The organism is Eubacterium callanderi (assembly GCF_900142645.1).
GTDB lineage: Bacteria > Bacillota > Clostridia > Eubacteriales > Eubacteriaceae > Eubacterium > Eubacterium callanderi.
This window is the reverse complement of the sequence record NZ_FRBP01000005.1, coordinates 115,344-230,686: the sequence shown is the minus strand read 5'-3', so window position 1 is coordinate 230,686 and position 115,343 is coordinate 115,344. Positions and strand designations below refer to the sequence as shown.

Annotated in this window: 106 protein-coding genes, 2 tRNA genes, 1 pseudogene and 1 other annotated feature (2 of these 110 cut by a window edge); of the genes and pseudogenes, 29 read left to right on the top strand and 80 right to left on the bottom strand. The window is 51.8% G+C overall.

Annotation, left to right across the window (positions count from 1 at the left end):
- The 19 genes from gap to trxB (BUC22_RS08105) all read right to left on the bottom strand — a co-directional run.
- On the bottom strand, positions 1–89 hold the 5' end (the start) of the coding sequence (gap, locus tag BUC22_RS08195) for a type I glyceraldehyde-3-phosphate dehydrogenase (RefSeq protein ID WP_013378997.1). The gene continues 925 nt to the left of window position 1, outside the view; the window shows 89 of its 1,014 coding nt (coding positions 1–89); the start codon lies at positions 87–89; its stop codon lies beyond the left edge, outside the window.
- Between the two features lie 28 nt (positions 90–117).
- The gene (locus BUC22_RS08190) at positions 118–1,167 is read right to left on the bottom strand and encodes a sugar-binding transcriptional regulator (RefSeq protein ID WP_013378996.1); all 1,050 of its coding nucleotides are present in this window, start codon (positions 1,165–1,167) and stop codon (positions 118–120) included.
- A gap of 223 nt (positions 1,168–1,390) precedes the next feature.
- A complete protein-coding gene (gene rpoN, locus BUC22_RS08185) occupies positions 1,391–2,803 on the bottom strand; it encodes an RNA polymerase factor sigma-54 (protein ID WP_013378995.1) in 1,413 nt (470 codons plus the stop codon).
- A gap of 156 nt (positions 2,804–2,959) precedes the next feature.
- Positions 2,960–3,046, bottom strand: a tRNA-Leu gene (locus tag BUC22_RS08180).
- A 217-nt stretch (positions 3,047–3,263) separates the two neighbouring features.
- Positions 3,264–3,776: a shikimate kinase gene (locus BUC22_RS08175; RefSeq protein ID WP_013378994.1), complete on the bottom strand. Its 513-nt coding sequence runs from the start codon at positions 3,774–3,776 to the stop codon at positions 3,264–3,266.
- 1 nt (position 3,777) lies between these two features.
- Positions 3,778–4,494 (bottom strand): type I 3-dehydroquinate dehydratase, encoded by a 717-nt coding sequence (gene aroD / locus BUC22_RS08170; RefSeq protein WP_013378993.1) that lies wholly within the window; start codon positions 4,492–4,494, stop codon positions 3,778–3,780.
- Positions 4,495–4,574: 80 nt separating this feature from the next.
- On the bottom strand, positions 4,575–4,967 hold the full coding sequence (locus BUC22_RS08165; RefSeq protein ID WP_013378992.1) for a hypothetical protein: 393 nt from the start codon (positions 4,965–4,967) through the stop codon (positions 4,575–4,577).
- Positions 4,964–5,461, bottom strand: coding sequence for a PulJ/GspJ family protein (locus tag BUC22_RS08160; RefSeq protein ID WP_013378991.1), 498 nt, complete (start codon positions 5,459–5,461; stop codon positions 4,964–4,966). Before BUC22_RS08160 ends, BUC22_RS08165 begins: the two co-directional genes overlap by 4 nt.
- The gene (locus BUC22_RS08155; protein ID WP_041689818.1) at positions 5,439–5,804 is read right to left on the bottom strand and encodes a PulJ/GspJ family protein; all 366 of its coding nucleotides are present in this window, start codon (positions 5,802–5,804) and stop codon (positions 5,439–5,441) included. The genes BUC22_RS08160 and BUC22_RS08155 overlap by 23 nt, the downstream gene beginning before the upstream one ends.
- Entirely contained in the window at positions 5,797–6,261 is a 465-nt protein-coding gene (locus BUC22_RS08150; protein WP_013378989.1) for a pilus assembly FimT family protein, read from the bottom strand. The genes BUC22_RS08155 and BUC22_RS08150 overlap by 8 nt, the downstream gene beginning before the upstream one ends.
- An 8-nt stretch (positions 6,262–6,269) precedes the next feature.
- Positions 6,270–6,656, bottom strand: coding sequence for a competence type IV pilus major pilin ComGC (locus BUC22_RS22430; RefSeq protein WP_013378988.1), 387 nt, complete (start codon positions 6,654–6,656; stop codon positions 6,270–6,272).
- A gap of 14 nt (positions 6,657–6,670) precedes the next feature.
- Positions 6,671–7,753 (bottom strand): type II secretion system F family protein, encoded by a 1,083-nt coding sequence (locus BUC22_RS08140; RefSeq protein WP_073382681.1) that lies wholly within the window; start codon positions 7,751–7,753, stop codon positions 6,671–6,673.
- Positions 7,731–8,972, bottom strand: a complete 1,242-nt coding sequence (locus BUC22_RS08135) for a GspE/PulE family protein (protein WP_013378986.1) — start codon at positions 8,970–8,972, stop codon at positions 7,731–7,733. The genes BUC22_RS08140 and BUC22_RS08135 overlap by 23 nt, the downstream gene beginning before the upstream one ends.
- Positions 8,973–9,146: 174 nt before the next feature.
- The gene (glgB, locus tag BUC22_RS08130) at positions 9,147–11,024 is read right to left on the bottom strand and encodes a 1,4-alpha-glucan branching protein GlgB (RefSeq protein ID WP_013378985.1); all 1,878 of its coding nucleotides are present in this window, start codon (positions 11,022–11,024) and stop codon (positions 9,147–9,149) included.
- A 144-nt stretch (positions 11,025–11,168) separates the two neighbouring features.
- The gene (locus tag BUC22_RS08125) at positions 11,169–12,020 is read right to left on the bottom strand and encodes a patatin-like phospholipase family protein (protein WP_013378984.1); all 852 of its coding nucleotides are present in this window, start codon (positions 12,018–12,020) and stop codon (positions 11,169–11,171) included.
- A 2-nt stretch (positions 12,021–12,022) separates the two neighbouring features.
- A complete protein-coding gene (locus tag BUC22_RS08120; protein WP_013378983.1) occupies positions 12,023–12,763 on the bottom strand; it encodes an acyl-[acyl-carrier-protein] thioesterase in 741 nt (246 codons plus the stop codon).
- 41 nt (positions 12,764–12,804) lie between these two features.
- Positions 12,805–15,120: a bifunctional glutamate--cysteine ligase GshA/glutathione synthetase GshB gene (gene gshAB, locus BUC22_RS08115; RefSeq protein WP_013378982.1), complete on the bottom strand. Its 2,316-nt coding sequence runs from the start codon at positions 15,118–15,120 to the stop codon at positions 12,805–12,807.
- Between the two features lie 163 nt (positions 15,121–15,283).
- The gene (locus BUC22_RS08110; protein ID WP_013378981.1) at positions 15,284–15,565 is read right to left on the bottom strand and encodes a GNAT family N-acetyltransferase; all 282 of its coding nucleotides are present in this window, start codon (positions 15,563–15,565) and stop codon (positions 15,284–15,286) included.
- Between the two features lie 91 nt (positions 15,566–15,656).
- A complete protein-coding gene (gene trxB, locus BUC22_RS08105) occupies positions 15,657–16,592 on the bottom strand; it encodes a thioredoxin-disulfide reductase (RefSeq protein ID WP_013378980.1) in 936 nt (311 codons plus the stop codon).
- A 237-nt stretch (positions 16,593–16,829) separates the two neighbouring features.
- Between trxB (BUC22_RS08105) and trxB (BUC22_RS08100) the strand changes: the two genes are divergently transcribed.
- Complete coding sequence (gene trxB, locus BUC22_RS08100) at positions 16,830–18,044, top strand: thioredoxin-disulfide reductase (protein WP_073382678.1); 1,215 nt, start codon at positions 16,830–16,832, stop codon at positions 18,042–18,044.
- A 464-nt stretch (positions 18,045–18,508) separates the two neighbouring features.
- Here trxB (BUC22_RS08100) and BUC22_RS08095 read toward each other — a convergent pair.
- Positions 18,509–18,585 (bottom strand) — tRNA-Pro (locus tag BUC22_RS08095).
- A 107-nt stretch (positions 18,586–18,692) separates the two neighbouring features.
- Between BUC22_RS08095 and BUC22_RS08090 the strand changes: the two genes are divergently transcribed.
- The 9 genes from BUC22_RS08090 (at position 18,693) to BUC22_RS08055 (ending at position 25,700) form a co-directional block, all read left to right on the top strand.
- Positions 18,693–19,289 carry a secondary thiamine-phosphate synthase enzyme YjbQ gene (locus tag BUC22_RS08090; RefSeq protein ID WP_013378977.1) on the top strand — a complete coding sequence of 199 codons (597 nt, stop codon included), beginning with the start codon at positions 18,693–18,695 and terminating at the stop codon, positions 19,287–19,289.
- A complete protein-coding gene (locus BUC22_RS21775) occupies positions 19,279–19,431 on the top strand; it encodes a hypothetical protein (protein ID WP_013378976.1) in 153 nt (50 codons plus the stop codon). Before BUC22_RS08090 ends, BUC22_RS21775 begins: the two co-directional genes overlap by 11 nt.
- Positions 19,432–19,449: 18 nt before the next feature.
- A complete protein-coding gene (gene rlmH, locus BUC22_RS08085; protein WP_013378975.1) occupies positions 19,450–19,929 on the top strand; it encodes a 23S rRNA (pseudouridine(1915)-N(3))-methyltransferase RlmH in 480 nt (159 codons plus the stop codon).
- A gap of 181 nt (positions 19,930–20,110) precedes the next feature.
- A complete protein-coding gene (locus BUC22_RS08080) occupies positions 20,111–21,412 on the top strand; it encodes a glutamate-5-semialdehyde dehydrogenase (protein WP_013378973.1) in 1,302 nt (433 codons plus the stop codon).
- A gap of 67 nt (positions 21,413–21,479) precedes the next feature.
- Entirely contained in the window at positions 21,480–22,175 is a 696-nt protein-coding gene (locus BUC22_RS08075; protein WP_013378972.1) for an HAD family hydrolase, read from the top strand.
- 3 nt (positions 22,176–22,178) lie between these two features.
- Positions 22,179–22,901: an ABC transporter ATP-binding protein gene (locus BUC22_RS08070; protein ID WP_013378971.1), complete on the top strand. Its 723-nt coding sequence runs from the start codon at positions 22,179–22,181 to the stop codon at positions 22,899–22,901.
- A 16-nt stretch (positions 22,902–22,917) separates the two neighbouring features.
- Positions 22,918–23,838 (top strand): SufB/SufD family protein, encoded by a 921-nt coding sequence (locus BUC22_RS08065; RefSeq protein ID WP_041690029.1) that lies wholly within the window; start codon positions 22,918–22,920, stop codon positions 23,836–23,838.
- Between the two features lie 42 nt (positions 23,839–23,880).
- Positions 23,881–24,777 (top strand): DMT family transporter, encoded by an 897-nt coding sequence (locus BUC22_RS08060; protein ID WP_013378969.1) that lies wholly within the window; start codon positions 23,881–23,883, stop codon positions 24,775–24,777.
- 86 nt (positions 24,778–24,863) lie between these two features.
- On the top strand, positions 24,864–25,700 hold the full coding sequence (locus BUC22_RS08055) for a DegV family protein (RefSeq protein WP_013378968.1): 837 nt from the start codon (positions 24,864–24,866) through the stop codon (positions 25,698–25,700).
- A 69-nt stretch (positions 25,701–25,769) separates the two neighbouring features.
- Here the strand turns inward: BUC22_RS08055 and BUC22_RS08050 are convergent, their stop codons facing one another.
- From BUC22_RS08050 to BUC22_RS07980, 15 genes are all read right to left on the bottom strand, one after another.
- Complete coding sequence (locus BUC22_RS08050) at positions 25,770–25,973, bottom strand: hypothetical protein (protein WP_041689816.1); 204 nt, start codon at positions 25,971–25,973, stop codon at positions 25,770–25,772.
- A gap of 130 nt (positions 25,974–26,103) precedes the next feature.
- On the bottom strand, positions 26,104–26,772 hold the full coding sequence (locus BUC22_RS08045; protein ID WP_013378966.1) for a TasA family protein: 669 nt from the start codon (positions 26,770–26,772) through the stop codon (positions 26,104–26,106).
- A 39-nt stretch (positions 26,773–26,811) separates the two neighbouring features.
- A complete protein-coding gene (locus BUC22_RS08040) occupies positions 26,812–27,582 on the bottom strand; it encodes a hypothetical protein (RefSeq protein WP_013378965.1) in 771 nt (256 codons plus the stop codon).
- 125 nt (positions 27,583–27,707) lie between these two features.
- The gene (locus tag BUC22_RS08035) at positions 27,708–28,412 is read right to left on the bottom strand and encodes a hypothetical protein (RefSeq protein WP_013378964.1); all 705 of its coding nucleotides are present in this window, start codon (positions 28,410–28,412) and stop codon (positions 27,708–27,710) included.
- Positions 28,413–28,554: 142 nt separating this feature from the next.
- Entirely contained in the window at positions 28,555–29,127 is a 573-nt protein-coding gene (locus BUC22_RS08030; protein WP_013378962.1) for a signal peptidase I, read from the bottom strand.
- Between the two features lie 135 nt (positions 29,128–29,262).
- Positions 29,263–29,877, bottom strand: coding sequence for a hypothetical protein (locus BUC22_RS08025; RefSeq protein WP_013378961.1), 615 nt, complete (start codon positions 29,875–29,877; stop codon positions 29,263–29,265).
- Between the two features lie 14 nt (positions 29,878–29,891).
- Complete coding sequence (locus tag BUC22_RS08020) at positions 29,892–33,419, bottom strand: DUF7601 domain-containing protein (protein WP_013378960.1); 3,528 nt, start codon at positions 33,417–33,419, stop codon at positions 29,892–29,894.
- Between the two features lie 177 nt (positions 33,420–33,596).
- Positions 33,597–34,019, bottom strand: a complete 423-nt coding sequence (locus tag BUC22_RS08015) for a hypothetical protein (RefSeq protein WP_013378959.1) — start codon at positions 34,017–34,019, stop codon at positions 33,597–33,599.
- 21 nt (positions 34,020–34,040) lie between these two features.
- On the bottom strand, positions 34,041–35,237 hold the full coding sequence (locus BUC22_RS08010; protein WP_013378958.1) for an AfsR/SARP family transcriptional regulator: 1,197 nt from the start codon (positions 35,235–35,237) through the stop codon (positions 34,041–34,043).
- 214 nt (positions 35,238–35,451) lie between these two features.
- Positions 35,452–36,318 carry a MucBP domain-containing protein gene (locus BUC22_RS08005; protein WP_013378957.1) on the bottom strand — a complete coding sequence of 289 codons (867 nt, stop codon included), beginning with the start codon at positions 36,316–36,318 and terminating at the stop codon, positions 35,452–35,454.
- Between the two features lie 2 nt (positions 36,319–36,320).
- Complete coding sequence (locus tag BUC22_RS08000; protein ID WP_013378956.1) at positions 36,321–37,049, bottom strand: hypothetical protein; 729 nt, start codon at positions 37,047–37,049, stop codon at positions 36,321–36,323.
- Between the two features lie 11 nt (positions 37,050–37,060).
- On the bottom strand, positions 37,061–37,726 hold the full coding sequence (locus tag BUC22_RS07995) for a hypothetical protein (protein ID WP_013378955.1): 666 nt from the start codon (positions 37,724–37,726) through the stop codon (positions 37,061–37,063).
- Positions 37,727–37,981: 255 nt separating this feature from the next.
- On the bottom strand, positions 37,982–40,237 hold the full coding sequence (locus BUC22_RS07990; protein WP_073382675.1) for a SpaA isopeptide-forming pilin-related protein: 2,256 nt from the start codon (positions 40,235–40,237) through the stop codon (positions 37,982–37,984).
- A gap of 252 nt (positions 40,238–40,489) precedes the next feature.
- On the bottom strand, positions 40,490–40,807 hold the full coding sequence (locus BUC22_RS07985; RefSeq protein WP_013378953.1) for a hypothetical protein: 318 nt from the start codon (positions 40,805–40,807) through the stop codon (positions 40,490–40,492).
- Positions 40,808–40,847: 40 nt separating this feature from the next.
- A complete protein-coding gene (locus tag BUC22_RS07980) occupies positions 40,848–42,317 on the bottom strand; it encodes a sensor domain-containing diguanylate cyclase (RefSeq protein ID WP_013378952.1) in 1,470 nt (489 codons plus the stop codon).
- 259 nt (positions 42,318–42,576) lie between these two features.
- On the opposite strand from BUC22_RS07980, the gene BUC22_RS07975 reads away from it, so the two are divergent.
- Positions 42,577–44,715, top strand: a complete 2,139-nt coding sequence (locus tag BUC22_RS07975; RefSeq protein WP_013378949.1) for a putative bifunctional diguanylate cyclase/phosphodiesterase — start codon at positions 42,577–42,579, stop codon at positions 44,713–44,715.
- A gap of 75 nt (positions 44,716–44,790) precedes the next feature.
- Here BUC22_RS07975 and BUC22_RS07970 read toward each other — a convergent pair whose 3' ends face one another.
- The 10 genes from BUC22_RS07970 to BUC22_RS21490 form a co-directional block, all read right to left on the bottom strand.
- Positions 44,791–46,170 carry a sensor domain-containing diguanylate cyclase gene (locus BUC22_RS07970; protein ID WP_013378948.1) on the bottom strand — a complete coding sequence of 460 codons (1,380 nt, stop codon included), beginning with the start codon at positions 46,168–46,170 and terminating at the stop codon, positions 44,791–44,793.
- 16 nt (positions 46,171–46,186) lie between these two features.
- Positions 46,187–49,063: an EAL domain-containing protein gene (locus BUC22_RS07965; protein ID WP_013378947.1), complete on the bottom strand. Its 2,877-nt coding sequence runs from the start codon at positions 49,061–49,063 to the stop codon at positions 46,187–46,189.
- 279 nt (positions 49,064–49,342) lie between these two features.
- A complete protein-coding gene (locus BUC22_RS07960) occupies positions 49,343–49,918 on the bottom strand; it encodes a YcbK family protein (RefSeq protein WP_013378945.1) in 576 nt (191 codons plus the stop codon).
- Positions 49,919–49,941: 23 nt separating this feature from the next.
- Positions 49,942–50,178, bottom strand: coding sequence for a DUF2922 domain-containing protein (locus BUC22_RS07955; RefSeq protein ID WP_013378944.1), 237 nt, complete (start codon positions 50,176–50,178; stop codon positions 49,942–49,944).
- 38 nt (positions 50,179–50,216) lie between these two features.
- Positions 50,217–50,453, bottom strand: a complete 237-nt coding sequence (locus BUC22_RS07950; protein ID WP_013378943.1) for a DUF1659 domain-containing protein — start codon at positions 50,451–50,453, stop codon at positions 50,217–50,219.
- Positions 50,454–50,490: 37 nt separating this feature from the next.
- The gene (locus BUC22_RS22615; protein WP_070081131.1) at positions 50,491–50,730 is read right to left on the bottom strand and encodes a helix-turn-helix domain-containing protein; all 240 of its coding nucleotides are present in this window, start codon (positions 50,728–50,730) and stop codon (positions 50,491–50,493) included.
- 1 nt (position 50,731) lies between these two features.
- Positions 50,732–50,950, bottom strand: coding sequence for a hypothetical protein (locus BUC22_RS21495; protein WP_143163933.1), 219 nt, complete (start codon positions 50,948–50,950; stop codon positions 50,732–50,734).
- Positions 50,908–51,561, bottom strand: coding sequence for a hypothetical protein (locus tag BUC22_RS07940; protein ID WP_013378940.1), 654 nt, complete (start codon positions 51,559–51,561; stop codon positions 50,908–50,910). Before BUC22_RS07940 ends, BUC22_RS21495 begins: the two co-directional genes overlap by 43 nt.
- Complete coding sequence (locus BUC22_RS07935) at positions 51,558–52,031, bottom strand: phage antirepressor KilAC domain-containing protein (RefSeq protein WP_013378939.1); 474 nt, start codon at positions 52,029–52,031, stop codon at positions 51,558–51,560. Before BUC22_RS07935 ends, BUC22_RS07940 begins: the two co-directional genes overlap by 4 nt.
- A 105-nt stretch (positions 52,032–52,136) precedes the next feature.
- Positions 52,137–52,628 carry a hypothetical protein gene (locus tag BUC22_RS21490; RefSeq protein WP_123876027.1) on the bottom strand — a complete coding sequence of 164 codons (492 nt, stop codon included), beginning with the start codon at positions 52,626–52,628 and terminating at the stop codon, positions 52,137–52,139.
- 473 nt (positions 52,629–53,101) lie between these two features.
- Here BUC22_RS21490 and BUC22_RS07925 point away from each other — a divergent pair, with 473 nt between their 5' ends.
- The 5 genes from BUC22_RS07925 to BUC22_RS07905 all read left to right on the top strand — a co-directional run bounded on the left by BUC22_RS07925 (position 53,102) and on the right by BUC22_RS07905 (position 61,885).
- A complete protein-coding gene (locus BUC22_RS07925) occupies positions 53,102–54,871 on the top strand; it encodes a sensor domain-containing protein (protein WP_013378937.1) in 1,770 nt (589 codons plus the stop codon).
- Positions 54,872–54,916: 45 nt separating this feature from the next.
- Positions 54,917–56,134, top strand: a complete 1,218-nt coding sequence (locus BUC22_RS07920) for a GGDEF domain-containing protein (protein ID WP_013378936.1) — start codon at positions 54,917–54,919, stop codon at positions 56,132–56,134.
- Positions 56,131–57,372 carry a GGDEF domain-containing protein gene (locus BUC22_RS07915; protein WP_013378935.1) on the top strand — a complete coding sequence of 414 codons (1,242 nt, stop codon included), beginning with the start codon at positions 56,131–56,133 and terminating at the stop codon, positions 57,370–57,372. Before BUC22_RS07920 ends, BUC22_RS07915 begins: the two co-directional genes overlap by 4 nt.
- On the top strand, positions 57,356–59,743 hold the full coding sequence (locus tag BUC22_RS07910) for a hybrid sensor histidine kinase/response regulator (protein ID WP_013378934.1): 2,388 nt from the start codon (positions 57,356–57,358) through the stop codon (positions 59,741–59,743). Before BUC22_RS07915 ends, BUC22_RS07910 begins: the two co-directional genes overlap by 17 nt.
- Before the next feature lie 111 nt (positions 59,744–59,854).
- Positions 59,855–61,885, top strand: coding sequence for a sensor domain-containing diguanylate cyclase (locus tag BUC22_RS07905; RefSeq protein WP_013378932.1), 2,031 nt, complete (start codon positions 59,855–59,857; stop codon positions 61,883–61,885).
- Between the two features lie 201 nt (positions 61,886–62,086).
- Here the strand turns inward: BUC22_RS07905 and BUC22_RS07900 are convergent, their stop codons facing one another.
- Positions 62,087–63,571, bottom strand: coding sequence for a phosphohexomutase domain-containing protein (locus tag BUC22_RS07900; protein ID WP_013378931.1), 1,485 nt, complete (start codon positions 63,569–63,571; stop codon positions 62,087–62,089).
- A 180-nt stretch (positions 63,572–63,751) separates the two neighbouring features.
- Positions 63,752–64,777, bottom strand: coding sequence for an ornithine carbamoyltransferase (argF, locus tag BUC22_RS07895; protein WP_013378930.1), 1,026 nt, complete (start codon positions 64,775–64,777; stop codon positions 63,752–63,754).
- A 225-nt stretch (positions 64,778–65,002) separates the two neighbouring features.
- Here argF and BUC22_RS07890 point away from each other — a divergent pair, with 225 nt between their 5' ends.
- Complete coding sequence (locus BUC22_RS07890) at positions 65,003–65,422, top strand: hypothetical protein (protein ID WP_013378929.1); 420 nt, start codon at positions 65,003–65,005, stop codon at positions 65,420–65,422.
- Positions 65,423–65,470: 48 nt separating this feature from the next.
- Here the strand turns inward: BUC22_RS07890 and BUC22_RS22060 are convergent, their stop codons facing one another.
- From BUC22_RS22060 to BUC22_RS07865, 4 genes are all read right to left on the bottom strand, one after another.
- Positions 65,471–68,116, bottom strand: coding sequence for a hypothetical protein (locus BUC22_RS22060; protein WP_041689814.1), 2,646 nt, complete (start codon positions 68,114–68,116; stop codon positions 65,471–65,473).
- A 469-nt stretch (positions 68,117–68,585) separates the two neighbouring features.
- Complete coding sequence (locus BUC22_RS21480) at positions 68,586–70,040, bottom strand: SH3 domain-containing protein (RefSeq protein WP_013378927.1); 1,455 nt, start codon at positions 70,038–70,040, stop codon at positions 68,586–68,588.
- A gap of 196 nt (positions 70,041–70,236) precedes the next feature.
- A complete protein-coding gene (locus tag BUC22_RS07870) occupies positions 70,237–71,472 on the bottom strand; it encodes an arginine deiminase (RefSeq protein ID WP_013378926.1) in 1,236 nt (411 codons plus the stop codon).
- Between the two features lie 231 nt (positions 71,473–71,703).
- Positions 71,704–71,973, bottom strand: a complete 270-nt coding sequence (locus tag BUC22_RS07865) for a Veg family protein (RefSeq protein ID WP_013378925.1) — start codon at positions 71,971–71,973, stop codon at positions 71,704–71,706.
- Positions 71,974–72,425: 452 nt separating this feature from the next.
- Between BUC22_RS07865 and BUC22_RS07860 the strand changes: the two genes are divergently transcribed.
- Positions 72,426–73,388: a sugar-binding transcriptional regulator gene (locus BUC22_RS07860; RefSeq protein WP_013378924.1), complete on the top strand. Its 963-nt coding sequence runs from the start codon at positions 72,426–72,428 to the stop codon at positions 73,386–73,388.
- 47 nt (positions 73,389–73,435) lie between these two features.
- Here BUC22_RS07860 and BUC22_RS07855 read toward each other — a convergent pair whose 3' ends face one another.
- The 7 genes from BUC22_RS07855 to BUC22_RS07825 all read right to left on the bottom strand — a co-directional run bounded on the left by BUC22_RS07855 (position 73,436) and on the right by BUC22_RS07825 (position 80,058).
- Positions 73,436–73,777: a tautomerase family protein gene (locus BUC22_RS07855; RefSeq protein WP_013378923.1), complete on the bottom strand. Its 342-nt coding sequence runs from the start codon at positions 73,775–73,777 to the stop codon at positions 73,436–73,438.
- A complete protein-coding gene (locus BUC22_RS07850) occupies positions 73,734–74,672 on the bottom strand; it encodes a damage-control phosphatase ARMT1 family protein (RefSeq protein ID WP_013378922.1) in 939 nt (312 codons plus the stop codon). The genes BUC22_RS07855 and BUC22_RS07850 overlap by 44 nt, the downstream gene beginning before the upstream one ends.
- Positions 74,673–74,754: 82 nt before the next feature.
- Complete coding sequence (locus BUC22_RS07845) at positions 74,755–76,299, bottom strand: FGGY-family carbohydrate kinase (protein ID WP_013378921.1); 1,545 nt, start codon at positions 76,297–76,299, stop codon at positions 74,755–74,757.
- 40 nt (positions 76,300–76,339) lie between these two features.
- Positions 76,340–77,143, bottom strand: coding sequence for an SDR family NAD(P)-dependent oxidoreductase (locus BUC22_RS07840; protein WP_013378920.1), 804 nt, complete (start codon positions 77,141–77,143; stop codon positions 76,340–76,342).
- 36 nt (positions 77,144–77,179) lie between these two features.
- Entirely contained in the window at positions 77,180–77,839 is a 660-nt protein-coding gene (gene deoC / locus BUC22_RS07835) for a deoxyribose-phosphate aldolase (RefSeq protein WP_013378919.1), read from the bottom strand.
- 33 nt (positions 77,840–77,872) lie between these two features.
- The gene (locus BUC22_RS07830; protein WP_013378918.1) at positions 77,873–78,769 is read right to left on the bottom strand and encodes a dihydrodipicolinate synthase family protein; all 897 of its coding nucleotides are present in this window, start codon (positions 78,767–78,769) and stop codon (positions 77,873–77,875) included.
- Between the two features lie 542 nt (positions 78,770–79,311).
- On the bottom strand, positions 79,312–80,058 hold the full coding sequence (locus BUC22_RS07825) for an HAD family hydrolase (protein ID WP_013378917.1): 747 nt from the start codon (positions 80,056–80,058) through the stop codon (positions 79,312–79,314).
- A gap of 236 nt (positions 80,059–80,294) precedes the next feature.
- Between BUC22_RS07825 and BUC22_RS07820 the strand changes: the two genes are divergently transcribed.
- The 5 genes from BUC22_RS07820 to BUC22_RS07795 all read left to right on the top strand — a co-directional run bounded on the left by BUC22_RS07820 (position 80,295) and on the right by BUC22_RS07795 (position 88,044).
- A complete protein-coding gene (locus BUC22_RS07820; RefSeq protein WP_013378916.1) occupies positions 80,295–80,930 on the top strand; it encodes a lactate utilization protein in 636 nt (211 codons plus the stop codon).
- A gap of 315 nt (positions 80,931–81,245) precedes the next feature.
- Entirely contained in the window at positions 81,246–82,115 is an 870-nt protein-coding gene (gene aroF / locus BUC22_RS07810) for a 3-deoxy-7-phosphoheptulonate synthase (protein ID WP_013378914.1), read from the top strand.
- A gap of 13 nt (positions 82,116–82,128) precedes the next feature.
- A complete protein-coding gene (locus tag BUC22_RS07805; RefSeq protein WP_013378913.1) occupies positions 82,129–83,031 on the top strand; it encodes a prephenate dehydratase in 903 nt (300 codons plus the stop codon).
- Between the two features lie 120 nt (positions 83,032–83,151).
- On the top strand, positions 83,152–86,070 hold the full coding sequence (locus BUC22_RS07800) for an EAL domain-containing protein (protein WP_073382672.1): 2,919 nt from the start codon (positions 83,152–83,154) through the stop codon (positions 86,068–86,070).
- A gap of 144 nt (positions 86,071–86,214) precedes the next feature.
- Positions 86,215–88,044 carry a putative bifunctional diguanylate cyclase/phosphodiesterase gene (locus BUC22_RS07795; protein ID WP_013378910.1) on the top strand — a complete coding sequence of 610 codons (1,830 nt, stop codon included), beginning with the start codon at positions 86,215–86,217 and terminating at the stop codon, positions 88,042–88,044.
- Between the two features lie 26 nt (positions 88,045–88,070).
- Here BUC22_RS07795 and BUC22_RS07790 read toward each other — a convergent pair whose 3' ends face one another.
- The 13 genes and pseudogenes from BUC22_RS07790 to BUC22_RS07730 form a co-directional block, all read right to left on the bottom strand.
- Entirely contained in the window at positions 88,071–88,586 is a 516-nt protein-coding gene (locus BUC22_RS07790) for an Asp23/Gls24 family envelope stress response protein (protein WP_013378909.1), read from the bottom strand.
- A gap of 87 nt (positions 88,587–88,673) precedes the next feature.
- Entirely contained in the window at positions 88,674–88,982 is a 309-nt protein-coding gene (locus BUC22_RS22425; RefSeq protein WP_013378908.1) for a DUF2273 domain-containing protein, read from the bottom strand.
- A gap of 15 nt (positions 88,983–88,997) precedes the next feature.
- Positions 88,998–89,552: an alkaline shock response membrane anchor protein AmaP gene (gene amaP, locus BUC22_RS07780; protein WP_013378907.1), complete on the bottom strand. Its 555-nt coding sequence runs from the start codon at positions 89,550–89,552 to the stop codon at positions 88,998–89,000.
- A 259-nt stretch (positions 89,553–89,811) separates the two neighbouring features.
- On the bottom strand, positions 89,812–90,315 hold the full coding sequence (locus BUC22_RS07775) for a TIGR03943 family putative permease subunit (protein WP_013378906.1): 504 nt from the start codon (positions 90,313–90,315) through the stop codon (positions 89,812–89,814).
- Positions 90,312–91,139: a metal ABC transporter permease gene (locus BUC22_RS07770; protein ID WP_013378905.1), complete on the bottom strand. Its 828-nt coding sequence runs from the start codon at positions 91,137–91,139 to the stop codon at positions 90,312–90,314. Before BUC22_RS07770 ends, BUC22_RS07775 begins: the two co-directional genes overlap by 4 nt.
- Positions 91,132–91,842: a metal ABC transporter ATP-binding protein gene (locus tag BUC22_RS07765; protein WP_013378904.1), complete on the bottom strand. Its 711-nt coding sequence runs from the start codon at positions 91,840–91,842 to the stop codon at positions 91,132–91,134. Before BUC22_RS07765 ends, BUC22_RS07770 begins: the two co-directional genes overlap by 8 nt.
- Before the next feature lies 1 nt (position 91,843).
- Complete coding sequence (locus BUC22_RS07760; protein ID WP_013378903.1) at positions 91,844–92,830, bottom strand: metal ABC transporter substrate-binding protein; 987 nt, start codon at positions 92,828–92,830, stop codon at positions 91,844–91,846.
- An 87-nt stretch (positions 92,831–92,917) separates the two neighbouring features.
- A complete protein-coding gene (locus tag BUC22_RS07755; RefSeq protein ID WP_013378901.1) occupies positions 92,918–93,223 on the bottom strand; it encodes a hypothetical protein in 306 nt (101 codons plus the stop codon).
- Between the two features lie 95 nt (positions 93,224–93,318).
- A complete protein-coding gene (locus tag BUC22_RS07750; protein ID WP_050814035.1) occupies positions 93,319–94,281 on the bottom strand; it encodes a DMT family transporter in 963 nt (320 codons plus the stop codon).
- Between the two features lie 150 nt (positions 94,282–94,431).
- Positions 94,432–95,070 carry a cobalamin B12-binding domain-containing protein gene (locus BUC22_RS07745; protein WP_013378899.1) on the bottom strand — a complete coding sequence of 213 codons (639 nt, stop codon included), beginning with the start codon at positions 95,068–95,070 and terminating at the stop codon, positions 94,432–94,434.
- 51 nt (positions 95,071–95,121) lie between these two features.
- Positions 95,122–95,916: a methyltetrahydrofolate cobalamin methyltransferase gene (locus tag BUC22_RS07740; protein WP_073382670.1), complete on the bottom strand. Its 795-nt coding sequence runs from the start codon at positions 95,914–95,916 to the stop codon at positions 95,122–95,124.
- Positions 95,917–95,942: 26 nt separating this feature from the next.
- Positions 95,943–96,947 carry a choline transport or trimethylamine permease gene (locus BUC22_RS07735; RefSeq protein ID WP_013378897.1) on the bottom strand — a complete coding sequence of 335 codons (1,005 nt, stop codon included), beginning with the start codon at positions 96,945–96,947 and terminating at the stop codon, positions 95,943–95,945.
- A 25-nt stretch (positions 96,948–96,972) separates the two neighbouring features.
- Positions 96,973–98,418: pseudogene (locus BUC22_RS07730) on the bottom strand (trimethylamine methyltransferase family protein); the annotation flags it as partial.
- Positions 98,419–98,759: 341 nt separating this feature from the next.
- Here BUC22_RS07730 and BUC22_RS07725 point away from each other — a divergent pair.
- A complete protein-coding gene (locus BUC22_RS07725) occupies positions 98,760–100,028 on the top strand; it encodes a phosphotransferase (protein WP_013378892.1) in 1,269 nt (422 codons plus the stop codon).
- Between the two features lie 42 nt (positions 100,029–100,070).
- Here the strand turns inward: BUC22_RS07725 and BUC22_RS07720 are convergent, their stop codons facing one another.
- The 3 genes from BUC22_RS07720 to ileS form a co-directional block, all read right to left on the bottom strand.
- On the bottom strand, positions 100,071–101,363 hold the full coding sequence (locus tag BUC22_RS07720) for a DMT family transporter (protein WP_070081132.1): 1,293 nt from the start codon (positions 101,361–101,363) through the stop codon (positions 100,071–100,073).
- 14 nt (positions 101,364–101,377) lie between these two features.
- Positions 101,378–102,964, bottom strand: a complete 1,587-nt coding sequence (locus tag BUC22_RS07715; protein ID WP_013378890.1) for a helix-turn-helix transcriptional regulator — start codon at positions 102,962–102,964, stop codon at positions 101,378–101,380.
- A 267-nt stretch (positions 102,965–103,231) separates the two neighbouring features.
- Positions 103,232–106,351, bottom strand: a complete 3,120-nt coding sequence (ileS, locus tag BUC22_RS07710; protein WP_013378888.1) for an isoleucine--tRNA ligase — start codon at positions 106,349–106,351, stop codon at positions 103,232–103,234.
- An 83-nt stretch (positions 106,352–106,434) separates the two neighbouring features.
- Positions 106,435–106,665, bottom strand: a binding site (T-box leader).
- 162 nt (positions 106,666–106,827) lie between these two features.
- Here ileS and BUC22_RS07705 point away from each other — a divergent pair.
- The 5 genes from BUC22_RS07705 to BUC22_RS07680 all read left to right on the top strand — a co-directional run bounded on the left by BUC22_RS07705 (position 106,828) and on the right by BUC22_RS07680 (position 110,028).
- Complete coding sequence (locus BUC22_RS07705; protein WP_013378886.1) at positions 106,828–107,427, top strand: hypothetical protein; 600 nt, start codon at positions 106,828–106,830, stop codon at positions 107,425–107,427.
- A 111-nt stretch (positions 107,428–107,538) separates the two neighbouring features.
- Positions 107,539–108,027: an ECF transporter S component gene (locus BUC22_RS07700; RefSeq protein ID WP_073382666.1), complete on the top strand. Its 489-nt coding sequence runs from the start codon at positions 107,539–107,541 to the stop codon at positions 108,025–108,027.
- A 92-nt stretch (positions 108,028–108,119) separates the two neighbouring features.
- Entirely contained in the window at positions 108,120–109,451 is a 1,332-nt protein-coding gene (locus BUC22_RS07690) for a hypothetical protein (RefSeq protein ID WP_013378884.1), read from the top strand.
- Between the two features lie 63 nt (positions 109,452–109,514).
- A complete protein-coding gene (locus BUC22_RS07685; RefSeq protein WP_013378883.1) occupies positions 109,515–109,736 on the top strand; it encodes a hypothetical protein in 222 nt (73 codons plus the stop codon).
- Positions 109,717–110,028, top strand: a complete 312-nt coding sequence (locus BUC22_RS07680) for a YbjQ family protein (protein ID WP_013378882.1) — start codon at positions 109,717–109,719, stop codon at positions 110,026–110,028. The genes BUC22_RS07685 and BUC22_RS07680 overlap by 20 nt, the downstream gene beginning before the upstream one ends.
- A gap of 51 nt (positions 110,029–110,079) precedes the next feature.
- On the opposite strand, the gene BUC22_RS07675 is transcribed toward BUC22_RS07680, so the two are convergent.
- The 6 genes from BUC22_RS07675 to BUC22_RS07650 all read right to left on the bottom strand — a co-directional run.
- Positions 110,080–110,604: a gamma carbonic anhydrase family protein gene (locus BUC22_RS07675; protein ID WP_013378881.1), complete on the bottom strand. Its 525-nt coding sequence runs from the start codon at positions 110,602–110,604 to the stop codon at positions 110,080–110,082.
- Between the two features lie 329 nt (positions 110,605–110,933).
- Entirely contained in the window at positions 110,934–111,944 is a 1,011-nt protein-coding gene (locus tag BUC22_RS07670) for an electron transfer flavoprotein subunit alpha/FixB family protein (protein WP_013378880.1), read from the bottom strand.
- Between the two features lie 19 nt (positions 111,945–111,963).
- Positions 111,964–112,746: an electron transfer flavoprotein subunit beta/FixA family protein gene (locus BUC22_RS07665; protein ID WP_013378879.1), complete on the bottom strand. Its 783-nt coding sequence runs from the start codon at positions 112,744–112,746 to the stop codon at positions 111,964–111,966.
- A gap of 24 nt (positions 112,747–112,770) precedes the next feature.
- Positions 112,771–113,910: an acyl-CoA dehydrogenase gene (locus BUC22_RS07660; protein ID WP_013378878.1), complete on the bottom strand. Its 1,140-nt coding sequence runs from the start codon at positions 113,908–113,910 to the stop codon at positions 112,771–112,773.
- 33 nt (positions 113,911–113,943) lie between these two features.
- Positions 113,944–114,783, bottom strand: a complete 840-nt coding sequence (locus BUC22_RS07655) for a 3-hydroxyacyl-CoA dehydrogenase family protein (RefSeq protein ID WP_013378877.1) — start codon at positions 114,781–114,783, stop codon at positions 113,944–113,946.
- 127 nt (positions 114,784–114,910) lie between these two features.
- Positions 114,911–115,343, bottom strand: partial view of an enoyl-CoA hydratase-related protein gene (locus BUC22_RS07650; protein WP_013378876.1) — the 3' portion only. Its footprint extends 344 nt past the window's final position; only the last 433 of its 777 coding nucleotides appear in the window; the start codon falls outside the window, past its right edge; the stop codon is at positions 114,911–114,913.

The following is a 115,343-nucleotide window of genomic DNA, read 5'->3' as shown; positions in this document are numbered from 1 at the left end:
ACTACTTCATAACCTTCAGCACCAAACATCTGTCTGAATGCCAGACGACCAATTCTACCAAAACCATTAATTGCAACTTTTACAGACATTTTATCTGCCTCCTTAAAAATATAATACTTATTTATTTAACTTACGGATGATCTCTTTTGCAGCGCTTTCATCCGTTATTAACACCATATTCGGCTTAACGCGGCTGACCCCTATAATGGCGTCGGCTTTGCTCTCGCCGCCCGATATCGCAATCACATGCTGGATACGGTTATAATTTTCAATGCTGATCCCGATGGTACTGGACGGGGAAACCACGTTTCCGTCAATATCGAAATAATGTCCGAAGGCTTCGCCCACAGCGCCCTTGTCGAGCAGGGCCTGCTTTTCGCTTTCCTTCATATTCCGCCAGTCTGCCAGAACATCTGCCCGTCCGATGCCAAAGACGAAAATGTCAATGTCATCCATTTTATTAAATACCCGTTTAATCTCCGGGTAATCCTTCAGGGCTTCCAAAAGGCGGTTGTCGATGTTATCGGGTAAATGCAGCAGCTCATAATTCGCGTGGAGCTTAAGCCCCATTTCAGCAACGACGTTGTTGGCCTGGGTGGAGTGGCTTTTGCCAATTCCGCCCCTTGCCGGAATCACATAGACATCCGGATAAAAGGCTTCCTTCATCTGCTCTGCAATGGCTGCGGTGCTGGCGCCGCCAGTCAATGCCAGGATGTCCTTGTATTTCATGATGGACAACACATAGCGGGCGCCTGAACGGCCCATGAATTTCAGAACCTGATAGTTCATATCCATGTCGCCCGGGGAAACAATGGCTTTTTTCAGATGCAGCTTTTCCTCCAGCTCACGCTCAAGCTGCTCAAGACCATTATAGGTGTAAAGCATACGCTTGAGCTGAATGATGATCTTGCGGCCAAGCTCTGTCAGGACAACGCCCTGGCGTTCTACCTGGACAAGCTTCTGGGCCTGGAGAAAATCAATTTCATTCCGCACCTGGCGCTCACTCATATCGAGAACGAAAGCAAGATTTCGTCTCCCGATCGGCTCTTCGCTTTTGATTGTTGACAGAATGTTGTAGCGCATCTCAATCAGTGAGCCGATTTCCGGCACAACCAAACGCTGCAGGTCAACTAACTCTTTGCTGATTTTTATGTTTTCGCTTGACAACTTTTCACTTCCATTCCGTCTTTAAACTTGTCTGTTCATTTTTGTTCCCGCTGGGACAAATTTATTATATACCAATTCTGAAGATATTTCAAGTTAAAAAAAAATTAAAATGAAAGCCTTGAAAAATCCTTAATTCAGCCCATAAAACATTCATTTTTTTACATTGTTAAATTTAAAACATAAAAAAACCGGCTGTATCCGCTACAACCGGTTTGTGATGTCTTTATCGAAACTGCTTGCGCTTCGAAGATGGAAGTATATTGAGTGCTTCCCGGTATTTGGCGATGGTCCTGCGGGCCACATCAACCCCCTGCTCCTTGAGCATTTCAACGATTTTCTGGTCGCTCAGCGGCTTACGCTTATCCTCAGCGTCCACAAAGGACTGTATTTTCTGCTTGATGGCCTCTGATGATACATCGTCCGCTCCCTGGGAGAATCCCCGTTTAAAAAAGAACTTCAACGAGAAGGTCCCCTTTGGTGTCTGGACATATTTTCCACGGATGGCACGGCTGACCGTGGATTCGTGCACTTCGATCATGTCTGCAATGGCCTTGAGCGTCAGCGGCTTAAGATCCTCTACCCCTTCCCTGAAGAAATTTTCCTGGTAGTGGGCAATGGCCTCGATGACCTTGCGAATCGTATCCCGGCGCTGCTCGATGCTTTTAATGAGAAAGGCTGCTGAATCCAGCTTTTTCTCAATATATTTTTTGGTATCTTCATTTTCATTCCGTGTCTTCAGCATTCCCTGATAAAAGGAGTTGATCTGAAGCCGCGGGGCTGAAATATCATTGATCTGGACCACCAGCTCATTGTCAATCCACTCAATGCTGCCGTCCGGAATAATGTACTTCACACCGTCAAAATTGGTGAACTGGCGTCCTGGCTTGGGTTCCAGGGTTTTTATCAGCTCTTTGAACTCCGCCAGTTCCGAGGTGGAAATGCCTGTTTCCTGGCTGACCCGCTTGAACTGGTTTTCGGCCAGATCGGTCAGATAATTGTTGACAAGATTTTCATATTCCTCATCGTCGTAGCCCTCCTGACGCAGCTGGATCAGCAGACATTCCTTGATGTCCCTTGCACCGACCCCGGCGGGATCAAATTGTTGTATGATTCCGATGAGCTTTTCGACAACATCCTGCGTTACGCCCAGGATATCGCAGATATAGTCCATATCAATGAGCAGATAGCCGTTGTCGTCAATGCAGTCGATCAGGTATTCCCCGATCAGGTTTTCTGTTTCTGTTAAATCTTCAGAAAGCACGTGAAACTGGAGCAGCAGATACTCGTTGAGTGTGGTTTCATAATAGGAAAACTTCTCAAAATTAAACTCATCGTCGGGATCATAGGTGGATGACGGCGTATTTCTGAATTCTGTGGACTGCATATTCTGGAAATAGTCGTCCCACTCAATCTGATCCTTGCTTTCCTCTTTTTTAGCTGCATCGTCTTTGACAACCTCCATGGATTCCATCGGACTGTCGTTAAATTCCAGCATGGGGTTTTCCAGAAGCTCCTTATCAATAAGGTTGTTTAGCTCCATAGAAGTCAGCTGCAATATCTCGATCGCCTGCTTCATTTCGGTTGTCATCACTAATTTTTGTGTCTGTTTTAAATTTAAATCAACCTTAATATTCATTCTTTATCCCCTCTTCTCCTTCAAAGTATATCATCTCAGGTAAAAAAGTGCAATCGTTCTTACAGCACCTGAGCGATCCATCCCGAAACACAGTAAAGGCAGGCCATAAAAAAACAGACCCGCAAAAAATCACAGATCTGTAAGTCATAGACAAAGTGGTGCCGAAGGCGGGGGTCGAACCCGCACGGTATTGCTACCACTGGATTTTGAGTCCAGCACGTCTGCCAATTCCATCACTTCGGCTTATAAAATAAAAGTTGAATTTTATCTTCAATAGCGGCCTCTGCAACGTCCCCGACTAAGCGATTCACACCAAATCACAGATTTGGGTTCTCTGCTTATGCCAATTCCATCACTTCGGCATATAAAGCATGCTATTATAAAGAATACCCGCACAGCGAGTACGCTTAATATAATAGCATACTCTAAATTAAAATTCAAACAAAAATCAAAATAAATTTCAACTTTTTTGATATGCCTCTACAATCCGTTCAATACAAATTTTCTCTGATAATTCATCCGTTGGGATAATGATATCGCCGATCTCATAGTAGGGTTTCCTGGCTTCCAGCATATCCACAATCTTCTGGTAGGGATCTGCCTCCTGAAGCAGCGGGCGGTCCGTATTTCCCCGTACCCGGCTGTAAATCGCTCCAGGCGACGCGGTCAGGGTTACCAGGAAGGTCCGCTCTTTTAGCAGCTTCCGGTTCTGCTCACTCAGGACAATCCCGCCACCGGTCGAAATCAAGAGGTTCTCTTCTTCCACCAGAGTCTCCAGCACTGTCTCCTCCATCCTTCTGAAGGCTGGCTCTCCCTCCTGCTCAAATATTCGGGAGATACTTTTTCCCTGCTGCTTTTCAATATAGGCGTCGGTATCCACAAAGGACAGGCCCAGTCTACTGGCCAGGCGTTTACCGATGGTGGTCTTGCCCGTTCCCATATAACCGATCAGTGCAATGTTCTTCTTTTCCATATTATACGCCGAGGGTCTCCCGCAATTTTAAAATGTCTTCCAGCGTAATCTGTCCCGGCGCGGTAGCCTTGACACCTGAGGCAAAGGTCAGGCAGCCCCCCATCACTTCCGGAAGAATTCTGGACAGGCGTCCCTTCTCGCCCATGGAGATCATGATCATGGGCTTGTCTGTTTTCAAGCTGTAGGTGCCACCAGCCGCTGAAGCGGTCTTAAAATCGACTTTATCCCTTGCGTACAGAGCAAGTTTAAAGGCGTCAGCTCCTTTTTCCTCCATTTTGTCAAAAATAGAAATGATTTCATCGTAGGAGCCGGTTTTAGCAAAGTCGTGAAAAGAAATCATCAGCTGGCTCTGAGTGGATTTCACCACCTGTTTGACCGCTTCAAAATATTCCTCGCTGCTGTTGAGCTCAACGTCAATATAGGTAACTGCGTTGGACTTGGCCGCATTGGCAATGTGCTTCCAGCGATCCTCATTTAAAACATGCCGGAATCCACCCTCCTTCACATCGCGGAAGGTATAAATAAGGCTTACACCCAGGTTTCGGATTCTTCTTAAAATCCTCCGCTCCTGCTCATAATCGTCTTCCAGAAAATAATCCCGGCGCCATTCCAGATAATCTGGCTTTTGGGCCAGTGCCTCGTCAATCTCGCGGTACAGGTCCTCTTCATTATCCGATACTAACGGAATACAGGTAACAAACTGGTTTTTACTTAACATTTTACTTCCCTCTAAATCATTTTAGATTCACGGATACGTGTTACTTCTATTATAGATGATTTTGCGCAGTGTATCCAGCCCTATTTCTCCATATAATAGCTCATACCGCTGAGCTTTCGGGTATTTTCGTCGATGGTTCCTTTTCCCTGAAAGACCTTTTTATAGGCCTTGACCTGGGCGGTCACCCTCACCGACCGTTCCTGCCCAGACACCGTTGTCACCTCAATATTGTAGCGTCCGCCGTTATCTTCATTCCTCCAGCCGCCTGTTCCTGTATAGTCAAAATCCGCGTTGAGCTCAGCCTCCGCTTCGGCAAAGGCATTCTCCACCACCAGGATACAGATCTGATAATCACGGTAATCCTGATTGGCCTCCAGCTGATTCCGCATCTGCCCCAGCAGCGCCGCCGCAACAGTAAACAACAGCGCCAGAACGATGAGTACAAGGGGGAGCGCGTAGCCTTTATGATTCATCTCAACAACACCTCATTCGGATAATAAAACCGGACATCCACTGCCGGTTCTTCCTTTATAAATTCTATGATCAGCCGCACTGCGTTTTTTTCCTCGAGCTTAAGCTCAAAATGGACGGCATTGTGGATTAGCTGGCTTTTTCCGCCAGTCTTGATGGGTTCCAGCTTTACTTTGTCCACCTTATTCCGGTAAACCGTTCCGGACGCCTCAATGGTATAAAAATTATAATAATCCAGATTTTCCATATCCTGTAGATACACCCGGCCATCCTTTACAAAAATCTCCCTGGATTTTGAGAGCTGCTTCTGCAAAAACAGACAGGCTCGTCTGCTCTCCTGGCCGCGGATCATTTTACCTGTGATTTTTCCAGCTATCTCCCCTCCGAATTGAAGAGAGGTCACAAGCAGCACCAGCACCATCGACGTGATAAAGAGCCCGGTCAGCACTTCGACCAGCGTATAGCCCTCCCTTCTACGGGTAAACCACTTTCGCATAAAAAACCTTTTTCTTTCTGCCGGCCGCCTCATAGCTCAGCTGTAACTCATAAAGCCCTGAAGGACGGGTGGAGGGACGCACTTCAACCTGCCAGCCCGGATGCTTTGTGACAATGGCTGCGATTTCCTGCTCAAAGGCCTGTTCTGTCCTTCCGGCAGGGATTCCGGTGCGTATTTCGTTTACAATTCCGTTGATATTAAGGCTCTGCTCCAGTATCCCCTCGGAAACCCTTTGCCCAATGATCACTGTGTGGTAAATGGTAAAAACAGACACAATTCCCACACCCAGTACTGCAATGGCTACCACTGCCTCAATCAGGCTGAAGCCGCGTGTATCAGACATTTTTATCACTTAAATAAATCCTCCCTGTGACCGGCTGTATAATCAGGTATTTCTCCGCCTGGTCGTTGCGGTAAAAGGTAACTGTACCGCCGCGGTTAACCACGCCCGCCCCGCTGAAAACAATCTCGTTCTGGACCAGATTCCAGGTAATCCGGCACTGCCTGAGCTGTACAGACTGTGTAACCACCATTTCCCGCCTATCCGGATCAAACTCAATAATGTCCACATGATTTTTATAGAGCTTTACCATTGTGCCGTATTTATCGCCGGACATCACAGCTGCATCGCGGCTTTTTAAAACCGTGTCGAGCACCTGCTCATACTCTGCCCCGGCAGCCCGCTTCGCGTTTCCCTCTGTCACCGAATACCCCAACCCTGCGGTCACCGTCAGGGCAAAGCCCAAAACGGAAAGGGTGATGATCAGCTCGATCAGGGTGTGTCCTCCTTGATGGGCCATTTTTCCTGTCAGCTACCCGGAGAAGGCTCTGTCGATTTTGGTGTAAATCCGACCTCACCGTTTTCATAGGTAAAGCTGCCGCCGGACTGTTCTTCGATTTTGTCTGTTTTCAGATATCCGGCTGTTTTCAGCGCGCTGACAAGCTTGTCAAAAGTGTCGCCCTCTCCTTCTGTCAACGTTGGTAAGCTGCCATTATTATCCGCCTTATAAACCTCCAGAGCAGTCTGGACAATCGATAAGTTTGCCTGGTCTGTCTTTATACCCGAATTATCCAACACCTTGGAAAACTGCGGAATCGCCAGCGCTGCCAGCATTCCTAATATCGCCAGCACAATGATCAGCTCAATGAGGGTGAAGCCGTATTTTTCCACAATCTGTTTCTTTAGTTTTTTCATTCTTTCCCCCTTACTCATACCAACTCGGAATAACCCGAATAAATTTCAAATACCGGCTGCATGACCGACGCCATGATAAAGAATACCAGACCGCCAACCACAAGCAGTACCACTGGTTCCAGCAGTGCGGTCATTTTCCTGATTTTCCGATTGATCTCGTCGTTATAATAGACCGAAACCTTTGTGAGCACCTGCTCCATGGTTCCCGAGCTCTCGCCAATGCGGATCATCTGGACAAAGCGCCGGTCAAAGATTCCTGCCTCTGCCAGGCTGTCGGACAAAGCCGCTCCACGCCTTACCGCTTCCCGCACTGCGTTTATTCTACGGCGCATGACACGGTTTCCCAAAATTTTACCGGCGATTTCCAGCGCGCTGATCATATCAATACCGCTGCTTACCATAATGGCCATGGCATCCGCAAAGCGCACGCCTTCCATCAGCTGCATGAACTGCCCGGCCCACGGAAGCCGCAACAAAAGGCGATCCCTTGCCAGCGCGCCGACCTCTTGTCTGACCGCCGCCTGGCCCGCTGCCAGCAGCAGTAAAACCGCCAGCAGTATCCATCCACCGCTGGAGATCAGCGCTGTGCTGACACCCATGAGGATTTCGGTGGTCAGCGGAAGCTCTGCCTCCATACTTTCAAATATTTCCACAAAGACTGGCAGAACGCCTGCCATAAGGTACATCACCACCCCTACAGCCACCACCATCACCAGCGACGGATAGAAGAAAGCCTGAGCGATTCTGCTCCTCAGGTCAGCCTGCCCTTCATAGTAAATACCAAGATTTTCCATGACCAGATCCATACAGCCACTCATTTCACCCGAACGCACCATCTGGACCATGAGCTCCGGAAAAACCTTTGGAAATGAACGCAGCGCTTCTGAGAAACTATTCCCATGCTTCACCAATATCTTAACCTGCAGGACTGCTTCTCCGAAGCCGCTGTTTTTATGCTCCCTTCCGGACAGCTCCAGAGCGTCGATAATCGAAACTCCTGCTGAAAGCGTAATGGCCATCTGTCTGCAGAATAGCCCAAGCATCCTCACACGCCCTGATTTAAACGCCACTGCTCTAAGCCATGCTGGTTTCATCATTTCCATAACTCATTACCCTCAGCCCTTCTGTCACATCGGTGACACCGTTTAAAATTTCATTTCGGACAAGCTCTGAAAACTGAACCAGCCCGCTGCCACGCGCAAGACCAAGGAACTGCTCATAGGAAGCGCCGGAATGAATGGCCTCTCTCAGGTTCTGGTTAAGACACAGCACTTCAAAAACCCCCTTTCTCCCCAGATAGCCGGTGTGCCGGCATTTTTCACAGCCGGCCGCGCGGTACAGCACCTGCTCTTTTTCAAAGGCAAAGAGTCCACGCTCCGTTTCGGTTGTTTTATAGGCTTTTCGGCAGTGCGGGCACAGCTTTCTTAAAAGCCTCTGGGCGATAATGCCCCGCAGCGCTGTGGACAGCAGATAGTCTGCTGCGCCCATATCCAACAGGCGGGTAACGGTTGACAATGCGTCGTTGGTGTGCAGGGTCGACAACACCAGATGCCCGGTAATGGCCGCGCGCACAGCGGTGGCCGCAGTCTCCTCATCCCGGATTTCACCGACCATGATAACGTTGGGGTCCTGCCTCAAAACAGCCCGCAGCCCTTCGCCGAACCCAAGGCCAATCCGCTCATTCACTGGTATCTGATTAATGCCCTCCAGGTGAAATTCGACCGGGTCCTCAATCGTGATAATGTTGAGCGCCTGTGTATTTTTCTCCTTCAGAAGACTGTACAGCGTCGTCGTCTTTCCGCACCCCGTCGGACCGGTCACCAGCAGCAGTCCGTTGGCCTGATTGAGCATTCCCCTTACTCTCTGCTCATTTTCAAACGAAAGTCCAAGGTCTCTCACTGAAATCAAGAAGGTCTGGGCGTCCAGAATCCGAAGCACCACTTTCTCGCTGTAAACAGTCGGTACCACCGACACACGCAGGTCGATCTTCCTGCCCTCTGTCTCGAAACAGAAGCTACCGTCCTGCGGCCTTCGTTTCTCTGAAATATCGAGCCCGGATAGAATCTTTATCCGGCTGATCATACCAAGATAATCCTTTTTGGCAACCTCCATGGTTGTGATCAGCTCGCCGTCGATACGGATACGCACCCGCATTTTTTCCGGGTTGAGCACCTCAAAATGGATATCCGAGGCTTTTTTCTGTACCGCAAAGCGGATAATGCTGTTGACAAGCTTTACAAAGCGATTGTCCTGAGGCTCATCCTGTCCCTGCTCAGAGACTGCTTTCTTTTCCACACTCCAAAATCTGTATTTCACATCGGCCCTCTTGTTAAAATATAATCATTTCTCAATTATTTGACTGCTTATATCTCATCATACAGGACATTCTATTTTTTGTCAACGATTTTATTATATTGCATAATAGTTTATTATTTTGTCAGGTTAAAAAAGCAGCCAACAGAAGTGATTATTTCTCCTGTTGGCTGTTTTCTACTTTATAATCTCAAAAACGATTCCCTCAAAGCCTTCCAGTGCCATTTTCAACGGATATGAATGCTCCGCTCCTGGCTTTACATCTGCGCTTTTTGTTTTTTTTACTTTTTCAATGTGATGTGGTTTAGTCATCAAACTGCCCTTCTGTGTTTTTAACTCATAGGCGCTTCTTTTACTATTATTGCCAGTGTTGAAAATTTCTTTAATTTTTACGCGGTCTGTCATCTCAAGGACCAGCTCCTCAATGGGCTTCGCGGCAAAATTGAGCACTGTCAGCAGCTCCTGTCCGCCAGCGGCGCGCCGGTAAGCCAGCACAGCCGTTCCTTTTGTTTTAACCGGAACAAAGGAAAAACAACCGCTGTGGTAATCATTTTCATAGAGTGCCGGGCACCTCTTGTAAAACTGGTTTAAGGCTGAAAAGTAGTCAAAGAATTCCTGATGAGCAGGGTACTTAAGCAGGTCCCAGTCCAGCTCGCGGGCCTCGTCCCACTCTCTGAAGTGTCCCAGCTCATTCCCCATAAAGTTCAGCTTTTTGCCAGGGTGGGTAAACATATAGAGATACAGCAGGCGTGCCTGCTCAAATTTTTCTTCATAGCTGCCGTTCATTTTGTCCAGAATGGTGCCTTTCCCATGTACCACCTCATCGTGGGAGAATGGCAGCATATAGAGTTCATTGTAGAAATAGTGCATGGAAAAGGCCAGCCTGCCCATATGGTCTTTGCGGTCATCTGGATGAATCTTCATAAAATTCAGGGTATCGTTCATCCACCCCATGTCCCACTTGTAGTCAAAGCCCAGCCCGCCGTATTTCACCGGGGCTGTTACCTTTAAAAAATTGGTGGAATCCTCCGCCATGCGCAGCACGCCGGGATAGCGCTCTGCCAGGCCCTCATTCATGCCCTGGATGAACTCAACCGCCCCCTCATTGGCTCCGCGGGCGGCGTCACCCTGCCAGTACAAGGCATTGCTGATGGCGTCCATCCGCAGGCCGTCAAAATGATATTTCTCGATCCAGAAGGCTGCCGCCGACTGAAGAAAGCTCCGCACCTCTCCCCGGTAAAAATTAAAATTATAAGAGCCCCACTCACTGTAGCCTGTATCTGCATCCGGATACTCATACAGCGCAGAGCCATCAAACTGCGTTAAGGCATAATCGTTGGTGGCAAAATGCACCGGGACGAAATCCAGGATCACTCCGATACCCGCCTGATGAAAGGTATCAATGAGGTACTGCAGCTCTGCCGGCGCGCCGTAGCGGGAGGTCGCGCTGTAAAAGCCTGACACCTGGTATCCCCAGGACTCGTCAGCGGGATACTCGGTCAGCGGCAGGAATTCGACATGGGTAAAGCCATGCTTCTGCACATAGTCAAGAAGCTGGCCGCACAGCGCCTCATAGCTGTACCAGCCCGCCGGACCCTCCTCCGCCTTGCGCCGCCAGGAGCCAAAATGCATCTCATAAATGCTCATCGGCTCGTTATAATGCGGGCGTTCCGCTCTTCTTTGAAGCCATGCCGCGTCTTTAAAAGCATAGTCCAGGTCTACTAAAACCGACGCGGAATTTGGTCTCAGCTCCATGGCGTAGCCATAAGGGTCTGCCCGGTCGAGCACACGCCCGTCCGTCTGGTGAATCCGGTATTTGTAGAGCATGCCGGCTCTGGCGTTTTCCACAAAGCACTCATAGACCCCTCCTGTGCCAAAGGGCTCCATGGGTGTATCCTGCCAGCCGTTAAACTCCCCGATCAGCGTTACCGCCTCTGCCCCCGGCGCGTATACTCTGAAAACAAAGCCCTCACGTCCGTTCTTCTCAAAACGGTGCGCGCCAAAATAATCGTAGGCGTCAAAGGCCTTCCCAATATAAAAATCATGCATTTCCATGATGTTGCCCTCCCCTGTTTATTACTTACAATTATATTGGAAAAACAGCGGCCCGTCTACTGTCAAAACGCCCGAAGTGTCAAAAAAAGGCAGCGCCAGAGTGTGTTCTGGCGCTGCCTTTTGCAGGGTTCAATCTGCGTTTTCTTATTTTTCCAGATAGGCCATGAGCGCATCCCACTCCGCCTTTGCCTGGTCATAGCCAATTCTATAGCTTTTCTGGACACCCTCAGGGTTGCGGTCGATCACCTTTGTCTCGATGGGGTTCTCTGGACGCAGCACATAAATTTTCCCCTCGGCCTCCAGCGCATCAATCAAATCCATGGTTTCATTGTAGAACAGGTGGCGGTTTAGAATGCCCTCAGCAAAGGCCGGGTGCTTCCGGTAATAGGAGCGTACCATCCGTTCGTGGCCATAGGGCTCCTTGCGGTAGCCCTTTTCACGGGTTAATACCAGAACAGCCTTCTCATTGCCGTCTGAAAGGGCCCGCTGGACCGGGACAGAATCCGCGATCCCCCCATCCATGTAGGGCTTCCCGTCGATTTCCACCATCTGGCTCATGAACGGCAGCGAGGTGGACGCGGCAATAAGCTCTGCCACATCGCCCTCCATCTTCTCAAAATAGCGGGCCTCCCCGGTCTCGCAGTCGGTGGCGGTCAGGTAGAAGGTAACGTCAGCGCTGTAGTAGGTCTTCATATCAAAAATATTATAGCGTCTCGGCAGCTCATTATAGGCGAAGCTGCGGCTGAAAAAATTACCCTCCTTCAGCAGGTTCCCCATCCCCATATACCGTTTGTCCGGCATAAAGGTTTCTGCGATGGCAAAGCTGCGGCCGGGCTGCTCAGATATATAGTTCGCGCCGTTGATAGCGCCCATGGAAACACCGATAATGTACGGGAATTCCAGTGATTTTTCCATAAAATAATCCAATACGCCGGAGGAATAAATGCCTCGGAAGCCGCCGCCCTCCAGCACCAGCGCTGTTTTCTCAAATTTCATGCTCAGTCCTCTCTTATCCTCATGGTCATTTCAATCTGGCAGAGGAGGATTCCCTCCTGGTTTTCGATGTCCATCCGGTAGGTGTTTTCATCAATCTCAGCAGATTTCACGGTGATCATGTCGCCGTAGAAGCCCTGGTTTTTGTAGATAATCTTCGCGGTTTCTATTTCGCCTGCCTTTACCTTTTCCAGGGGCAGCGTCTCCAGCGCCCACGCCAGGTATTTGACATGGTTGACGTGGCTGTTAAAATCAATGTCCAGGTACCGGACCTGGAAATTTTTGGACTCGGTCCATTCCTCCACCTTAGCGACCCGCTTGAGTTTAAAATGGTTTTCATGGCCGCTTTCATAAACGTCCAGCTCCGGCACATTGCTCAGCCGCTCTAAACGGTTTTCCTTGCGGTTTTGCAGCATCCATTCCGTATCGCCCTCCACCATCATCCTGCCGTCCAGCGATTTGATGGCAAAACGGCGGTGGGCGGCGAATTTATCAAAGGCGATGGCCTCGGTCTCCACCATGACCTCATCGTTAAACTTCGGGTACTCATGAAACTGCAGCTTGTATTTTACCAGAAACCAGGCCAGCCCCATTTCATCCAGAACCTCCGGCCCCACGCCGAGCTGTTCGCTCTGCTCCTGGCTGGTCTGTTGAAAATAGTTCAGCGCGGCTGTGGGCTGCAGCTGGTAGTTATAGGTGCATTCGTAGCCGTTGATTTTCTGCTTTTTCTCGTAAATAATTCCCACTTCTGTTGTCTCCTTATCCTTATAAAAATTAGCCGAATGATTTAATTTTCAATGAGTCCAAGCGCGCGCAGAATAAACTCACCAGTACGCCGTTCCGTCCCCTGGTAAGGGTAAGCGTGCATATCTGTACTCGGGTTAAAATTCAGTTCAATGATGCCAAAGGGTGATTTTTCGTCCCGGTAGTCTTCAATGATGATATCCACACCGCAGAACACAGCCTTCACCGATGCTGCCGCCTCCACGGCAACGCGTTTAAAGAAGTCCGGCATTTCGTCAGTCATGTCAATGCTGTCGCCGCCAGTGCTGATGTTCGAGTTACCCCGCAGATAGACGGTTTTTCCATCGGGCAGCACATCGCCGAATTTCAGCTCCTGCTGTTTTAGATAAAGCTCGGTCTGTTCGTCCAGCTCAATCTTTTTAAGGGGTGCGGTGTAGCCGTAGCCTCTGAAGGGGTGCCTGTTTTTTTCATCGACCAGCTGAGTGATGGTGTGGATGCCGTCGCCCGTCACATTGGCCGGAACACGCTTCAGTACAGCGACCACCTCCCCGCCGATTACCAGGAACCGGTATTCCTGCCCCGGTATAAATTCCTCGATGATGACGGTCTTGTCGTATTCAAAGGCAATTTCAACCGCCTCAAGAAGGTCTTTCTCGCTGCCTCCCTGGTCAAAAATACAGATTCCCAGCCCATAATTTGTGGATTTTGGCTTGATGACTACCCTTTTCCCGACATAGGGCCCTATGCGCCGTGCCGCTTCATCATAGCTTGAGAATTCCTCTCCGGCTGGTACCGGGATACCCCGCTGTGCCATGATTTTTTTGGTAACCACCTTGTTTTCCATAACGAGGACTGTAATATAATTGTCCAGCTCTGTCTTGGTCGCCTGCTTGACATAGGTTTTTTTATCTCCTTTGCCAAGGCCGATAAAGTTATCCTGGGGGTCGATCTCCTCAACCGGCACACCCCGGGTGATGGCTTCCTTGATGAGAATCTGGGTAGAGAGCTCATAGTTATCAAAGCCCTTTAAAAGATACCGGGTGTCGTAGCTTTCTTTTTTATAAGCCTTCGCCAGACGCATCATCCCTTTTAAATAGCCTTCTTTTTTTACCATTTCAGCCATCCGGAAGGCATAGGTATGCTCGGGATGGATAACCCGGTCGATCATCACCTTCAGCACACCGCTGTTTCCGAGCTCCAGCTCAATGTCCATCTTCTGCATTTTTTCGAGGATATCAAGGGCCCAGCGTTTCATGGAGACCTCTTTGCCATTCTGACCGATCATAAGATCAGGATCCAGACCAAAAGCTGCGACCTTCTCTTCATTTTCAAGGCCTTCCTTCTGCCAATCTGCATAGTCTGATTCTTCCTCAACCAGCAGGTAAAGCATAAACTGATGAAGAAACACCAGATCCTTTTCAGCAATACCGCATTTATCAAAGACATTCAGGTCGACCGTCCGGATTTCAAGATACTTAATGCCGTCCTCTTCCAGAGATTCCAGAATATTGTCCACGCCCTTTGCCTTCATGCGTATCTGGGCGTAAAGCTCTTTTGGAGCCGAGATCAAACCTTTATCCACAAAGCTTTGAACATCCTCAGTGTATTCTTTAACCGTACGATAGCTTGGAAAAAGAAATATTTTATTTTTATAGCCATAGACTGAATTTCTAAAGGAAGTACCCGTTTTTAAAACATAGGCGTCATCGCCCACAGTCTCCATCTGCCTCACACATTCGGGTACATAGCTTTTATGCAGGGCTGAGCTGCAGCCTAAAAGATAGATGACCATCCACCGGTAGCGCAGATAATTCCGGACCAGCTTGAGGTACACGCCATCCTTAAAATCTTTGCGCGGTTTCTCAGGTGCAACTGCGTCATGCAGCTTATCAATAAAGCGTTCCGTAAAGGAAAAATTAAAATGAATGCCGGAAATCAGTTGTTTTTTTCCGCCGTAACGCTCAATCAGCCCTTTCCGGTAGGCCATCGCAGCCTCGGCGTCCTCTTCTCCCTCATAAACGGCTATGGGGATACGCTCATCCTCTGGGATATCGCAGGGCATGGACTGAGGCCAAAAATACTCGTCCCCGATTTCATTGTTGACAATATCGCAAAGCCCTTCAAGCACCGCGTAGGTCTTAGGCACTGTGTCATAGGCTGGTGTAACGACCTCCACCTGGCTTTCTGAAAAATCGGTTGTGATGTAAGGGTTTTTCAGCTTGTTGCCAAAAATTACCGGGTGCGGTGTCATGGCGAGCTTTCCTGTCTCCGTAACCCGCAGACCTTCCCGTTCCAGACCAAAATCGCCGGTCAGCAGTTCGTTGCTTGTAAATGTATTTTTTAAAATATCTAAGTTCATTTTTACACCTTGATTATTCAAATTTTATTGGTTATTATACCACAAATCAACCTGAATGCATATTGAAGACGAGTCCAACTTCTGTTAAGTTTTAAACCTGAAAAAAGCTTAAATCAAACAAAGAAATCCCGGTTTAATAGAGATCAAACCGGGATGGTGCTTTTTATGCGTTGGCTTCTAACTCACGGTATTCAGGGTGTTTGTCAAATTCTGCCCGCGCAAAGGGACACAGCGGAATGATTTTTTTGTCTTCATCCCTTGCCTTTTGTACCGCCTTTTCGACCAGCACTTTTCCAATGCCCAGGCCTCCCATGTCTTCTGCCACTTCTGTATGTGAGATAATAAACATGCTCTCTCCGGTCGGCACAAATTCAATTTGTCCAACCTCTGTTCCGTCTTCAGTCACAGCGTAGATGCGGTTGTCACCATTTTTATATTCAATCATATTATAACCTTCTTTCACAATTCAGTTGAAAATTATATACCCTCTGGCCGTTTGATAAAACACCGCCGATGACCCGCGTCAAGCAGCCTGCTTATTCACCGGCACAGAGCTCTGCCAGGTATTCCTCAGCATATTTAGACGCCACCGCGCCGTCAGCCGTGGCCGTGACAATCTGACGAAGCGGCTTGGTGCGGACATCCCCGACAGCAAAGACACCCGGGATATTGGTTCTTGTCGTCTCGTCCGCGATCAGGTAGCCCTGCCCGTCGAGGTCCAGAACACCCTTGAACATGTCTGTGTTCGGTGTCCGGCCGACCGCTACAAATACGCCTTCGCAGGACAGCTCTGTTACATCGCCGGTTTTAACATTTTCAACCTTAACGCCGGTTACCAGGTCGTCATGGAGTACCTCGACCACCCTAGAATCCCAGACAAATTCGATGTTTTCAGTTTTTTCCAAAGTCTTCATGTAAGTTTTTGAGGCCCTGAGGGTATCTCTTCGATGCACAATATAAACCTTTTTACAGATTTTAGCTAAAAACAAAGCATCGGCCACCGCGGAGTTTCCGCCGCCCACCACAACAACCGTCCGGTTGCGGTAAAACATGCCGTCACAGGTAGCGCAATAAGCCATCCCTCTGCCGCGCAGTTCATCCTCCCCGGGAATACCAAGGGTTCTTGGCGCCGCGCCCGTGGCCAGAATGACAGCCTTGGCTTCCAGATCTCCCTTGCCTGTCCGGATTACCTTAGGCTGGCTTTCCAAATCAATGGATAACACCTCGCCTATTTGTGTTACAACACCGAAGCGTTCAGCGCTCTGCTGCATCTTTCCGCTGAGTTCAATGCCATCTACGCCCTCCTCAAAGCCCGGGTAATTGTCTACCCGGCTGGTGGTAGCCATCTGACCGCCCGGCCACATTTTTTCAAGTACCATTGTAGAAAGGCCTGCGCGTGCGCAGTATAATGCCGCTGTGTACCCTCCTGGACCCCCGCCTAGTATAATCACGTCAAATTTATTATTTTCCATTATTTGTCTCCTTTTTGGAAGTTACATTTTTCTGTAACTTTAAAAATTACATATTGTGTTCCTATTTTACCAGCTTAAGGCGAAAAAGTCAATAGTGTATCCAGAATGATTTGTTTTTGCACCCAGAGGGTATGTATGGTACAATAGAAAAAAATAATCAATGGTGTTTAAACCACCTGATGTATTCGTTTTAATCCCGTGGTCAAAAGACGGCCACTGTGCTAGGGGGCACTACAAATGAAGATCTTTGATGTTATTGTGCTGGGCGGCGGACCTGCAGGCTATACGGCTGCGCTATACTGCGCCCGGGCGAACCTGAAAACCATGATTTTAGAAAAGATGTGGCCAGGCGGCCAGATGGCCACCACCAGCCAGGTCGATAACTATCCCGGATTTAATGAAGGAATTGACGGCCATGAGCTGAGTGAGCGCATGAAGCTGGGCGCCGAACGCTTTGGCGTGGTCTCTGAGTACGGCGAGGTCATCAGCATTGAGGCCACTGGTCAGCCAAAGCGCATTAAGACAAACAGCGCCGAATATGAATGCAAGGCCCTGATCATTGCCACCGGCGCTGCCCCGAGAAGCCTGAACCTCCCCCATGAAGAGGAACTGCGAGGGCGTGGCGTCGCTTATTGCGCTACCTGTGACGGCCTCTTCTTTAAAAATAAGGTGGTCGCTGTGGTGGGCGGCGGCAACTCCGCGGTGGCCGATGCCCTGTACCTGTCCAAAATCTGCAAAAAAGTTTACCTCATTCACCGCCGCAACCGGCTGAACGCTACTAAAACCTACCTGGCGCTGCTGGACGAGACTGAAAACATTGAATTTATCTGGAACAGTCAGGTAGTCGAACCCATCTATGGCGTTGTTTTAACCGGTATTAAGCTTGAAAATACCGAGACCGGCGCTGTTTCACAGCTGGACTGCGACGGCCTGTTTATCGCCATTGGCCGCCGGCCAAACACTGACCTGTTCGAGGGCATTGTGGACATCGACGAAGCAGGGTACATCATCGCCGATGAAACCACCCAGACAAATGTGGAGGGCGTCTACGCAGTTGGCGATGTGCGCACCAAGCCGCTGCGCCAGATCATCACTGCAGCTTCTGACGGAGCCGTTGCCTCAAAATTTATTGAGGACTACTTTGTGCAGCTGTGCGGCCGAAACCATAAGGCAAAAAGCCTGCGCTATAAGAGCGAGCCCAACCGCTTCTTTGTCCAGACGCCGGAGAATTACGAAGTTGGCGAGCTGAACCTTGAGCCCACCACGGACAACACCTTTATCATCACCCATGTGGGCGTTGACAACAGCTACAATGGCCTGGGCATCGCGAAAGAGCTGGTGCGGCAGACCGTTGAAGCCGCGCGCCAGAACCACTGGAAGCTGATTCCCAGATGTCCCTTTGCAAAGGCCGAATACGACAAGCATCCCGAATATAAAGACACCTTGGCCTGATAATCTGGCAGCCTCTGCTTCACAGCAGAGGCTGTTTTTCTGTCAGGGCTCAAAAAATAAAAAAACAGCCTGTCACTTTGACTGGTAGACTGCTTTAAAAAATCATATAATTCAAAGACGTTAACAACAAATTGTATTTAAAGAAGAACTCTGCTATACTAGCCAGACAGGAGCACTCGGCTCTTGTGGCACTGGCATGGTTAATCTTGCCCCGGAAATGGGGTGCTGCTTATGGACAGTAACCAGTTAATTCTGATTCTGGCGCTTATCGCGTTTATCGTAGGCTGCATAAACAAGAACGACCGTTAGCCTTTTCCACGAGCACTAACGGTCAAATCTAATGAATCATTGGGGCTGGCCGTTGCCGGTGTCCCTGTTTCTTTTTATATTATACCACATTTCCTTAAACTTTTCAAAAAATAAAAAACAGCCATATCCCTATATGACTGATCATCTGCTTTAAATGGTCGGAGTGAGAGGATTTGAACCTCCGGCCTCATGGTCCCGAACCATGCGCTCTACCAAACTGAGCCACACCCCGATATTTTTATATTTTTGATTTGCAAACCAACAACAGTTATTGTAATATAGTCATAGATATTTTGCAAGCATATTTTTTAAAAATTTTAAAAAATTTAGGAGAAAAGCATGAAAATAATTGAAGCGGGCGTATCTGCCCCGGAAGGTTTAGCGGATATCACGGAACAGGTGCGGGAATACATCCGTGAGGTGCGTCTGAAAGACGGGTTTGTCCATATCCAGATTCCCGAGCGCACCTGCGCGGTGACCATTACCATCAATGATGACTTCAATATTGACAAGGATTTTCTGAATAAAATCAACCGGTTCCTGCCCAAGTATAACGGCATGCAGTTTACAGGCTGGACCACCTCCAATGTCAAGGCTTCTCTTGTGGGAATGTCGGAGCAGGTGATGGTGGAAAGCGGCGAGCTGATCCTGGGCCTGCACCAGAGCATCTATATGGTTGAGTTCAACGGCCCCTCTACAGACCGCCGGATTTATCTCTCCCACATGGGCACCACACTGGCCGAGGGAGAAGAACCCAGACTTCCGCAGGTGCTGGAGGACCTGTACGCTGCCGACCTGGCAAAGGAACAGGCCGAAAAAGAGGAACAGGATCGGATCATCGCTGAAATGCGCGCAGAGTATGCTGAGCGCATCCGCAAGCAGAAAGAAGAAGCTGCCAGAGCCGCAGCAGAAAGTGAGCAGAAGGATGGCGAATAATAAAAATAATCCCACGAAAAAAACAAAACAAAAGCCGCCGAAACAGAGCCACCAGAGCAACATTAAAAACAGCTACCGGATCGGCGCCCTGATCCTGGTGATCATCATCATTGTCAGTCTGCTGACAATGTACAGTTTTTAAGGAGCCTGTTATATAAGGATGAATATTAAAATCATTACAGTGGGCAAAATCAAGGAAAAATACCTGAGGATGGCCATTGATGAGTACAGCAAACGGCTGGGTGCCTACTGCAGGCTTGAGATCATCGAGGTAAAGGACGAAAAAATTGAGGAGCGCTTCAGCGACGCCGAAAAGGCCCGGGCGGTGGCGCTGGAGGGCGAACGGATCGCCCGGTATTTAAAGGACAATGAAATCATCGCCGCGCTTAAGATCACCGGCCGGCAGCTGACCTCACCAGATTTCGCGAAAAAGATCGAGCATTACGGACTCCAGGGCAAGAGCAGCCTGACCTTTGTTATCGGCGGCTCCCTGGGCCTGGCGCCGGAGATTGAGGCCCGCGCCCACTGGGATTTGTCCTTTTCAAAGATGACCTTCCCCCACCAGCTGTTCCGCGTCATGCTGCTGGAACAGGTTTACCGGGCGTTTAAGATCATAAAAAATGAGACCTATCATAAGTAGTATCAGTACAATGGAGAGTGCAGAATTGAGAATTGAGAATTGATGAACACTTTTTCTGTCGAAAAAGCGATTGAGACAGCGGCCTGCGGCCGCCATTTCATTCAAAATGCGCGGCATTTTGTTCCGATAATTCTCCATTCTCCATTTTCAATTCTCCATTCATTTAAGAAGGGAGTTAACCATGACCACCACTATGTTAGAACGAGGAAAAACAGCTAAAAAGGCGGGCATTCAGCTGTCCGCCACGGATACACAGACGCGCAGCGCGGCCCTTACGGCCATTGCAGACGCGCTGGAAAAAAACCGTGCGGCGCTGATCGCCGCCAACCAGGCCGATTATGAGCGCAGCGCAGCCGAAAACCTGGCAGCGCCGCTGCTGGGCCGCCTGACCTTTGACGATCATAAAATTGACGACGTGATCGACGGCATCCACAGCCTCATCGAGCTTGAGGACCCCCTGGGCGCTACCCGCATGGCGACCGAGCTGGACACGGGCCTGGAACTTTACAAGATAACCTGCCCCATCGGTGTGATTGGCATCATCTTTGAATCCCGCCCCGACGCTTTTGTCCAAATCTCCACCCTGTGCCTGAAAAGCGGCAATGCGGTGCTCTTAAAGGGCGGACGTGAAGCCCTCGAGACCAACCGCCTGCTGTGCAAGGTCATTTCGGAGGCCACTGCCTCTGTTGGCATTCCAGACGGCTGGATTCAGAATCTTGAGAGCCGCGAGGACGTCAATGCCATGCTGGCCCTGGACGATTATATCGACCTTATCATCCCGCGCGGGTCCAACAGCTTTGTGAAATACATCATGGACCACTCCAATATTCCAGTCATGGGCCACTCCGACGGAATCTGCCACGCCTATGTCGACGCCTCCGCCGATCCGGACAAGGCGGTAAGCATCGCGGTGGACGCTAAAACCCAATACGTTTCGGCCTGCAACACCATCGAAACCCTGCTGGTGCACAAGGACATCGCCGGGGAGTTTTTACCCAGACTGAAAGCCGGAATGGACCAAAAGCAGGTACACCTGAAGGGCGACGACCGGGTACGCGCCGTGATCGACGTCGAGCCCGCCACTGATGACGACTGGTCCACCGAATACCTGGATTATATCCTTTCTATTAAGGTTGTCGACAGCCTGGAGGACGCCATTGACCATATCAACACCTATGGCTCCGGCCACACCGATGTCATCGTGACGGAGGATGAGGATCACGCGAAGAAATTCACCACTCTGGTGGATTCCGCGGGCGTCTACGTCAACTGCTCCAGCCGCTTTGCCGACGGCTTCCGCTACGGCTTCGGGGCGGAGGTGGGCATCAGCACCTCCAAGCTGCACGCCAGAGGCCCGGTGGGCCTTGACGGCCTGCTGAGCTATAAATACAAGCTCATCGGACACGGGGATATTGTGAGCGACTTTGCGGACGGAAAACGCAGCTTTACCCACAAGTCCCTGGATCAGGACTGTCCTCTGTAAATATAAAAAATTATAATTCTATTTTAAGAATCATTTAATATAATAACAGTAAGCAGAAAGGTTACACATGCAAAAGACATTTAAGGCCATCATTTTTGACTTTAACGGCACGCTGTTTTTCGACTCGGACAAGCACGACGCGGCTTTTGACCGTTTTACGCTGGAGCAGTGCGGGCGGCACATTACGCCTGAGGAAATGCACGGCTTTTACGGTCAGACCAACGCCACCATCATTCCGGCCATTTTAAAGGACCGGGAGCTGACAGCAGAGGAAATCACCGCCTTTGGTGATGATAAAGAAGCGCTTTACCGGGAGCTTTGCCTGGAGGATACAGAAAACCTCCATCTGGTAAGCGGCGCCCCGGAGCTTCTTGACTGGATCTGCGCCTCGCAGATCCCCCACACCATTGCCAGCAGCTCAGAGCTTGCCAACATGGCGTTCTTTTTTAAAACCTTTGCCCTTGGCAAATGGTTCGATTTTGACACCACCGTTTTTGACAACCACACCTTTCCGGGAAAGCCCTCCCCGGATATTTACCGTCTGGCGGCTGAAAAGCTGGGTGTCTGTCCTGAGGCGTGTATTGTGGTGGAGGACGGCCTTTCCGGTATCCAGTCTGCCCATGCGGCCGGTATCGGCCATATTATTGCCATCGCGGCGCCGGAGCGTCATGATTATTTCATGCAGGTGCCTGGCGTGAACGCGGTGATTTCAAATTATCATGAGTTTGACCGTTCGCTGTTAGAGCGGTCTGTGAAGGAGTAATAAATGCTAGAATTAAAAAATATCTGCTTTGAAGTGGAGGATGAAAAAAAGGGCATCCTCAAGGATGTCAGTCTCAAGATTGACTCTGGTAAATTCGTTGTCATTACCGGCCCCAACGGCGGGGGTAAATCCACCCTTGCCCGGATTATCTCCGGTATTCTCACCCCGACGTCGGGGCAGATCCTGTTCGACGGCCAGGACATCACAGGTCTCGACATCACTGAACGCGCCAAGCTGGGTATCAGCTTTGCCTTCCAGCAGCCTGTCCGCTTCAAGGGGATTACCGTCCACGACCTTATCTCGCTGGCTGCCGGCTCACCGCTTAACCAGGTGGAAGCCTGCCAGTATTTATCCGAAGTGGGCCTCTGCGCCAGAGACTATATCGACCGCGAGCTCAACGACAGCCTGTCCGGCGGTGAGATCAAGCGTATCGAAATCGCGACCATCCTTGCCCGCGGCACCAAGCTGTCCATCTTTGACGAGCCAGAAGCCGGCATTGACCTCTGGAGCTTCAAAAACCTGATCGCTGTTTTCCAGAAAATGTATGAAAAAATTAACGGCTCTATCATGATTATCTCCCATCAGGAGCGTATCTTAAACATTGCCGATGAGATCATCGTGCTGGCAAACGGCAAGATCATCAGCCAGGGGGCCAGAGAAGACATCCTGCCAAGACTTTTAAACGGTACAGACAAAGTGGATTTCTGTCCCAGAATGGAGGAATAATATGAACGAAATACCAATGAATGACGTCGCAAGAGAGCTGCTGAAGGACGTTGCCGACATTGACGGCAAGCCTGAGGGCGTTGCTTTTAATATCCGCGAGGACAGCCAGTGCGCTGGCCGCAACTCCACGGATAATATCCAGATTGTGAGCAAGGAGGACGGCTCCGGCATTGACATCATCGTGCAGCCAGGCACCAAAAACGACAAGGTTTTTATCCCTGCCCTGGTGACCTGCAGCGGTGTGCACGACCTGGTTTACAATGATTTCTATATCGGTGAGGACGCTGACGTGACCATCGTGGCAGGCTGCGGGGTATCCACCGACGGCTGTGACGGCTCCGAGCACAACGGCATCCACCGCTTCTTTCTGAAGCCGGGCTCAAAGGTGCTGTACATCGAAAAACACATCGGTGTTGGCGAAGGCACCGGCAAGCGGGTCATCAACCCGGAAACCTACATCGAGCAGGAAGCCGGCAGCTATATGGAAATGAATACCACCCAGATTAAGGGCGTGGACTCCACCAAGCGTAAATCCGCGGCCAAGCTGGGCGAGGGCGCCAAGCTTGTCATCAAGGAAAAGCTCATGACACACGGTGACCAGTACGCCGAAACCGCCTTTGAGGTGGATATGGACGGCGCGGGCTCCAGCTGTACCTTAAGCTCCCGTTCTGTCGCCCGTGACCGCTCCCGCCAGCTTTTTCTGTCCAAGATCAACGGCAACAACCAATGCGCGGGCCACTCTGAGTGTGACGCCATCATCATGGACGAAGGCGTTGTCTCCGCGATTCCGGAAATTACCGCCAACGACCTCGAGGCCGAGCTGATCCACGAAGCTGCCATCGGCAAAATCGCCGGCGACCAGATCATCAAGCTCCGTACCCTCGGCCTGACTGAGCACGAGGCTGAACAGCACATTATTGAAGGATTCCTGAAGTAAGGGCGGAGCCCTTCCACCTTCAACTTAGTTTTATTTCTAAAGATGAAAAATATACAAACTAAAAACAAAACCCTGCTTGCCGACCTGGCACTGATAACCGTCGCTCTTATCTGGGGCGTGGGCTTTATCGCGTCAAAGGCGGCGCTTGTGACCATCACACCTCTCTGGGTCATGACCTTTCGGTTTTTAGGATCAGGCGTTCTACTCCTGATCCTTTTTTTAAAGCGTGTCCGGCGGCTTGATAAGCGCACGGTGCTCATGGGCATGGTGGTCGGCAGCTTTATGTTTACAGGCATGGTTTTCCAGACCATCGGCCTCGACCATACCACAGCCTCCAACCAGGCTTTCCTCATTCCATCCTATGTGGTGCTGGTGCCCTTTGTCTCCTGGATGATGACACGGGTAAAGCCCCGGGCGCTGGATGTGGCCGCGGCATTGCTCACCTTTGCAGGCGTGGCGGTCATCAGTCTGAAGCCGGACTTCAGCATGAATCTGGGCGACGCCCTGACTCTTATCTTCGCGGTGGTTTATTCCTTCCAGATCGTCTTTTTAGGGTTGTTTGTCAAGGAGACGGATGTGATGTCCTTTACGGTGGTCCAGATGCTGACAGCGGGTGGTTTATCGCTTTTTGCCGCCCTTGTTTTTGCGCCGCCCCTTGATGGCGTCAGCGCCACCAGCGCCTTTGGCATTCTCTATCTGGTGGTCTTTAACACTGCTCTGGCCTTTCTCATCCAGAACATCGCCCAGCAGTACACCACCTCCACCCACGCCTCGCTGCTCATCTCACTGGAGTCCGTTTTTGGCCTGATCGTCTCCGTCATTTTCCTGCACGATCCTTTTGGGCCGCGCATGGCGCTGGGCTGCGGCCTGGTCTTTGCCGCTGTGCTTTTATCAAAGCTGGAGCTTAAAAAAGAAAAAGCGCCGTTATCCTTGAAATAAGTGCGGATGGCGGTTTTTCTTATTGCAAAATAAAGATTTGGGTAATATAATTAAAGTAGAGATTACTAAACTTTTCGAGGAGTGCTATGGAAAACAAAATTATTGTGGACAGCTGCCTGGATTTTAATCCGGAAATTTTTACCGCAGACCTGCCACTTGAACGAATCCCCTTTAAGCTCAGAATTGATGACGAGGAGCTGGTGGATCAGGATTTATCGACCATGCTGCTGGTCGATAAAATGAAGCTCAGCAAGAACAAAGTATCAACCGCCTGCCCATCGCCCCAGGAATACCTGGACGCCATTGATCCGGAGCGCGTTAACTATATTATCACCATCTCATCCAAGCTCAGCGGCTCTTATAACAGCGCCGTCATGGCGGCTGTCATGGCCCAGGAAAAATATCCGGACTGCCAGGTACACGTGCTGGATTCCGAAAGCGCTGCCGCCGGGGAAGATCTGCTTTTCATGAAGCTTCAGTCCTTTCTGGAAGAGAACCTTCCCACGAGCGAAATCGTGTCTAAGCTCATGGATTTCATCACAAATATGCGCACCATGTTTATACTCAACTCGCTGGATAACCTGGCTAAAAACGGCCGTATCAGCGGCACAATGGCCCTTTTGGGCAAGGTGCTGAAGGTGGTGCCCATCATGACTGACAACGGCGAAGGCGAAATCGCCCTGAAGGAAAAAGTCCGCGGTAAGAAGAAGGCTTTTTCCCGTCTGGTAGAAATTATTGCCGACGAGGTGTCTGACGCCAGCGAAAAAATCCTGGCCATCGCCCACGTGCACGCTCAGGAAACCGCTGAAAACCTCAAAAAAGCCATTGAGGAAAAATGCAACTTTAAGGATGTGGTCATCTTTGAAGCCGGCGGACTGAGTACTGTCTACGCCGACAACGGCGGTGTGATTGTGGCTTATTGACAGGACGAAAAAACCCCGGCCGTACCTTCTCAATAAAGGTACAGTCGGGGTTTTTTTATCGTTACTGCCTTAAACAATCTGCAGCTTTGGGGTTTCATCCGCACCCTCATCCGTCAGGGCAGAATCCAGAATTTTGATGGCTTCAAGCGCGCTTCGGAACGCGACCTTCTCCTGCGTCTGCACCCATAGAATGGTGCCTTGCCAGGTGTTGTTTCGTGTGCTTTTAATCTCTAAGACAAAAGTCTGGTTGCTTGCGTTAATAATCTTTTCCATCCTCATCACTTACCTTTCACAATGTTACTCACTATCCTCATAGTTTTATTCTATCAAAGTCTGGTCACACAGTGATAACATGGCGGAATGGTTCTTTTAAAAAAAGCGGTCCGAAGACCGCTTTCAATGCTTACTGAGCTGCTTTTTCAATAGTAACACCGCCCCAGCTGTCAATCTGTCCTGCCGCATTATGTCCTAATGAAGTTTCAAAATTTTCAGCCTGAACTAAATCCGCCTGAATTGTGATTTCAAAGCTGGCTTCCGCTGTACTGTTACCCCATTCTTCTGGGATTTTAACCATGGTAAATACCGGATCTGTCTGAGATTTGCCAGATGAATCTCTGGTTAATTTTTCCTGATAATAGATATATCCGTCTACGCCAACTACCCATTTTTCACCAAAGTTCAGGCATTTTGCTGTGATAAGCTCTGCTACCTGTTCCTGATTTAATTTCGTGCTGTTCGGGACTGACAATCTTACACGTACATACGCATCTTCAGAGTCGCCAGTCAGACTTACTCTTGGTTCTTTACTCAGCCAGTCCCCTGGTACAATTTTGTCATAGCTGATGCCATCCTCTGTGAGTGTCCCTGGCTTTACAGGATGCGTTCCTCCACCTGGAGTATCAACTTCATAGTCTTTGGTGTCCTCTGTCAAATCCCCTTGCACTTTACCTAAAGTAAATACATTCTTCGCATCATCCTGGTCAGTAAAGTAGGCCAATGTGCCCCCGATAACAATCACCGCAATGAGTGCCAGCGCTGAGATTAATATCGCGCCTTTTTTCTTTTTTGTCATAGATATTCTCCTCAAGTTAATTTAGATGGTTTAATTATACTAAAATTGTTGATTCCCTGTTCTTCCTTCATTAGCTAATTTAGTCAATTCAGCACTTGCTGTTGAATCACCTAAATTTTCAGACTGCACAGCGAAACCACTGACATCAATGGTAAATTCCGGCAAATTATTTTTTATTAAAACATTATTATTTTGGTCATAATAATATGTACCGGCAATAGTATCTGTTACCTTAGAAAAATCGGTCAGACCAGTCTTATTTTTGCCGCTGTAAACTTGGGTAGTATCTTTGTCCGCATCTGTAACAGTTCTCAAATTTGGATTGACTGTGACTGAATTAAATAAAAATTGTGTGCTGACATCTTGTTTGGAAGTAGAGGCATCTACAACTTCATTATAAATATACAACTCGCTCTTTCCATCCTTAGAATCTGCAACTTTTCTCCAAGTGGCGCTACCTTCTTCTCCTAAATTCCAATCCTTTACTTCAGCATATCTCTTAAACTCTTCTTGAGACAGCTTTGTATTTCCATCATCTCCAATATAATCCACTACGATTGCTACATTAGCTTTTGCGCTGCCAGCTTTAATTTGAATCCAAGGCTGTTTTTCAATGTTTTGTCCGGGTAAATAAGACTCCGGAGGGGTAAAATTTTCTTCTGTAGAACCCTCTATTTTTGCGCCCGTAAACTTATTCGTCTTCTGTCCGGTGTTTGCGCTTAGATACGCTAACGTCGATCCAACTGCGATAACACCTACTAACGCAGCAGCAACGAGACCTTTTGCCAATCTTTTTTTCTTCTTGTCCATTTTTCTTCCTCCGTTCTAAACCTCAACATTTTTCGATAAATCTTCTTTATTTAAATACCGTTTTATTATAACTATATTATAATCTATGGTTGTCACACGATGGTCACAGTCAAAAGGTTATTGTCTTAATTTGCGTTGATAAACTTAACCATTTCAGTTTCAATATTCATACCTTCTACTCCTGCCTGGATGGCGTATGCCTGTACTTTAATGTTGAATTTTGGCAGTTCGCCATTTTCATTGGCTTCGATGTTTTTGCTTAAAGGGACTGAGCTGAAAAGCGCGGTGGTTTCTTCATTCAAATCTAATGTTTTATTATAAAGGAAAATCTGAGTCGGTAAACTTTCTTCTGTGATATTTTTCCAGCTTTCATCAAACTCAATTCCGTTTTCAGCTAAAAGGGTTTCTTTGAATGTCCCATAACTTACCTGCTTTTCTGTGCCATCTTCATTTTCCAGATAGTAGGTGACCTTCAACGCTACGTTTGTTTCCACACCCTTACCATCATTATTATTGTTTTTAACGGTTGGGTTCTTAGGGATAACCTGTCCTGGGAGGTAAGATTGTGCCTGGACTAAACCAAGATCTTCTTTGTTTCCTTCATATGCAGGATTTACTGTTTGACCCGTAGTGCTGTCACCCTCTCCATCATTAAAGGTGTAACCATCCCACTGATCTTCTCTTAACTGGATATCAATATTTTTATTGGAAGAAAAAGCATTTGTCTTTGTGCCTGTGCTTGTGGATAAAAGGGCTAATGTTAAACCAACGGCGATGACGGCTACGACTAGTAGGCTTGTCAATACCAGTCCTGCTCTTTTTTTCTTCATGCTCTCCACTTCCTTTCTATATGCAATATGGATTGATTTCTAATTGATTATGTATTTATTATGACAGAGCATAGTCACAGAACGGTCACATCAATTCTTTTTAAATAAAAAAACAGAGCTTTTTGCAAGCCCTGTTTAATCACTATTCCTTCTTCTTTCTTTTTTGCGTGTCTGTCTTTTTGCTTTCCGCTGTTCTCTCACGCCTGGGGTCTTTTTTTGTTTCTTTTTCTTCCTCGTCGTCATCCTTCATCAGGAAATCGGGCAGGAAGGTAAGGATCAGAATCACCAGTATGACGGTAACCATAACGATCATGCCCGTGGTGGTGTTAGCGTAAACGGCTAAATAGCCCATATAGGGAATGGTAAAGACCGGCTTGCCCACCAGATTTTCGTAAGCCACTGCCCCACCGTCAACATTATCATTGGCGTCGCCCTTTGTCTGGAAGGTCTGGGCTTCGGTATCAATGGCTACCACTCTATGGGTGACCATGGTGTCATCGCTGATTTTAAAGGTGATGGGATCTCCGATCTGCACATCCTGCGGATCGGCATCCTTCACATAGATCAGGCTGCCCACGTGGTACGTAGGCTCCATACTGCCGCTGAGTACCGCAAGCGGGGTCATGCCCAGCAGTTTTGGCAGAAAAAGGATGGCTGCCAAAGCGATCAGTATGACTAATATCAGGCTTGTTAATATGTGATAGATTTTTTTCATTGGTGTATACTCCTTCGTTATGCGTCGTTCTGAATTCTTAAGGCTACTTTAACAAAAAACAGTCATATCATGGTCACGCGGGGCTCTAAAAAGAAACTGCCACACGGGTTCGTGTGACAGTCATCTTTTTATAAGCTATTGATTGTCTTTTTTGTCAAATTCTGCCCATATCTTCATGGCGTTCTCAGAATTATAGTTCCCTGTCGCATCCGTCGCTTTTACAGGCTTCCCATTAATGGTCACTTCGGTCTGTACGGCTTCCTGATAAAGGGTAATCTGGAAATCTTCAAAATCTTTAAGGGGTTTTCCTGCTTGATCAGTAATACCCGTTATCTCATCAAATAACGCGGTTGTTCTTCCGTCTACCGGTACTACTGCCTGGTAATACCAAAAACCATCCGCCTCATTATATTTCCACGCTTTTTCATCGAAATTAATCTTAATCTCGTTTTCTTGCTTATTATTAACACGTTCTGCGATGCTGCCTGGTGAGATGGTCACCCGCATCCGGACAATACAGGCACTGGGGCCGATATTTTTGACGGCCGGATCTTTTTTAATGGTGCTGCCCACTACTTCAGGCTTTTCTTCGATTTCCGTAGTCACTTCGCCCGGGGCAAAATTATTGGTCGCCGCCTCGGTGCTTTTGCTTAAATAGGCCAGGGTCACTGCGCCGCCGATTAATACCACTGCCAGGAGAGACACTAAACCGTATTTCAGTTTTCTATTTTTTAAGATGTTGTTCAACATTTTTGTGCACCTCCTTATTCATTGGATGGCTGAACGGGCGTTGTGCCGTCTGGAACCTGCCCTTCAGGGACTTTATGTTTTTCTACTGTGACGGTTCCATCTTCACCGATCTTAAAGCTGTTTTCCACCACATCGGTGTGAGAGAAGTAATCTTCGTTGGTTAACTGGTTGGTAAAGCTAAATTCTGTTGGAGGTGTATTTTTTGTTTCCTCGGTGTTGTTTTGCTGGACTGTGTCTGTCTGCGGATTATCCGATGTGCATGTGTAGCGCATGGTATTGAGTTCTTCAACCGTATACTCACCAATTGGTAAATTATCAATGATAATGGATGCTGTTTTGCCAACATCCTTGCTTAGTCTCAGCGTCCGGTAAAATACCTGGGGCTCTTGACCCTCAATATTGTTTGGGCCTGTAATCTTAAAAGTAAAGATCGGATCGCCATCCATGTAGTCAACCTTGCTGTCGTCTGTGATGGTCTTTGTGATTTTGAGGCTGCCGAGTTTTCTGGTATTCGTAACTTCTACTTTAGCATTTTTTTTGAATTCAATTTTCCCTGCTGCTTTATCTGTTGTAGAATCCACTGTTGCTTCACTGATTGTATATTGAGGATTTTCATAATTATCCTTATCATAGTTTTCTATTACTTCAAATGATGTATCTGCCGCAATATTTTCTATTTTAATAGTCTGTCCTGGTTTTATCTCAAGGTTTCCATTTTGGCACGTCTTACCTGAGTCCACTCCGTTTATTTTATATTTACCATTATATAATTGGCCGCCAATTTTAACCTGAATTTGAAAAGTATCGTTACTTTCTTGACCTTCAATCATTTTTTTGGTAATGTCTAAATCATGAAGGTTTTCAGAATCACAATGATTCTTAAAAGTGACAAAGGCGTTTTTATCTATCGCCAAGGGATCGGTCTGTATAATATACTTGCCTGTTTCAGTCTCAGAGGGAATAATATTGCCATCTTGTACTGCCTGCCCATTAACCTTGAATTCATCATAGCGATTTTGATCAACGCTGATTTCCTGAAGAATATATTTTGTCTTTCGATCTGCAATTTCTTCAAATACTGCCTGCTGGCCATGATGTAACGTGAATTTACCATCGTCTCCCGTATTCAAGGTCTCCCCATCCATCGTGTAAGTTTTATTCTTAGCTAAACTATAGAAAGTTCCGTTCTTTTCAATGGTATCTTCGTCAACCTCTGTTGCATTGTTATCTTCTAAAAATAATCTAAAATTAAAATTCACATCACTATAAGAGCCTTCATTAATATTCGTAACTTCTTTCCTTACCGTGATGCTGTCTTTAGGCATAACTGGCAGATTGAATTTCATTTTACAGTTAGAAGCGCCGCCGCCTCGTTCCATATAAAAAATCTTAATTTCATGATTACTATAATCTGAAAAAGTGTTTCCATCCCAGTCTTCTTCAGACATGCTTTTTCCTTTTTCAGTATTTTTAAACTGTTCCTTTATACTTGTAGGTTTATGAAATATTTCCACAGCGCTACCATTTACATTTCTACTATCCTTAACTTGAACCTCACCTGTTGCAAAATTAATAGAACCTGAGTGGGCGTCATGGATTCCACCCAAATCTAATACTAACACTCCATCGACAAAAACCCACAGGTCATCATCGCCGTTAAATTCGTAAACCATATCCTGGCCATTGTACCGTCCACCTTCTAGTTGAGTAAAGCTGGAGGACATCACCATTCCAAACCAATAGTCATTTCCATTCTGTGCTCCAGGCGCTCCCGACTGCTGAGTTTTATAGAGCTTTTCTCCATAACGTAAGGATTCCTCGTCAAGGTTTTTCCCATCTTCATCATAATAATTACTGTTACTGGAAAATTTACCTGCTTCAATTTTATTATAAGGCATAAAATTGCCTCTTTTATAAAAATAAGCATTCTCATCACTCGGCGTTCCTATTTGGTCATAAACAGTAAAATCATAAGGCTTTTCTTTATCGATCTCATCATTTGATTCTTTCCAGTAAGCATAATTCTCAAAACTACTGTAATAAAATGTGCCTTTAGTATCAGGATTATCATAAATATCCTTCCTGAACAAATGATTGGCCTTTCCTTGGTAATTATTACTTGTTGCACTAAAACTTTCGCTTAGGGGTTTTCCGTCCATCAAACCCATTGCGCCAACTGGGATTCCATCACTGTTTAATTCTTTTTTTAACCGGCCCTGTTTTAAACTCCCATCTCCATAAGCCGCCCAAGTGTTTGCCGGTGTTGGAGTTGAATAGTCAAACATTTGTATGTCGACACCCAATTGCTGGCTGTCTATTGTTGGTACAGTCGTTAGCTTGTCATAAACAAAGGTTATCTCTGCGCCATACGTGCCGTCATTATTAATCACATCTGAATAAAAACAATTCTTGCCATCAGCGCCCTTTTTATAATCATATTGATACTGATTTGGCTTACTTGGCGGAACCCATGTTGCCATTGCTGTAAATACCTGTAATGGGTCGTCCTTGGACGTTTTTATACGCGCTTCCGCAAATTTGTAACCTTCGAGCTCAGGTTTACTTATTTGACTGACTTTCCAATCCACTTTATCTTGACCATCAGGGTTGTCCTTACCATTTAATGTCGTGTGTCTTGAGTTATTTTCTCCTAAGATTTCCTTGACGTTAATCGGATTATTGTTGGCATCAACGATGTTGACGATCCATCTGCTAAAATACTGGTCTTGTTTAGTCCAACTGCCTTCTCTGTTGTCATAATGAAAACTATACCAATACTGGTTATCTTCTAAAACAGGGGTATTCTCTTCCATTTGGGGCAAGCCAGCTGTCATGGCTACATTATTTGCAGGTTCTTCCAATGCGGATTCCAACTGCTGTTCTTCATTATCCACTGTGGGATTTACCCCTACACTCTGCCACGCCAGCGCAATCGGCTGCAAAGTCGTTATCTTACTTTCAACCGCCTGTACTTTTCCGTTAGCGTCAGCGGTAATCTTTGTGTCCTCTTCCCCGGTTACTTCCATGGTGTAGATGGTATTATTCTGCTCATCTTTACCCTCGGTTTTCTGGTAAAGAGTAACGCCCTTTTCTGCGCTTTCACTATTTAAAAAAGCTTCGGGAGCAGTTGCCTCTTTATAAGTGATTTTCAGTGTATACTCTCCCTGCGCGGGTGTCATATCTTTTCCTTCTTTATTCTGTAGTTTTACACTGTAAGCAGTAAAGCCGTCTACAGTTGTTCCCTGTTCGCTGGCTTTGGCTTTTAATCCCACTTCAGTCTCGGCATAAAGGGCTTTTTCGGCTTCATCCTGGCTGTCTTTATTGAGCGCTTTTACGGTGAGCGCCGCGCCTGCGGGCAGACTGGTGCCTTCTTTGGCCTTCAGCTCTGCTGTGATGCTGTCGTCCTCATAGGTGAGGACGGTGGGGGCGGCGTTTGCTCTCTCCTGCGCCAGGGCGGAGATGCCCGGGCTCATGGCTGAAAGCATGAGCAGCATGCTCAGTAATATGGATGTATATCTGGATAATCTTTTGACGCTTTTCATGATTGGTTCTCCCTTCATGCCTTTTTCTCTATTTTTACCGGCGGATTGCTGGTTTTCTTCGGTTCTTTTTGATGATACCTTAACTATACCAGCGATTTGTCACACAATGGTCACAGGTCACTGTTTTCTTAGGTTTACTGTGACTGTGAAAAAAGCCACGCCTGGCAAAGCGTGGCTTTAATATTCGGTCATGAGCTGGATGCATTCCAGGACGCTTTTAAAGGTTCCCAGGGGATTGCCCTCGGCGTCCTTCAGGACGCCCTGCCATTCGGCATGATGTCTGGTCTGCATGATGAGGTCAAAGGTTTTAAGGCTGCCGGCCGCGCTTTTTATCTCCCCGGGCTCGTGGTAGTGTCTGGGGACGGCTACGTAGGGCGTGGGCTTTACCGCCTGTTTTCCGAAAGATCTGCTGATCTGCCCTGACTGGGGCTGCCCGATGGTGTCATAGGCTTTATCGACGCTGGCGACAAAGCTTCTGAAGCTGCTGAAGGGAATTTCGTTTTCCAGCGCGACGCCCATAATTCTTCCGGCCATATCGTCTTCGTCAAAACGGTCGATACAGAGGCGCAGGCTGGTTGAGGGGATGCTCTGTGGTTTCATTTCTCTCTCCGTTTTTTGTTATTAATCATAATGCAGCTCGTCGAGGTCAAACCTCAGTTGAATCTGCTTGTTTTTGTAATTGCCCCAGAAGGCTTTTTCGATGCGCCCTGCGACGATCTGGGCTGTCTCGTACTGGCAGGTGGGCAGCAGCGCCACGTACTGGGAGCTGCTGTACTGGGCCACCGGGTCGCCTGAGCGCAGGGATGTGCGCAGCACATCCTCCAGGTGGACCATAGCGTCTCTGAGAAGCTCTATTTTTTTGTTTTCCGCGATGCCCTCGTCGGCTGAAAGGGTCGTTAATAATAAAAAAACCGAGATTCCCATCCTGGCGCCCTGTCTGGCCTGGAGGCAGTAGATCCGCTTAAACGCGCCGTATTCGCATACAAAGGCGCCGGTAATACTGTCTTCCATCAGCTCATTTTGGACGTCCACGATGTCTCTTTCGTGGCGGTGCGTTTTCTTAATAATGGTTTCGTACAGCCCCCGGAGTTCCTCGGAGGGGGTAACACCAAGATAGTCGTAGAGGGTTTTTTCGGCTTTCTGGTAATGCTCGGTGGCCTGCTTGTAATTGTCCTGTCCCATAAGGGCTCTTATAAAGCAGCAGTGCAGGTTCTCATCCAGGTTATCAATCTGAAGGGCTTTGCTCACACAGCTTGCCATTTCGCTGAAGCGCCCCTGCGCTTCTAACAGGGCTGCGGTCTTCTTGACAGCGCTCAGATAAGTGGTATGGTAGTAGGTGGACAAAGAGGCGACCCAGTATTCGCTGGCAAATTTTGGCAGCAGCTCGCCGCGGTACAGGTTGATGGCGGCTTTGTAGCTGTCGATCTTTCTGCCGGGGTCTTTCTCTTCCTCAGCCTCCTTTATTTTTTCTTCAAAGACTTCGATGTCCAGGCTCACGCTGATTTCCTGATTCCAGATATAGGCGCTGCGGCCTGTCAGGATAAAATCATTTCTGCCCCAGGTTTTCTTGATGAGGCTGCGCAGACGGTACATGAGGTTTTTGAGCGCACCTGCGGGATTATCGCTCTCTTCTTCTTCCCAAAGGGCTTCTGCCAGCTCCTGTACCGTCAGTTCTTTCTGGCGGTGGCACAGGATATAGATGAACAGCTTGGTCATCATCTCTGAACGGATGCTCTCTTCATCCAGACTTGCGCTATCGTCTGAGATGCTGAAGCCTGAAAACATCTGGGCTCTCAGTGTGGTGTTTTGCTCTTCCACTACTTTCGTCCCTCCTATTATATTTGTATTTATGATATTATTATAAATGTTTATATTTTTTTTGTAAATCCAAACTTTTAAATTTTATCTAAACGGTTGATTTTTTATGAAAATAATTGATTTTCCTTAAGAAATCCTGCTTCTAAACACAACAAAAGTGCGCTCTCAGCGAACGCACTCCTTGATCCTTCAATGGTAAAACTATAAAAATTCTTTATTGTCTGGCTTTCTTTTTCCGATAGACGATGATGGCGGTGATCAGGACCGCGAGCAGAGCGACCCCGCCCACACCGATCATGATGAGGTTTGCCATGCCGCCCACCTGCTTGGCCGCGTTGGCCAATGGGGTTTCGTTGGGGTCGATGGTTTCTTCATCAGGCTGGGCTAACGGGGTATCGCCACCCTCGATGTTTTCTCCGGGGTTGTTATCGCCGGGGGTATTCGTGCCGCCTCCGGCGGTGGTGCCGCCGGGCAGAGTGGCCGCTGTGCCGGTATCGCCGGGCTGTCCGCTGACAGGCACGACACCGGGCCGGGTTTCAAAGGCGGGGTTATCGGCCGGGGTATAGACAAAGTCGATCTCGGTGCCTTCGGCCGCGATGGTTGTGCTTTTACCTTCGGCGTCCGGAATATAGCCGTCGATCTGACGGGCGTACTCGACCACGGTGCCGCCCTTGCTGGCGGCTACGACCTTCTGGGTAGCCAGCTCGTTGCCGAAGGTGTCGAGGTAGCGCACGCGGTAGCTGGCTTCCTCGATAATCTTGGCGTACTGGGCCACATAGGTGGCTTTGCCGGTGACGGTGGTCTCGACGGCTTTGTTCCAGTCGGTAAAGTAGTAGCCTGTGTTTGGCTGTACCATGGCGGCAACGCTCTCTGCGTCCAGCTTACCGCCATAGGTGACGGGCTGTGTATAGCTGGTGCCTCCGGCAATGGCGCCTTCGGCTCCGGCTTTAAACTCGATGTTGTAGGTGCCTTCTTCGGCATGGGCGGTGGCCGGGAGGGTCATACCCATGAGCAGCAGAGCCATCAGGCTGGCCGCGAGGACGGCTGCTGTTTTGGTTAATTTTTTCTTAACTGCTGTCATGTTTATTCCTCCTTCTTTTTACGGGTAGCGATGAGTATGACAATGGCCACAACAGCGATGAGGACACAGACACACGCTACGATCAGGTATGGGCTGACGCCGTTTAGGCCGGTATTCGGGCCGGTGGCGCCGGGATTTACAATACTCTGAACCAGACGTTCGATCACATTTCCACCGCTGTTACTGCCGCCCGGCGCTGCGGGGTCGGTTGTGGACGCGGTGAAGACAAGCTGGATCTCGCCGGTCTGCTTCATGTAGCTGTTGCCTGTGGAGTTTCCCTCCAGCTCCAGGCTGATTTCGATCACATCGCTCTGTCCCTGGGCGAGGGTATCTAACAGAATGTTGTTGCTCTCATCTAAATATTTTTCACCGGCTGAGGTATTTTTGGCCGTCCCGCCGCCGATGATGGTATTGAAAAAGGGCTCGCCGTTTTTGCTGATGACAAAATCATACACAGCCTGGGAATCGGCAGTTTTACTGGCGATGTTGTCCAGGATTTCGGCGCTCATATAAAACTTCATTTCGCTGCTGTCCTCGTTTTTGAGGGTCAGGCTGATGGTGCGCTTTTCACCGGGAAGCATATCGTCAAAGCTTTCGGCGTCGCCGCTCACATCGGTCACAAACTTTTCGGCCTGCCCCTTAAAGGTAATGGTCTCAGCGGCGGAGGCTGTCAGCCCGGTGGCCAGCAGGAGTGCCAGGGTGATGATAAGGGTGATACATTTCTTTTTCATGACTTTTCCTCCTACTGTTCGGTATAGCCTGTCAGGTTGCCTTCTGCGTCAAGCTCTGCCATGATGCCCCATTCGGCGAGCATGGCTTTTGCTCCGGCCTCTGCCTGGACGGCGTCGGCCTCAAAGGTAATGTTGGCGCTGTAGCCTGCGTAGGCGTTGCTGTTCTCAGTTACTTTATCTTTTAAGATGGTAAAGCTGTCCATCACGTTTTCGGTCTGGGTATTTCCTCCGACCTTCCGGGTATAATAACAGTAGATGATCTCTGGGTCTTCCGGGTCTTCGGTGACCAGCCAGCTGTCATTGTCCCTTGCAATGCCGATCTCTTTTGGGGAAAGCTTGAAATCTTTCTTTCCGTCTTTGTCGGTCCAGCTCCGGTTGATGGTGACACGGATATAGCTGTCTTTGCTGTTCGCGTCGCTCTTGACCGCGACATGCTCCTGCACCGTATCGCCGGGCATGCCTGCGTACTGGTAGCCTGCCTTGCTGTCCCCCGCTGCGTCCAGGCTTTTAACGGCTTTGGCGGCGTCTCCGTTCTGCACGATTTTGATGCCCAGCTCTGCTGCGGACACGTCCTTGGTGGTGGTTGTCGAGGCTACAAAAGCCGCCATCGTGCTGCCGATTGCCGCCACGATGGCGATAATGGCAATGACGATCAGGATATTTCTTTTCTTTTTCATTGGATTCCGCTCCTTATATCAATTGATTTAAAGGGTTTTCACCTCGATATTCTGCGATCTTTACTATGATTATACGCGGAATTTGTCACACAGCAGTCACACATCACCGGGCAGGACGAAACTTTGCTTCCTATTATGTTACCACATTTTGGGTAGCTTTACAATTTTAAAGTCAGGCCTTTTTACCGATGCACTGTGATGAACCCGGCTCAAAGGCGCAAAAAGCCCCGGAGCATCCCGGGGCTTTCACTTTTCCTATCTTCTCTTTTTCAATCCGATGATTCCCGCGCTGCCGCCTGCCAGGATCAGCAGCAGGGTGACAGCGGAGCTGATGTCTGCGATGCCGGTCTTGGGGTTGGCGCCCGCGGCGATCGGGCCTTCCGTTTTATGGACGGCAGGCTTTTGGGCGGCCGGGGCTTTTGGTGTCTCCGGCGGCTCTGGTGTTTCCGGGGTCTTCGGCGGCTCTGGGTTCTCGGGGTCGGCCGGCGGGGTTTCGGTCTTTGTGTTTTCAAAGACAACGCTCTTGCCTGTCTCGATGTCATTTTCATCCAGGGTAAAGGCCAGGGCGGTGGTGCTCAGGCGGTAGCCCTCCGGCGGGGTGACCTCCTCGAAATAGTAGGTTCCCAGCAACAGGTGATCCACTGTGATCATGCCCTGGGCGTCGGTGGTGAAGGTCTGGGCCTCGTCGGGGTTGGCGCTCCAGAGGGGCAGACCATTATTGGCGTCCTTATAGTAAAGCGCCGTGCCGTCCGGCTGGCGCTCATAGAGCCTGAACGCCGCGTTCTCAAGGGTTTTCTGCGGATCGGCCTGGTCCACCTTTTTCAGGCTGACCCTGCCCGTAAGCTCGATGGGGTCAACAGGCGGTTTATCCGTCAGGGGCAGGTTGGTGGCGGTGACCACCACGCCCTCGGTGTCCTCTGTGCTGATGGTAAAGGTTTCGGGGCTGTAGGCCACGCTGTCCTTATCGTAGCCCGGGGCCGCGGCGGTTTCCACAAAGCGGTAGGTGCCGGAGCCCAGCTTTTTAAATTCCACCATGCCATCCGCGCCGGTGGCGCGGACCGGTTCGCCGCCGTCAGTGGGCACGTAGGGCATGAATACGCCGTCTCGCTGGACTTCCAGCTGGAAAGCAGCGTTTTCCAGAAGGGTCCCATCCTCGGCGCTCCGCTTTTCAAGGCGCACGCTGTGGGGCTCCCCGGCCTCGATGCCGCCGTCCAGATCCTCCAAAATCACGGATTTTCCAGACTCGATGGGCGCATTATCGGTGGTGGTGAGGGTGGCGGTGTTGCTGTACTGCTCATAGGCCCGGCCAGTCTCGGCCTGGATGGTGATATAGTAGCCGACAGCTTCTCCCCCGGCGATGCCGCCTGTCCCCCAGGATTTGACCATGGTGTCGAGCTCGGCGTCGGTGAGGCGGCTGTTGGACGACTTGATCTTGGCGCGCAGGGCGGCGTCATCCGCGGCGAGCTTCACGCCGTTTCCGGGCACGTCGCCCAGGCTGATGACCAGGTATTTTTGATCGGCGCTGATACCGTAGGCGGGTGAGCCGTAGTTTGTGACCCGGTCTTTAAAATCGTCAAGGCTTTCGTCGGCTGTCTGATTCAGCGCTGTGAACTGTGAGATGACGTTGATGGAGGAGGCCCACTGGGTGCTGAGCTCTCCGTCTGCGTTTCTGGGCCGGTACAGCAGGCTCTGGATATTGATCGACTTGATGGTCTGGTCCTTTTCCAGGGTATCCTCGATCACGGCGTTTTTGAGCGGGGTGATGGCAGGATTGCTGTGCACGGCGGCAGTGAGCAGATTGTCGAAGTTGACCGCGAGGTTCCAGGTGATGGTCTCAGAGCCCGTATAAGTGGAGCCGGTTTTAGATAGCGGCTTTTGGGGTGAGGGGATGTAATTTTCAGCTGGGAAATCAACGTCCGGGTCCGGGGTGGAAGGCGTGGAGGGCTTCACCGGAACCGGCGGCAGGGTCACCCCGCCGACCTCGATCACAATATCGCCGGACTCAGCGGCCTTGAGGGTGCCGCTGGCGTTGAAATGGCCTCTGATGTAACGCTTCTGGGCGCCGGTATCGGTCAGGGTAAAATGGATTTTATTGTTCTGGACGCCCCAGTGGCCCAGGGTTTCGCCGTTGTAAACCAGCGGCGTGTTCAGGGTAGTGTCACGGAAGGTGAAGTGGTCGGCGGGCAGGTCAATGGTAAAATAGTCGCCTTCCTTTACCTGACCGTAAAAATTTTCTTCCTCCAGGTTCCAGGTAATACCGAAAATAATGGTGCTGCCTGAAACCAGGGTTTCATTAAAACTGGGGTCCTTTTCGTTATCGACAATGATGGGCACAGTGGTGCCGTTTGTTTGCTTCAGGCTCATATCGACATCTAAATCGGTCAGGACATTGGTTAAATCTCTTTGGGTATCGCCCTCAGCGAAGGCTGCCGGCATGGCACCAAAGGCAAAGAATATGGCAAAAGCAAGCGCTATAAATTTTCTGGCTGTACTTCTAATGTGTTTCTCCATGTTGCTTAACTCCTTAATATGTTATACTCATATTCTATACAAGCGTTATGGATAAAACAATTCCGGTTTATAAGATTCACGGCCAGAAATTGACACGTATGTGACATAGCATTTTTCGCTATAATGATGAATTATTTATATCTCTAAGCATGAAGCGCCGACCGCCCCCTTTTCCGGGCCAGCTCTGCCGGATATTGATCAAAAAACAAAAACAGCTCCGGCTCTCCACGCCGGGGCTGTTTTTAATGCCGGTTACTCAAATTTACGGGCTTTCCTCAGGATGACCGCCGCGGTCACCACGGCCACCACCACCGCTGCAATGCCGCAGAGCATGAGCGGCGACGGGCCGTTTTTGCCGTCGATGGGCTGCGCCAGCGGGGTCGGGCTCCCCTCAACCACCTCGGCGGCGTTTTCCCCGTCAGCCGCGGGCTCCTGTCCGGCGCTCTGGTTGGCATAGAGGGGGTTCCTGGCAGGCTGCTGGGCCGCGTAAGCGCGGCCGGTCCCAATGGCGCTCAGTCCAAGGATCAGCAGGATGCTGAAAAGAATGGCGGCTGTTCTGTGTTTTATCATGGCCCCTCGCCTCCCTTTATTCTATCCTTTAATTCCTGCCTCATGACCCGCTGTCCTTGTAAATGGCAAAGCCGTCCCGGGCGCCGCGCTTCACGCTGTACAGGGCCAGGTCGGCCTTTTTGTACAGGGTGTCAAAATCTCCGCCGTCCGCCGGGGCCAGGGCCGCACCCGCGCTGCAGGTAAGCCGCAGATCCTGGGCCTCCGCGATGCGGATGGCGTGAAAGGCCTGGCAGAGCTTTTCCAGCTGGGACGACACAATGGTGCCGCCGGGAATATTTTTCATAAAGACGATAAACTCATCGCCGCCCACACGTCCCACGATGTCGCTGCCGCGGAAGTGCCGTTTCAGCAGGGCTGCGGACTGGCGCAGGGCCTCGTCACCCACGGCGTGGCCGTAGGTGTCGTTGACATCCTTGAACCGGTCCACGTCCAGCATGATGAGGGCCTGCATGCCGCGGCACTCGCCGTTTTTCAGCCAGACGTCCACATTCTCGCGGGTGCTGACTGCGTTCAGCAGCCCGGTCATGGCGTCGGTCTGGGCCTTGACCTCAAGTAGCCTGCGGTCCCGCACGTTGGTGTACTGGAGCACTGCCAGCAGAATGATGAGCCCGGCCACCACAAAGAGGGAGAGCACGATCTCATAGTCCCGGATAAAGGCGTAGGCCTGCTGGGCGTTCTTCTCAGGCACCACGTAGCAGACAAACCAGTTGTTGTAGCCGACAGGCTCATAGGTGAGGTAGCGGATGTCTTCATCCCGGCGGACCCGCCTGACCGCGCCAGTACCGGCTGCCAGGTCGGCCTGCACCTGGGCGAGAGAGTCGCCCTTTTCAAAGGTGACATCGCTGTAAAACGCGAAGAAGGTTTTACCCCTCCGGTCCTCCCCGTGCTTTTTATCCATCATGATGGACTCGCCCGCACTGTTGATGATGTAGACATAGCCGGCGCCGCCGTACAGGTCGCCGAAGAAGATCTCGCTGAGGCGGCTGACGTCAAAACTCCCGGCCAGCACGCCGGTGACGCCGCCGCTGCTGTCATAGACCGGCACAGCCAGCACGATGAGGTCGGTGCCGTCAAGGGGGCTCTCGATGGGGTCGCTGACCACGCGGCTGCCCTTCATGGCTTCTTTAAAAAAGGCCTGCCCGCTCATATCCTGCAGCTCCGGCAAATCACTGGCGTAGCCGGTGCCGTCCTTTGTCCCGTAGGTCATGCGCACAAAGGCACTCTCGCTGACCATGGCCCTCAGCAGGTCGCCGTTCTCCATTTTGACAGGGTTTTCCTGCCCGCCCAGATAGGCGGCCACGCCCTCCAGGTTCTCAAACTCCAGGCCAATGACGTCCTTCAGATGGTCGCACTGCTTTGTGACGTTTTCCGCAAGCTGTGCCCTTGTAGTCCCCTCTACGGCATGCTGGATACCGTAGAAAAAGACCGCGATGCACATACCAAGATAGCACAGGAACACAAAAAGGGCGGTTGCATAGTGGTACAGCGATTTTCGATGGAGCTCTTTCATGGGCCTGTCCTTTCCCAAAGAAGTTACAATACCGGAAGCCTGCCGCGCGCTCCTCTGCCCGCTTGTAACGCTTTGCTTTTGTACTGAGCATGAAAATGGGTACACCATTCCAGTTTGTTCTTATTATAAATACCTCTGGTCATACGGCGGTCATACGCAATAAAAAAGGGCCGCCTTAAAATTTCTGATGGACAGATGCCATTTTAAAAAGTATAATACTATAAAAATATTATCCTTTGGATGGAGAGAGGATTTCGCTATGAATAAAAAGGATTTCGCGTGGCTGATCATGTGTTCCAGGAAAACGATCGCCTACGTGGCGGATATGGACAGCTATGAATTGAAATTTCTGAGCCCTGCCGCCATGGAGCTGTGCGGGCTGACCGCGCCTGAGGAGTACCTGAACCAAAAATGCTTTGAGCTGATACAGGGCCTGGACGCGCCGTGCGCCTTCTGCACTAACCACAAGCTGCGGACGGACGCGCCCTATAAATGGGAGTTCTACAACCAGCACCTGAAATGCTGGGCGAGCATTGAGGACAGCCTCATCGAAATTGACGGCCATCCCTACCGCCTGGAGGTGATCAGGGACATCTCAAAGGACAAGGCAAAGATTGACAGCATCCTCAACCAGCTGACCATGGAGGAGATGCTGGTCAAGTGCATTGAGCTTCTGGCCTACGAGAACGACGCCGATGTGGCCATCGACCGTTTTTTAGAGACCGTGGGAGATTTCTACGCGGCTGACCGGACTTACATTTTTGAATATGACTTTGAGCAGGACTGCGCCAACAACACCTACGAGTGGTGCCAGCCCCACATCTCCTCCGAGAAGGATAACCTGCAGCAGCTTCCCCTGGAGCTGCTGGCGGACTGGGGAGCCAAGTTTGAGCGCCACGGCTTTTTCTACATCAACTCTGTGCGTGAGGACTACGCCCAGGATTCCCCCGAGTACAACATTCTGAACCAGCAGGGGATCCAGTCGGTGGCGGCGGCGCCCTTTATCCAGGATGGCCGGATCACGGGCTTTCTGGGCGTGGACAACCCGTCTGCCAACACCCGGGACTGGACCCTGCTGCGCTCTGTCTCCACCTTTGTCATTGATGAGCTCAAGAAGCGGCGGCTGCTCCTCGACCTGGAGTACGCCAGCTACCGGGATCTCCTGACCGGGCTCAGCAACCGCAACTACTACCAGAAATTCTTAGACGGGCTGAAGCTGTCGCCGCCCGACTCCCTGGGCATTGTCTACATTGACATCAACGGCCTCAAGGCCGCCAACGACGGCTACGGCCACCAGTACGGGGACTACATCATCACCCAGTCCGCGATGATTTTGAAGCGTTTTTTCCCGGACTGCGCCTTCCGCATTGGCGGCGATGAGTTCATCGCCCTGAGCATCGACTGCGCCCAGGCCAGCTTTGAACAGAAAGTCGCGGATGTCAAGGCGGCCTTTGACCAGGATAAAAACGTGGACGTCTCCATCGGCTCCCTCTGGAAGCAGGGGGAATACAATATCGAGAACGAGATTATCCTGGCCGATGAGCTCATGTACTCCGAAAAGCAGAAATACTATGACACAATCCTGCGGGAGGGGCGCGGCAGCCGCACCGGCCAGGCCGCCCACCTGCTCCAGTCCATTCAGAACCACCAGTTCACAGTGGTCTACCAGCCCCAGGTGGAGCTGGCCACCGGCAAAATTGTGGGCGTCGAAGCCCTGATCCGCAAAAAGGGGCCGGGGGGAAAGCTCATCACGCCGGACCATTTTATCCCCCGGTACGAGCGCGAGGGCATCATCCGGCACATCGACCTATACGTTTTTGAGGTGCTCTGCGCCCAGCTTAAAAAGTGGCACGACCGGGGCGACAGGCTGCGCGGCTCTGTCAATTTTTCCCGGGTCACGCTGATGGAGACCAACATCGTGAAAACCCTCCAGAACGTGTGCGGCCAATACGGCGTCGCCCCGGAGGACGTCACTGTTGAGATCACGGAGAGCGTCAGCAAGGTTGAGAACGCGGCGCTGAACGCGCTGATCAACACCTTCCACGCGGCCGGGTTTTCCATCTCCTTGGATGATTTCGGCACAGCCTATTCCAACCTCTCCATCCTGGGCGAGCTGGACTTCACAGAGCTCAAAATCGACAAGTCCATGCTCCAGGACCTGACTGGCAACAAGAAAAAGCAGGCTCTGGTCAAGAATGTCATCCTGATCTGCAAGGATTTCGGCAACATCATCTCTCTGGCCGAGGGCATCGAATCCGAGGAGCAGTACGCGCTGCTGCTCAAATACCACTGCCTGCTGGGACAGGGCTATTATTTCTCCAAGCCCCTTAGCGAAAAGGTCTTTAATACCTACTACCGCACGAAAAAGACGTTCAGGGCGCCCGCGTACCCGCACTGAATAAAATGAGCCCGAACGGGGCGCCTCTGTCAAAGGGGCGCCCCGTTCGGGCTTTTCATTTTCCCATTTATTTTTTTACTTTGTTTTGAGCTCGCTGCCAAAGCAGACATGCCCAGGACCGGATTTTTTGGCCTGGTACATGGCTAAATCGGCTGTGCGAAGCAGCGTCTCGATGCTTTTCCCATCCTCTGGATAGCACGCCACGCCGATGCTGGTATTGCAGAATGCCTGCCCCTCCTTCAAAACCCAGGGCCTGTTAAAGCGCAGGTGGATGAACCTGGACAGGTTTCGGATATTCTCCTTTGTGATGGCCTCACCGCCGACCAGGGCGACAAACTCGTCCCCGCCGTTGCGGTAGATGGCCTCCTGCAGCAGCGGGATTTCTGAGAAAAACCGGCTTAGCTGCAACAGGAAAGCGTCGCCGGCGTCGTGCCCGTAGGCGTCGTTGATGGCCTTAAACCCGTCGATGTCGAAAAACATGAGGTAGAGCTTCTCCGGCGGCTGCGCCTGGCTGATCCGCGCCTGGCCCTCGCTCAGGAGCATCCGGCGGTTGGGCAGGTCGGTGAGGGCGTCGTAGTTAGCCATGTACTGTATGAGGGCCTCCTTCTGCTTGTTGTCGGTAATGTCCGCGCTGCTGACCACGTGGGCCATCCGGCCGTCCTCCCACTGGAAGGCCGCGCTGAACACCCGGAACCACGCGCCGTCAAAGGGGCGCTGGTAATCCCAGGTGTAGACTTTGGTAGGATTGCCGTCCTCGTCAGCGATTTTCTCCTGGGGGCAGAAAGCGCAGGGGCCGTTCTGGCCCGGAAACAGTATCTGCCAGCATTTCTTGCCCAAAAACTGCTCCTTTCCGCCGTAGGGCGCTGCCATGGACTGGTTCACATACAAAATATCATGCGTGTTAAAATCATTGACGTAGATGTCGATGCCTGTGTTGTCCAGGACACTCTCAAGAGAGCGCCGGGCGCGCCAGAGCTTGCTCTGATAGACCCGGACCGACAGGTACCTGGTCAGGAGGAGCAGGGGGAGCCGGACCGCGGTCTCCGGCGGCAGCTTCTCTTGGTCCCGGTCAAAAAATACCACCAGCTCATGGAGCTCCCAGTTCTCGTCTGCCACCGGCGACATGACCAGGGCGTCTGCCCCAAAAAGATCGAGAAGCTCTGTCTCCCGCTGCCCGTTATGCCCACCGCGCCCAATGCAGATTACGGCCTGCTGGGCGAGCCACGCGGCGCACTCTGTCTCAAAACTGGGCGCGGCGGCGCACTGGCCTGCCGCCTGCTGCTCCGCCAGATAAAAGCGTCCGGAGCGCTCGGCCTGGTACACGGCTCCGCCGTCAAAGGCGATGCTCTCCCGGATCATCTTTAGCGCCTGCAGGACGTTTTCGGTCTCCACCTGGTTTCCTGCCAACACCTCCGCCAGCTCCATGCGTGTTGTCTCTTTCACCTTTTGTGTCATTTTTTCCTCTCTCCCATCATCTCAAATCTCGGTTGTACGCAATGATGATGTCCTCGTCCTCCTCCATGGCGGCCCGGACCAGGGTCACCTCGCAGGGAATTTTTTCGCGCTGCCGGTTCTCGTACAGCCATTCAAAGGAACAGTGGCCCTTTTCTTTCACCTCTTTGAAATAGGTTTCTTTTTTATCAAGACTTGGCGTGCCGTCGGGCTGGTATTGCGGCAGAAAGCTGTCAAAATCTTTTAAGACGTCCTCGGCGCTGCCGGCTGAGAACAGCTTTACGGCCATCTGGTTGCAGTCCAGGATCTCCTCCCTCACGTTCCACAGGATACAGGAGAGGGGCGTGGCGTCCATGACGGCGCGCACACGGGCGGACAGGACGCGCTGCATTTTCTCAGCCGCTGCCTGCTCCCGCAGATCTCTGGTATACCCTGCCACCATGGCGCTGCCATCATCGTCGAGGTGCTCGATGCGCACAAGGGTGACCTCGCAGGGGATGGGCGTGCCGTCCAGCCGCTGGTGCAGCCAGCGGAACTGGGCCCGGCCGGTCCGCATGGCCTCGGTGATCTTCGTGTTGGCTTTCTCCACGCTGAGCTGTCCGTCAGGCTGGCGCTCGGGCGAGAGCTCGTAAAAGCGCTCGAGATAATCACGCTCGTCCTCAAGCTCGAAAAGCTTCATGGCCTCTTTATTGCACATGGTGTTCTCAAACTGCTTGTTCCAGAGGTTAAGGCAGAGAGGCGTGGCGTCCAGCAGGGCGCGCAGGCGTTCCCGGAACCGCCTGCCGCTCTGCTCAGCCTCAAGCTCGGCGCGCAGGTCCCTGGCGTAGCTGGCTACCACGCAGTCGTCCTGGTAAGGGATTCTGACACAGGTCACCTCGACGGGAAGCCGGCGGCCCTGGTGGTCCACATGCAGCCACTTAAACTGGTTCCGCCCCTTTAAAAAGGTTTCGACAATGCGGTCGTGCACGCCGATTTCGCTGTTTTCGCCGTCCAACTGGGTGGGCGGGGAGTAGCTGTTAAAGCCCTCGATCAGGGCGCTCCGGCTCTCTGCGCCGAAGAGGCGCACAGCCTCCTCATTGCAGGCCAGGATTTCAAACTGCCGGTTCCAGATCATCAGGGACAGGGGCGTGGCGTTCATCATGGCGAACAAAAGCTCCCGGTCATTGACAAGATGGTCCTGGAGCCGCTTGCGGTCGATGGCGCCCAGCAGGCCTTTCCCGTCAAAGCTCGCGGCCACGTAATGGCTGAAGAAGAAGTCCTGCTCCACAGGGCGGGAGATGTAAAAACCCTGGATGGTGTCTGCGTTCATGAGCCTGATGCTCTCCCATTCCTCCTGGGTCTCCACCCCCTCCACGCATACCTTTTTCCGGCGGTTATGGCACAGGCGGATAACGGATTCGATAAAGTCGCGGTTATGCCGGCTGATGTGCAGTGACTGCACAAAGAAGCGGTCGACCTTGACAATGTCCACCTCCAGGTCGGCCAGGCGTTCCAGCGAGGAGTAGCCTGTGCCAAAGTCGTCCATGGCCAGGCGCAGCTTCAGGCCTCTCAGGCGGCGCAGCGCGTCCCGCACGTTGTCGTCCTCCTTCATAAAGTAGCTCTCCGTCAGCTCCAGCACCAGGTTTTCTGGCGCCAGGCCCTGACGGCGCAGAACCGCCTCGGCCTTCTGGCAGAAATCCGTCTCTTTCAGCTGGATATAGGAAACGTTGACGTTCATCATGAAATCGGGTATCCACTTCATCCACTCCCGGCATACGGCCGCGGCCTGCTCCAGCACCCACAGCCCCACGGGGATGATGAGCCGGCTGTTCTCCAGCAACGGGATAAACTCGACCGGCGAAATCTCACGCCCGTCGGGCATGCGGTAGCGCAGCAGCGCCTCGGCGCCGATGATGGTGAGCTCCCGGGCCCCGCACAGCGGCTGAAACACCAGGCGGAAGCCCTCAAAGTCCTTCTCCACGCTCTCGGCCATGCAGTTGGTGAGCAGCTGGTTATCAATCTGTTCTCTGAGCATGCTATGCTTGAACTCCACACACTGGTTTTTTCCGTTGAGCTTGGCGCGTTTGAGGGCGATGGCCGCCTTTTTTTCCAAGTCGGACCAGTTGTCCCCGTCCTCGGGGTAGGCTACCAGACCCGCAGACACGCTGAACCGGCAGGGCTGCCCCTCGACACGGTGGGAGCGCAGGGCGTACTGCTGGACGTGCCTGTAAATGTTTAACATCTCCTCCCGGGTGGCGCCTGCGCCGGCCACCAGGAACTGGTCACCCTCGTACCGGTAGAGATTGACCTCCTCGGGCAGGGCCTGCAAAAGATTCTCAGCCGTAGCCTTCAATACCTGATCCCCAAAGGCGCGGCTGTTGAGGGTATTGATCTTGTTGAACTCGTCAATGCCCAGCAGCATGAGCCTGAACCGGATTTCCGGGGCCTCGTCCAGAATGCTCTGTATTTTTTCCTGACAGAACCGGTGGTGCATGAGCCCGGTCACATCATCTGTGTACTCGCATCCCTCCAGGCTTTTCATGGCGCCCAGAATGACCATGGGCTCGCCTGTCCGGGGGTTCCGTCTTACGCGGCCCTGGTCGTTGACCCAGATATAGGACCCAGAAGCGTTTAACATCTGGTAATTGAGGGAGAAGCTTTCCTCGCCGGAATGCCACAGGCCCGCAAAATGCTTTTTGAGCCGCTCGTAATCCCGGGGATGAATCCTTTCGAGCATGGTCTGTCTGTAATGGGCCATACCGCTCTCCTCAAATCCAAAATCAGATACCATGTTAGGCGATACCTGGAACAAGTCCTTGTGTGTGTCCCATATGTAAAGATAGTCATTGCATATTGAAGACAACAGGTCATAGAGTATGCCGGCATCCATGTCCATATTTTTAAATAAATTTTCCATAAAAAAACCTCCAGTCTTTTAACAACAACTGCTTTATCATGAGCTATTTATCATCTACTATACATCTGAATAAGCTAAATTGTGTAAAAAAGTTACCTGAAAATATTAAAAACCGATTGCTTTAATACTGGATCAGGTAAGCGCTGATTCTTCCTATTTTTCGTCTATTATGAATCGGTTTGGTCATACAGCGGTCATGCGGCGCAAAAAAAAGCTGCCTGAGGTGTTTCAGGCAACTTTAGCGGCGAAAAAGCCGGAGTGTACAGGCGGGCGCTCTTCTCATATCTCCACATGCACATACCCGCTGCTGTAGTAGGGCAGGACGTTGAGGCCGCAGTCTTTGGCCAGGGCGGCCAGGGTGCCGACGGGGACGCCGGGGCTGTAGAGGTCGGCGGCGGCGCCGCGCTTGTGGAAGGACCAGGCCACGCCGCCCACCTCCTCGTTGCGTTCTTCACAGCGGACGCCGGAGGTGATGATAACAGGCGCGCCCACGGCCTGGCGCAGGGCCTCGATACGGCTTACCAGCCCGGGCTGGGGCTCGGCCGGAAAGCCGTCACAGTAGCCCGCGCAGTCGCAGCGGTACTCGTCTCTTGCGAAGTGCTCGCTCACCATGACGGGCTGTTTTTCGAGAGCGCCGCTCTCAGGCTGCCCGGGCGGCTCGGGGGTTTCCGGGGGCGTGGCTTCGGGCGGCGCCTCTGGCGTGTCCGGCTCTGGGGGCTTTGGCGCCTCGGTCTGGGCGGGCGGCGGGTTCTGCCGGGCGGGCGCCCAGTTGAGCTCCCGGGCAAAGTAGAGGATGCCGGCGGCGGTCAGGGCCGCCAGGATCAGCAGGGCGGTTCTCTTTCGGATGGTTTTCATTGCTCTTTGCCTTTCTGAAGCTTCTACGCTTCGATTTCGGTTTTCCGGGTGGTTTTGTCAATGTACTCAAAGCTCCTGAGCTTGGTGAGATTGAAGCCGTCTGGGGCAAAGGCCCCGGCGGCGATGATCTCAGCGGCCTGGGTCGCGATCTGCTCCTGGGTCAGGTCGTCCAGATAGTCGGGACAGGTGACGGTGAAGCTCTTGCCGTTTTCCAGCTCAAACTCCAGGTCCAGGGCTTTGGTGGTGGTTGTTGTCTCCATGGTCATTCCTCCTTTCTCTCAGATTTCGCGGAACTGCCTTACGCAGAAACCTCGGTGTTGCTGTAGCCCATGTAGTTCTGGATGTCATTCACGATGGGCGTGCAGAGCTTTCCGATGGCTTTTCCGGTGCGGGTGATGGCCTCGGTAGTGGCGACGGCCATGTCCAGGTTGAGGCCGGAGTAGGTCTTACTCTTTTTCTTGACGCTGCCGTTCACCTCGCCGTAGTTGAAGATGAGCTTCATTTCATGGCCGATTTTATCCTGTTGGTATGCCATTTGGCTGTCCTCCTTTCGTTGTGATGCTCTCAGTTTATCACCTCAGGAGGTCCTGGTATATGGTCAGCTGAAAGTGAGGATTCTGACCATCCTCGCCGGGGCGCCTGTCCTCGAACAGGTCCTCCAGCGCCTCGAGCACATAGTCCCTTACCGGGCTGCCCCGCTCCAGCCGGGTCACGGTGCTCAGACTGATGCCCGCCGTCTCAGCCAGCTGGGGCTGGGTGAGGCCGAGGCGGGCGCGGTGGGCCCTTGCCCATCTGGCAGTGCGCTTGCCCATGTCAGTCCACCCACATGCCTTCAAAAAGCAGGCCGGGGTAATCGTCCTCGATGGCGTCCAGCAGGTCCTGCAGCAGACCTTCGGCTTCCTCGGGGCTGCGGGCGTGGACGGTGGTCAGGAGCACCGCCTCGGCCCGGCAGCGGTAGGGCTCGTAACCGTTCTCTCTTTTGTGCCGCATCAGCTCTCCTCTTCCTGCTTTTTCTGCTCCTTCAGGGCCCACATGGCCTCGACGAGGGAGGCGTCATCCTTGTGGATGGCACTCAGGCGCTCCATCTCCTCCCCGGTGAGCATGGGAAGCTGGTTGAAGTAAGGCACGGGCGGTTCCCCTTCGTACCGGCAAGGCTCTTTAGCATTTATATATTTATGATTTATATGATTATAATCAGAAGAAAACGCGCGCTGTTCCGCCGGGCCTTCCGGGGGCGCTCCGGCGGCTGTCCGCGCACTGTTCTGGTAAGGGGTCCAGGCGGTGACGGCTTCGCCGCCGCCCTGGGGAATAACCTGCAGACGTGTCTGGCCCCTTTCAAAGGGGATGAGGGCATACACACCACTTTGGCCGCCGGAACCAGGCCGGTATTCGATGAGCCCTTCCCCGATGAGCCTGCGGCGGTGTTCCCAGATGCGTTTGGCGTCCGGTTCGCCCAGAAGCCTTCGCAGGTCGTCGTTGGGCACTGTGTACCACACGGGCCAGTACATGAAGCCGTCCTCACCCATAAAGGCGGCGCGGTTGTTGCGCACGAGCAGATAGTTCCAGAAGCTCTGAAAAGCAGTGCTCCTGGGGTGGCTCTCTAGCCAGACGTAAAAGCTCAGGTGCTCGGTGAGGTAGTTCATGGCCGGGCCTCCTTCCCGGCGGTGGGATGAATGCCCTGCTCCCGCAGAAAGTCGTACAGGAAGCGCCGCCCCTTAACGGTCCACTGCATGCTGCTGAAGGTGCGCACGCGGCCGCCGGTATCGCGCGCGGTGAGCCGGGTGGCGGTGTAGCCGCGGTTCTGGTAGCGGTCGTACAGGTACCAGCGTTTTCCCCGCTTGTACTGAATGCCCTGGTCGCGGAGCAGCTTGTTAAAGGCCTGGGCGCTGCGGCCATAGTCAGCGGCGATCTCGCTGACCGGAAAGGCCTCTGTGGTGCCCATGGCCTCTCTGGCAAAACGGGCGTCCACGGCCACAGTTCCCAGAATACAGGCAAACTCGATGAGCTTGCGGGAGATGGCCTCCATCAGCTCGGTCTCCTCGTTTTCGGGCGTGGCAAACAAGCCCCCTGTAAAAAACGCTTCCAATAGTTCTGTCGTTGTTTTCTTCTGCATATTATTACCTCCTTGCAGTTTTTAGGTTCACCGCTTGGGTGTACCTACAGGGTACCTGAACAAGGAAGCTGAAAACAGGAATAATCCGTTGAGAACCGCACTTTTTTATCGGGGGACGGCGGCGGTATCCCCATTGACATCTGCGAAAAACTGAAGGAGGCGGCTGTACCAGCCCCTCATGAGCGGCGCTCCCGGCCGCCTGGCGGTAAAGGCCTGGGCGTAGGCGATGACCTGGGCCCGGCGTTCCCTGCCGCTGTCACGGCGGTCCCGCCGCACGCCCTGGGGCACGCGGTATAAAGGCTCCGGCACCGGGGCGTACAGCGCGCCCACCAGCTCCCTTGCCAGGGCGATGAGGGCCCCGAACTGTGTTTTTATCCGGCGGGCGTGCTCCTCGCTGAAGGGAAAGGCCACCGGCCGGCCGGGCACAATGTCCTCCAGGAGGATGTCCTCAAAAACGCCGGACAGGTGGGAGCTGTACTTGACCATGTCGGCGGTGAGGATGCGGTGGCTCACCTGTCCGCCAAAGCCAGGATCGGCCTGTCTTCGCTCGGCGCAGTCCGGGCAGCGGTGCACCTCGATCATGAAAAAGGTGGGCACGCCCTCCACCTCGGTTGGGCCGCGCAGCTCGCTGCTGTTGTAGACGAGCTCGGCATCGCAGACCTTCAGCCGGGGCCTTGTCTGGTTCTTGGTGGTCTTGTAGGACACGCGGTTTTCGCAGTGCAGCGGCTGCGCGGGCGTACACTGGATCACCTGGGGCATGGCCCCATGCGCCAGCCAGTAGCCGTGCAGCCGCCATCTGTTGGCGCGGCCCTTAACCTTTGGCATGGCGTCGTTGATGCCTTCCCCGGCCTCAACAATCACCGTCTGATGATACTGACTCACGAATTTTGCTATGATTTCTCACCCCTCTCACTTACATTGTAACCGTTATGAGAATAAAAAGCCATTTTTAATGTAAACTTTTTATTGAATCCTTATGCATATATGGTTTTCTTATTGCTTTCACCTGAAAACGGTGATAAAATAAGAATAATTATAAGCACCAAAATACGAAAAAGAAGGAAAGCAAAATGTCAGAAAACGAACAAATCCTCAGACATTATGATATTGCACCGGACAGTGAGTACAACATGCTCATGAGCGTCCTGCGGGTGAGTGTGAGCCGGCATTTAATGGATGAGCACTTTACAGTGGTCGAGGCCAATCCCTATTACTATGAGATCATCGGCTACCCGAAGGAAGAGTACGAAACCCTTTACCACAACAAGTGCGACCTCTATTTCAAAAACAACCCCGAGGACTGGGCATCCATTGTGCGGGCGGTTGAAAAGGCTGTGGACGCCGGCCAGACCAGCTATGAGACCCTGGCGCGCATGATCCACAAAAGCGGCCGCCCCATGTGGATCAAGCTGGTAAGCGTCTTTACCGACGAAACCATCAACGGCTACCCGGTGGCTTACACGGTCATGACCGACATGACCGATTACATCGAGCAGGAGCAGGCCCTGCAGCGCAGCAACGCCAAGCTGCTGGAGCTGGCCTTTGTGGACCCGCTGACCCGGGGGCCCAACCGCACTAAGTTTGATATGGACGCCGGCGGCGCCATTCTGGAGAGCGCGCCCGGGGACTATGTGCTTGTCTCGGCAGACATCCGCAAATTCAAGCTCATCAACGACCTTTTTGGCATCGAGATGGGGGACCGGACCCTGCGCTATGTGTACGAGGTGCTTAAACAGAATCTGGAGGAGGGCGAGTTTTTGTGCCGCACCGCCGCGGATAATTTCTGCCTGCTGCTGCACAACACGGACAAACGCAAAATCATCAACCGGCTGTCGGTCATGGCCCACGACATCAACCGCTTTAACGAGGATCAGGAGCGCAAGTATTTTCTCTCCCTGGCCTTTGGCATTTACCCGGTGCTGGACCCGAACCTGCCGCTCACCCAGCAGCTGGACCGGGCCAACGTGGCCTTAAAGAACGTCAAGGACACAAACGACAGCCGCCTGTTCGCCTTTCAGTTCTACTCCGACCTGGACCGCCTGAAACTCATGCGGGAAAAGGACATGGAGAACCGCATGCAGGACGCCCTGAACGCCGGCGAGTTTGTGGTCTACCTGCAGCCCAAGCTGTCCTTAAAGGATGACACCATATCCGGTGCTGAAGCCCTGGTGCGCTGGCAGGACCCGGAACGCGGCCTCATTCCGCCCGATGAGTTTATCCCCTTCTTTGAGAAAAACCGCTTTATCGTAGAGGTGGACCTGTACGTGTTCGACCAGGTCTGCAGCCTGCTGCGCCGGTGGCTGGATGAAGGCATTACCCCTGTGCCCATCTCGGTGAACATGTCCCGGGCGCACCTGGCGAAAACGGATTTTCTGGACGCCTACGAGGCCATCCGCAAGGCGTACGGTGTGCCGCCGGAGCTTTTGGAGATCGAGCTCACCGAGACCCTGGTTTTCACCAACCCTGAAGCGCTCTTCCAGGTCATCGATCAGATCCACCGGCGGGGCTACCGCTGCTCCATGGACGACTTTGGCAGCGGCTACTCCTCCTTAAACCTGCTCAAGGACCTGCGGATGGATACCCTCAAGCTGGACCGCGCTTTTTTCACCTCCCAGAACGCCGACAACCCCAGGGAGCGCGATGTGGTGACCTCGGTCATCGACCTGGCCGAAAAGCTCTCCATGTCCACAGTGGCCGAGGGCGTGGAGACCCCGGCCCAGACAGCGTTCCTGAAGGAGGCCCGGTGCGACATGGTGCAGGGCTACGTGTTCTCCCGCCCGGTGCCCATCCCGGATTTTGAGGCCCTGGCCTTTGGCGCCGCTGATTCCGAAAAGGCTTAATCTGTAGACAGAGCCCTCTGGCCTGTGTGATAAAGGAGTGATCCCATGACCGAAATTCCAAACGCTTTAATGCTGTTGCTCATTCTATTGCTGTCAGGTCTCTACGCCCATGCCAGCTGGGGGCTCTTGAGTGCTCTGAAGCAGGACGCCATTCCCCTTCACTACTGGTGGCCGGTTCTTGGCCTGTGCCTGTGCGCCCTGTTTTTGATCATGGCCGTGTTTAATCTGCCCCTGCCCCTGTTTTTTCTGCTGCTCTATGGCCTTAAGATCTGCGAGCTCCTGCATTTTCCCGACACAGACCGGCAGAACTGGGCAGCTGTGAACGAAAGCTTTTTGTATACCTGCGCCGCCTGTCTGGTTCTTATCGGCCTTTTATCCTTCGCGCTGGGCATGAACGTGCAGGCCCTGCTCGCCAATCCGCTGCTCCGGACCACTTGTCTGGCGGCACTGCTGCTCTGCAATCTCATCACTGAACTGTTTCTAAGCCGCCACGCTGAAGCGCTGGCCGTCTTCAAGGATATTTACGGCTCCGAGGAATCCCGGCTCTTTATCCAGTTTACCTTTCTGGGGGTCGTCTTCGTTCTGGCGGACGCTGGCGCCTGTCTCTTTGACCTGCCCACCACCGTGGTATCCCTGTTTCTGGTGGGCAGCAACGCCCTGCTGCTCATGATGGTGGGCTTTTTCATGAATCAGATCAGCATTATCAATCAGGAGAACTATCTGGAGCACGAGCACACTCTGCTCACCTCCACCATGCAGCAGCAGACCGCGCGCACCGAGGCCCTGAAGGACACCGCCTACCGTGATCCGCTGACCGGGGCCTACACGAGGCTTTACATCTTCGATTACCTGGCGCTGTTCCTGAGCCGCGGCGAGGCCTTCGCGCTGGCCTACATTGACCTGGACGGACTGAAGGCCATCAACGACAGCTTCGGCCACCTGGCCGGCGACCAGTATCTGAAGGCTTTTTCCTCCAGGTTTTCGGAAAATCTGAACCGGGAGGACGTCTTTGCCCGCATCGGCGGCGACGAGTTCATGGTCCTGTTCCCCGGCATCACCGCCGGGGCCGCCAGGGCCCGGCTGCTGACCATCCGGAGACGGCTCGAGGCCGCGCGCTGTGAAAACTGGTCCCTGTCCTTCAGCTTTGGCGTTTCCGAAGCCCCTACGGGCACCAGTAAGCCCCGGGAGGCGCTCATCCGGGAGGCCGACCTCAGCATGTACGAGGATAAAAGCGCAAGGCGCAAAAAGGAGGTGCAGGCATGACCGGCCTTAACCCAGCCCCACTCGTTATCATCAGCGCTATTTATTTTTACCAGAACTGGTTCTTTTTCCTCTACGCGGCGTCCATTCTGCAAAGGCCGGTTAAAAAGCGCTGGATTGTGCTGGCCTTTTTTATTAACTACGCGCTGTTCGTTGTGTGCTCGATCCTGCAGCTGCACCTGGTCATCAACTGGCTGCTGGTGTTTACCCTGCAGTTCATCGAGATCCGCTGTTTTTTCCGGTGCCGCCTGAGCGACAGCTTTATTCTCGCGCTGTTCTCCATGATCATCGGCCTGTCCTTAAATATTCTGTTCCGGTGTGTGCTGGCCGCAGCCTTTGACCTGCCCCTCGTCAGCTTCAGCAACAACATCCGGGAAAGCACCAACCTCAAGCAGTACCCAGTAGGCCTGGGATTTTTGGCCGCCGGGCTCTATTTCCAAATCGCCCGGCATTTCGACGCCCACATGGACAACCCGCGGGTCATCTTTCAGGACCCGGCCCGCAAACGGTTTTTAATTCAGCTGTGTCTGGCTATCTACCTTTATCTGGTGCTCAACCTGCTCATCTACTCGGTGCCCGGCAATATCCTGGTGCTCAAGCTGTGGGGCGTCAAGTCCTGCGTCTTTTCCCTGATCGGCGTGTACCTGGCCATCCGTTACGCAGCCCGTATCAGCCGCCTGAGCCAGTACCGGGTACTCAACCGGGAGGTGCGCGAGGCGCTGAAGCGCAAAAAGAAGGAAGAACTGGAGCTGAGCCGCATTGCCTCTACCGATCCGCTGACCAGGTGCCCGAACCGGCAGAGGGCCGAGACCGTTATCACCAGGTGGCTGGAGGCTGGAAAGTCCTTCTGCCTCTGCTTTGTGGACCTCAACGGTCTGAAGCGTGTCAACGACACTCAGGGCCATGAGCTGGGCGACCTCTACCTGCTCACTGTGGTTCAGACCCTGTGGGGCGCCTGCCGGCAGGACGCGGACGCACTCTTCCGCTACGGAGGTGACGAGTTTGTCCTGCTCTTTCCCGATCTTCCGCCCGCCATTATTGGCAGCCGCATGGACCGGGTGAACCGCAGCCTGCGGGCCCGCAGCCACATGCCCGGCCATCCCTTTGACATGTCCATCAGCTACGGTCTGGCCCAGAGCGGCGAGTACGAAAGCGCAGATATGCTCATCAAGGCGGCGGATAAACGCATGTATATCGATAAAGAAAACACTGAAAGGAACAGACATGGAATACGACCCTAAAGAAAAAAACCGCATTGCAGGCTATGAGTATAACACCCTCATGAGCCTGATGCACGTGAGCGTCAGCAAGCACCTGCTGGACGAGCACTTTACCCTGGTCTGGGCCAATGAGTTCTACTACGAGCTCATCGGCTGGGACAAGGACGAATATGAGGCCCGGTACAACAACCTGTGCGATACCTACTACGCCGACGATCAGGAGGAGCTCGCAAAGCTCACTGAGGTAGTCATGGACGCCATTGAGGGCAGCAAGGGCGGCTACACTCACATCTCCCATATGCCCAAAAAAGACGGGGAATATGTCTGGGTGCGCATGGTGGCTACCTTTGCCGACGAGTACATCGACGGTTATCAGGTCTCCTACACCGTCATGACTGACATCAACGACCTGGTGCTCATGCAGAAGGCCCAGACCGTCACCTACAACGCCCTGCCCGGCTTTGTGGCCAAGTTTCACATTGACAAAGACTTCGGGCTCACCCTTCTGGAGGCAAACGCGCGCTACACCGCCTTCTTCGGTGATGATTGCTGGGACACCGGGGCAGACCCGCTTTTTCTGCAGAACTACGCTCAAAACCAGCAGGCCATCGAGGCCAGCCGCGAGAAAATCCTGTCCGGCCAGCCCATCAGCCTGGGCCTCACCGTCAAAGGTGTGGATGGCCGCGAGGCCAGGCTCCAGGTCAACGCCTCCTGCGTGGACTGGCAGAACCAGGAGCCCATCTACCTGGCCATCTTCATCGACATCACCGATGTGACCGAGCTCCGGGAAATGCAGCAAAAGCTGGAGGCACAGGCCGCTGAGCTCAAGGAGGCCCTGACCGCCGCCGAGCAGGCCAGCCGCGCCAAGTCCGACTTTCTGTCCAGCATGAGCCACGATATCCGCACGCCCATGAACGCCATTGTGGGCATGACCGAGATCGCCAGAATACACCTCGACGACCCAGGCCGCGTGGAAAACTGCCTCGACAAGATCGCCCTCTCCAGCCAGCACCTCCTCGGTCTCATCAACGACGTGCTGGACATGTCCGCCATCGAGAGCGGCAGCATGGCCCTGAGCAACAGCGCCTTCTCCCTGCCCGATTTCATGGAGAATATCGTGGCCATCATCCAGCCCGCCGCAGCCGAGAAGCGCCAGCACCTGTTTATCCGAACCTTTGGCGTAGAGCACGAGCACCTTTACGCAGACCCACTGCGCCTCAAGCAGATCTTTATCAACATCCTGTCCAACGCGGTCAAGTTTACACCCGAAGAGGGCAGCATCACTCTGACTCTGGAGGAATTTCCCGCTGCCCGTGAGGGCTGCGGTCAGTTCCGCTTCACCTTTGCCGACACCGGCATGGGCATGACCGATGCGTTTATGACCCACATCTTCGATTCCTTCACACGGGAGCGCGACAGCCGGGTGGATAAGACTGAGGGCAGCGGCCTGGGCATGGCCATCACCAAACGGATCGTGGACATGATGGGCGGCCGTATCACGGTCCGCAGCGCTGAGGGCAAAGGCAGCACTTTTGTGGTCTACCTCTCCCTGCACATCGAGGAGAACCCAGCCTGCTACCCAGCGCTGCCGCCCCTGCGGGTACTCATTGCCGACGACGACGAGCTCATGTGCGAGTATGCCGCCCAGACCCTGGACGCACTGGGCATTGACGCCGAGTGTGCCGAGGACGGCGAGGACACGGTTCGGCAGATCATAAGCGCCCACGATGCCGGACAAAGCTTCGACGTCCTGATCCTGGACTGGAAGATGCCCGGCGTCGACGGACTCGAGGTCACCCGCCAGATCCGTGCTCGAATCGGGGAAGAGCTCCCCATTCTTATCGCCTCCTCCTACGACTGGGCCGACATAAAAAAAGAGGCGTTGAGCGCCGGCGCCAACGATTTTATCTCAAAGCCCCTGTTCAAATCCACCCTCTGCCATACCCTCAAGCGGCTGATCTATGCAGAAAACAGCCCCATCGCTGATAAAGAAAAGAAGCCCCAGTACAACTTTGGCGGCAGACGGTTCCTGCTGGTAGAAGACAATGCGCTCAACCAGGAGATCGGGGTTGAGCTCCTCTCCCAGGCCGGCGCCATTGTGGAGTGCGCTGATGACGGCATCCAGGGCTGCGAAAAGTTCGCCCAGTCCCCGCCTGGCTACTATAGCCTGATCCTCATGGACGTGCAGATGCCTGTCATGAACGGCTATGAGGCCACCCAGAAGATCCGGGCGCTGCCCCGGGCCGACGCCCGCGCTGTGCCCATCATCGCAATGACTGCCGACGCCTTCGCGGCTGACATCGAAAAGGCCCGGGAGTCCGGAATGGACGGCCATCTCGCCAAGCCGCTGGACCTCCCGCTCATGCTGCAGGAGCTCAGTAAGCTGCTGTGATTTTTACCGATATTGTATCAGCATTACTTTTTGGTATAGCGGACTGTATTGTTTTTAATCGGGAAAAATGATAGAATAGATAAAATAATCAATTTTAAAGGAGAATCGCTCATGGCAGCAAAACCCCCGTACACGCCCAATATCATAACGGCCGCAGCGTCTGAGTTGCTCTCCGACGGCATTGCCTGCTTCCAGTCAGACGACGCCCTGACCCCGCGCTACCTGAACCCCAGCCTCATGGACTTTCTGGGTGTGAGCGCACTGCCGGGTTCCCTCGCGTCCTATATGGAGGAGGAAGATCTTCCCGCTTTTAAACAGTTCCTAAACCACCTTAAACCCGGCGAGACCGCACGCACCTGCCAACGGCTGGCGGACTCTAAGGGCGGCCTGACCTGGGTCTGCGCCTCCTGCCAGCTGGTTTCAGGGCCCGATGACACACCCGCTGTTATCCTCTGCCAGTTTGCGGATCTCCAGTACCTGAAGCGCAGCCAGAGCGCCAGCAACGCCGACCGGGTGCCCTGCGGCGTGTTCAAAACCCTGACCGATGAGGATCTGACCCTGCTGTACGCCAACAGTTTTTTCTACCAGACCTATGGCTACACCCGGGAGAGCGCCGAGGCCGCGGGCTTTACAAACTGCCGGCGCATTGTCATGCCAAATGAGTATCCTCAGCTCCGCCAGAAGATCGGCCACTACATCGACACGGGCGTTTACGCCTTTGAGCTGGAAAACCACTGCGTGACCATTGACCGCAAAGCCATCTGGGTGCTGGTCCGCTGCCAGTACAACCCCCAGGAGGACACCCTTTTCGGCGCGGTCTTTGACATCACGGACCGCAAGGCCGCCGAGGAGGCCCTGCGCATCAGTGAGGAAGAAAACCGGATCGCCCTGCGCCACTCCGACAAATTCATCGGCCGGTATGACCTGCGGACCAGAACCCTGACCCGCACCGGCGAGGCCGCCCGGCTGCTGGGCCTGCCCGAGAGCACACGCGATGTCCCGGACGGCGCCATCGAAAGCGGTATCGTGGCTCAGGAGAGCGCCGCGGATTATGCGCGTTTTTTTAAGGACATACTGGACGGCAGGCCCGAGGGCCACACCTCGGTCAAGCTGCGCACCACCACAAAGAATGCCTACTCCTGGTTCAACGCGGATTATTCACTGGTCTATGACACTGACGGCAGTCCCATCACCGCCATCCTCACCTACTTTGACAGCACCGACCTGCACGAGCGCGAAGTGGCCTACGAGCGGTGGGCCAGGACCTATGAGCAGAAGCGTGAGAACTGCATCGCCTACTACGAGTTCAACCTGACCGCCGACGTCCTTGAAAAATATGAGGGGCAGACCAAGGGGGATATTCCCACAGGTTATACCCACAGCCTCCTCTCTCTGGCCCAGTTTACCGCCGACCTGTACACCGTGCCCGAGGACCGCAAGAAATTCGTGCGTTTCTTTAACCGTGACCACCTGCTGGAAAAACACCGCGCGGGCAATGACGAGCTCTCCCTTGATTACCGCCGTTACAACCGGGCAGGCGGCGTTTTCTGGGCCAGGGCTGATGCTCAGATGGTGGACGACCCCTTTGTTGGCGTTGTGCGTCTCTTTGTGCTCATCCAGGATGTGGACAGCGAAAAGCGGCGGTCCCTTGAGCTGCGCCGCCTCTCCCAGACCGACCCGCTCACCGGCCTCTATAACCGCGCCACGCTGGTCAAGCGTCTTGGCCGTGTGCTGCGCCGCGGCACAGCCGCCAGCCATGCCCTCATCATTCTGGACATCGACCATTTCAAGGAGCTCAACGACACCTACGGCCACCAGTTCGGCGACACTGTCCTCATCGAGGTGGCTGCCGCCCTGAAGGACTGCCTGCGCAGCAATGACTTCTCCGGCCGCCTGGGCGGCGACGAGTTCATGATCTTCATGCGCGGACTGTCCGACACGGCCATTATTAGAGAACGCCTGAACGTGCTGAGGGACCGGCTTTATAATCTGGACCTGACCAACACCCCGCTCACCATCAGCATCGGTATCGCCTTCTTCCCCGCCCACGGCAAAAGCTTCCAGGAGCTTTACGACCGGGCCGATACGGCCCTTTACGAGGCCAAGCGGCAGGGACGGGATCAAATCGTATTTTATGAATGAGTTGAAACAGATAAAAGCAGGAGACGAATTTCCGTCCCCCGAAAAAGCGTAGGTTCGTGCCCCAAAGTTATTCTAACTTTGGACTCACCGTCATTCTCCATTCTGCATTCTCAATTCTTCATTGAAATTGCTTCTTGCTTTAATCTAGCAGCCATCTTTTAACTTTGCCTACAATCTAAAAAAGGGCCAATGGCCCTTTTTTTATTGCAGCTCTGCGTAATCCTTGAGGAAAACATCGATGGCCGCCTTAATCTTCTCACAGCCGCCCACCTCGTCAGACTCGATGTTTAACGGGATGATGGGGTCGTGGAGGGACATGCGCATCAGGCACCAGCCGTTGCCGGCATCCTCACCGCAGTCCACACGGATGCCCTCAAAATTGGGCTCCACAATGGTCCAGCCTGGCTGTTCCTCCGCGAATTTACGGAAGCCGTCCAGCACCTCCTGGCCGTAGGCCCTGAAGTCCTCCGCCGTGATTTTGAAGCGGTACTCTCTGGCCTCGGCGGGCTCCTTGAGATCCTTCAGGAACACAGAGAGCGGCTTGCCCTCCCGGTGCAGCTGGGCGAACTTGATGAGCGCCATGGTGACCAGGTAAGCGCCGTCGTCCAGGAAGTAATTTTCCCTGATGGCCCCGTGACCGCTGGTTTCCATGGCCAGGTGGGTTTTCACGCCGTGCTCGTTCAGGCGGACCGCCTCATTGATGACGTTCTTGTAGCCGCGTTTAAAGCGGTGGTGGTGTCCGCCAAGGCCCTCGATGTACTCGGTCAGTCCTGTGGAGGTGACGGAGTCGGTGACGATGGTGGTGCCCGGGTATTTTTCCAGCAGCATGCTGGCAATAAAGGCGATGAAGCCATTGCGGTTGATGGCGTCGCCCTTTTCGTCGATGACGGCAGAGCGGTCCACGTCGGTGTCAAAGATGATGCCCATGTCGGCCTTGCTGTCAATCACCGCCTGGCAGATGGCGTCAATGGCGTCCGGGTCCTCCGGATTGGGGATGTGGTTCGGGAAGTGTCCGTCCGGGTCCAGAAACTGGCTGCCCCTGGTATCGGCGCCCAGCGGGGCCAGCACGCCGTCGGCAAAGAAGCCGCCCGCGCCGTTGCCCGCGTCCACAATGATGCGTGCGCCCTTAAGAGGTGTTTCCTCCCCAGTGGCCTCGCGGATCATGGCAACAATGTTGGCCGCGTACCTGGGAATAAAGGCGTAGTCCTCACGCCTGCCGCCGATTTTAAAATCGGTGACGATGGTTTCCGCCTGTTCGAGGATCTCTGCGATGTCCTCCTTGTTCAGGCCGCCGTCTTTGGTAAACAGCTTGATGCCATTGCGGTTAAAGGGCAGGTGGCTGGCGGTGATCATGACCGCGCCGTCGCAGTCCATCTCCGGGTCCAGGGTGGTCATGAACATGGCTGGCGTGGTGGCAATGCCGCAGTCATACACATGGTCCCCGTCCGATACCAGTCCCAGGCAGACGGCCTGTGCCAGGTTCGGCCCGGTCAGCCGGCTGTCGCGGCCCACAGCCACGCTCAGGCTGTCCTTTCCGGTTTTCGCCTTCAGCCATTTGCTGAAGGAGTAGGCGATCTTCATGGCCATGTCCTGCGTCAGGTTAATGCTCTCGCCCTCAACCCCCTCCATGGCAATCCCGCGGATATCTGAGCCGTTCTGCAGTTTGGTGATGTTTTGTATTTCCATTCTTTTTCCCCTTTCTTAATCAGCTGGAGTCAGTATAAATGACAAAATGGAGAATTGAGAATGCAGAATGGAGAATTAAAGGTCCAAATTTGTCAAAGACAAATTTGATTAAAACTTAAATCCGCTGTGCGGATTTATTCCAATAATTCTCCATTCTCAATTCTGCATTCTCCATTCATTTCAGTCCACGATTGGCTTTCCGTCAGCATCGACCTGGTTGGTGGCCAGGGTGGCGCACATGACAGCCTTGATGGTGTGCATGCGGTTCTCGGCTTCGTCAAAGACCTTGGAAGCAGGGCTTCTGAATACCTCATCAGTCACCTCCTGCTCGGTCAGGCCAAAGCGTTCGTGCACGTCCTTTGCCACATCGGTGTTCAGGTCGTGGAAGGACGGCAGGCAGTGGAGGAAAATCACGTCCGGGTTGCCGGTGGCTTCCATCATTTCCGCGTTGACCTGATAAGGCGCCAGCAGCTTGATGCGCTCTGCCATCTGGTCCTCCTCGCCCATGGAGACCCACACATCGGTGTAGATGGCGTCCGCGCCCTTCACACCCGTCTTAATATCGTCGGTCAGGGTAATGCTGCCGCCGGTTTCCTCACAGATGGCGCGCATTTCTGCCACCAGGCTTTCTTCCGGGAACAACACCTTGGGCGCCACTGCCACAAAGTGCATGCCCAGCTTGGCGCAGCCGATCATCAGGGAGTTGCCCATATTGTTGCGGGCGTCGCCCACATAGACCAGGCGGCGTCCTGCCAGCTCTCCAAAGTTTTCCTGGATGGTGAGCATATCGGCTAAAATCTGGGTGGGGTGGTAGGTGTCGGTCAGGCCGTTCCATACTGGCACGCCGGAGAATTCTGCCAGCGCTTCCACGGTTTCCTGCTTAAAGCCGCGGAACTCGATGCCGTCGTAAAAGCGGCCCAGCACTTTGGCGGTGTCCTCGATGGATTCTTTTTTGCCCATCTGGCTGTTGGTCAGGAAGGTCACGCAGGCGCCCTCGTCAAAGCCCGCGACCTCAAAGGCGCAGCGTGTACGGGTGGATGTTTTTTCAAACAGCAGCACGATGTTTTTGCCGGCGAGCAGCCTGCCCGGACGGCCTTCTTTTTTCTTCTTCTTCAGCGCGGCGGCATAGTCTAACATAAAGTTTATTTCTTCTGGCGTAAAATCCTTTAATGTCAGGAAGCTACGGCCCTTTAAATTAATCCCCATCGGAATTCCTCCTCATTTATCGTCATTATTTGCCTTTATTTTACCCTAACCACCGCGTTTAAGCAATGCTTTATCGTTTGCAGTTGTTCGGGCCTTCAGATTGATCCGCTCTGAATGCGGTAAAAAAAAGACGTTATCGGTAAAAAGCTTGTTTAGCTATTAATGGTGATTTATAATCAAACATAAGTGCGCAAACACTTAAAATACTTTATCAAGGGAGTTAAAATGATGAAAGGTAAAACTTATTTGAAGGTAACCGGTATTCTGCTGTTGATCGGCGGCATTATCGGTGTTTTATGCTATGGGCTGCTCGCGCTGCTGATGGGAGTTGCCGTTGTGGACCAGGGCGCTGGCAGCGGCGCTGTTTCGGTAACACTCATCGTCGTTATCTATCTGATCGCCGCTATTATCCAGCTGGTCGCGGGCGTGATGGGCATCAAGGGCTGTAATAAATCTGACAAGGCGGACGGATGCTTTAAAATCGGTATTGTTGTCTTAATTATTTCCATCCTCGCCGCCATTGTCAACATGGCCGGAGCGGGCTTCACCTTTTCCGGGATTCTATACGCACTGCTCGGTCTGGTGGTTCCAGGCTTATACATCTACGGCGCCAAGCTGAACAGGGATTCCCTGCCAATAACTTAAAATGTTAAAAAACCCGCTGCGGCTCACGCCACAGTGGGTTTTTATTGTTTAGCCGCGTTTTTTAAGAACCAGTGCGGAGCCGCCTGCCAGCGCTGCCAGCAGTACCAGTGACAAGCCTGCGCTGTAGGGCGTCCCGGTTGCCGGATTGCCCGGGGTGGTGCCCGTGGTGGTGTCCGCAGTGGTGCCGCTGTCCGGCCCGGCCTTCTGGGTCAGGGTGATTTTCACCAGCTCGCTGCTGCTCGCGATATGGGCTTTTTCCCGGCCGTCCCGGTTGTAGAACGCGCGAACGTAGTAGCTGCCCGCCGCGGGAGTCTGGGCGATGTTTTTGCCCTCTGCGTCGGTGTAGGCTTCAAAGCTCAGCAGGCCGCTGTCCTGGTCAAGCTTAATGACCCGGCCGTCTTTATCCCTGACGGTGGTAGCCCTGATCATGTCTTTGTCCAGGCTCTGGGTATCGGACACGTCGTAGCTGCCCTTGAGGGCTGAAGCGTTGATCTCTGTGGTGGTGGGCATCATCAGGGTGTAGGTGTAGGAGACGCTGGTGAACTGAAGATCCTGGGCCTGATGGGCGTCATTGGGGGTGAAGGCAACATTCAGGCTGTAGGTTCCCGGCTCGGTGGGCGCTCTGTCCAAAAGCCTACCATCATCAACACTGTAGTATTTCAGGCTGATTTCATCCTTGTCGTAAGCGATATTCTTATAGCCTTCCGGGTCCAGGTAGGTCACAATAACAGCCCTGTCCTTTGCCAGCAGCGCCTGCAGGGCGTCGTTTGACTCGAAGTAATTGGAACCCGAATCATAGCTCAGCCCGTCAATCCGGACGCCGGTAGCTACTCTGCCAATGGTGAAGGAGCTGCTGGTGATTTCGCCATAATAAAAACCGCTGGTATCCTCGACAGAGACCTGCGCGGTTTTGCCGATATCCGCCTTGGTCAGCTCCAGGGTGTCGCCCGGAACAGTGGTGGCTGCCCCGTCTTTATCGGTGAGGGTCCAGGTGTAATTAAGCTTGAGCAGAGCCGCGTCGATGCCCTCCGCGGGCCTGAAATCCGCGCGCACACTGCCCTGGGAGACAGAAATCTCAGACGGGAAGTTCGCGAAATCGCCTTTCAGCTCAGCTCTTGTGATGATGAAACCCACTGCGCCTGAGCTTCCGCAGGTGATGGTCTGGGCAGCGCGGTCTTCCTCGCCAGCGTAGCTCACGTTGAGCGTGTAATCCCCCGGCTGGGTCGGCGGCGTCTGGAGCACGTCCATATAATGGGTGTAGGTGGTGGTCAGCTTGCCTTCGGCCGGCGTGATCACCTTATCGTCCTCGTCTTTCACGGTGATGGTGACCTTGCCAAGACCGCCTTCGGCCTGCGGGTCTCTGCCGGTGTAAGGGTAGCTGTTATGCTCGATATTAACCGACACGTATGTTTCAAGCACTCTGGCGGTTTCCAGCCTGCCGTCTTTCAGATAGGGGGTGTAGGTCTGAGGGTCACTGCCATCCTCAAAGAAATAACAAAAGCTGTTAGCAGCCGTCTCGCTCAGCGCGCCCGACGCCGCAACAGCCAGCACGGCCGGGTTCTCAAATATCAGCGGATAGGCCGCATACACCCTGCTGACTACGCTGCTGCTGAAATCCTCAGCCAGTATGATGGGTTTCTTTGCGAGCATGATGTACGCAATGTCGGTTTTGCCGGCCAGGGTAACCTGGGCGGCAAGCATGACGTTTAACAGGTTATCGACCGACGAGTCGCTGATCAGCAGCTCCGAGCCGTAGTTTTCAATGATGTCGACAGACGAGCCGTGTACCTGCACGTTTGGGCTGAGGCTCGCAATGCCATATACCTCACAGCCGTCAAAAGAAGCGGCGCACTCATCTAAGATACCCACGATCGGCAGGGCCGCGCCCGTGGCTTTCAGGGCCGCGCTGTCCGAAACGCCCACGAGTGCCGGAGTCTCCCCGTCTGATGTTCCGGTGACCGCCGCGCCTGTGATGTTCAGCATGGCGTTGTTTTTCGCGTTAATACTGCAGTTTTCCAGTGTGGTGCCAGCTTTCAGGCTTAAGACGCTGTTCATCCTGACATTGATGATGCCATCGACCCCTTCCGGCGCTGTCAGGGTAATGCTGTGGCCCGCGCCGTCAACGGTCAGCTGATTTTCATCATAAAGGGTAAAAAACGATCTCGATGATGTGTCCGCACTTAAGCTCACAGTATAATCCCCGTTGGCCGTCAGGGTCACGCTGCCGTGAACCACGATGGTACCCTCTACCACCGCGTCCCCGGTTAAGGTGATGGTCGCGGTCTGGCCGTCTTTTATGGAAGCGAAGGCCTCCTCAAGGGTACCGTAGGTGACGTCCGCGCCTGCCTGGCGGCTCTGAGCACCAGTTGTCACGGTGCACACAGGCGCTCCTGCCGCAGGGGCCTCATCAGCCTTATTTTGAGCCGCCGGGGCTTCTTCCTTCGCGGGCGCTTCAGCCGCCGGGGCTCCGTCCATTTCCTCCAGCGCCCTGGTGATCTCGGGCAGCATGAGGCTGTTCTCAAGCGCTTCGGCGGCTTTATCAGCGATCTCGCTGCTCTCAACGGCGGCGGTATCCGCCACTGGGCTTCCGGCTGTGCCCGCCGCCAGGGCCGGCACACTCGAGCAGACCAGCGTCACGGGGATGATCACCGCTGACAGGGCTGACGCCAGGCGTGTTCTCAATTTCTTTGACATTTTTACCTCCAATATTTCTCCTAAAGATAGATAGAATATATTTCAGTCTATAGACAAAGTCAAAATATCGTTGTAAAGTTAAAGCAAGAGACGATTTCAATGGAGAATTGAGAATGCAGAATGGAGAATTAGAGGAACAAAATGCTGCGCATTTTGAATAAAATAGAGGCCACAGGTCGCTGTCTTAATCGCTTTTGCGGTAGCAAAAGGGGCCTTTCATTCTCCATTTTCAATTCTCCATTCTCAATTAATCGTCCTCTTTTTAACGCTTTGCCTGTTAATGACAGCATTTGTCTACACTCTGAATATACTTCTATTCTATCTTAACACGTTTTCAGGAAATAAAAGTTCAAGATTCCTTCAAGAATTTAAGCAGTGGTTTCCTCTCCTCCAATCACAAAAAAGCCCGGGTGCGGGCCCGGGCTTTTTATGAATCAGGCGGACGGCTCCATACGTTCGCCTGTGTCTGCTATTGTGCGTCGTCCACCTTTAAGGCGTGGAAGATGTTGGAGGTGTCCACGCTCTGGGACAGGTCCAGCGTCACGCTGACGCGGGCCCCCACCTGGTAGTTCTGGCTGTTAACCTCTGCGTTCATGGTCTCAAACATGATCTCGGTGTTGTCGTCTGTGGTCAGATCCAGAGTATTCATGGAGGCTGACGCGATCACGCCTGTGATCACAGACCGGTCGCCGGCGTTCAGCTCTGAATCGCTCACGCTCAGCACCACCACGCTTTCATAGGCCTGGAGGTCGCCGGTGTAGGTGACGGTCACCTCGTTGCCGGTCAGGATGCCGCTTACATAGCTGTGCTGGGCATCGGTCACGTTCAGCGGGTAATCGGCGCCGTTGGCGAAAATAACGAGCTCGCCATCCGCGTAGCTCACCACATAGCCGGTGAGGGTCTTGACCTCAGGCTCGGGAGTGGGCTCTGGCGTCGGTTCTGGTGTTGGCTCTGGTGTTGGCTCTGGTGTCGGTGCTGGCGTTGGCTCTGGTGTCGGGGCCGGTGTCGGCTCTGGCGTCGGTGCTGGCGCCGGCGTGGGTACCGGGGTCGGCTTTGGCGTCGGCTGGGCGCTTGGCTGCGCCGGCTGTGACGGGCTCGGCTGCGGCTTGGCCGGAGCGGGCGAACTTGGGCTCGCGGGCTGTGTGGTGGTTAAATACTGGGAATAGACAAAGGCGTCCTTTCCGTTGTAGTTCACTCTGGACCAGCCGTTTTCGCAAACACCGGTACGGGTGATCTCATTGCCAGGCGCCAGATCGCCCAGCACGTTGGAATCGGTGGTGTAGGACTCCCGCACGTGTACGGTGTCGGTGGCCCACACCTTTTCGTCCGCGGCTTTAATCTCAACCTTGGCAGGCTCCTGGGCCTTTTTTATGTTCTCATCATTGTCCACAATTTCAAGAACCCTGACGCCAGTGGCATCTGTGCCATTGATCTCACCCACATATTTTACCTGAACCCAGTTGCCGTTTTCGATGCCGTTCTTATACGCCTGCCGGGCCCCCGCGGTGTTAAAGCTGTACTCGGTGCCGTCAGGCTCCTTGAGGGTGAGGGAGTGCTGGGTCAGGTTCCGGACCGTCCCCACCATGGTCTGCTCCTTCGGCGCGGCGGAGCCCTTGTCCTTGATCTCTGTCACGGTGACGCCGCTGGTGTCCGTGCCCTCGATGGTGCCGTCATATAAAATGGTGACCTTGTCACCGGACAGCATGTTTGTGCAGCTGACGGTCGCCTTTGAAAGGTCAAAGGCCAGCTCGCTTCCATCATTTCGCGTCACCACCAGGGTTCCGGACGCGTAGCTTTTCAGCACGCCGTCCACACTGCCAGTGCTCGAAGCTCCCTGCTGGGCACTGTCCGTTTTCGCGCAGGCCGTAAAGGATACCGCTAAAAGTACACACAGTAAAATCCCGAGGATTTTTGTCTTTTTCAATTCTTATCTCTCCTTTTATGCGATCCTCCTTCCATACCTGACCCTATTATATAATAGAATTCGCTTTGCGGCCACCAATTTCAGCCAATAAAAAACCGCTGAGCGCAATATCAGCGGTTTTTACTTATTTTTGTTGTTTATTACGGTTAAGGAAAGGCCGTGTGCTCCCGCAATCATTTGCCCTCATGGCGCTTTTTTATTTCAGCGGATCGCGGTTAAGGGGCATGGTCATACACCGCGGGCCCCCACGGCCGCGCACCAGCTCGGAAGCTTCAATACTGATGACGTCAATGCCGTTTTCGGCCAGCACCTCGTTGGAGCGCTCATTCCGCCCGTAGGCCACAATGACCCCCGGGGCGATGGCCAGGGTATTGGTGCTGTCATTCCACTGCTCTCTGGCCGCGGCCACCGGATTGCCGCCGCCGCTTTCAATGAGCTTTATGCTCGTGAGGTTCAGGGCCCGTCTCAGGGCGTCGTGCAGGCTGTCGATGTGCTCGTAGCGCATATGCCCCTTGCTGCCCCGGCGGATCATCACAGTTTCCACGTGGTCCAGAATGCCCGGGTACACGGTAAATTTATCGTAATCCACCATGGTAAAAACCGTGTCCAGGTGCATGAAGGCCCGGTCCTTGGGAATCTTGACGGCCAGCACGCCCTCCAGGGCCGGGTTGTCCTCGAACAGCCGCTTTGCCAGCTCCTCGACACCCTGCACCTGGGTCCGCTCGCTGCACCCCACCGCCACCACAGTCGGGCTGAGGATCAGGATATCCCCGCCCTCCACCGAGAAGAATTTGTCATACTCATAATAGGTTTTCCCCCCGCAGGAGGCGAACAGCGGATGATTCTTGTAAATGTAGTGCATGTACAGGCTTTCCCGCTTGCGCACCTCGGTGGCCATGGAACTGATGCTCATGCCGTCGCCGATGGTGACCGCCGGGTCACGCATAAAGTACAGGTTTGGCAGCGGGTTCATGTAAAAGGCATAGGGCTCGGATTCGTTGATATAATCCGAGAGCACCCGCTCCCGTTCCACATGGTCCAGCTCCTTCTGGAGCACGCCGGCGATCAGCGATTCCGCCAGCTTGCAGTCCTCCATGGAAAGCAGGTATTCCTGCAAAAATCCATCAATGTAATTGCCCGAGGACGGGTTCTGGTCGATGACATCACGCACCAGGTTTTCGCGCACCTGTGCGTCAGCCAGAATATCGGTCAGCAGCTGCTCCACGTAATACACGTGGATACCGCGCCCGGTGAGCACCCCCGCAAAGGCGTCGTGCTCCTCCTGCATGCGCCTGAGCCAAGGGATATCCTCGAAGAGGACCTCCTTGAGCACGTTGGGCACAATGCGCTCAAGCTCCTTGCCTGGCCGGTGCAAAAGGACGGCGTTAAGCTTTCCGATCTCCGACTGTATATTCAGTAGCTTTTCTTCCATTCACTTGTTCTCCAATCTTTCTGCAATTCTTATATTATACCCTCTTTGCCTTAAAAGAAAAACAAATAAAACGGCGCCCTCGCAGACGGATGTCTAAAACTTAACATCCGCCTGCGAGGGCGCCGTCTACGGGCTTTCAACTGCCAAAATTTGGCATCAAAAAAGAAGAATACGCGATTCTTCCCCTTCGTTTGAGCTTATGCGGGTTTAATCAAAATGTCAGTGGGATACTTAGTAGCTGAAAGCACCTTCAACTTCGTCTACTAATGCAATTTTAACGCTTTTTGTGAGGACATCGGAATATGAGAAGGATAATCTCTGAGTCGGCCGTTTATCTTCCTTTACGCTGACGGTAAAGATGCTTGGGTAAGTCCCTTCAATAACGCCTTCTTTTTGATAGAGCTTTTTCTTGCTCTTATGGGCTTCCAGTTTTACTCTTTTTCCACGATAGTTTTCAACCTCACGCTTGACGTCCATAATTGTCGCTTTTTGTTTCTGCATGAACTTCACCTCGTTTGTGGATTTACATCTTAGTCATTATAACACGATTCCTCCAAAAAGTAAAGTATAATTATAGCAGTCTTAATTATCATTGTCAATATGTAAATGCACTTTTTATTTTCAAAATGTTTCTCGTTTACATCCGCTTCTATATGTTGTGTAATGGTTTTACAGAATAACCGGATATAGAAATCTTTTGGGACTCCAACCGGTTTTTTAACGCAAATATTTTTATGCTTAATTTTCACCTTATTTGTTAAAAAGTATCACTGTTTTATCACGCAAACCATATAACTATTTTCTGATTTTTTGAACAAAATTTCATTTTCGCTCCTCTTTTGCTTGTAAAAACAAGCCTTTTAATCTATAATAGAGGTTAAAGGACATTTTTGTTCATCGTCTAAGGATTAAACAGACGATCACTTTGAAAAAATGCATTGGAGATAAGGACAATGAACACAGACCAGCGTTTACTACAGGCAATTGCCAAACTATATTATGAAGAGGGACGGACCCAGTCCGAAATCGCCACCCAGTTCAGCATTTCCCGTCCCAAGGTGTCGCGAAAGCTGGCGGAAGCGCGGGAACGCGGCATCGTCAAGATTTTCATCGATGACGCCATCGACGACATCAGCGAGATGGAGCAGCAGCTCCTGACTGCCTTCCACCTCAAGGGCGCCCGTGTGGCCTCGGTGCCGGAGGACGACGTGGAGCTGGCCATCCAGCTGACTGCCCGCCTGGGCGCGCAGTTTCTTAAGGCTTTCCTGAACCCCGGCGACCATATCGGTGTGAACTGGGGCTGGACGCTCTTTGAGCTCTCCAAGGAATTCCCGGACTTTGCCCTGCCGGACTGCTCCCTGGTCCAGCTCTCCGGCGCGGTTGACAACGCCAACTGCCGCAGCTTTGCCCATGAGATCATCAGCAACCTGTCCCAGAAGCTCGGCGCGGAGAGCGCCTTCTGCCTGCCCTGCCCGGCGCTGGTGGAAAGCCCGATCATCCTCGATATCCTCCTGCACGACGCCAAGGTCCGCAGCCTGCTGGAACGGGTGGAGGCCTGCAATAAGCTCTTTGTCAACATCGCGACCCCGGATGAGGATTCCTGCCTCTACCAGGCCGGATACCTGAACGATGAGAATATTGCCCGCCTGAAAGACGTGGGGGCCGTTGGCAGTATCTGCAGCCGTTTCTTTGACAAAAACGGCAATATCTGCGATCCTGAGCTCGATAAGCGCACGGTCGGCGTCTCACTGGACGCCATTAAAAACGCCGAGTGTGTGCTGGCATGCATTGTCGGCCGCCAGAAAGCCCGTGCGGTTTACTACGCCCTCAAGGCCGGCTGGATCGACGTCCTGGTCACCGACTCCCTGACCGCCGAGCGGGTCATTGACCTGGCGAAGCGGGAGGGCGTGCTGTAAACAGAAAAAGAACTGCCCGTTCGGGACAGTTCTTTTTTAATGCACACTCACCGCAAGCTCCCCTTTGAGCCCCAGTGGTCCAACTCCAGAATATTGAGATAGATCTGGTTTCCGGCATAACCCAGCTGTTCCTCAAAAAGCTCAAAAAGCTTTTCGGTGTAGGCCCTCAGGTACGGCTCAGGCGTTTTGCCGTAAAGGCGTGTCTCCATGAAAGCGCAGGCTGCCGGCTCGCCGCCGCGGTAAAGGCTGCGGCCGTCGTCGATCTGCACAATGGCCCGGTCTCCGGGCTTACCGGGCAGCATGGGCACCAGGGCCGCAACCCCGGCGGCCAGGGTCCGCTTTTCCTCATCGGTTAATTTCTTTGAAAGACTGATCTGTATGTAAGGCATTCTCTTTCTCCTCCTCTCTGCTGTGCGCCATCAGCACACTGCTGCCGAGGGCGATTCCCAGCGCGTCGGACAGAACCTCGCACTTGGAGCGGAACAGGTAAAACACCTTTTCAGGAAAATCCTCACCGCCAAAATCGCTCTCGTAATTGGCCAATCCCTTGAGGATGATCATATCCGCTTTCCGGAGGTTTTCCAAGGCTTCCCGGGACATATACCGGGGGTGCAGGCCAATGCAGTCGGTTCCGGTGTCCAGGATCTCCCCCTCCCTGTCAAGCCCTGCCATCCGCGCGTCCTCCTCCAGAGCATCGTTATAGATGGGGCCGCCCTTGACCATCACGCTTACCGCCAGCGGCGCCAGCCCGCGCGCCCGGCGCCATTGGCCGAGCACCTCGAGCAGCAGGCGGTCCAGCACGATCTCTCCGGCGTTGTCGGTGACCAGCGTCAGCGTGCCCGCGGCCAGCAGGCGTTCTCTGAACGGCGCGTAGTCGTCGATGGCAAAGGGCTCCTCCATGCTCTTTTCAAGGGCTCCGGCCACGTCAAACTCGTCGGCAAAGGACACATCAATAATGTTGCCGCTGGCCGCGGCCCTGAGGGCATACAGCAGCGGGTCGTCCTTCTGCTCCACTGCCCGCCGGATTTCGGGAAGCAGGCGCAGCATCTGCCCATTCTGCTTTTTCCGCACCGCCCTCAGAGGATCAGGGTCGCCCAGAGCATCACAGAACAGGCGGAACATCTGGGAACCGGAAACCCCGGCATGGATGTGGATGCTCTGCCGACTCACCAGGTCGATCTCCTTTCTCAAAATTTCGTTCTGTTTTTCCACGGGCAGCTTAAACAGCTCGAACTGGCGCAGCAGAAAACCAAGCTGGCAGCGTGCCAGACATAAAAAATGCATGGGTGCTCCTTTCTGAGTAAAAAACCGGCTTTGGAAAAAGCCGGTTTTTGTTTATAAGTAATAGAGGGTTACGGGCGCAGGGCTATCCCTGGAAGCCGTGTTTTTTGAGGAACTCGGTCCGCGCTTCCCAGGCAGGGAACAGCGCGTAGGGGATGGCCTTGTAGACCTCGTACAGGTCGGCGTAGATACTCACATTCTTCGCAATGGGCTCGTAGACGCGTTCCACCTTGCAGAAGGCCTCGGAGGCTTCCTGCCAGCTGCCGAAATAGCCAGCCGCCAGGGCCGCGTTCCAGGCCACGCCCTTAGCGCCGAACTCGGTACCGCCGGGCAGGCTGATGGGCGCGTTGCAGATGTCCGCGAAGATCTGGCACCACACCGGGCTCTTAGAGCCGCCGCCGGACAGGCGGATATCGCTTACCGGGTAGGTGTAGGCGTCCAGGCAGTGCTTGTTGGCGAAGGCCATGCCCTCGTACACAGCACGCTGCATGACATGGCGGTCGCTGTGGAGGTTCAGGCCGAAGAAGTTGCCCCGGGCGTTGGTGTTGGTAAAGGGCGCGCGTTCTCCCGCCGCGTTCATATAAGGATGGTAGATGGTGCCGTCACAGCCCGGGTTCACCTTGTCGATCACTTCGTCAAAGAGGGCGTAAACACTGCGTCCCTCCTTTTCGGCCTGCAGCTTATCCGCGCAGGTAAAGTTGTTCACAAACCAGTCGCTGTTCGGCGTGCCGGTCAGCGGCGCGATGAGCTGCTGCCATTTGCCCGGTATATTGTGGATGGTCTGGCAGCCCAGCATGGGTGAGTGGGCGAACTTAGGCATGGTCAGCATGATGACGCCAGAGGTTCCCAGGATAATATTGGCCTGTCCGTCGTCCACCGCGCCGACGCCGGCACTGCAGCAGACAACATCCCAGCCGATGGAGGCCACAGGTGTCCCGGCCGCCAGCCCGGTCTGCCGCGCGGCCTGCTCCGTAACGTGCCCGCAGATTTCCCAGGGCTCCTGCAAAGGCAGGAATTTGTCCTTCAGGTCGAGGATTCCCTCAATCTCCATGACCTTGTCGCTGTAGGTGCGGGTTTCGTCGATCTGTGAATAAAAATCGGTGGCGTTGGAGCCAAATTCACCGGTCAGATTATAGCACATCCAGTTGGTGTTCAGGCAGAAGTGGGCTGTGCGTTCCAGCACCTCAGGCTCATGCTCCTTCATCCAGGGCAGCAGGATACCCACATCGCCGGTCATCAGCCAGTTGGCGGTCGCGCCAAAAATCTGCTCCATCTTTCCGCTCTCGATCCATTCCCTGGTCATGCCGGCGCACCGCGCATCGTTCCAGAGAATTCCTTTGCGGGCTGGGCGGTTGTCCTTATCCAGGAAGCAGACCCCCACACCCTTTCCGCCAAGCCCGATGGCCAGCACTTCCTTCTTGTCCACGCCGCATTTCCCCATGAGGTCGCTGATAACGCCTGCGACCTCCTTCCAGTCCACGTCCATGTCGAATTCCGACCAGCCAAAATGTGGCTCCTCCACCGGGGTCGACCGTGAGGCGACGCAGATTTCATTCCCCTGCATATCAAACAAAGCGGCCTTTACCATAGATGTCCCCGAATCAATTCCAATGATATAACCAGTTTTCATCGTATTACTCTCCTATCTCTCCTGTTAAATCACAATCCGCTTAAAGCTTTCCGGCGGCCTTCCAGGCCATGAAAGGCCTCTGAACATCCCAGGTGCCGCCGTCACAAGGCACATTGATCCCGGTGGTGTACTCACAGAGATCCGACGCGAAGAACCAGCAGATCTTGGCGATCTGGTCCGGCGTGCCGAATTCGCGCATGGGGATCTGGTCCAGCTTGGCCTCAGGACGCTCCTCAATGATGTGGTGCACCATCGGGGTGTCGGTGACAGACGGCGCGTAGCCGTTCACGCGGATGCCGTAGGGCGCGCACTCCGCGGCCAGCACGCGGGTCAGTGCAAAGAGCCCGGCCTTGGTGGCGCTGTAGACTCCAAGCCCGAAATCCGGGAACTGCCCCAGGATGGAGTGGGCGTTGATGATACTGCCGTGCCCCTGCTCCTTCATGATTTTAATGGCTGCCCGGCTGGTGTAAACCGGCCCCCGCAGGTTCACGTCGATGAGCAGGTCGGTCACGTCGTCGGTTGCGTCCTCAACGCGCTCTCTGCGGAAGACACCGGCGTTGTTGACCTGGACGTCCAGACGCCCGCCAAAATAACCTCCGATCTGATCATAGGCAGCGTTGACACTCGCGGAGTCTGTGACATTGCACTCGACCGCGATGGCGTCAGCGCCCCTGGCCTTACATTCCTCAGCCACAGCAGCGGCTGTCTCCAGGTTCATATCCAGCACAGCGGCATTGTAGCCGCGTTCGGTAAAGTAGAGCAAAATGGCCCGTCCTATCCCCTGACCGCCGCCGGTGACGGCGATAACAGGTTTTTCGGACGTTGTATTCTTTTGATGATTCATCATATATCTCCTCTCAAATGATCCCCTTAAATCATGCTATTCATCAAAGCTGTCGAGTATCGCCAGGCTGGCCGACACGCCCAGACGGTCAGCGCCGGCTTCGATATTGGCCTTGGCGTCTGCCCATACATGCATCCCCCCAGATGCTTTTACCTGCATGGTGTCTGGAATGCTGGCCTTCATCAGCGCTACGTCGTGCGGGTTGGCGCCGCCGGTGCCAAAGCCTGTGGAGGTCTTGACAAAGTCGGCTCCCGCCTTCGCGGCCATCTGGCAGGCAGTGGTTTTTTCGGCGTCGGTCAGGTAACAGGTCTCAATGATCACCTTGACCAGGGTGCCGTCCGCGGCGTCCACAACAGCCTTGATGTCTCTGTACACGGTATCCTGGTCGCCTGCCTTCAGCGCGCCGACATTGATGACCATGTCCACCTCCTGGGCGCCGCCCGCGATGGCGTCCTCTGTCTCAAAGGCTTTGACGGCCGGGGTGTTGGCCCCCAGCGGAAACCCGATAACGGTGCATACCTTAACCTCTGAGCCCTTCAGAAGCTCTGCCGCCTGTCTTACATTGCAGGGATTGACGCATACCGACGCCGCGCCGATTTCCCTGGCTTCCTCACAAATTTGCGCGATCTGCTCCGGTGTGGCCACAGCCTTGAGCAGGGTGTGGTCCATCATACCAGCTAATTGTTTTTTATCCATACTAAACCTCGTTTCGTTATTCTAATCCGTCACTCAGACCAGCCGAAGCTTTTCCAGGCTTGTCTTTATCTTTTCTTTTTCGTCCTCACTCAGCTCTGCCAGCGGCCTGCGCATATACCCCAGAGGCACACCCATCAACCCGGCGGCGTATTTGTAGCCTGCCACAAAGGGCCCGGTCTTCAGGGCTTCCCGAATGAGCAGAATTTCATTCTGCGCCGCTCGTCCACCTGCAATATCTCCTTCCTCCATGGCGTTTACCAGCTTCAGAACCGCCTTTGGAAAGACCGCGGATATCAGGGATACCACGCCGGCCCCGCCGAGCTGCATGACCGAAAAGGTGGTCGCGTCACTGCCGTTTAAAAACGTCATGGGGCGGTCCGGCCCGATGAGGCGCATGGTGTTCTGAATGTGCACAAAGTCAATGGTGCTCTCCTTGTAGAACTGCATATTGCCATTATGCTTGAAGATGGCCGCCACCGACGCCGGCGACAGCGTATTCCCTGTCTGCGGAGCGTTGTAGATGCCTGCCGGAAGGGCCGTGGCAGAAGCGATGGCGTCAAAATAGGCCACCAGCTCCTCCTGGGGAATGCTGTAAACACAGGGCTGCTGGATGCAGACCGCGTCCACACCGGCAGCCTCATAGCCCCTTAAAACCTGCATGGCCTCCGGAAGGGTCTGGCAGGCAATGTTCCCCATTACCAGCGCCCGGTCCCCGGCTGCCTCCACGACCGTCTTAGTGGTCTCAACCAGCTCCTCTGCCGTGAGTGACAGGGATTCACTGGCGATCCCATTGGTAAACAGCGCTTTTATGCCATTTTGAAGCTGATACGCTACCTCACCCCTTAACAGAGGGTAATCCACCTGTCCGTCTTCTGTAAATGGCGTGATCAGTTCGGTCATTACACCTTTAAAAGACACGTTATCTGCCATATGCTTTTACTCCTTACTGAAATTTTTCTGAGCACTCGGAAAATTGAACATGAATTGAACATAATTTTGAATTCAAAGCTTTATAATCATTTGTTCAACCCCATTATATAGCGTTCCATTTCAAAAAGCAATAGCAGAAAACGCATTCACCCTTTCATTTAACCTCATTTCAATTGTTTAAAATTATATTTTTTGTATTTTTTATCAATATATAGTTGTATAATGATATTTTTATATCTATATATAGCAATACAGAATTATTTTGAAAAAATATTATATATTAAGTACATTTGAGAATATGTTCATTTCTAACCTGAGAATCTCTTTGCTTTCATCGTCTTATCTTTTCAATTTGTTTTTAAAGCCTCTATTTGAAAATAAATATGAACAAAATTTCATTTTTCTCACAAATCATTTTTTATGTCACTGTATTATAGCATATTTCTGCCTGCGGCACACTTCCTTTCCTGCGCGTTTAAGGTTTAGCGCTTTTCTCCGGGCATTAAAAAAGAACCCGCCGCAGCGGGTTCCTGTCCTTGGTCCTATTCTTCTTCCTTCAGCTCGTCCTGCTTCTTCTCATTAAAAATCTCATACATCTGGTCACCGTATTTCAGGGCGTCGATGGCGCGCAGGGGATTCTTAATCCAGATGGCATCGTCGTACTGCATGAGCTTTTCGGGGTCGGTGAAGCCCCAGGTACAGAGGACCGGGAGCATTCCGGCGTTTTTGGCGGTCTCGTAGTCCACAGAGCTGTCCCCCATATAGATGCAGTCACCGGGAGCCACACCCATCTTAGCCGCGACCTCCAGGGTCTGTGTGGGGTCTGGTTTTCTGGGCTTGTTGTCGTTCTGCCCTACCACATCCACAAATTCACTGATGTCAAACAGAGCGTCCACAATGGTCTTGGCCGCGCCGTCGGGCTTGTTGGTACACACGGCGAAGGGGATCTTGTGCACATGCAGGTAGCGCAGTAAATCCTTGATGCCGTCGTAGGCTACCGTTTTGTGGGTGTAGCGTTTGGCGTACTCGTCCTTCATCAGGGCCACTGCTTCGTCCACCAGGGCCTCGTCCTTTGCCATTTCCGGGGTCACGGCGCGTTTGATCAGGTTTCTCAATCCCCGGCCAATGAGCTTTTTGCCCTCCTGGTAGCTTTTCAGCTCCAGCCCGTAGTGCAGCATTACCTGGTTGCAGGCATCGACAAGGTCCTCGAGAGAGTTGATCAGGGTACCGTCTAAATCAAAGATAATTCCGCTGTAGCGGGGTTTGAACAGTTCTTTCGCAGTTGTCATGGTGATTCGCCTCCATTTTTTTGTCCCGATGCAGATGTCGGTCTTTCGGTCTATTCATTATACCACAAATTTGGCCAAGTATCCTTGGATTTTAGAAAAGGTGTTGCCTCACTCAGCACCGCCTTATGCCCACGAGTCTTTACCGCACAAATATATCCTAATTTTTACTGGTCTTTGCATAAAATACAGGGTATAATATATGTAAATATACTTTTTTAACAACTGGAGGTATCATTATGTCATTTCGTACCGATCACTACGCGGCACTGGCCAAAACGCTGATCGCCAAAATGGAAAAGCGCCATTTTGAAGCCCACTACTGTGCGACCAAAAAAGAAGCGCTGGTTTTGGCACTCACCCTCATCCCCGACGGGGCATCGGTGACCCACGGCGGCTGCATGACCATCGAGGAAATCGGCCTGGTGGACGCAGTCAAGCAGGGGGTTTACAACTACATCGATCGCAGTATTGCCACCACCCCGGACGAAAAGCGCGAGGCCATTGCAAAAGGCATGATGGCCCATACCTTTCTCATGAGCGCCAACGCCATCAGCCGTGACGGCGAGCTCGTCAACATCGACGGCTTCGGCAACCGGATCGCCCTCCTGGCCTATGGGCCGGACCAGGTCATTGTGCTGGCAGGCATGAACAAGGTCGCCGGAAGCCTTGAAAGCGCCATTGACCGCGCCCGCAACGAGGCCGCCCCCATCAACTGCGTGCGCCTGAACCGGCAGACGCCCTGCCTGAGCACTGGCGTCTGCGGCGACTGCCACAGCGCGGACTGCATCTGCAGCAATATCGTCATCACCCGGAACAACCCGATCCCGGGGCGCATCAAGATTATTTTAATCGGCGAGGCGTGCGGTTATTAGAATTGCACAAAAAAATAAACTTGACAATGTTTTGCAGGTAGCGTACAATTAACCCAATCAATTTGTAAACAGGAGTAATCTCATGGCAATTTTAACATCTTTAAACAATGTTAAAAAAATGAATACCTTTTTTAGCAGCTTTAGCTTTTTTAGCTTTAGCTTCTTTTGGTGTCCAAAATTTAGTTGCCACGAGCGAACAGCCTGATCGGATTGTACAATGATATGATCAATCAAGGGTCTGTCTCTGGTAACAGAGGCAGACCCTTTTTCGATTTTTAACCACCAAACAAAAATAAAAGAAACGAGGAAAAACAAATGACACCCTTCAACGATCCCGAAATGGAAGAATTAATGAAAATCAAGGAACCCTACAAAAAGGCCAACCGTAAATACAAGGCTGAGGACACCATCATCAATATTGGTGATATTCACTTCGGCGAAGGCAACTTCCACGTTTTCTCCGGCCCCTGCTCAGTCGAGAGCAAGGAACAGATCACCGAGGTGGCGAACCGCGTAAAGGCTGCCGGCGCCACTGTCCTGCGCGGCGGGGCCTTCAAGCCCAGAACCTCCCCCTACGCATTCCAGGGAATGGCCGCAGACGGCATCGAGCTGATGCTGGAAGCCAAGCGTGAAACCGGGCTGCCCATCGTGTCCGAAATCATGAACATCGCGCTGCTGGACCTTTTCGCGGATGTGGATATCCTCCAGGTGGGCGCCCGCAATATGCAGAACTTCGATTTACTCAAGGCTCTGGGCCGCAGCAAAAAACCGATCCTCTTAAAGCGCGGGCTGGCCAACACCATCGAGGAGCTCCTGATGAGCGCGGAATACATCATGGCCGGCGGCAATGACAACATCATTCTGTGCGAACGCGGTATCCGTACCTTTGAGACCGCCACCCGCAACACTCTGGACATCTCAGCCGTCCCTGTCCTGAAAAAACTGACCCACCTGCCTGTGATCGTTGACCCCAGCCACGGCTGCGGCAAGGCTGAGCTAGTTGAGCCCATGTCACTGGCTGCCCTGGCCGCCGGCGTTGACGGCCTCATCATCGAAGTCCACAACGATCCAGCCAACGCCCTTTGCGATGGCCCCCAGTCCTTAACGCCAGACCAGTTCGACACTCTGATGAGGGACAAAATCCGGCCGATGTCTGAGCTCATGGGCAAAAAGCTCGGGGCTTAATCGGAAAACCACTATGACGCCCATATCACTCACACCCGAACAGCAGAAAAGCCTCCGGGACTACCAGTCCGCCATGGCAAACACCCGCACGCCGGTCGAAAACCCCACCGTGGCCTACTTTGGCACGCTGGGGTCCTACACCGAGCAGGCCGCCATTGGTTTTTTCGGCGAGGACTGCTGCCGCGTATCCCACCGTTTATCCGAGGATGTTTTTAAAAGCATCACAAGCCAGGGGGCGGACTACGGCGTCCTGCCCATCGAGAACAGCACCACTGGCTCCATCGCCGCAGTTTACGACCTTTTAGCCAAGTACAACTGCTATATTGTCGGGGAAACCAAGGTCAAGATTGAGCACTGTCTTCTGGGGGTGCCCGGAAGCCGCCTTTCGGACATCCGCGAGGTATACTCCCACGCCCAGGGCTTTGAGCAGTCCGGTGAGTTCCTCGCCGCCTACCCGGACTGGAAGTGCCTGACCTACTACAACACCGCCGTGGCCGCCGAGCATGTGGCAAAGAGCGCCAACCCGGCTTTTGCCGCCATCGCCAGCCGCCGGGCCGCCGCCATCCACGGCCTCAGTATTCTGGCAGAGGACATCAACCTGTCCGAGACCAATGTCACCCGGTTTGTGATCGTGGCGAGCCGCATGGAGCTCTGCCCCGACTGCAATAAAATCAGCATCGCCTTTCACCTGCCCCATGTGGCGGGCTCCCTGTTTCAGGCGCTTTCGGTCTTTGACGCCAATGCCCTGAACCTGTGCAAAATCGAATCGCGTCCCATCCGCGACCACAACTGGGAATACCTGTTCTTCATTGACTTTATCGGCAACATTGACGGGACTCCCCTCGACACCGTCATGGAGGAAGTGATTTCCAAAACAGAGGGCTTCCATTTCCTCGGAATCTATAAAGATAATTAGTTTTTTTGATATTTTTATGGACTATTTTTCAAAGATGTACTAAAATTAAAGGAGTACAGCCGCCGCATTTACCGGACAGAATCCCGATGTGGCGGCACTGAATCCAACGAGGTCAAGCAGATGAAAAAAAGCGCGGTGGAGTATCGGTATCTGTTCATCTCCGCACTGGCTGTAATATGCCTGTGCGGTTTGTTTTTATGTATTCCGGCCTATGCCAAAGAGGACACCTCAACCGTCCGGGTCGGCTACTATGAGGACGGCGACTACATGTACCTGAACGCCGCGGGCGAATGTATCGGCTATGACTTTGAATTTTTACAGGAAATCTCAAAATTCAGCGATCTACGCTATGATGTTGTCGACTGCACCAGCTGGGATAACACCTACCAGCTTTTAACGGAAGGGCAGATCGACATTCTTCCCGCCGTCTATAAAAACGCCGAGCGGGAGCAGGAGTGTTTATTTTCCGAGCAGCCCATGTGCAATATTTACACCACTCTCAACGTCCGGGTCGATGATACCCGCTACAGCTACGAGGATTTCTCTGCCTTTCAGGGCATGAAGGTCGGGATCATCAAGGACAGCGTTGATGGGGAAAACTTCAAAAGCTACTGCGCCGAGAACAACATCGCGCTCACAGTGCTTCCCTACTCCGAAACCCAGGATCTTCTAAACGCTCTGGATGACGGCACTCTGGACGGCGTGGCCATCACCCATCTGGGCCGCAACAGCACCTTCCGCAGCGTCGCCCAGTTCGCGCCGGCGCCGCTTTACATCGCTATTTCCAAAAGCCGCCCCGACGTAGCGGAAGCGGTCAACAGCGCCATGAGCACCATCCTTCTGCGTGACCCCAACTACACCATGAATCTTTACAACAAGTATTTTTCCGTCACCAACGCCCAAAAGCCTGTCTTTACCAAATCTGAGCTGGAATACATCGCGAGTAAAAAAACCGTATCCGCCGTGTACGATTATATGGCTCCGCCCTTCTCCTACACCAGCCCGGACAACGGCGGGTTTGCCGGTATCGCGGCAGACCTCTTCAGCCAAATCGCAGAGAACAGCGGACTGCGCTTCCAGTTCAGCCCGGAGGTCTACTCCCTCGGACTTGAGAAGGTCAAAAATGGCCGGGCAGACGTCATCTGCAGTGTTGCGGGCGATTACCTCTGGGAATCCCGCAATAATCTGAGCACCACCCGCTACTACCTGCGCTCCCCCACTGTTCTTATCCGTAAAAACACATCGGCACCCCTGGCCAGAATCGCCATGCCACAGGATTACGGCGCAGCAGAAGCCATTATCAGCGATTACCCCGACGCGGACGTCTACTATTACAGCAATACCGAGGCCTGTCTGGATGCCCTGACGGAAAACAAGGTGAATGCCGTGTTCGCCAACTCCCAGGTTGCCGATTACCTGCTGTCCGACGCGTCCTACACAGTGCTGAGCAGCACTCCCCTGAGCAATTATACCATCGAGCTGTCCATCGGAGTCTCAAACTCTGCCGACCCCCGGCTTTTCTCCATCCTCGACAAATGTATCCAGTACACCTCTGAGGAAAATATCGACGCCATTGTCATGGAAAACAGTATCCAGCCAAAGGCCATGACGGTCCGCGAGTTTCTCACCGAGAATGCCGTGACCGTGATCGCCATCACCGTGGCTTTTTTAGGGCTGATCATCCTGCTGCTGGTCTATAATCTGCGCAGTAAGTCTAAAAGCAACCAACAGATACAGAACCTCCTTTACCGGGATACCCTCACCGGGCTCGATAATCTGGACAAGTTTCTCGCCGAGTGCGGAAGCCTGCTGAAATCGGCCCCAGAAGGCGGCTACGCCCTCATTTACAGCGACATTAACCAGTTTAAAACCATCAACGACCGCTATGGCTTTACCGCGGGCGACCAGCTGCTGCGGGCCTATGCTCAGATTATTCAGGAAAGTGTGCAGGAGGGCGAGTACTGCGCCCGCGTCTCCTCCGACAATTTTGTCCTGCTGTTAAAATACAGGGACTGGGAAACCCTGTGCACCCGGATGACAGACATTCAAAAGGCCACTGACAGCTGGATACAACGCACGGGCTTTCCGGCGCCGGTGCTCACCGCCTTTGGCGTCTACCTTGTAGACAAGGCCGAAAAACAGGACGTCCAGCTCATGCTTGACCTGGCAAATTACGCGCGCCGGAGCGCGAAAAATACCTCCAAGAGCGCCATTGTGCTGTATGACCGCCAGATGCGGCAGAACACACTGCTGCGTAAAGAGCTCACCGACCGGCTGTCCGCCGCCCTCAGCGCGCACGAATTCGTGCCCTATTTTCAGCCAAAGGTTAACATGATCACTGGCGAGATCATCGGCAGTGAGGCGCTGGTGCGGTGGAACCACCCTGACCGCGGCCTCCTGGCTCCCGGCGCCTTTATCCCTGTCTTTGAGGAAAATGGCAGCATTGAGGAAATCGACTGGTATATTTACGAGGCTGTCTGTTACACCCTCCGAAGCTGGATGGACCGCGGCCTGCCAGTATACCCGGTATCCTGCAATTTCTCCAGCATCCATTTTGACCACAGCAACTTCACCGACCGGATTACTGCCCTGGCAGACCTTTACGCCATCCCCCATAGGCTCCTGGAGCTGGAAATCACAGAGAGCATTATCGTGACGCACCCCAAACGGGTTGCCTCCCAGATCGCCTCTCTGAGGGAAAAGGGATTCATGACCGCCATCGACGACTTCGGCTCTGGGTATTCCTCGCTGGGACAGCTGGAGCAGATGGCCGCCCGGGTCCTCAAGCTGGACCGGAGCTTTGTGCAACGCGGTATGCTCGACTCACGGGAACAGACCGTGATCGCCAACATTGTAAACCTGGCCCACGACCTCGGCATGCGCATTTTGTGCGAAGGCGTGGAAACAAGGCAGCAGGCCAATATCCTGATCCGCCTCGACTGCATCTACGCCCAGGGATTCTACTACTCAAAGCCCGTTCCGCTGGAAGAATTCGAGGAGATGCTCCTCAAACCGCCTTTTGAAAGCATAAACCTATAAAACAATCAAACCTTAATTCTTGAAATGGATAACAGCATGAGGTATAATTATCTTAATATATCTTAGAATCGTATTATGTTCATAATCAACACTGGCAAAGGGGTGGATGCGTTTTTCGTCACGGTTCCGAAAATGCTGTAGCTTATGCGCAAACAAAGGAATACCTATATTTTTATCTTAATCTGCATCTTTGTCATGGGATTTTTGTTGTTTTCACTCATCCAGATGCAGGGCTACGCCAACATCATCAACGACGCCGGTATTGTCCGCGGCGGTACCCAGCGCTGTGCCAAGCTGGAGCTGAGCGGCGAGCCCAACGACGAGCTGATCACCTATCTGGACGGACTGATCCGCAAGCTTGAAGCCAGTGAAAACAAGCATCTTTATACTTCCCACGACTCAGCCGCCTACCACGATAATCTGGAGGCGGTCAAAACCAAATGGGATGAGATCAAAGCGGAAATTCCAGCTCTGAGGTTATCCTCTGCCATAGAGTTGCGTGAATACTTTCTCAGTCTGAGTGAGGAGCACTTTGAGCTGGCCAACAGGATGGTTTACGCAGCCCAGTACCGGGCGGAAAACGAGCTGCGGAACAGCATTATCCTCAGTGTTGTCATGATTCTCGCTGTCTCGCTGATCATGTATACCCTGGAACGCCGGAGCCAGCAGGAGCTGGAGCGGGTATTCTACACCGACCACCTGACCGCCCTTCCCAACCAGGCTGCCTTTGAGATCAGTGCAGCTGAAAAGCTGAGATCCGCGGCACCTGGCGCCTATCTGATGATATACCTTGACCTGAACAATTTTAAGTTTGTCAACGATTCCTATGGCTACAACGCCGGTGATAAGCTTCTGCTGTCCTTCTCGGCAACGCTGAAGCGGTTTTGCAACAGCAATGAAATCTGCGCCCACCTGCACGCCGACCACTTCGCCATTTTGCTTAAAAAGCGCGAACACGTCATTGAGGATCTCCAGACTGCGGTCCTGGCATCCATCGAAAGCGAGCGGGAGCTGAACCTCTCAGACATTTTAACGTGCAGCTACGGCGTTTACACCATTCCCGACCCGGACGCGTCCATTGCTTCCTGTATCAGCAAAGCCAGCGTTGCTCTAAAAGAGGGGCGCAGCAGCCAACGCACTATTGCCTATTACGATCAGCATCTACTGGATAAGATCACCAATGAAAATAAGATGACCCGCTGGATGCACCAGGGGCTTTCGGAAAAGGAATTCCAGATTTATCTCCAGCCCAAGGTCAACCTTGAGCGGTCTGAGGTCACGGGGGCCGAGATCCTGGTCCGCTGGAACTCAGAGCCCTTTGGCTTTCTGCCGCCGGATGAGTTTATCCCCCTGTTTGAGAAAAACGGTTTTATCGTGGACCTGGACTTCTACGTGCTGGAGGCCACCTGCCAGATACTGAAGCAGTCGCTTAAGATCTCGCCTGAGCGCACTGTGGTGCTGTCAGTCAATGTCTCGAGGGTTACGCTCTTTCAGAATGATTTTATCAAACGCTTTGTTCAGATGGCCGAGCGCTATGGAGTCCCGCCGAAATACCTCGAGATTGAGATCACAGAAAATGTCTTTATCTTTGACGCCAACACCGTGGAACAGATTCTTTCCCAGCTGCGGAGCTATGGATTCAGTATTTCCATGGACGACTTTGGCTCAGGGTATTCCTCCCTGAACCTGCTGCGTGAGCTGCCCATTGACGTCTTAAAAATCGATCGCATCTTTTTACAGGAGAGCATCCGTGTCGAGAAGGCCTACGCCATCATCAAATCTGTTGTGGAAATGGCCCACTCCCTGAATATGGTGGTGGTCTGTGAGGGCGTCGAAACCCTGGAGCACGCCGAATTCTTAAAAACCATCCACTGCACGGTGGGACAGGGCTATTACTTTTCAAAGCCCATTCCTCTTTCAGCGTTTCAGGAAAAATACAGTCTGCTGCCAACACAAAAACACCCGGATTCTTAAGATCCGGGTGTTTTTTATCTAAGGGGTTACTGAACGCGGCTGTTGCCGCCCATTCCCATGAAGCCGCCGTTGTTGTTATCATTGTCAACACGGGAGTTGTTATTGTTATTATTCTGCTGCTCTTCATATTCTTTTTTAGTCATAACATCGTCCACATGCATGTTAATTTCGATGACGTCCAAGCCTGTCATATCCTTAACGGTTTTGGTGACTTTATCAATCGTATCCTTGAAAATCTGAGGGATATTACGGTTGTATTCACAGATGACGTCCAAATCCAGGGCTACCTGTTTTTTGCCGACTTCTGCGCCGATTCCCTTTGTGATATTTTCGTTGTCGGTAATCTTTTCAGTGATATTACTGATCAAGCCGCCGCTCATGGCCAAAATACCAGGGACTTCCTGCGCGACCAGGCCTGCGATCTTCTTAACGACTTTATCGTCATAGGTCAATGAGGTTTTCTGCTGCATGTTCTGCTGCTGAGCGTTACCTCCCTTTTGCTGATTATTGTTCATTGTGTGCATTGTTGCTTCTGCTGCCATAATTAAAACCACCTTTCATTCATTTATAATTTTTTATTTTAATCTATATCAACCGCCCTCAATTCAGGACGATTATTGGCATCTTTATCAGCTGAACCGTTTGAGAATGTTCAGCCAGCGCATAAACCGCATGGGGTTATCTTTATATACACCGATGGCATACCCGATCAGTGCTAAAATGACAATCAGGATGGTACGCCAAAACCCGATGGTCAAAAACAGAACGGCGGTGATGATTCCCGCGAGAATCCAGATAATCCTGCCCGAATAAGGCTTTGCCCAGGTATAAAACCGGCTGAACCGGCTTTCCTTTGGCTGTTTTTCCACAGCCTGGGGCGATGCCTGCTGGCGGACGTTCATGCTTCCCTGCATTTGATTCTGCGTTTGATTATTCATGTGTGTCCCTCCTTCTTAGAGCACCTGTCTGTGGGCTCCCTTGCTTCGGGCATCCATTTCATGCACCTTTACCTTAACGGATTTTACCGGCTGGTTAATGGTGCTGCCAACAGTCTGATAAATGTTCTGTTGAATATTATTTGCAAGCCCGGTGATGTCGTCCGCGTCATCCACATAGACATCGGCCTGAATCTTTGGCTCATGGGAGCGCTTGTTCAGTTTGGCCTTAACGTCAATGGCATTGTTGCCGATAAGGTCAGACACCGCGTAACGCGCGGTAGACTCAATGGCTTCTTTGGAAATTTTGATCTTTCCTTTGGCCTTGTTGATGGTCAGGTAGTGTGAAGAAGCCGGCGCCAGTATTGAAATGAAGAATAACACCAGGAATGCAATCATGAGTACAACGCTGAATCCAATTAAATAATATCCCAGCCAATTTTCAAAGACCAGGTAAGCTGCCAGTGTGTCGGATACATAGGGTACCGGAAACAGTAATGCAAACATTACGAAGGCAGTTGCCAATCCTAACAGCGATACAATAAATAACAGGATACGTTCAAGTTTATTCATTGTTTTTCTCCTTTCTAAGTAATCAATTACCATTCTCTTTCAATAAATGTTCTATTGTTTACTGTTTGTTGTACATAATTGTACCCTTCAAATTTGGTTCTTAACCATTTATTTCACTAATATTAATTTTTCCTTAAACAATCAGTCGAGAAAATATCACCTCATTGTTTTGTTTCCCGATAGCGAAAAAGGGCACAGTGCCTGCTCTCATAAACAGGCACTGTGCCCTTTTCTCCTTATAGTTATTTTTTTAACCTATTTATTGCGATACCGTTTCCTGACCACGCTTGTCCAACACTACCAGTTCCTTGAGCCTTAGTTGGAAGTAGGGCCTGCCGTCCTCCTCATATTCCTCCAGCACACCGGTGGCCCGCACCCAGGCATTGTCCTCGGGGTAGTTGCCATCTCCCTTCACCTCAAAGCCTGGCATGGTGTCCGTACCGCAGCAGCCCGGGCCGTTGCGGTACACAAATCGGTAGCTGTCCCCGGTCGACAGGTTAGCTGTACTCTTGAACATTCCCTCCAGACGGATGGTCTTGCCCAGATAGTTCTGATGGTTCAGATAAATATCATTGATCTGGGCCACAAACATCTTCTCTGTGATGTCCACATCCACAGGGATTTCCTGCGCGCCTTTGGCCGAGATGCCTGAGGACTGCGCAGAGGCTGGCGGGCTGGCGCCGCTGCCCCCATCCTGCGCCGAGCAGCCGGAAAACAGCAGGACCGCGGCCAGCAGCAGCACCGTTAATATTTTTCTTTTCATCGGATTACCTTTCCTTTCACAAAATCAATGAGACAGAAGAAACCAAACACCACAATGTGCACGATGACGATGCTGGCGCCCGTGGGAGTGGCCCGGACATAGGAAAATCCCATGCCGATGAGAAAGCACACGAGCGACATCACCGACGCGCAGATCAGGACCGACCGGAAGGTTTTGCAGAGCCGCATGGAGTAAAGGGCCGGGAAGATGATCAGACTGGTGATCAGCAGGGTTCCCATCATACGCATGCCCAGCACAATGGTCACCGCAGTGAGGATTGCGACCAGCATATTGTACAGCTCAGTCTTTACGCCTGTAGCCCTGGCGAAGTTCTCGTCAAAGGTGATGGCGAAGATCTTGTTGTAAAAAACGACAAAGAGTACCAGCACCACAACGGACAGGATAATGCTGAGCCGTACATCACTCACACTCATGGCTAAGATACTGCCAAAGAGGTAGTTGCACACATCGGTGTTCATGCCCGTGGTCAGAGAGATGACCACCACCCCGACTGCCAGGGCGCTGGTAGACAAAAGCGCGATGGCCGCGTCACCCTTGATCTTGCTGTTTTCGCTGATGCGGAGCAGGAAAAAAGCGGAGACGACCACCACCGGGATGGCCACTGACAAGGGCGCCAAATTAAAGGCCATGGCAATGGCCAGGGCCGCGAAACCCACGTGGGATAAGCCGTCGCCGATCATGGAATACCGCTTGAGCACCAGACTGACACCCAGCAGCGCCGCGCAGAGGGATACCAGTATCCCCACCACCATCGAGCGCACCAGAAAGGGATAGGATAACATTTCACGGATCAGGTCAAGCATGTTCCCCACCTCCCAGAAAATGGCGCCCTACCGGGCTTTGCCGGTAATCCTCCACCGTGCCGTAGAACAGCTGGCGGCCGCCCAGATGCAGCACATGACTGTTGTAGCGCACCACACTTTCGATGTCGTGGGACACCATAACCACCGAGATCCCCAGTTTTTTGTTCACCGCCTTTACCAGCTCATAAAGCCGCCGCGTGGCCACCGGGTCAAGGCCCGCGGCCGGTTCATCCAGTAACAGAATCTTGTTGGTGGCGCAGAGGGCCCGGGCCAGCAGAACCCGTTGCTGCTGGCCTCCGGACAGCTCCCGGAAACAGCGCTTTCTCAGCTCCTCAATGCCCAGCCGCTTCAGGTTAATCTCTACGGCCTTTTTATCGGCTTTCCGATAAAACGGCCGAAACCCTTGGCGGTTCAGCCGCCCAGAGAGCACCACCTCGTACACACTGGCGGGAAAATCGCGCTGAATGGGGCTTTTTTGCGGCAGGTAGCCAATTTCGTTTTTCCTGAGACCTTCCCCCATGATAATCTGGCCGGAGCCGGGGCTTTTCAGCCCCAGCAGTCCGGCGATCAGGGTGCTTTTTCCCGCACCATTCTCTCCCACAATCCCGAGGTAATCCCCAGCATTGATCTCAAAATTCAGCCCCTCCACAGCAGTCACACCGTCGTAGGCAAAGGCAACATCCTTACAGGTAAACAGTGCCATTTTAGTACAATGCCTCCCGCAGAACGTCCACGTTTTCGTTCATGTAGTCCAGATAGGTCTTGCCGCTGTCAAAGTCCTGCTGTGTCACGTTATGGCAGGCGTTCAGCTGCCGCTTTACCGCACCGGTGCTCTCTGCAATGGAATCGGCCATCCGTTCATTTGAGAGCTCGGTGTGGAACACCACAGGAATGCTCTCCTTTTTTACCTCGTCGATCAGGAAGGCCACCGTGGCCGCACTGGGCTCCGTTTCGGTGGAGCAGCCCGGGAAGGCGGCGTAGTAGCTGAGACCGTAAGCGTCTGTTAGATATCGGAAGGGGAACCGGTCGCCCACCACAATGGTTTTACGGACCGCTCCGGCTGCCATATCCTTAAAACGCCCGTCAAGGGTGTTGAGCTTGCCAGTATATATCTTGGTGTTCTGGTCAAAGGTCTGTTTGTTGTCCGGGTCGATTTCGTCCAGAGTGCTGTCAATTTTTTCGACAATTTTCACCGCGTTCTGCGGGTCGAGCCAAACGTGCTCATCATATTCCGGCGCTTCAGCCGGCTCGGCTTCGCTGCTGTCCTGGTCGTGACCATGTTCGTCCTCCATACCGGCCACAGTTTCCTCCACCACAGGCTGCACACAGTCCATCATGGCGATCTTCTTCATGCTGGGCGCATCGATGGAATCCAGGATACTGTCGATCCAAGCGTCGGAGTCCCCTCCGCCATAGATAAACACATCACAGTTCTGAATCTTGATAATGTCCTGTGGGGTGGGCTCATAGGAATGGCTCTCAGCTCCCGGGGGCACCAGCATCGTGACCTCGACCTTGTCGCCGCCCACCTGTCTTGCGAAATCATAGGGCGGAAAATTTGTGGCAACCACCTTGATAACGTCGTTTCCGTCTGTTTTTTCACTGGTTTTCTGGCAGCCCGCAGCTCCCAGCATCAACATGCCTACTAATAAAATAATGGTTAAAAACCATGCCAAGCGTTGTTTTATCATAAAAAAACCTCCATTTTCTCTGATTTTGAGTATAAAGAAACAAGGATACGCTGCTTTTATAAGCAGAGCTACTCCCTTGAGGTTTTTTCAGTTGTTCATCCGTACCTTTAGCCGAACCGGCGAAGTGACTAAAAAGAAGCTGTCCCATTTAAAGGTCATACAGCGGAAAATAAGCCGCAGCACCAGCAGAGCGGCCACCAGGGCCGAGCCGGTATCCAGCTGCTTGAAAAAGTTCTGGAGCGCAGACATCTGCATACAGATCGGGCATCCGTCGCCCACACAGTCATGGTGGGCCTCCTCTGTCATGAAGGCGGTGCTGAGGAAAAAGAACACGACAAAAAAAGCCGCTAGTAAAAGTGTCAAAGCACGTTTCTTTTCAGACCTTATCGTCATCCTGTTCCCTCCTTGTCCGGTATTCCAGTATAGAAAATTCTGTGAATTGAATTCAAGTATATCGGATTTTGTAAGTCTTGTCAAATTTTATTCATCTATCTGCCCACTTTCCGGTTAACCAGATAAATGCCCAGCGACGCGGCCAGCAGCCCCAGCAGAATGAAACCGGTAAAAGATTCTCCGGGTAACAGCAGAATGGACAGCAGACTGCCGAATACCGGAATCAGGAATTTAAAGGCCGTGATAGCGCTGGCCTCATTATAGCGGAGCAGCACGTTCCACAAAGAAAAGGCCACGCCGGAAATAATGGCAGCGTAAATTAGCAGCAGCACACCCTTAAGGGTAAAGATCAGGTGCAGGCCGCCGCCGGCCATACCAAACCCCACGCCCAGCGCCAGGAGCACCAGCGCGCCCAGAACCATCTGATAAAAGGAAAAGTGGAAAGGATTAATCTTGTCCGACAGGTATTTGGCCACCAGAACACCCCCGGCGTCTCCCAGTCCGGCGATGAGAAGGAATCCCTCTCCTGTCAGGGTGAAATCAAAATTAAGACCCTCGGTACCGCCGTTGACAGCAGTCAGCAGAATCCCGGTAAAGCCCAGTACCATGCCGAGCACCTTGTTGCGGTTCAGGCGATCACGCTTAAAAAACAATGGCGCCAGCAGCACGACCAGAAAAGTACCAGCTGTCGCGGCGATGCTTCCTTTAACTCCGGTGGTATTGCCCACCCCGATATAAAAAAAGAAATACTGCACCGTGGTGCCCAAAAGTGCCAGTGCCACGATCCACCGGCCGTATTCAGGATGCCATCGCACCCTGTCCCCCCGGTTAAAAAGCCGGTTGAGCGCCAGCACCACAAAGCCCGCAAGAAAAAAGCGCAGCCCGGCAAACACCATCTTGGACCAGATATCCCCCGACGGAATCTGGAACCACTGGTACCCGATCTTGAGCACCGGAAAAGCGCTTCCCCACAGAAAGGTGCAGAGGATGGCTGTGAGGATGGTGTTTGATTTCTTTTTAAAAAAGATCGTTTTCTTGATTGACTCGTTGTTTTCCAAAATAATCGCTCCTCGATTTTTATCATTGGCTTTTCGGCCTCTGCTTTTATTATACATTTCACGCACATAAAAAGAAAGCACCCGCGATGCAGATTGGAAAATCGCGGGGCTTTCTGGATTATGAAAGGATTATGATTGAACACACATGGTTTAAGCGATCAGCTCTTTAACAGAGGTCACCGCAGACGCGGCGTCGGAAGCGTAGGCGTCTGCCCCGATGGCTTCGCCAAAGTCAGCGGTAATGGGCGCACCGCCGATTAAAATTTTGACATGGCTGACGCTGTCTTCTTCACGGATGGCCGCCACGGTTTCTTCAAGCGACGGCATAGTGGTGGTCAGGAGGGCAGACAGCGCCACCAGTTCAATGTCCGGGTTGTCCTGAAGGGTCTTGATAATTTTATCCTTTGGCACATCCACACCAAGGTCCGTCACTTCAAAGCCTGCGCTCTCGATCATCATGGACACAAGGTTTTTGCCGATGTCATGCAGATCGCCGTGGACAGTGCAGATCAGGACCTTTCCCCCGCTTGCGGCATCACCGCTTGCCAGATGGGGCTTTAAGACCTCTACTCCGAGTTTCATGGCTTTGGCGGCAACGAGCATCTCGGGCACATAGACCTCACCGGTCTTAAAACGTTCGCCGATTGCGTCCATGGCTCCGATCATCCCAGTGTTCAAAATTTCCATGGGATCACAGCCGGCATCTAAGGCTTCCTGCACAATTCCCTGGATCAGCTTTCTTTTTCCTTTTGCAATGGCTTCTGATACTTTTTGAATATTTTCGTTCATTTTTTATTCTCCCTTTTTATTAATCAATTTATCTGAATACTTATGGCCATTTTATCCGATAACGCCCTCTCTAAAGGCATCGATGTATTCCAGGCAGTACTCATCATTTTCAAGCAGAGCGTCGGCAGCGTAGATCATGGCCATCATATCCCGGTTGGTCGGATCCACAATGGCGCTGTCCATGCCGGCCTCCATGGCCAGCACCATAAAGGCCTGGTTCACGTATTTTCTCCCCGGCAGCCCGAAAGAAATATTGCTGAGGCCGCTGGTGATATGGATTTCCGGGTACTCCGCCTTGATCTGACGGCAGCACTGTGCAAACATGGTCAAGGCGTCCTCACTGGTGGAAAGTGTGACCACCAGCGGGTCAATATGCAGCCTGGATGGGGCAATATTGTACGCCTCGGCTCTGTCCATGATATTGTGAAAGACCTCCATGCGCCGCAGCGTCGTGTCTGGGATGCCACGGTCGTCACAGAGCAGCGCCACACATTCCCACTCAGTGTTGGCGATGACGGGAAAAATCATGTCGATTTTATCCCCTTCCATGGATACAGAGTTGATGAGTCCCGGCTTTTTGCAGTATTTCATGCCTTCAATACAGGCCCGGGGGCTTGGGCTGTCCACACAGACAGGAACGTCGGTTGTCTCCTGAATCAGGTCGATCATCCATTTCAGGGTTTCACCTTCTTTTTCTTCCGCCACTGAGGCGCAGCAGTCGATAAAGGTGGCATTGGCCTCGGATTGTATCCTGGCCCGGTGCCTGATTTCTTCTCCATCACGATTTTTGATGGCTTCTCCAACTGCGGGAATGGAACCGTTAATTTTTTCTCCTATTATAATCATCCGTTTTCCTTTCTCTTTTCTAAAATCTAACTTTCCTTACTGACTAAAGCCGCACCGCCAAAGAGCACCAGCGCGCCCAGGATCGTGCCGAGTCCCGGCATTTCCAAAAAGGGCGGGAACATCAGGATAATGACGATCCAGATGCCATAGGTGATATTGAGCACCTGAGCGGTGGCAACGCCGCTGTATTCCATACTGTAGTACCAGGTGATGTAGGATACCCCGCCCAGGCAGGAACCAATGAACAGAATGATCCACACTGCAATTTTGACGCCGCCCAAACCTGCAAAGGCCGGGATCGCCATGTTCATGTCAAAGGATTGAACCAGGCTGAGCACATATCCAAAGTTATTGGTAGCGATTGATATAATGATGATTAAGATCAGGTATAACAGCAGGAGGAAGGTTCTTCTCAGGGTCGTCGATACCGTCGAGGACACATCTCCGCGCATCATGTTATAACCAAAGCAGCCTTCCATGGCATAGCCGACCGCACATATAAAAGCGATGCCGTATACAAAGATCGGAACACCCGCGCCGGAAAGCCCATACATAACGCCGGTGCCCACGATACACAGGATAATGCCGAAAAATTTTAGTTTTGTCAGTTTTTCCTTAAACCAGATGGCGGCCACAATGGCCCCGATGGCCGGGAATGCGGCAGAAATAGTGCCTGCCACCGATGTGGAGTAACTGCTGGCAATGGAGTACGGGATCGCGCCCAGCAGCCCGGAAAACAAAGCTGCTGGAATAATACCGAAAGAGCTTTTGCTGAATAATATCTTCAGGTAATCCTTGAACTCACCAATTTTTATCAGGTAGCAGCACTCAAAGATCAGTCCAAAAACACTGTCGCAGAGACCGATGACCAGTGCGGTGGTAATGATGAGAATCCAGCCCTGGAAATTATCAACGGTCCCGGTGCTGCCCGCGTACAGGTTTAAAACATTGTACAGGAGCACGGTATAAAATCCCCAGGACAGACCGGAGGCCACCCCAAACAGGATTCCCTTTTTCTTGTTCGCTGACATAATTCACCTCTCTTGGGGGCTGCTCTTAGCGCGCTTCCACCATCTTCATGTATTTTTTCATTTCCGCCTCTACCGCTGGGTCAACGACCATCTCCGGCGCTTCATCTAAGATCTTCTGAACGCGTTTGCTGGCCTGCTCAATGAGGTCTGGGCTTCCGTTCTTTTCCCATTGTTCATAACTTTCCCAGTCAGAGACGGTTGGCTGCCAATCATCATGGCAGTAGTCCAGCGTACTGTCATTGGTCATGAAATCGCCGCGGAAATCCGCTTCGTAAATTTCATCAAGGGCCAGGGTTTCCTCAGTGGTTTCCATTCCCTTTAATATATGCTGCACACGGCCGATGAGTTCATCATCGAGAACGGTTTTTTCAAAAGAGGTACACATCAGATTCTCCAGGGTGCCCACAGACTGACTGGTTAAGGTAACGCCCGCCAGTGCGGTGAGGATAAAACTCTGCATGGTTTCCATCCCTGCCTGATAATCAATAGCCTTTGAACTGGTGACACCGGTCTGGGCTCTTGCCGGCAGATGATAGTAATCCTTGTACATCTGTGTAGCGGCGATGAGCATGAGGGCTGTATCCGGTGCTGCACATTCCCATGAGGCGTATTTGAGATTACCGTAGGTCAGGGATGCGGACAGGATAACCGGAACACCGGGCTTGATCAGCTGGGCATATACCAGACCGGCCAATTGCTCAGCATTCTGGAGAGCCACCGTCGAATACAGGAATACCGGCGAGGTGATGCCGGACATAGGAGCAGATACAATGGAAACCGGCTGGTTCCAGGCGGCGTAAACCTCGATGCCCTCGCAGGCAAACTCGGAATAGTACAGCGGAGAATTTGGACAGACTGCATGCCAGGTCACATAGTGATCTTGGCAAAAGCCCTCTTTCCCAAAGGCCACCTCGTACAGCCGGAGGTTTTCTTCCTTTTCGGCGATGGAGTCCAGTTCCATAGGCGCCAGAAGCGGTTTGTCACAGTGTTTAAAGGATTCATAGGTCATGTACATTCCTTTATAACGCTGGGGAACATCGCTCGGGCTCATGGGCTGGTAGCCGGCAATGGGAATGTTCTCACAGGCATGGTAAACCTTCTGCATATTGGCAAAGTCCTTCAAGAGAGGAGCCCGCCGTCCCTGTTTCAGATCTGAAACGAAAACCTCTCCCCCTGCCGGGTGGACCGACAGCTGCGCGCCACAATTGACGCTTTTGGCATCGTCCATGGCCTGAAGCTTAAAGGTGGAGGGACACTGTTTAACAGAAGCCTCGACCAGAGCCCTTGGAAAGAAAACAATCTCGCCCTCTACCTTGCAGCCGGCCTTTTTTAAAAGGTCGCGTGCCTTTTCGCTTTCAAAAATGACCCCTTTTTTTGCCAGAATCTCCATACTGGCTTCGTGTACCCGGTCCATTGCTTCTGGACTCAGCACTTCAATTTTTGAATTCATCATGTTTATTACTCCTCCTGAATTTTTGCTTTTCTGAACGGCCCGTTCGTTTCATGGCTCTATCATAGCCTGTTTTCCCCCCCGCTGACAACGCGCAGGTTCTGACATCTGCATGCATATTTCTCCAAAATCAAATTTTGATGCCTCTTTCAATTTTTTATGGTCACTGATCAAAAAAAGATGGTGTGCTGGCTGAAAACCTTCAAAAATTTCCATTGAAATCAAATTTTGACATTCTGCACTGGAGGATCGTAATATCAAAAACTGCTGATTTCGATTTCAAAAAAACTGTGCTATCCTGAAAACAGATCAGGGCGCCCTGTACACGGGCTGCCCAATAAATATAAAAAGGGGAATAAAAAATGGTAGACGGAAAATTTATTGAAATGCAGACCGAGATTATGAAGAACTATCCCCCTGCAAACGCCCAGGCGCTGTTAAACATTTTTAACGCCGCCTCCGGTATGCAGGAATATCTGGATGACGTTCTGGCCAAAACGCGTGAGTCCTATCTGTACACACAGCTGAGGGACCTTGTGGAAAATTACTATGATATCGGAACATTGCTGGACGTATATCAGATCTTTGGCGGATACATCAACACATCCTTTGGTATCTATACTGAAAAGAACGGTGAAAAACAAACCTGGTTTGTCCGTAAATACAAAAACGGCAAGGAACTGGAATCCCTGCTCTTTGAACACAGTATGCTGAAGTACGCCAGGGAAAACGGGTTCAGCTATGGTGCGGTCCCCATCCCAGCCAAGGATGGTAAAACCTATCACGAGGTAACGGAAACCACCACTGAGGGCGAGACCAAAAGCTATTTTGCTGTTTTTAACTTTGTGGGCGGGAAAGCACACTACGACTGGATTCCCAATTGGGCCAACGCTGGAGTCGCCGATCTTACTGTCACCTCAGCGGCAAAATCGCTGGCCGAATTCCACAACTCAACCCGCGGATTTGACCCCGAAGGGCGCCACGGAGACAACATCATGGACAATGAGGACATCACCGTGAATGAAATCATCAGGAAATTCCCGAAAACCCTGAAGGAATACCGCAAAAGCTACGCCGAAGCAGGCTTTGAAAATGTTTATACTGAATACTATGACGCCAACTACGACTACTTTGCCAAAATGTGCGAACGCTCAGTGATTCCAGACGCCGATTATAATACCATGGTTTCCAACGTCTGCCACTGCGACTTCCACCCCGGCAACTTTAAATACCTGGACAACGGCGAGGTCTGCGGCAGCTTTGACTATGATATGGCAAAAATCGACTCCCGTCTGTTCGAGCTGGGTCTGGCCATCCACTACTGCTTCTCCTCCTGGCTCTCTGATACCAATGGCATCATTAACCTGGGCCGAGCGTCCCTGTTCGTAAAAACTTACGACGAAGAACTCCATAAAGCCGGCGGCATTGAGCCTCTGACAGCCATTGAGAAAAAGTATCTCTACGAGGTAACCATACAAGGGGCCCTCTACGATTTGGGCTGGTGCAGCTCTGCCTGTGTTTACGACTCCACCCTGGACCCCTACGAGTACCTTTTCTACACCCAGCACTTTGTGGCCTGTCTGAAATGGCTCGAGGCCAACGAGGAAGCTTTCAGAAAAGCCTTTAAATAAAAAATAAAAACCCGCCGCGGGCTCCCCTGCGGCGGGTTTTTTCTATTCCTCTTTTTTTACCAGCCGATACTGGCAGAGCCGTTTTCCACGCTGAAAATGCTCACCGTTATCGACGGTTTCCTGGACGATTTCGATCAGGCCCATGGCACGCATTTCCACAGTCCATTCTCTCACCAGCTCCCTGTACTCAGTGGTATAGTTTTTTTCATAGGCTTCAATATAATCTGCAATTTCATAGTCCCATAGCTTCTGGGCGTCCTCCAGATGCTCCAGAATGGCAATTTTAGCCGGCGGGCGTTTCACGTTTTTCTCCCTTTCTACCAGAGAGCTGACCGTGTTTTTCTGGCGCAGCAGCGGCAGGCCGTCCGAGTTGGCGCAGTCCATATAAACAATGACCACCCCTATCAGGGAGCCTGAGGCCGCCAAAATAGTGTACCAGTCCGGCGTGTCCATGAAAAAAACCATACTGAGCACCAGCAGAATAAAGCCGGAAAGATTGCTGACCGCCGGCCCCCTGCAGGCCCCGATAAAGACAATACTCCGATACCAGTTAATATAATTGACAGCCAGAAAAATCCCGATGCCCAGGATCATCCATGCGCTCTGACTCTGGAAGCAGGCCTTAAAAGCAGCGAGGATCGGTGATCCTGTAAACAGCAGGAACAGACACACCATCAGCCAGAGCAGACTCTCAAAGCAGAAACGTATCCCCAGACACACATCCGAGTCTGAGGTCTCACAGAGCTTTCCAACAATGGCTGCCTCTACTCCCCAGCCAATGCCGGCCGCGATCCCAAACAGGGACAACATGAGTGAATTGCTGCTCTCTGCAAAAAGATTGGGCAGATAGATCAGACTGGAGCATACCAGGATAACAAGGATTCCCAGGGCACACTGCCAGCTGATAATCTCTTTATACCATTTGCGCGCGATAGCGGCTGTGAGCACAGGATAAAACAGCACCGCAATAGTCGAAAAAACCGTGTCGGACAAGGCGAGAATGTAGGTGCAAAAGGCCGCGATCCCGCCTGCCAGAGCCGCCAATGCCACCTTACTGATAACCGACGGAGAATGCAGGCACCGAAGAAATTCCTTAAACTTATGCTGTGAACCGATCCACACCAGGTTGATGGCCGTCACCATAAAAGTGGTCGCGGTGGCCAGCACGGTGGGCAGCATTGTCATGGAATAGCTGTCACTCTGGTGTATTTTCATGACCGAGGTGATGAGGATATAGGCCATCCCCCAACAGGTGCCGCAGATCAGGGCATAGCGGAAGCCCAGATTACATCGGATGATATTTTGTTTATAGCCAACGAGGTTATCATTTTTCATAATTGCATTCCTTTTTAAATATGATTGCTCTGTCTATACTGCCCGGGCGTTGTGCCCTCAATCTTTTTAAAAGTCCGGGTCAGTGTCAGGGCGTTATTGTACCCTACCTGCTCAGCGATATCTGTGATTGTCCGGTCCGACTCCCGTAAAAGACGGCAGGCCTCCTGTATCCTCAGCCTTGACAGATAATCGCTGAACCGTGTGCCCATGGCTTTTTTAAAGCTTCTGGAAAAATAGGAGGGATTCATATTAAATTCCTCGGCCACAGCCACAGCGTTCAGGTTCGAGTCCTGATAATGGCTTTTAAGGTACGCGCTCACCCGCTGCATCTTGCTGTCTGCGGCTGATACCAGATCTCCCGCAGAATACTGGTTGATCTTTTCAAAGATCTCCTGAGATACAGCCTCCAGTTCTGGCAGGGATTTACATTCCAGCAAAAGCCGCTGGGCATCCAGCTGATCAAAAAATTCCACGTCCAGGGATAGACGGACCTCCCCCAATGCGTTGATCATGGAATTCAGCAGCCCGAACAGCCGGAAACGCGCCAGGTTAAGCGATGAAGCCCCTGTGATGTAATCATTTTTTAAAAGCTTATTGAAAATTTTCGAGGCCTCCTCATAGTCCCCGGCGTTGATGGCATTGATAAAATGATGCTCATATTTAAACCACAGCTGTTCGTTGCCTTTATAGGGCTGTCCGGCCATGTAGTCTGTGTAAAAGAGAATATGTGTGTCACTTCCCGTCAGGCGGGCCTTCTGCAATGTTTCTACTGTTTGAAAATAGGCAGTTTTGCAGCCGGGGATTCCCCGGTGGACACCACTGACACAGACCCAGAGATCATAATTAAACTCATGCCAGATATTGTCCCGCATGAGTTTGACCATACGCTCGATCTCGATAGATGAGACTGTGGTGTCGAGTGATGCCACATCGGATAAAATAAAACAGGCGATACGGCCGTCAATTTCAGTGCCATAACACTGGTAAATGCGTTTCATATAGGAAGAAAAATTTTCCCGGATAAAAGCATAAATATAGTTTAGCTTTTCGTCCTCGATCTGGTTCTCGTCGGAAACTACGTCAAAGAGCACCAAAACAAATTCATGGCTGCGGATATCAAAATCATATTCCTCCATGAGCTGGTAGTAGATGGCCTCATTCTGAATATGCCCCTTTAGCAGACGGATCAGAAAATTTTCAAATAGGATATCTTTCTGTTGCTCGACTTTACTCTTATAGGTATCGTACTCTTTATAAAATTGATCAAAGGTCTGGAAAATATGACCCGCGGGATTCTGTGTCGTATAATAATCATCCACAGGGCTGCTGTTGTTTTCATCCAGTATTCCAATAATGCGTGAAATAGCAATGTAATAGTTCTGTAGAATAAAGAAATTGAGAAAAAGCCCGATAACAATGACTAAAACCGTGATTTTCAACAGGATATCCGTAAATGTCCCCTGTGTGTCCCCGGGCAACATGGTGCTGACATAGCGGTATGCCAGGAAAGCGAAAAAAAGGATGACTAAAATCCAAACTACAGAGGTTTTTAAAAACCAGTCCCATCCAGAATTCTCAGTATATTTTTTCTTAACATCCAAGTGTTTGTCTCCCCTCAAACAGGTTCTGTATTAATTTAATATTATAGCACTCTGTTTACGAAAAGTAAATGTTATCACATTCGCTAAAAGTTATGGATAATCCTTCTTTTCTTCTTGTTTTATCCTCACCTTATCGCTTATCCCGCATTCTTATACTGTTTTTAGCATTTTGTAAAAATATTTATTTTAAGAATTATGTTTGATTATTATAAAAAACAAAGCCGGAACACTATATGAACAGTGTTCCGGCGGTTTTAGTCCTAACCTTTATTTAACTTTCTCAACCCCGAAGGCTGCCTCATGCCCGTTGAGAGTGCAGGCTTCCAGATTGCCTTCTCCCTTGGTGATGGACTCCGCCAGGGTTTCTTTTTTGATGAAATTGGCAAAGGCTTCGATGGCGGCGCTGACTTCTGCGTCGGCCTGGTAAGTGATGTCAATATGGTCGTTGACCTCGAAGCCGTTTCCTTTACGCAGCTGCTGGATACGGGACACACATTCGCGGGCGTAGCCCTCATTGATGAGGTCCTCATTCAGAGTGGTGTCGAGAATGATGAACTTATTGTTGGCGGTCTGTACATTAAAGCCTTCCTTGGCCGCGATACGGATATCCACAAAGTCCTTGGTCAGCTCAATGGTTTGGTCGTCGATTTCCACCGGGTAGACTTCTCCGGCGTCCAGCTTCGCCACGACTTCAGCAGGGTTGACACCAGCCAGGGCTTTGCCCAGCAGCTTGACATTTTTGCCGAGAATCGGTCCCGCTACCTTGAAATTTGGTTTTAAGGTATAATTCATGAAGTCGCCCAGATTTTCCTCAAAGTCGACTTTTTTGATGTTCAGCTCTTCCTCCATCAGCTTGGTCAGGTCGCCCAGGATATCCTTGTACTTGCCGTCGATGATGATCTCTGAAAGCGGCTGACGCACCTTGATCTGCGCTTCCTCACGGGCGCTCCGGCCAAGGCTTACCAGATCGCGTACAAGGTCCATGGGTTCTTCCACAGCCTCGTCGATCAGGTCTTCATTCACGGCCGGGTAATCCGCCAGATGGACGGATTCGGCGCCGGTCAGCTTAGTGTAGATTTCTTCGCTGATATAGGGCGCGAACGGCGCGACGAGTCTTGCCAGACCTTCCAAAACCTCGAAGGTGGTGTTGAACACCGCTTTTTTGTCCTCTGTCAGCTCACTGCCCCAGAAACGGCGGCGGTTGCGGCGGATATACCAGTTGGACAGATCCTCATTGACAAAATTCTGGATCTTGCGGACGGCCTTGGTCAAGTCGTAGATTTCCATTTCGCCGCGAACTTCCTGCACCAGACGGTTGTACTTGGACAGAATCCAGCGGTCGATTTCCGGGCGCTTATGATAATCCACAAAGAAGGTTCTCGGGTCGATGCCGTCGGTGTTGGCGTACAGAGTGAAGAAGTTATAGGTGTTCTTCAGTGTATTAAAGAATTTACTCTGTACTTCCTTTAAGCCCTCCACGTCGAAGCGGGTCGGCGTCCAGGCTGGGGATACATAAAGCAGGTACCAACGGAGAGCGTCGGCGCCGTATTGGTCAAAGAGCTCAAAGGGATCTACGGTGTTGCCTCTGGATTTGGACATCTTCTGTCCCTCCGCGTCGAGGATCAAATCATTGACAAGAACCTTTTTATAGGGTGATTTTCCCGTCACAAAGGAGGAGATGGCCAGCAGGGAATAGAACCATCCACGGGTCTGGTCAATGCCCTCGCAGATGAAATCAGCCGGATACTGGCTTTCCCAAAGCTCCTTGTTTTCAAAGGGGTAGTGGTACTGGGCAAAGGGCATGGAGCCGGAATCAAACCAGCAGTCAATGACGTCCTTGACCCGGGTCATGGGCTTTCCACACTTCGGACATCTCAGATGGACGTCGTCCACGTAGGGGCGGTGAAGCTCGATGTCCTCACTGATGTCCTCAATGGCTCTTTCGGCCAGCTCAGCTCTGGAGCCGACAGATGCCAGCTCGCCGCAGTTTTCATCGTCACAGCGCCAGATGGGCAGCGGCGTTCCCCAGTAACGGCTTCTTGAGATCGCCCAGTCGTTGAGGTTTTCCAGCCAGTTGCCAAAGCGCTTTTCGCCCACAAATTCGGGATACCAGTCCACACCATTGTTATTTTCAATAAGGCGGTCCTTGATCTTAGTCATTTCGATGTACCAGCTTGGTTTCGCGTAGTATAAGAGCGGTGTCTTACAGCGCCAGCAGTGTGGGTAGTTGTGAAGCACCTTTTCTTTTTTGAACAGCTTGCCGTTTTCTTTTAACCAGGTAATGATCTCAATATCCAGGCCGTCTTCCATGACAAAGCGGCCCTTCCATGGGGTTTCGGTATATTTGCCGTCTTCGCCCACAGGCTGGAGAACAGGCAGGTTGTATTTACGTCCGACCTGGTAGTCGTCCTCCCCAAAAGCCGGAGCGATGTGGACCACGCCGGTACCGTCCTCAGTGGTGACATAATCGGCACAGGTGACAAAGAATGCCTTTTTATTTGGGGGTACGGGCACAAAATCCATGAGACGTTCATAGGGAATATTCTCAAGCGCTTTACCCTTCATTTCCTCGATGATCTCGTAGTCATCGCCCAGCAGCTTCGGCGCCAGCACTTTGGCGCAGATATAGACCTCACTTTTACTTCTTGCCTTAATGTAGTCTGCTTCCGGATTAACAGCCAGCGCGACATTCGCGGCCAGTGTCCACGGGGTGGTGGTCCAGACCAGGAAGTACTCGTTGGCATCGGCGCGCTTGAAAGCAGCGACAACGGTATTGGTCTTGATCTCCTGATAGCCCTGAGCGACCTCGTGGGATGCCAGACCGGTACCACAGCGCGGACAGTAGGGCAGGATTTTATGCCCCTCGTAGATAAAGCCCTCGTTAAAGAATTTATTCAGAATCCACCAGACAGATTCGATATAGTTGTTATCCAGGGTGATGTAGGGATTTTCCAGGTCGATGAAATAGCCCATGCGTTTGCTCATTTCACGCCATTGTTTTTCATAGCTGAAGACGGAGTCCTTACATTTCTTATTGAACTCGGCAATGCCGTAGGCTTCGATTTCTGGCTTGCTGCTGATGCCCAGCTGCTTTTCAACCTCGATCTCAACCGGCAGACCGTGGGTATCCCAGCCGGCCTTACGCAGTACCCGGTATCCCTTCATGGTCTGATATTTACAGACAGAGTCTTTTAAGGTACGGGCGATCACATGATGGATCCCCGGTTTTCCATTGGCCGTCGGCGGCCCCTCATAAAATACAAAATTTTCTGCGTCGTCCCGGTTTTTGATGGTTCTGTCTAAGATATCCATCTCTTCCCAGCGGCTGGCGATTTTATTTTCAGTTTCACTGACACATTCATTGGATAAATTTTTAAATACAGCCATAGTGCCTCCTTATTTGGTTATGTTATTTTGATTTTTATTTCGCAGGATTATTGAGCATTAAAAAAAGCTCCGCCCCTGCAACACGCAGGGACGAAGCGCTAAACTCCGCGGTACCACCCAGATTGACAGACTGCGCCCTTATAAGGGAGCCTGCCCACTCAATAAAGATAACGGTTTCCCGTGGTTTCCTAACCAGCTGGCTCAGAAACCCTGCTCAAAGGTGATTTCCATGATCGTTGTTCTGGCAGCCTTTCAGCACCGGGGCTGCCTCTCTGGAAAACGTGTGATCACAGCGTCCTCGTCATTGCATTTGGTCGATTCATACATGAAGTCTATTTTACCTAATTTTCTGAAGAAAATCAAGTGTATTCTTTAGTTTCTAAAGAAAATGGTTTATATTTTAAAGAAAATCGTTTATAATGGACTATACGGAATCATTAATAGTATTTTAGAAAGATGAATGAAGGTGACTCAACATGAACACGAAAAAAAAGGTACTTCTCGGCGTTTTAGCAGTGATTGTCATCGTCGTGGGCATTATGTTTTTTGTTCCCATGTTTAACGGGTCAAAGGACGCTGCAAAAACCACTCCGACCAGCGCGCCCTCTGTCGCGGACAATACCCCGACAGCTACCCCGCAGCCCACAGTCGATAATTCAGCAACCAGCGGAAGCTTACAGACTCCGCCAGAAATGCAGGCGGTCATTGACGCGAACCAGGCTGATCTCTATGGCAACGAGGATGGGCAACTGGCTCAGTCCTACCCCAGCAATCTTCTACCGCTTTACAAGGTGAGCGGTGTCGGGGATTCCCACGATATTACCACGAACAACGGGAACCCTGGATGGACAGCGGTTTACGGCTCTACGGCTGACACAGCTGAGCTGGCGCAGTTTTATTCGGACCTCATGGCTTCTGCCGAAAACTTTAACGCTGCCGGCAGCGACGCCTCCACCACCATTACGGGCACCGTGGACGGCTGCGACATCAGCGTGACCATCAGCCCTAATAACCCGCAGCGCACCGGCCTCGACTATGCCAGCAGTGTGAGCATTTTTATCGAAAAAGTTAGTTAACAACTGTACCCATAGGGACCAGAATCCGAACGATTTTGGTCCTTTTTGGTTCTTTTCATTCCCTGCCAGTGTGCTATAATAGGTGCAACATTTGATTTCGGAGGTTTAAAAGTGAACATCACAACCAAAAAAGTATGCTATACGGCGCTGTTGATGGCCGTTACCTTTATCATGATCTCGGTCGTAAAGATCCCGATTCCCAATGGCTATATTCATCTGGGTGACGCGGCGGTCTTTCTTTGCGGGTTTATTCTTGGCCCTGTTTACGGCACCATTGCGGCTGCCATCGGTGCAGGTGCGGCGGATTACTTCGCGGGCTTTGGGGCTTATATCATTCCTACCATGCTCGCAAAGGGCGTGATGGCTTACTTGACCGGGTATTTTCTGCGCGGTAACCCGGGGCGCCAGAAGGAAATCACAGTGATGGTGATCGCCGGAGTGATCATGACCCTGATCTACTATGTGTCGGAAATTATCCTATACGGCAGCTTTGTCTCCCCGTTGGTCAATATTCCTTTCAACGCCCTACAGGCCATTGTGGGCATTGTCATCTCCATGCTGCTGTTCCGGCCGCTGACTCAGTTCCGCATCGAATCTTAAAAGAATTTACTATTTTTAATCGAATTGTGATATAATGAAGATCACAATTCGATTTTTAATTGGGACGATTTTTTTATGTAATGGAGAGAAAAATGAAAAAACTAATGACAGCAATTTTAACATTTGCTCTGATCTTTAATTTTACAGTACAGACAGCCTGTGCCTCCGCCTATAAGGCAGGCTCCGTTTCTGTTATGACCAGCACCCATGATCCGGGAGAAGGGAACGGCGAGACTGAAACACCGCCAACTGAAAATCCAGATCCAAACCCGGACCCACAACCCGATCCGGACCCGAATCCAGACCCACAGCCTGACCCGGAACCCAATCCAGCACCGAATCCGGAGCCTGATCCGGCTCCAAATCCAGATCCGGAACCAAGCGACAACAACAGTAACGGTGGCGATGACGGCTACTACGACAGCTACGACAATAATGACTACACCCCGTCCTACCGTAATTCCTACGACGACAGCGACGACTATGTGCCCACAGAATCCACAACGGTAGAGACCACTGTGGAGGAACAGGTGCAGGAGGTTCAAAAGGTGGAGGGCGATTACCCCATCACGCTGACCGTCAAGGAAACTACCATTGACGTCAACCTGCCGTCAAATGTTTATACAGCAGCAACCAACCAGAACACCGTGACGGCCGCATTTAACAACGACGCGCTGAACGCGGCCATCGCAGCCGGTACCGCCAAACTGACCGAAAAACAACAGGCGGGCTCCTCTGCGCTCACCAAGCTGGTTTTAAAGGCTCCAGCCATTGAAACCAAAGGGCTTACAGACCCTGAGGTCAATATCCATGTGCCGGCGCCGGCGCTCAAGAACATGCAGACCGCTAAAGTGACTTTAAATGTTCCGATCAACAGAGATTCCATCATTGTATCCCCATCCATTTTAAAGAGCGATGACCTGAACAGGCTGACGGACGGCGACAAACTGGTCCTCGGGCTTAAAAAAGGCCCCAGCCTTTCAAACAGCAGCTATAAGCTGTCAGAAACCAAGCTGACGCCTGTGACCACTCCTTTCACGCTGGAGGCCTCAACCTTAAAATCCACCGGCGCTCTGTCTGCGCTTTCAGCCTTTGAAAAGCCTCTGGAAATCAACATTGCCCTGACCGACGATCAGGCCTCAAAGCTTCAGACGGAGTCTCAGTTCACTGCCAGCAAGTACAACAGCGGGAGTGACAGTGTCGATCCGGTGGTCACCACCTACCACAACGACACCAAAGTGGCGACTTTTAATGTGAACGCTCCGGGGGATTACCTGATTCTTTTAAAGACGGCCGATAAGGGCATTAACCCGTTGTTTATTGCGGTTCCTATTGTAATCGTGCTGATCGGCGGTGGTGTCTTTGCTTTCTTCAAGCTCAAAAACCGCCGGAAACGGAATATCTTCGGAGATTATGACGACTGACCCTTGTCCTGAAGGCAGATATCCGATATAATGGAATAAACTTAGGAAGGGAGCGGCCTGTTTATGAAAGTCAAGAAAATCATTGCCCCTTTGGTCATTGGACTGCTGCTGATTTTATATTTCGTGGGCTTTATCATCGTCTGTTTTCTGATTGATATCCCTCTGATCGTCAAGATCCTGTGCAGTATCCTGCCACTGGCGCTGGCCGGCGTTTCCCTCCATGTTTTAATCCAGAGAATTGATGAGATAAGGAGTGGAGAAGAGGATGATCTTAGTAAATACTGATTATATCAGCGGTAAGGAATTTGAAATGCTGGGCCTGGTCAAGGGCTCGACCATTCAATCCAAAAACATCGGGCGTGACATCAGCCAGGGTTTTAAAACCATTGTGGGCGGCGAGCTCAAGGCCTACAACGAAATGATGAATGACGCACGGGCACTGGCTACCAAGCGGATGGTACAGGAGGCTGAAGGCCTGGGCGCCGATGCGGTGGTCAATATCCGTTACGCCTCCTCTGCCATCATGCAGGGAGCTGCCGAGGTTATCGCCTACGGAACTGCGGTTAAATTTGTATAAAAAAAGCACTCAGACGAAGATTCTGAGTGCTTTTTTAGTATGCCGATGTCTTTAGAGCTGTCTGACAACAATAATGCCATCGCTGTTTTCATAATAGCTTTTTCCTGGTTCCAGGCGCATACATTCCATATACTCCCGCGCGTTGGCACGGATGCTTTCGATCTCGGCATCAGTCAGGGGACGGATGACCTTTGCGGGACTGCCCATGACGAGGGAGTTCGGTGGGATCACTTTATTCTGAGTCACCAGGGAGCCTGCGCCGATGATGGTATTTTCACCGATAACCGCGCCGTTTAAAATCGTGGAGCCCATGCCGACTAAAACGTTGTTTTCAATGGTGCAGCCATGGATGGTACAGTTATGTCCAATGGTCACACCGTCGCCGATCTTTACACAGTAGCCGCCGGGTGCCACGTGCACCACGGAGCCATCCTGTACGTTGCTGCGCTCACCAATGGTAATACTGTCCATATCTCCTCTCAGTACCGCCTGGTACCAGATGCTGCTGTAATCGCCGATCCGGACCTTGCCCAGTACATCGGCACTCTTTGCAATAAAAATATTTTTTCCTGACATCGAATCCTCCACATTGTAAAAGTGTTTTTCAATCTGATGATTTTATTGTATACCCTTACGCGGCATTTGTAAACCGCTCACAAAATGTTGCATGAGGTCTGCAAAAAAACACTTTTATCAGGTGGAAGATTAAAGGTGGAAAGTGGAAGGTTAATGAACGCTTTCGCCTCTGGCTCAAGCGATTGGGTTTACGGCCGCAGGCCGCGTCTAAGCAAATGTGCTCCGCACATTTGCTCCAAAACCTTCCACCTTCAACTTTCCACCTTCCACCGAAAAAAGCCCAAGGCTTTTTCCAAGCCTCGGACTTTTAATTTCATAGGAACTTCAAACTATCTGGTTGCCATTTCTTTCTTAACTGCTTCTGTAAACAGTGGTAAGATTTTGAAGACATCGCCGACAACGCCGAAGTCTGCTACGTTAAAGATCGGAGCAGTTTCGTCTTTGTTGATTGCGATGATAACATCAGATTCTTCCATACCAGCTAAATGCTGGATTGCGCCGGAGATACCGCAGGCAATGTACAGGTTTGGACGAACGGTTTTACCCGTCTGGCCAACCTGACGGTCTTTTTCAACCCAGCCAGCGTCAACACAGGCTCTTGAAGAAGAGATGGTTCCACCTAAAGCGTCTGCCAGGTCTTCAAGCAATTTGAAGTTTTCTGGAGATGCCATACCACGGCCGCCAGATACGAGGATCTTAGCATCCTGGATATCCATTTTTTCAGCAACAGTTTTAACAATTTCCATCACTTCAACGTTCATATGGTCACTCAAGCCAGCAACTTCTTCTTTAATCACTTCACATTCTGCTGCGTCGTTTGTCGGAAGTTTCTGCATAACGCCAGGACGTACTGTTGACATCTGTGGACGGTGGTCCGGACACAGAATAGTTGCCATGATGTTGCCGCCGAAAGCCGGACGGGTCATCATTAAGCCTTTATCTTCTGGGTTGATTTCCAGTTTTGTACAGTCAGCAGTTAAGCCGGTATGAACACGTGCAGATACACGAGGAGCCATATCACGGCCAATGGCGGTAGCACCAAACAGAACTACTTCTGGTTTGTATTTGTTAATAATTTCAGTAAATGCATGTACATACGGTTCGGTTGTATATACTTCTAAGGCAGGATCATCGACCATGATCACTCTGTCAGCACCATGACGGGCTAATTCTTTGCCCATCGCATCGATTTTAGAACCTAAAACAACAGCAGTTACTTCTGTATCTAAATCATTGGCTAATTCTTTACCTTTACCAATCAGTTCGAAAGAAACAGGAGTAATAACATTATCTACCTGCTGTACAAAGACGAAAACACCTTTATAATCTTGTAAACTCATCTATGTTCACCACTTTCCATTAAATAATGAATTTTTCTTTCAATTTTTCCAGTAAGAAATCAGCAGATTCCTGTGGATCTAATTGAACAACAGTTCCGGCCGGTTTTAAAGCTTTCGGGAAGGACTTGAATACGCGTGTCGGAGAACCCTTTAAACCGATGTTGCTTGTGTCAACTTCGATATTTTCCAGTGTCCAGACTTTAACTTCGTCTGTTCTGTAAGCGTCAAAGATTCCACCTGGAGTCATATAACGCGGTGTATTCATTTCGCCTAAAGCGGTAACTAAGCAGGGCATCTGTACTTTAATGGTATGGTATCTGTCTTCGTACTGACGTTTTACGATAACAGCGTCGCCTTCCACTTTGATGTCTTCAGCGTAGCTGACATTTGGAATGTTCAGATGTTCAGCGATCTGAGGACCAACCTGAGCGGTATCGCCATCAATTGCCTGACGGCCAGTGATGATCAGGTCATAGTCTAACATTTTAACCGCAGCTGCAATGGTTGTAGAAGTAGCCCAGGTATCGGCGCCGCCGAAAGCTCTGTCGGTTACTAAAATCGCTTCATCAGCGCCCATAGCGAGTGCTTCACGAAGAACGTCGTCTGCCTGTGGTGGTCCCATGGAAACAACGGTAATGTGCGCACCGGTAGCGTCTTTCAGTTCTAATGCAGCTTCCAGACCAGCTTTATCATCTGGGTTCATAATACTTGGAACGCCATCTCTAATTAATGTACCTGTTACTGGATCAAGTTTAACTTCATTTGTATCAGGAACTTGTTTTACACAAACTACAATATTCACCTAAATTTCCTCCTTTTGAACTTCCTATTTCAGAACGTTGCCAGATATAACCATACGTTGTACCTCGCTTGTTCCTTCATAAATTTCGGTAATCTTAGCATCACGCATCATACGTTCAACTGGATAGTCTCTGGTGTAGCCATAACCACCAAGTAACTGTACACATTCTGTGGTAACAGCCATAGCAGTTTCAGCTGCGAAAAGTTTAGCAGTTGCTGCTTCTACAGAGAATACTTTCTGAGTATCCTTAGCAATAGCTGCTTTGTAAACCAGGTTACGGGCAGCTTCGATACGTGCGTACATATCGGCTAATTTAAACTGTGTGTTCTGGAATTTAGCAATTGAGCGACCAAACTGTTTTCTTTCTTTAACGTAAGCAACGGTTTCGTCGAAAGCGCCCTGAGCCAGACCTAAAGCCTGAGCAGCGATACCGATACGGCCGCCGTCCAGAGTCTGCATCGCGATTCCAAAGCCTTTACCTTCTTTACCAAGAAGATTTTCTTTTGGAACGATGCAGTCTTCAAAAATTAATTCGGTTGTGGAAGAACCACGGATACCCATTTTCTTTTCTTTTGTACCGATTGAGAAGCCAGGATAATCTTTTTCTACGATGAATGCAGAGATCCCCTTGGTGCCTTTGCTCTTATCTGTCATTGCGAAGATGATATAAACATCTGCTTTACCACCGTTGGTAATGAAGATTTTCGTACCGTTTAATACATAGTGGTCGCCTTCTAAAACAGCCTTTGTCTGCTGTCCGGAAGCATCAGTACCAGCGCCTGGTTCAGTTAAGCCGAAAGCGCCTAATAATTCACCGCTTGCTAAACGCGGTAAGTATTTTTCTTTTTGTTCCGGTGTACCGAATTTACGGATTGGGTCTGTTCCCAGTGAAGTGTGTGCGGAAAGGATAACGCCGGTAGTACCGCAAACGCGGGATAACTCTTCAACAGCTAAAATATAAGCTAATGTATCACAGCCCTGTCCACCGACTTCTTTGGCAAATGGAATGCCCATAAAGCCATTTTTGACCATTTTATCAACGGTTTCCTGCGGGAAGCGTTCTTCTTCGTCAACTTCCTGCGCGATTGGTTTTGCTTCATTTTCTGCAAACTCTCTGTAGAGTGTGCGCAACATTTGATGTTCCTTACTCAGATTGAAGTCCATACTGTTCCTCCTAAATATATTTGTCACACAAGCTTATTTTGTGTAATCAAAGAATCCTTTTCCTGTTTTCATACCTAAAACGCCTGCGCGTACCATTTTGCGAAGCAGTGGAGACGGAGCGTATTTGTCAGAGCCAGTTTCTGCCTGTAATACTTCCATAATTGCCAGAACAACGTCCAGACCAATTAAGTCGCCTAAAGCCAGTGGTCCCATTGGGTGGTTTGCGCCTAATTTCATAGCAGTGTCGATATCCGCAGCGGAAGCAGTACCAGCAGCATAAACTTCGATACCTTCGTTGATCATTGGAACTAAGATTCTGTTTACAACAAAACCTGCAGCTTCGTTAACCTGTACCGGAGTTTTGCCGATATCTGTTGCAATCTTTTTGATGGTATCAACGGTTTCCTGAGAAGTATGGTAACCAGCAATAACTTCAACCAGTTTCATAGCCGGAACCGGATTAAAGAAATGCATACCAATCACTGGACGGTCAACGCCCTGAGACATTTCGGTTAAAGATAAAGAAGAAGTATTGGAAGCGAAAATACATTCTGGTTTACAGATTCCCTGTAATGCCTGGAATAATTCATGTTTCATTTCCATCTGTTCTAAAACAGCTTCAACAACCAAATCGCAATCCGCAACAGCATCTCTTAAACCTGTTGTGATTTTTGCTAAGGTTGCATCCATTTTAGCCTGATCGATACGGCCCTTAGCAACCTGTTTTGCTAATGCTTTTTCGATTTTAGCTTTCCCACCATCGGCAAATTCCTGTTTGATATCGCAAAGTACAACTTCATAACCATCGGTAGAAGCGAAAACCTGAGCAATACCTGATCCCATTGTACCGGCACCAATAACGCCAACTTTCATTTTAAGTCCTCCTAGATAAATTAAAAACTTTTTTGTATTCTTGTATATACAGATTTGTATATACAGGCGAAAAGCCCAAACTCAAGGGTATTTTTATACAAAAATACCCTTGAGTTGAAAATCATATTTATTTGTTTTGGAAAGGTTCGTGTTTACGTTTTTCCAGGAAGGCAGCCATGCCTTCTTTTTGGTCAGCGGATTCAAAACATCCGCCAAACTGTTTTGCTTCAAAGGCAATTGCGTCGTCCATACCCATTTCAAGGCCGTCATTGATGGCTTTTTTGGTGTTACGGACAGCAATTGGAGCGTTGTTAGCAATTTTACCAGCCAATTTCAATGCAGCAGGCATTAATTCGTCTGCCGGGTAGACAGCATTAACCAGACCCCAGCTCAAAGCGTCGGCCGCTTTGATATTGGTGCAGGCATAGAGCATTTCCTTTGCTTTACCGGTCGGGATCAGACGTGCAAGACGCTGAGTGCCACCGAAACCAGCAGTGATGCCAAGGCCAACTTCAGGCTGGCCAAAGGTTGCATTTTCAGAAGCCAGACGAATGTCGCAG

Bases quoted from the DNA above. Each gene is read 5' to 3' on its own strand.
- rpoN (WP_013378995.1), bottom strand. From the start codon at position 2,803: ATGAATATTAAGGTTGATTTAAATTTAAAACAGACACAAAAATTAGTG.
- BUC22_RS08175 (WP_013378994.1), bottom strand. From the start codon at position 3,776: ATGGAAAAGAAGAACATTGCACTGATCGGTTATATGGGAACGGGCAAG.
- aroD (WP_013378993.1), bottom strand. From the start codon at position 4,494: ATGTTAAGTAAAAACCAGTTTGTTACCTGTATTCCGTTAGTATCGGAT.
- BUC22_RS08165 (WP_013378992.1), bottom strand. From the start codon at position 4,967: ATGAATCATAAAGGCTACGCGCTCCCCCTTGTACTCATCGTTCTGGCG.
- BUC22_RS08160 (WP_013378991.1), bottom strand. From the start codon at position 5,461: ATGCGAAAGTGGTTTACCCGTAGAAGGGAGGGCTATACGCTGGTCGAA.
- BUC22_RS08155 (WP_041689818.1), bottom strand. From the start codon at position 5,804: ATGTCTGATACACGCGGCTTCAGCCTGATTGAGGCAGTGGTAGCCATT.
- BUC22_RS08150 (WP_013378989.1), bottom strand. From the start codon at position 6,261: ATGGCCCATCAAGGAGGACACACCCTGATCGAGCTGATCATCACCCTT.
- BUC22_RS22430 (WP_013378988.1), bottom strand. From the start codon at position 6,656: ATGAAAAAACTAAAGAAACAGATTGTGGAAAAATACGGCTTCACCCTC.
- BUC22_RS08140 (WP_073382681.1), bottom strand. From the start codon at position 7,753: ATGATGAAACCAGCATGGCTTAGAGCAGTGGCGTTTAAATCAGGGCGT.
- glgB (WP_013378985.1), bottom strand. From the start codon at position 11,024: ATGGAAATGCATGATTTTTATATTGGGAAGGCCTTTGACGCCTACGAT.
- BUC22_RS08125 (WP_013378984.1), bottom strand. From the start codon at position 12,020: ATGAAATTTGAGAAAACAGCGCTGGTGCTGGAGGGCGGCGGCTTCCGA.
- gshAB (WP_013378982.1), bottom strand. From the start codon at position 15,120: ATGAACTTAGATATTTTAAAAAATACATTTACAAGCAACGAACTGCTG.
- BUC22_RS08110 (WP_013378981.1), bottom strand. From the start codon at position 15,565: ATGATTGAATATAAAAATGGTGACAACCGCATCTACGCTGTGACTGAA.
- trxB (WP_013378980.1), bottom strand. From the start codon at position 16,592: ATGGAAAATAATAAATTTGACGTGATTATACTAGGCGGGGGTCCAGGA.
- trxB (WP_073382678.1), top strand. From the start codon at position 16,830: ATGAAGATCTTTGATGTTATTGTGCTGGGCGGCGGACCTGCAGGCTAT.
- BUC22_RS08090 (WP_013378977.1), top strand. From the start codon at position 18,693: ATGAAAATAATTGAAGCGGGCGTATCTGCCCCGGAAGGTTTAGCGGAT.
- BUC22_RS21775 (WP_013378976.1), top strand. From the start codon at position 19,279: ATGGCGAATAATAAAAATAATCCCACGAAAAAAACAAAACAAAAGCCG.
- rlmH (WP_013378975.1), top strand. From the start codon at position 19,450: ATGAATATTAAAATCATTACAGTGGGCAAAATCAAGGAAAAATACCTG.
- BUC22_RS08080 (WP_013378973.1), top strand. From the start codon at position 20,111: ATGACCACCACTATGTTAGAACGAGGAAAAACAGCTAAAAAGGCGGGC.
- BUC22_RS08075 (WP_013378972.1), top strand. From the start codon at position 21,480: ATGCAAAAGACATTTAAGGCCATCATTTTTGACTTTAACGGCACGCTG.
- BUC22_RS08070 (WP_013378971.1), top strand. From the start codon at position 22,179: ATGCTAGAATTAAAAAATATCTGCTTTGAAGTGGAGGATGAAAAAAAG.
- BUC22_RS08065 (WP_041690029.1), top strand. From the start codon at position 22,918: ATGAATGACGTCGCAAGAGAGCTGCTGAAGGACGTTGCCGACATTGAC.
- BUC22_RS08060 (WP_013378969.1), top strand. From the start codon at position 23,881: ATGAAAAATATACAAACTAAAAACAAAACCCTGCTTGCCGACCTGGCA.
- BUC22_RS08055 (WP_013378968.1), top strand. From the start codon at position 24,864: ATGGAAAACAAAATTATTGTGGACAGCTGCCTGGATTTTAATCCGGAA.
- BUC22_RS08050 (WP_041689816.1), bottom strand. From the start codon at position 25,973: ATGGAAAAGATTATTAACGCAAGCAACCAGACTTTTGTCTTAGAGATT.
- BUC22_RS08045 (WP_013378966.1), bottom strand. From the start codon at position 26,772: ATGACAAAAAAGAAAAAAGGCGCGATATTAATCTCAGCGCTGGCACTC.
- BUC22_RS08040 (WP_013378965.1), bottom strand. From the start codon at position 27,582: ATGGACAAGAAGAAAAAAAGATTGGCAAAAGGTCTCGTTGCTGCTGCG.
- BUC22_RS08035 (WP_013378964.1), bottom strand. From the start codon at position 28,412: ATGAAGAAAAAAAGAGCAGGACTGGTATTGACAAGCCTACTAGTCGTA.
- BUC22_RS08030 (WP_013378962.1), bottom strand. From the start codon at position 29,127: ATGAAAAAAATCTATCACATATTAACAAGCCTGATATTAGTCATACTG.
- BUC22_RS08025 (WP_013378961.1), bottom strand. From the start codon at position 29,877: ATGTTGAACAACATCTTAAAAAATAGAAAACTGAAATACGGTTTAGTG.
- BUC22_RS08020 (WP_013378960.1), bottom strand. From the start codon at position 33,419: ATGAAAAGCGTCAAAAGATTATCCAGATATACATCCATATTACTGAGC.
- BUC22_RS08015 (WP_013378959.1), bottom strand. From the start codon at position 34,019: ATGAAACCACAGAGCATCCCCTCAACCAGCCTGCGCCTCTGTATCGAC.
- BUC22_RS08005 (WP_013378957.1), bottom strand. From the start codon at position 36,318: ATGACAGCAGTTAAGAAAAAATTAACCAAAACAGCAGCCGTCCTCGCG.
- BUC22_RS08000 (WP_013378956.1), bottom strand. From the start codon at position 37,049: ATGAAAAAGAAATGTATCACCCTTATCATCACCCTGGCACTCCTGCTG.
- BUC22_RS07995 (WP_013378955.1), bottom strand. From the start codon at position 37,726: ATGAAAAAGAAAAGAAATATCCTGATCGTCATTGCCATTATCGCCATC.
- BUC22_RS07990 (WP_073382675.1), bottom strand. From the start codon at position 40,237: ATGGAGAAACACATTAGAAGTACAGCCAGAAAATTTATAGCGCTTGCT.
- BUC22_RS07985 (WP_013378953.1), bottom strand. From the start codon at position 40,807: ATGATAAAACACAGAACAGCCGCCATTCTTTTCAGCATCCTGCTGATC.
- BUC22_RS07980 (WP_013378952.1), bottom strand. From the start codon at position 42,317: ATGAAAGAGCTCCATCGAAAATCGCTGTACCACTATGCAACCGCCCTT.
- BUC22_RS07975 (WP_013378949.1), top strand. From the start codon at position 42,577: ATGAATAAAAAGGATTTCGCGTGGCTGATCATGTGTTCCAGGAAAACG.
- BUC22_RS07970 (WP_013378948.1), bottom strand. From the start codon at position 46,170: ATGACACAAAAGGTGAAAGAGACAACACGCATGGAGCTGGCGGAGGTG.
- BUC22_RS07965 (WP_013378947.1), bottom strand. From the start codon at position 49,063: ATGGAAAATTTATTTAAAAATATGGACATGGATGCCGGCATACTCTAT.
- BUC22_RS07960 (WP_013378945.1), bottom strand. From the start codon at position 49,918: ATGAAAACCATCCGAAAGAGAACCGCCCTGCTGATCCTGGCGGCCCTG.
- BUC22_RS07955 (WP_013378944.1), bottom strand. From the start codon at position 50,178: ATGGAGACAACAACCACCACCAAAGCCCTGGACCTGGAGTTTGAGCTG.
- BUC22_RS07950 (WP_013378943.1), bottom strand. From the start codon at position 50,453: ATGGCATACCAACAGGATAAAATCGGCCATGAAATGAAGCTCATCTTC.
- BUC22_RS22615 (WP_070081131.1), bottom strand. From the start codon at position 50,730: ATGGGCAAGCGCACTGCCAGATGGGCAAGGGCCCACCGCGCCCGCCTC.
- BUC22_RS07940 (WP_013378940.1), bottom strand. From the start codon at position 51,561: ATGAACTACCTCACCGAGCACCTGAGCTTTTACGTCTGGCTAGAGAGC.
- BUC22_RS07935 (WP_013378939.1), bottom strand. From the start codon at position 52,031: ATGCAGAAGAAAACAACGACAGAACTATTGGAAGCGTTTTTTACAGGG.
- BUC22_RS07925 (WP_013378937.1), top strand. From the start codon at position 53,102: ATGTCAGAAAACGAACAAATCCTCAGACATTATGATATTGCACCGGAC.
- BUC22_RS07920 (WP_013378936.1), top strand. From the start codon at position 54,917: ATGACCGAAATTCCAAACGCTTTAATGCTGTTGCTCATTCTATTGCTG.
- BUC22_RS07915 (WP_013378935.1), top strand. From the start codon at position 56,131: ATGACCGGCCTTAACCCAGCCCCACTCGTTATCATCAGCGCTATTTAT.
- BUC22_RS07910 (WP_013378934.1), top strand. From the start codon at position 57,356: ATGGAATACGACCCTAAAGAAAAAAACCGCATTGCAGGCTATGAGTAT.
- BUC22_RS07905 (WP_013378932.1), top strand. From the start codon at position 59,855: ATGGCAGCAAAACCCCCGTACACGCCCAATATCATAACGGCCGCAGCG.
- BUC22_RS07900 (WP_013378931.1), bottom strand. From the start codon at position 63,571: ATGGAAATACAAAACATCACCAAACTGCAGAACGGCTCAGATATCCGC.
- argF (WP_013378930.1), bottom strand. From the start codon at position 64,777: ATGGGGATTAATTTAAAGGGCCGTAGCTTCCTGACATTAAAGGATTTT.
- BUC22_RS07890 (WP_013378929.1), top strand. From the start codon at position 65,003: ATGATGAAAGGTAAAACTTATTTGAAGGTAACCGGTATTCTGCTGTTG.
- BUC22_RS22060 (WP_041689814.1), bottom strand. From the start codon at position 68,116: ATGTCAAAGAAATTGAGAACACGCCTGGCGTCAGCCCTGTCAGCGGTG.
- BUC22_RS07870 (WP_013378926.1), bottom strand. From the start codon at position 71,472: ATGGAAGAAAAGCTACTGAATATACAGTCGGAGATCGGAAAGCTTAAC.
- BUC22_RS07865 (WP_013378925.1), bottom strand. From the start codon at position 71,973: ATGCAGAAACAAAAAGCGACAATTATGGACGTCAAGCGTGAGGTTGAA.
- BUC22_RS07860 (WP_013378924.1), top strand. From the start codon at position 72,426: ATGAACACAGACCAGCGTTTACTACAGGCAATTGCCAAACTATATTAT.
- BUC22_RS07855 (WP_013378923.1), bottom strand. From the start codon at position 73,777: ATGCCTTACATACAGATCAGTCTTTCAAAGAAATTAACCGATGAGGAA.
- BUC22_RS07850 (WP_013378922.1), bottom strand. From the start codon at position 74,672: ATGCATTTTTTATGTCTGGCACGCTGCCAGCTTGGTTTTCTGCTGCGC.
- BUC22_RS07845 (WP_013378921.1), bottom strand. From the start codon at position 76,299: ATGAAAACTGGTTATATCATTGGAATTGATTCGGGGACATCTATGGTA.
- BUC22_RS07840 (WP_013378920.1), bottom strand. From the start codon at position 77,143: ATGAATCATCAAAAGAATACAACGTCCGAAAAACCTGTTATCGCCGTC.
- deoC (WP_013378919.1), bottom strand. From the start codon at position 77,839: ATGGATAAAAAACAATTAGCTGGTATGATGGACCACACCCTGCTCAAG.
- BUC22_RS07830 (WP_013378918.1), bottom strand. From the start codon at position 78,769: ATGGCAGATAACGTGTCTTTTAAAGGTGTAATGACCGAACTGATCACG.
- BUC22_RS07825 (WP_013378917.1), bottom strand. From the start codon at position 80,058: ATGACAACTGCGAAAGAACTGTTCAAACCCCGCTACAGCGGAATTATC.
- BUC22_RS07820 (WP_013378916.1), top strand. From the start codon at position 80,295: ATGTCATTTCGTACCGATCACTACGCGGCACTGGCCAAAACGCTGATC.
- aroF (WP_013378914.1), top strand. From the start codon at position 81,246: ATGACACCCTTCAACGATCCCGAAATGGAAGAATTAATGAAAATCAAG.
- BUC22_RS07805 (WP_013378913.1), top strand. From the start codon at position 82,129: ATGACGCCCATATCACTCACACCCGAACAGCAGAAAAGCCTCCGGGAC.
- BUC22_RS07800 (WP_073382672.1), top strand. From the start codon at position 83,152: ATGAAAAAAAGCGCGGTGGAGTATCGGTATCTGTTCATCTCCGCACTG.
- BUC22_RS07795 (WP_013378910.1), top strand. From the start codon at position 86,215: ATGCGCAAACAAAGGAATACCTATATTTTTATCTTAATCTGCATCTTT.
- BUC22_RS07790 (WP_013378909.1), bottom strand. From the start codon at position 88,586: ATGGCAGCAGAAGCAACAATGCACACAATGAACAATAATCAGCAAAAG.
- BUC22_RS22425 (WP_013378908.1), bottom strand. From the start codon at position 88,982: ATGAATAATCAAACGCAGAATCAAATGCAGGGAAGCATGAACGTCCGC.
- amaP (WP_013378907.1), bottom strand. From the start codon at position 89,552: ATGAATAAACTTGAACGTATCCTGTTATTTATTGTATCGCTGTTAGGA.
- BUC22_RS07775 (WP_013378906.1), bottom strand. From the start codon at position 90,315: ATGAAAAGAAAAATATTAACGGTGCTGCTGCTGGCCGCGGTCCTGCTG.
- BUC22_RS07770 (WP_013378905.1), bottom strand. From the start codon at position 91,139: ATGCTTGACCTGATCCGTGAAATGTTATCCTATCCCTTTCTGGTGCGC.
- BUC22_RS07765 (WP_013378904.1), bottom strand. From the start codon at position 91,842: ATGGCACTGTTTACCTGTAAGGATGTTGCCTTTGCCTACGACGGTGTG.
- BUC22_RS07760 (WP_013378903.1), bottom strand. From the start codon at position 92,830: ATGATAAAACAACGCTTGGCATGGTTTTTAACCATTATTTTATTAGTA.
- BUC22_RS07755 (WP_013378901.1), bottom strand. From the start codon at position 93,223: ATGACGATAAGGTCTGAAAAGAAACGTGCTTTGACACTTTTACTAGCG.
- BUC22_RS07745 (WP_013378899.1), bottom strand. From the start codon at position 95,070: ATGAACGAAAATATTCAAAAAGTATCAGAAGCCATTGCAAAAGGAAAA.
- BUC22_RS07740 (WP_073382670.1), bottom strand. From the start codon at position 95,916: ATGATTATAATAGGAGAAAAAATTAACGGTTCCATTCCCGCAGTTGGA.
- BUC22_RS07735 (WP_013378897.1), bottom strand. From the start codon at position 96,947: ATGTCAGCGAACAAGAAAAAGGGAATCCTGTTTGGGGTGGCCTCCGGT.
- BUC22_RS07725 (WP_013378892.1), top strand. From the start codon at position 98,760: ATGGTAGACGGAAAATTTATTGAAATGCAGACCGAGATTATGAAGAAC.
- BUC22_RS07720 (WP_070081132.1), bottom strand. From the start codon at position 101,363: ATGAAAAATGATAACCTCGTTGGCTATAAACAAAATATCATCCGATGT.
- ileS (WP_013378888.1), bottom strand. From the start codon at position 106,351: ATGGCTGTATTTAAAAATTTATCCAATGAATGTGTCAGTGAAACTGAA.
- BUC22_RS07705 (WP_013378886.1), top strand. From the start codon at position 106,828: ATGAACACGAAAAAAAAGGTACTTCTCGGCGTTTTAGCAGTGATTGTC.
- BUC22_RS07690 (WP_013378884.1), top strand. From the start codon at position 108,120: ATGAAAAAACTAATGACAGCAATTTTAACATTTGCTCTGATCTTTAAT.
- BUC22_RS07685 (WP_013378883.1), top strand. From the start codon at position 109,515: ATGAAAGTCAAGAAAATCATTGCCCCTTTGGTCATTGGACTGCTGCTG.
- BUC22_RS07680 (WP_013378882.1), top strand. From the start codon at position 109,717: ATGATCTTAGTAAATACTGATTATATCAGCGGTAAGGAATTTGAAATG.
- BUC22_RS07675 (WP_013378881.1), bottom strand. From the start codon at position 110,604: ATGTCAGGAAAAAATATTTTTATTGCAAAGAGTGCCGATGTACTGGGC.
- BUC22_RS07670 (WP_013378880.1), bottom strand. From the start codon at position 111,944: ATGAGTTTACAAGATTATAAAGGTGTTTTCGTCTTTGTACAGCAGGTA.
- BUC22_RS07660 (WP_013378878.1), bottom strand. From the start codon at position 113,910: ATGGACTTCAATCTGAGTAAGGAACATCAAATGTTGCGCACACTCTAC.
- BUC22_RS07655 (WP_013378877.1), bottom strand. From the start codon at position 114,783: ATGAAAGTTGGCGTTATTGGTGCCGGTACAATGGGATCAGGTATTGCT.